The following is a 115,343-nucleotide window of genomic DNA, read 5'->3' as shown; positions in this document are numbered from 1 at the left end:
TTTGCGACTTCATCTTTAATGTCAAAACGGTTGACGGTCGGAATATTGTGGTCCATCGTCGCGAATGTGTTCTGCGGCCGTCTGACCTTTCTCCCCTTCTGCCTTAACCCTTCAAACGCCTGAGGAGACGTCACCTCATGAATTAGGTGCAGATCAATATAGAGAAGGTCGGGTTTTCCTTCACCGCTTTTTACAACATGCCGATCCCAAATCTTTTCGATGATTGTTCGAGGCATCATCTTTGTTTCCTCCCTCTACCTATGAACTAAGACCGCTTTCTTTAAAGCGTCACACTATAGATTTTGTATTCGAGCCGGCTAATGCGGCTTTTACTTTTTCAGTAATGTCATGCGTTCCGGCATATTGGCCGTCCCGGGCGATATCACGTGTACGGCTGCCGTCTGCAAGCACCTTTGCGACCGCCTTTTCCACCGCCTGAGCTTCGTTTTCAAGTCCGAAAGATGTTCTCAAAAGCATCGCCGCTGATAAAATCGCCGCAAACGGATTGGCCATCCCTTTACCGGCGATGTCAGGCGCAGATCCATGCACGGGTTCAAACAAGTGAAGACCTGAACTTGATAAACTGGCTGACGGCAGCATGCCGAGCGAGCCTGTCAGCATGGAGGCTTCATCGCTTAAAATATCGCCGAACATATTCTCAGTTACGATGACGTCAAACTGGCTCGGAGCATAGATGAGCTGCATCGCGGCATTATCGACAAGCATATGTTCAAGCGTCACATCAGGAAATTCTTTTGCGATTTCATCCGCTGTTTCCCGCCATAGCCTGCTTGAAGAAAGCACATTCGCCTTATCGACGGACGTCACTTTTCCTTTTCTGCCGGCAGCCATCTTAAAGGCTTCTCTTACAACGCGTTCGATTTCTTCTTTCTTATAAAAAAGGGTATCGACCGCTTCCTTTTCTCCCGCTTCATTGACATACTGTCTGCTCGGTTCTCCGAAGTAGAGGCCGCCCGTCAGTTCCCTGACGATTACAAAGTCGACGCCGCTGATATATTCTTTTTTCAGCGGAGACGCTTCAGACAGGCTTTCAAATACGGTCACGGGACGCAGATTGGCAAACAGGCCGAGTTTTTTTCTGATGCCAAGCAGGCCTTTTTCCGGTCTGAGCTCTGGAGGATTTTGGTCCCATTTCGGCCCGCCGACTGCCCCGAGCAGGATGGCGTCAGATCTTTCACAAAGAGCCACCGTCTCCTCAGGAAGGGGGTTTTGATGGGCGTCAATGGCCGCTCCCCCGATCAGCCCGTTTTCAAATTCAAATTCATGTCCGAATTGTTCGGCAACGCTTTTCAATACATCTGCCGCTGATTCCGCCACTTCCGGTCCGATTCCGTCACCGGGCAGCAAAGCAATGCGTTTTTTCAAATCAAACGTTCTCCTTTCTATTACGAGCCGACCGCAGTCTGTCTCTTTAATCCGTCTAAATTGCAATCCAGCACCAGCTGCCGGTTCACGGCGTTCAGATAAGCTTTAGCAGAAGCTTCCAGAACATCCTGCGCGATTCCCCGCCCTGATGTTTCTTTTCCGTTCACGGTCACTCTGACAAAAACTTGAGCCAGCGCGTCTTCGCCTTTCCGGTTGGATTGGATGCGGTAGTCTGTCAGTTCAATATTTTTATCGATGCAGCGCCCGAGCGTATTATAAACGGCTTCTACGCTGCCCGCCCCCGTTGCCGCCTCTTGAATCAGCTGTTCGTTTTCCTGATTTTTTAAAGAGACTGTTGCAGTCGGCACCTGAGACGTCCCGTAATGCACTTGCAGAGACAAAAATTCATAGCCGATTTTTTTGTCCGTCACTTTTTCTTCTAAAATAAGAGAAATCAAGTCATCATCGGTGATTTCTTTTTTCTTTTCGGTCAGTTCTTTAAACATCGTAAAAAATTTATTGATTTCCTCACTATCAAACTGGAATCCAAGCGCATTCAGGCGGTCTTTGAACGCATGGCGTCCGGAATGCTTTCCGAGTACGAGCGCATCAGCAGTCACGCCGACAAGTTCCGGTGAAATGATTTCATATGTTGATTTTTCTTTCAGGAAACCGTCTTGGTGAATGCCGGACTCATGTGCGAAAGCGTTATCTCCGACGATTGCTTTATTGCGGGGAACGGCCATGCCCGTCAGTTTGCTGACAAGATCACTCGTCCGCTTCAATTCATGAAGATTGAGGGATGAATCGGCTTGATGCGCGTCATTTCTGACATGAAGCGCAACGGCGATTTCCTCTAGCGCGGCGTTCCCGGCTCTTTCTCCTATGCCGTTAATGGCGCATTCAATTTGATCTGCGCCGTTCTCAATTGCCGAAAGTGAGTTGGCAACCGCCATTCCGAGATCATCGTGGCAATGGGCTGAAAGCTTTACCCGGCCGATATTCGGAACGTGTTCCTTCATATATTTAAAGATGTTTCCGTATTCAGCCGGCGTCAGGTAACCTACAGTGTCCGGCAGGTTGATGACGCTCGCGCCGGCATCAATCACTTTTTCTACGATTTCAGCCAGAAACGGAAGTTCGGTGCGGCATGCGTCTTCTGCTGACCATTGAACGATCGGAAAGCGTTCTTTTGCATACTTCACCATTTCAACCGCTTTTTCCTTAACCTCTTCCCGCGTCATTTTCAGCTTATGCTTCAGATGAATGTCAGAGGTGGCGATAAAGATGTGAATCCGCGGGCTGGCCCCGTCTTTCAGCGCTTCCCAGGCTGCGTCGATGTCACCTTTGACAGATCGGGCAAGCCCTGTTACCGAACAATTTTTAATCGTTCTTGCGATTTCCTGCACGGCTAAAAAATCACCTCGGGATGAAGCGGGAAATCCCGCTTCAATAATGTCCACCCCGAGTCTTTCAAGCTGCTTGGCTATCGCCAGTTTCTCCCGGGAATTGAGGTTGACCCCGGGGGATTGTTCACCGTCACGAAGGGTCGTGTCGAAAACATTAATTTTGCGCAACGGAGACCACCGCTTCCTTCTTTTTGCCTTGTTTGACAAACGGCATCATTTCACGAAGCTGTCTGCCGACCTTTTCAATCTGATGCTCGTTTTCACTTGCATTGATCGCATTGAAACGAGGACGGTTCACTTGGTTTTCCACGATCCATTCTTTTGCGAATGTACCGTTTTGAATATCCGTTAATACTTGTTTCATCGATTCTTTTACCTTCGCATCGACTACGCGCGGTCCTGATACAAAGTCTCCCCATTGAGCCGTATCGGAGATAGAGTATCTCATGCCCGCCAATCCTTCTTCATACATCAAGTCTACGATCAACTTCAGTTCGTGCAGACACTCGAAGTATGCGAGTTCAGGCTGGTAGCCGGCTTCTGTCAGCGTTTCAAAACCCGCTTTGACAAGCGCTGTTAAACCTCCGCACAGAACAGCCTGCTCACCGAACAAATCCGTTTCCGTTTCTTCCTTAAATGTTGTTTCAAGAACGCCCGCACGCGCTCCGCCGATTCCTTTTGCATAAGCAAGAGCCGTATCTTTCGCTTCGCCTGATACATCCTGGTAGATGGCAAACAATGCCGGTACGCCCGCGCCTTGTTCATATGTTCTTCTGACAAGGTGTCCAGGTCCTTTAGGGGCGACAAGGAATACATCCACATCAGCAGGAGGCACGATCTGATGGAAATGGACGTTAAATCCGTGTGCGAATACCAATGACTTGCCCGCCGTCAATTCATCTTTGATTTCAGATTCATATACTTTTTGCTGCTGTTCATCCGGAAGAAGAACCATAATGATATCAGCCTGGGCAGCCGCTTCTCTTACCGAAAAGACTTTATGACCGTCTTCTTGGGCCTGTGTAAATGATTTGCCTTGTCTGACGCCGACAATGACATCAATTCCGCTTTCTTTTAAGTTCAGCGCGTGTGCATGACCTTGTGAACCGTAACCGATAATCGCTACTTTTTTACCTGCCAATACGTTCTCTTTGATATCACCGTTATAATATACTTTTACCATTTTAATCTCTCCCTTTTTTGTGTTATACAATTGAAATTGTTTTATTGGATGACGCCTTCTGCTGGGTTCCCCTCGCAAAAGCCGTTGTGCCCGTTCTCGCGATTTCTTTAATTCCGTAAGGTTTGAGAAGCTCTATGAGCGCTTCGATTTTATTAGATTCGCCGGTAACCTGAACGACGATGCTGTCTCTTGAGACATCAACGACGGAAGCTCTGAACGGCTCAATGATTCCATTGATTTCCGTTCTGGCCGACGGTGCGGAAACAACTTTGATTAATGCCAGCTCACGCTGTACAATTGATTGGTTTGTAATATCCGTCACTTTCAGGACGTCAATTTGTTTGTTAAGCTGCTTTGTCAGCTGCTCTACGTCATTTTCGCCTTCCACATGGACGACAAATGTAATCCTTGAAACACCGCTTGTTTCCGTGTGGCCTACAGTGATGCTTTCGATATTATAGTGTCTTTTTGTAAACAGGCCGGTGATCCGGTTTAATACTCCCGAGCGGTTGACCACCGTTAATGTGATAATGCGTTTCAAGGTTTCACCCCCACCATTTCATGAAGTCCTTTACCCGGCGCAATCATCGGGAATACTTTCTCGCTTTTGGCGACCCGGACGTCAATAACGGCCGGTTCTTTTGATGAAAGCGCCTTTTTAAGCTCTTCTTCCGCCTCTTCTTCCGATGAAATCCGGACGCCTTTAATGCCGTAGGCTTCTGACAATTTGACAAAGTCAGGCTGCGCCGAGAATTTGGATTCAGAGTAGCGTTCTTCATAGAAGATTTCCTGCCACTGTCTGACCATGCCCAGACATTCGTTGTTCAAGATAACCACTTTGACAGGAAGATTCAGCTGCCGGATGACATCTAATTCCTGAAGGGTCATCTGAAAACCGCCGTCTCCGAGGATGGCAACGACCGTGGCGTTACGATCGGCCAGCTGCGCTCCGATAGCCGCCGGAAGGCCGAAGCCCATTGTGCCGAGTCCCCCCGAGGTCACCCACTTATCAGCCTTTCGGAAAGGATAAAACTGAGCCGCCCACATCTGGTGCTGGCCGACATCCGTCGCCACAATCGCCTCACCGTTTGTGAATTGGTGAATATACTCAATCAGCTTTTGGGGTTTCAAGCCCTCTTCTCTGTTGTCTGTATACCAAAGCGGATATTCTTCTTTCCATTCTGAAAGCTGCTGTTTCCATTCCTCTGTCTGTCCCTGTTTTCCGTTTTGCTTCAATAATTCCTGAAGGACGATTTTACTGTCGCCGACCACCGGAATCTGCGTTTCGATAATTTTTCCGATTTCAGCAGGATCAATATCGATATGCGCCACTTTGGCCGATTTTGCAAAATGCTTCAGATTTCCGGTCACGCGATCATCGAACCGCGCTCCGATGCTGATCAACAAGTCACAGTGGTAAAGCGCCATATTCGCTGTGTATGTGCCGTGCATCCCCGCCATTCCCAGAAAAAGAGGATGGTCTGCCGGGAAACCGCCCAGACCGAGGAGCGTGTGCGCTACCGGAATTTGCTGCTGTTCGGCATAATTTTTTAAATCTTCTGAAGCTTTACCGTGCAAAACACCCGCTCCGGCTAAAATAACCGGCTTTTTCGCACTGCTGACAGCTTCCACGAGCTTTCGGATCTGCAGATAGTTAGGCTCTTTTACAGGCTGATAACCCGGAAGGCTGATCTCGTGATCATATCTGAACTCTCCTTCAAATGCTGCGACATCCTTCGGTATATCAATTAATACCGGACCCGGTCTTCCCGTCGTGGCGATATGGAATGCCTCTTTAATCACACGGGGGAGATCTTCCGGACGGCGGACTTGGTAGCTGTGTTTCGTAATCGGCATCGTAATTCCTAAAATGTCGGCTTCCTGGAAAGCGTCGCTGCCGATGACCGAAGTGGCCACCTGACCGGTAAACACTACGAGCGGCAATGAATCTATCATCGCATCCGCAAGACCGGTAACTAAATTTGTCGCTCCGGGTCCGGAGGTAGCAATCACAACCCCCGGCTTTCCGGAGACTCTCGCATACCCTTCTGCCGCGTGAATCGCGCCTTGCTCGTGGCGGGGCAGGATGTGAACCAATCCCGACTGATACAGCTTATCGTAAATCGGAAGGACGGCTCCCCCCGGATAGCCGAAGATCATCTCGACATTTTCTTTCTTTAATGATTCAATCAGCATCAGAGCCCCGTTCATTGTTTTTGTACATTCGGCAGACAAAGAATCCGCCTGTACATTTGTGCCCATTTTCAGTTCCTCCTTTTCAATGTTCCCTTCTAAAATCCAATTCATAAAACGCAGCGCCGGCTGACGCAAATAAAAAAGCCTTCCCACCCACATTCAGCCAAGCATTTCATGCGATAGCCAAAAGGGGCGAAAAGGCTTTGCTCTCCGCGGTACCACCCTTGTTTACGGTCATATGCAGACCGTCTCATGGATAATGATTATCCGTTTTGATAACGAGTAAACATTGCGTTCACTCGGCCGAGTCCTACTCTTTACATTTCAGACCGGCACTCTGAGGGGAGTTCACTTTGATTTGTTTTACCGGCTCTCAGCGTTACCGGCTCTCTGTGAAAAACTTCAGCAAAGCTACTTATCCTCTTCTGCGCTTTTTATTATGGCAGCTCTTTTATTAAAAAAGAACCTTCACTTGTTTGTTTTTTCAGTGTTTTATGATTTTTCTTTTTAGCGTGAATCATTTATTTATTTTTGTTTGAACTCATATTACGCCCGTTTGCAGGCAGTGTCAACAGCATTTTTATAATTATTAGACAATTTAGATTAATCAATCTACTTTGTATACGCTTTCATTACTGGTACAAAGGGATCTGTAAATATTAAAAGTTTTTATCATTTTTTTATTAATCTCTCAAGATTACATGAAATTTTTCCGTTCATATACGAATATGTCACATTTTATTACACAATTTTTCTCTGTCCTTCCGGCATGCTTGTCAGATATTCTGTTCGATTGAACAGGCTCTTTCTACAGACATACGCATACACTGTTCTTATCTCGTAAGAAATGAGTGATGTCATGAATAAGATGTTATCAGGCATGCAGGGCCTGCCTCCTGGATTTCCGCCTTTACCGGTCTTACCGCCGCAGTCTTATTATCCTCCGGCCCCGATGCATACAGCACCATATCAAGGCGGCCCTTCTTTTCAGCAGGGATTCCCGTCATCCGGATACGGACAGCAGACCCCGCAAAGCACGCTGTCATTCGCCGGACAGCAATTCGTCCCATACCCTTATACATCCGGGTACTACGGCCAATCCTTCAGTGACGTCGGCGGAAGCCTCGGCGCCGGGGCACATCCCGGCGCGCTCGGGGGCGGTTTCAGCGGCCATGCCGGGGGCTTCAGCGCTCCGAGCGGATTCAGATGATACAAAAACCGGTCTCACACGGCCGGTTTCTTTTCTTATTCACAGAGTATAACGGTCATTCCATTGATTCATTTCCTGCTCCGTATAGTAATCAGCCCTTGAAACCTCAACAATGATTAAACCGCATTGAGTGATTAAAAATTGTTTCAGTTCCTCAAACAGCTCGTCTTTTCCGCAAAAGATTGTTTCTATATTGTGATTTTTATATGCAAATGCGTACTTCAAAAGCTAATTCCTCCTGCTGTCTTTCTATCAATCATTGACAAAATGTATGATAGAAATTAGATAATTTATCACTCAAGGGCGCCTTAAGTATCTTTATACATATATTTATTATGGTAAATATTACATTAAGTTTCATTTATATTAAAATTACTTTACAATTTTCATCAAATACGGAACTTTTGTTTCGTAAAATAAAATACAAAAAAACCTCAAGCCCATTGTCAGGGCTTGAGGTTTTTATACGTCCCAGGAGAGATTCGAACTCCCGACCGACGGCTTAGAAGGCCGTTGCTCTATCCGGCCTTCATCCTTTACATATCGCTATCGTTACGTTCATGTATAACGGTCACTTTCCGAACTTTGACCGATTGACTTACTTTCTATTATATTTGCTTACACTTTATAATTCAAGCATTCATATAGTAGAAAACAACCCTATTTAAAAGGTAAAACAGTTGTACTTAAATCTGCTATAAAACGTAAAGGTATTTATTTAAAGGAGTGGTTTCATGAGAGATAACAAAGAATGCTGTCCCTATTGCGATGCTGATGCAACCCACGATAATACCTGTAACACCAAGTAAGCTATGAAAGAATCGATGAGTCATTGTGTATACAACAATGGCATATCCATTTCAACAATATGTACTTTAATGCTCTGTGTGATATCTTTCCACTCGTTTAAAATCCTCTCTTTGTTACGACCTAGCCTATCTAATGAATGTATGTATAACGTATCTCCTTTTCGCAAACGCAATTTCAAAGCTTGGTATTGAGGTCTATTGAAGTCTTTCCCGATTTGCTTATCGATATGTATATCACGCTCATCAATTCCAAGAGCATACATACTATCCAGTTGTCATGCTTCATTTTGGTCTCTGCTGCTTACTCTAACGTGTCCAAATTCTTTGTTGTCCATAATTGATTCCACCTTGAGGCATCGGTATCTTTTCTTTGATATCACTTATAAGTCTACACCCTCTGCTATCGATATTATTATCGAACTCGAATAGGGTTTCACTGCAACTCTTATTACTTTACCATGTTAAATCACATTGAGAATCTGAGTCGTATCGAAAATTTACCGATTGTAGTTTGTGAATGAGAGTGGTTCTGTATCAAACCAATACCACAACTTGGCATGTATACAACCATAAAAGACACCCAATTAATTTGGATGCCTTCTTATAACTATTTTACTTGTTCTTGTAGCACTTCTTTTAGCAATTCAACAGCACTTTCTTCACTTGGAACATTTGTTCCAAGTACGCCACGAAAAGCTTTCGAAAGGATGCATTGTTTCAATATGTCCAACTCAGATTCGAGTTGAAGATTGAATTTTGAATAATTGTCCTTAGCGAAGATATCATCCAAAATGTTTACAATAGCATCTTGTTCCTCTTTAGGAGGTAGAGGAAATGGATAGTTCAATAAAAATTCTTTTGGCACTCGTTGCTGACCAACCGCTCCCGTCATTTCTCTCTTAGCTTCTGCCCTAAACCTTTGTGAACGAACCAAATAGTGAATATACTGTTCATTCACATACTCAGAAGTACGTAAAACATGAAATTCTGTTGAACCATAGCCAAATCCGTTTTTTAATTGTCTAGCTATAGCTGATTTTCCATTTTCCATACAAGGGGTAATCTTAGCAAACAGTACATCATTCTCTAAAAAAAACGTATAGCCTTTTTTAACTTTTCCATATTCTCTTTCTTCTGGTTCTTCGATTTTACCAGTTTTATCACTCACTGCAGGCATCGGTATAAATGTACATTTTTGTTCTTCAGATACTTCATTTAACTTTTTCTTTGGGGGATTTACTTGTACAACTTCTCCCAGCCTGACCCATTTCCATTTACATGGAATATACTCACTTTGCTCTTCAATAATCTCGAATTTTTCAGGCTTAATTAGACTAATTATTTTATCGTATAACACTTCTGCATTTTCTATATCAGGGTGTTCTTCTCGCCACTTCCTCGTCAACTCTCCCCTAAACGCCTTATCCAAAATAGCCGCTCGACGAAGTTCAAACGTTTTCTTCGCTTCCTCAATCAACTGCTTTGCTTCTTCAATTTTATTTAAAAGGTGCTCTATTTTGTCAACAATCCGTTTTTGCTCGTTTATAGGGGGGAGAATATACGGAAATTCTTTAATAATTGTCTGAGAAATATTTGGCTGTGCTCCACCTTTACCTCTATTAATAAGGTTTTTTCTTTGAGTTAGAAAATAATAAAACATAAATTTTTTATCCGTCAAAGCATACGGAACTCCCACCGCACAAGCTTGATTAGTGGCAGCATCTATTCCTAAGATTCCAAGTTTACCTATTGTCGCACCATACATGGCAATAGCCACTGAATCTTTTGGAAAGAGTTTTGCACTAGATTTTTTGAGTCCTTCTTCTGTAATTTTTTCTTCCGAATCAAGTATAACAGTATCTCTCAACTCACCTGTTTTTAACCAAGGTATGTTTCCATTATAATACTCTGAATTTTTTCGGGAAGGTGTACCTCCAGAACCCCATTTAGCAACAAATTCTGACTTTACCCATACCCAATTCTCAGGAACTTCGTGCGTCTGCCCATCCTCTGGCAATAATACTTCTTCTAATAACTCATCGACGGTTTCTTTCTTCTTACTCACTGTTTGACCACCTCATCCTCTTCAACAGCACGTAACTCCTCAACTACTTCACCTAATAAATCCATTGCTTGTTGAAGTTTCGCAATCGCCTCTTCTGCCGATTCAATAGGGTCTGGTAGGTTTTCATATGATGATAAAGACTCGTCAGCAATCAATCCGATATCTAGACTGTCATTCTTCTTTGCAATTTCTTCTCGCGAAAACTTGTTCCAACGTTCATCTTCCACTTTCGATCGGTCTTCTGCCACATATGCCTTCATGAAGTTTTCAAAATGAGCCATCGTTAGCTGATTACGTTTTCCAAATGAAGACATATTTGTGCGAAGGTCATAGACCCAAACATCTTTCGTGTTATCTTGGTCTGTTGTTCCCCTTGTAAAGAATAAGACATTCGTTTTTACACCTTGCGCATAAAAAATTCCTGTTGGTAAGCGTAAAATCGTGTGTAGATTACACTTGTTCATCAAGTCACGACGAATTTGTGCGCCAATACCACTTTCGAACAACACGTTGTCGGGCAAGACAACCGCTGCTCTTGCATTTCCATCATCTTTTAAAGCGTTATAAATCAACTGTAAGAAATTCAACTGTTTATTCGATGTTTCAAACGTTAAATCGTCACGGGATACCCGTTCCCCGCCTTTTTTTGTACCGAACGGCGGATTTGTTAAAATAACATCAAAGTTCTTCATCCATTTCCCGTTGCCCGATAACGTGTCTCCTTGTTCCAAACGACCTTCGATATTATGAAGCAACGCATTCATGAGTGCCAGACGATGCGTATCTTTAACAAGTTCCATCCCTACAAAGGCTTCTTTCTTTTGGAACTCGGCTTCTTGTGGTTCTATATCAAAGTAATCATCTGTTTGATTCTTTAAATATTGGTCTGCAGCAATCATGAAACCGAATGTTCCAGCTGCAGGGTCAGCACACCGCTCACCAATTTTCGGGTCAATTAATTGAACCATCACATCAATTAATACACGAGGTGTGAAGTATTGCCCCGCTCCCGATTTCTTTTCACTGGCATTCTTCTCTAACAATCCTTCATAAAGATTGCCCAGTCCTTCTTCTTTTGCATTGTACCAATCAAGGGCATCAATCGATTTAATAATCTTCTCTAAGTTTTTCGGCTCAGCAATACTTGTAGAAGCATCACTGTATATTAGACGCAGCCGCTCATTTTCACTGCTTCCTAATTCAAGTAATAATCGCTGATAAAATGTCTTTAATTCCAAACCTTCTTTTTCTAACAAATCATCCCATCGATATCCTTCTGGAATCACACCTTCTGTTTCCTGCTCCTTCATCATTTTGAGGAATAATAAGTAGGTTAACTCTGTTACATATTGCTGATAGGTAATCCCATCATCACGTAACACATTACATAAATTCCATAGTTTTTGAACGATTTCTTGGTTGTTCATTTTTCAGCCTCCTGCTAACTCCGAGTATATTTTAATGTTGGATTCTCATTCAAACCTCATTAAAGTGAAAATCAAAGATAAAGTAACTTATCTATTATAACTGAAAAAGTGCCCCTATGAAGAGGCACATTGTTAACTAATATAAAGGTTCTCATTTATAGTGGTAACAACCGTATCAATATAGTCACCGAACTCCCGCTTCAGCAATTTATAGCCGCCCGGAGTTTTAAATGGTTCTTCCGAGAATGCCTCTTCTGCAGTCGGTGCTAATACAGGCACTTTAAGTAATTGCTTTTCTATTCTCTCTAACCATTTCTTCTGTCTTGGAGTCCAATCATGCAGTGAATACACTTTTTGCATCGCTTGTTTAATACGTGCTTCATGGGCAACTAGTGCTTCACCTAATGCAGCTTGGCGAATAAAGCTAATAATGTCTGCTGCAATGTCTTCATTTTTTGTCTGCTTCCAAGCTGTCTGCAAATGCGATTGCTTAAAGCCTTTCGTTTCTAGAATGGTAATAAGTTCTCGTAAATCCTGCCTTGTTAAATCTTTCGGTCGTGTGCAAATAAGATGAAGAGCGGGAATTTCATTAATATTTTCTTGGATAAAACGAACGAAACCTTCTAAATAATCTTCTGGTCTCTTGTTTCCTTCACCATATCCCCGAACCACATCTGTTACTTCATCCTCTTTGTTGGAGATATATCGTTTCTCGCCTTTTACCCGATAGGCTTCCATATATTCAAATAACATGTTGTGCTGTTTTGCTTCTTGCGGAGTATATAACTGAATTTCTTTCGCCCACTCATCCACATTTTTTCCATTCGACAATTCTTCAAACTTTTGTTTTCCTTCTTCATTCAGCCTTTGCTTGCGACGCTGAATTTTCGCTGCCAATTGGTTACGATAAAACGAAGCTTCATCTTCTGCAGTAGCATTGGCAAGTGATTCATATAGTTCAACGATACTGTAATTTTGTTTCTTTACAACAGGTTTCATCTCCGTATAGCTTTGCAATTTATCGTAGATGCCCACTGCATCGTAAATGTTAAAGTGTGTTTTTCCAATGTCGGGACAAAGACGGGTTGCACGTCCAAGCATTTGGTCATAAAGAATACGAGACTGTATACGCCGTAAGAATACTAGATTTGTTATTGGAGGAACGTCAATGCCTGTGGTGAGTAAATCAACCGTTACAACGACATTTGGCAGCCGCTCGTTCTTAAACCTTTTAATGGCATCTAATGGCTTATAGATATAGCCAGTAATTTTCATAATAGCATCATCTTCAATTTCATCGCCACGTTCTTTAAAGGCTTCCTTTAATAACCGAACAACCAAATCTGCGTGTTGGTCAGTGGCTGCAAAGATAAGAGTTTTCTCTTTTCCTGTCGGATCAATGTATTCAACCAGTTTGTTTAGAACCGCCCGATTAAAAGGTTCAGTAATTACCCGTTTATTAAACTGCTCAACCTCAAAATGAATGGTATCTTCCATTTTTTCTAGTTGAATCTCGCCTTTATCAACATCATACACTTCAACTTCTTCGTCTTTTTCAAGAGTAATGCCGACTTGTGAAAGTTCTGTCTTAAACAGATATGGTGGTTCATGGTCAACTAAGTAGCCATCCAGAACCGCTTCACTATAAGAATACTTAAAAATAGGCATACCAAAAATCTCTGTTGTATGAAGAGCTGGTGTTGCAGTAAGTCCTAAACATGCCGCATCAAAATAATCAATTACACGTCGATATTGGCTAATATAATCATTTTGGTCACGGAATTTCAATTCTTCCTCTGACATTTCTTTGTCACTTGTATAGCCACGATGTGCTTCATCTACAATGATGAAATCATACTGCCCGACACTTGGAAGCTTTTCGTTATCGCTATAGAAAAGTCTTCTAACCATTCCCTGCACCGTCGCAATTTGCACCTTCGTTTCAACTTCTGGAGACATGTCTTCTAAAGACTTCACATCGTATATATCAGCAAATGAGTAGCCTTCAATTTTTGTATCCTTAAGTGCATCCTCTGTCTGTTTTCCTAACGAATTACGGTCTACAAGGAAAAGAATACGACGACATTTTTTGGACTTAATTAAGCGATACATGAGGGCGATAGCTGTACGAGTTTTCCCAGTTCCAGTTGCCATCGCAATAAGCATTCTTCGTTGCCCTTCTTTTAATCCCTCTTCAGCGGAAAGTACCGCTCTTTGCTGATAATGACGCAAACCAAACTTCGTAATATCCTCTTCTTCTAATCGTTTATTCGCATCCTTATCATCTTGACTAAGAAGAAGCTGCAAGTCGTCAGGTGAATGCCAGCCTTCTAATGGGCGAGCATGTTCTAACGGTTTACGTGAATCCCAAAACCAGATGCCCGACTCTTCTTGAAGTTGTTTCAAGTATGGTCGGCCGTTCGTTGCGTATAAGAACGGCACCTTATATTCACCTGTTGTAGGTGTGATGACTTCATCTTCGACTTGTGCCGCATTTTTTGCATACACTTTTGTTTGACTTTCTAATGCGCCAGGAATCGTTTTCTTTTTTGCCTTAGCTTCAATAAAGCCAACAAGCTTTAAGCCAATAAACAACGCATAGTCAATCCTGCCGCCATTGACCTTCCATTCAGCAATTGCCATGTTTCGATTTTTCTCTGGCAGCGTTCCGTTCTTTTGATGATTGAGTACAGTTGTGTCTACTTCCCATCCAACAGCACGTAGTTTTCCATCAATAATCGTACGCGTTTCGGCTTCAGTTAATTGCTGTCGACGCATAAAGTTTTTGGATATTTTTTTACGCTCGATTTTTACCTCTTCTTGTTCCACTTCCGCCTGTCGACGAATTGCCTCTAATTCTTCTTCAAGTTTTTTGACTTTCTCCTCATATTCTCGCTGAAGTGTTTCTGTACTCTGTTCTGTTTGTTCTTGAAGTTCTGTATACTCTGGTGCTTGAAAATCCCAATCACCATATACCTCCATGAACCAAATGGACAAGCGGAACGTTAATTGCAACAAAGCCTTTGCTTCTTCTACTTTTCCATAATCCGCTTCATGCATCGCTACATTCCCTTTGCGACGAAGAGCCTCTAATATATCAATTAATTCAGGCTCAAGTAACCTTTCCCGACGCAAAGTGTTAATGCGATCCACTTGCGTTGTACCATATGCCTCTTTAATATTTTCAGCGGCAAGAATAAATTTAGTTAGTGTTTCAGCGAACAATCGCAGTTTCATTACTGTTGTATGGGGGTCATGATATACATTTCTCTCAGCTGTCTCTCCCAAGTTAGCAAGTACATCCCATTTCCCTTGAAAAAATGAAAAGTTGCCACTCATTGTTATCACCGGTTTTCCTAAAAGGTTGTTTGTGTCTATTATACTATAATCATGCAAAAATTAGGAATAATATGTATCGCTCTTTTTTCTACTCTGCTCCTTAGTTTAGGTTCATTCTTTAACCAAGTGAATAAAAGACGGGTTTTATTAGTTATTGTTTAAATATCGGAGCTGCGACATCAGATTTGATCGATAAAAAGAAGAGCCTCAATTAAGAGACTCCTACAAAGTTTGTGCCTTTTAGGTTATATAAATCGAATAATTGCCGCATCCGCTCCATATATAGATTCTGCAAGTGTAACCTCTTAACTCCCAAGTCATAGCCAGCAAAGATATCTTCAAGTTCTTGCTGCGTGTAGAAGAGTCTAATAAATACTTCCTCCTCCTCAGTGGCAAATCTAATATTCTGTTCCTTGTATTCCTGAAGCCTTTGCTCGTGATGTTTCTCAGCCTTTTTCATGATATTTACCTTACGCTTCAGCACATAGTCAGCTTCATTCTCATTTATGATAGGAAAGCTGTAGCATCCCTCAGCTGAATGAAATTGCTTAAGTCCAATAAAGAGAGCAATACATAACTTCACGCTCTGCATCCCCTTCTTTAACCTTTTGATCGACCTTTATATTAATCGTTTTCCAAAATTTTATTTCAATCCAACCGTTATCAAAACAGCGGGAGAGGAAGGCTTTTAGACATTTCAATCGTGTTAATTTGGTTTGATTGCTTACATTCATACTGTCTAGCCACTTATAGACCGTATCGGCTGTAATATCAGCAACATGGTTTACGTTTGTTCCACTCTGAAAATACTCTACATGGAGGACATAATCGCTTATTGTACGGCTTCTATTCCCGCTCACCTTCATTTGCCTAGTGTTGGTTTCGAGAACATCAGAAACCAACATTGAGTCATCCAAGACCTCAAATTGTTTTATTTTTTCTTTTGGAGCGGTGGAACTAGTACTAGTAATGGTTAATCCATTTAATAATCCCTTTACATCCACATCAACATCTAATAATCCTTTTCTTTTGGTCACAACAAAAAACCTCCTATACCGAAAGTGATATAAGCCAATAACAGGTGTAATTTCTTACGTGACCATTATACTGACCGTTTCACTAAACGATATAGAAGGTTGATTTGACGGGGTTTACTTTGATACGTCCCAGGAGAGATTCGAACTCCCGACCGACGGCTTAGAAGGCCGTTGCTCTATCCGGCTGAGCTACTGGGACATGAAAATCAAATTGTTCTGCTGATCATTTTACCATGATATCAGCGAATTGACAATATAGTCATCCGATAAAAAAGGCCAGCGGCATCAGTTTTCACTCTGATGTCACCAGCTCTTTTTTTGTACGTCCCAGGAGAGATTCGAACTCCCGACCGACGGCTTAGAAGGCCGTTGCTCTATCCAGCTGAGCTACTGGGACAGCTTTTGCTTTATGTATCAGCGACAAGATTTATTATATACAGGTTCAAATCATAAGTCAATATTTTTTTAAAAACTTTTGATGGGGAAGAATGAAATCTCCCCCATCAGTTGTTAAAAACTGATTGTATTCCCCAAGTCCTTCAATTCCCGACCCGTTTCGTCGTAAAATGTCACGGCGCCTTCTCTTTCTGTAAGAGTAAGAATGGCATAGCTTTTCACATTGCGGACTCTCGGAAGACGGATGCTGCCCGGATTAATCAAAAGCTTGCCCCGAAGCTCTTCACTCCCGGCAATATGTGAATGGCCGAAGCAGACGATATCCGCCCCAAGCTCTTCCGCCCGGTAAAAAACAGTTAAAAGTGACTGTTTAATGCCGTGAAGATGCCCGTGAACGGCCAGAATTTTCTTTGAACCGGCGTCCAGAAGGAGTTCATCCTGAAACCCGCCGCCAAAGTCGCAATTGCCTTTTACCGTGTGATACGGCGTAAGCGCCGGATGTGCGGCGTCAAGCTCTGAATCACCGCAATGAATCATCAGATCCGCTTCGTCTTCGTGCCGCTTTGCAATCGTCTCCAGCTCATCTTCAAGGCCGTGACTGTCACTTATTATCAGCACTTTCATTGCATACGCTCCCCCTTATGAATCAAGCAGCTTTGACAGTTTCTTGAGCGCCTCAGCCCTGTGGCTGATTTTGTTTTTCTCAGCGCTTGTCAGCTGGGCCATGGTTTTATCTTTATCTTTTACAATAAAAATGGGATCATAGCCGAACCCGTTATCCCCCTCGGGTCCTTCCGCAATATACCCTTCAACATGACCTTCGACCGTTTTTGTTTCCTGCCCCGGCATGCTGACGGCAAGGGCGCAGCGGAAACGGGCCGTGCGCTGCTCTTTTTCGATGCCTTTTAATTCTGACAGCACCTTGTCCATATTCGCCTTATCATCTTTTGCTTCTCCGGCATAACGGGCCGAATAAACGCCCGGTCTGCCTCCAAGGTTGTCCACCGATAAACCGGAGTCGTCTGCAATGACCATTTTGTTTACGGCTTTTGCCACGGCTTCCGCTTTTAAGATGGCGTTTTCTTCAAAGGTATGTCCGGTTTCCTCAATTTCTTCCGTAAATCCGATTTCCGCCAAAGAAGAGACGCTGTAGCCTTTCGGTTCGAGTATTTCCTTGAATTCTTTCACTTTTCCCTGATTGTGTGTCGCAATAATGGCTTCTTTCACGGTGATCAGGCCTCTCTTTCTTATTTCAGTTCAGGCAATGTTTCTCCCAGCACTTCTTTTTGCTTTTGAATAAGCGTCTGGATTCCTTTTTCAGCAAGGCTTAACAGTCCGTTTAAATCTTCGCGGGAGAATGTGGCTTCTTCGCCCGTCCCTTGAAGCTCTACAAAACGTCCGCTTCCCGTCATGATAATATTCATGTCGACTTCAGCCGCCGAATCCTCTTCATAATTCAGATCCAAAAGAAGGCCTTCTTCTTTATCCATCCCGACAGAAATGGCCGCGAGATAATCTGTCACAGGAGAGGTTTTGATAACGCCGCTTTTTACGAGTTTGCCGATCGCAATGGCCATCGCCAAGAAGGCGCCCGTAATGGAAGCCGTTCTTGTTCCGCCGTCGGCTTGAATGACGTCACAGTCGATCCAGATCGTGCGTTCGCCGAGCTTCTCCAAATCAACGACGGCCCGGAGCGCGCGCCCGATCAGCCGCTGAATTTCCATCGTTCTGCCGGAGACCTTTCCTTTTGAAGATTCTCTTATCGTTCTTTGATTCGTCGCGCGGGGAAGCATACTGTATTCCGCTGTGATCCAGCCTTTTCCTCCGCCGCGTAAAAATGGCGGCACCCGGTCTTCCACAGATGCATTACAGATGACCTTCGTATTTCCCGCTGTAATTAAAACAGAGCCTTCCGGGTGAGTGATAAAATCCAAATCAAATGTGATAGGGCGCAGCTCATCGTGCTGTCTTCCGTCGTGTCTCATATTTTACCTCCGATTATATGTACATAAACCTTTTGTTCCGGATTGTGAATAAAGAAAGAGGCAGCCGGAACGCTAACCTCTTTTTTACTAGTATATCAAAAATCGCAAATTAAAAACTACCCGTATTCACTTGTGACGGCCTCGAAACAGGTTTTGAAAGGGATTCTCCTTTTTCATTCACCAGTTCTGATTTTCCATTTACTTTTATAGAAACACTTTTGATCGACGGCTGTTCGGTTAACGTGAGAACGATGCTGTCCAGTACGCCCGATGATACCATTTTTGTTTTTTCGTCGGCGCTTCCGTAAATAGAGCTGTTAAAGTCCAGTGTAACCTGGCCGTCTTTCACTTTCGGCTTGCTGAGAAGCTTAACATCGTTATTAAAGTCCGTCAAAAGCCCGCTTGCTTTGCCCGGTCCGTCAGCGAGCTGTTCAACGGCAGCGGTGATGTCATTTGTTTCCGAATTGTCAATCCGCTTTGTGACAGGCACGTAGTATTCGCTTGTCTCTGTTTCCGCCAGATAATATACAGTCAGCGGATGGGTGTCTGTCAGATCATTCACTCCGGCCGTTTCAATATTAATCCCGTCTTTTCTGCTTAAGTCGCCCGTAATCGGCGTGCCGCCCACAGGCATTTCTTTCAGCTCGTGCCCGTTGATTCTGATTTTGACTTTATCTATTGAGCTGAATTGGGTAAGCGTCCATGTAATCGATTGCAGGATTTTTTGTTCGTCTTCTTTTTTATAGTTTTTAAATTCCTTCGAAAAATCAGCGACGGCAGTGCCGTCTTTTTTAATATCGACATTTACCGTCGTATCCGCAGGGAGCACCGCTCTGAAGCCGTTCGGCAGGATTTCTGACACAGGCCCTCCCTGAACCAAATACTCAAGGGCCTGCTTTGCGGTTCCCTCACTGTTCGGAAGAGGCAGTGTCTGTGCTGCGACATAGCCGTTTTTATCAATCAGATACAGCTCTCGCATGACTGTATTGGCCGGCTGGTCGGCTTTAGAAGTGCCGTTTTTCTCTGACTGCTTTGGTTTTGCCTGAATTCCCGCTTCATCCTTTACATATGAAATGTCTTGAGGCGGGTCAATTTCCCCGGCTGTTTTATCGGATTGAAACAAACCGCATCCAGATAACACAAAAGCCGAAGTAAGACATGTTGCAGCAATGACTGCAGGTCCTTTTTTCAGCATACTTTTCCCTCCTAAGGCTGTTTGTACTATGATGTATACGAGCCCTGTCCGGGAAATAGACCGGGAAGCGCAAAAAAACCCGCCGTAAACAGCGGGTTTTTTGATTTATTTTCTGACCGGCTCTTGAAGGGAGATGCACTCGACATGGCCGATTTCGTGGCCGAACCAGTCTTCGGCAATTTTTGCGAAGCCGTTCCGCTCTCCCGTTGTAAGAAATTGATGCTCCGGTGCATGTTTCGATTGGTTTAACAAACCTTTATAAGACAAGATGGTGCTCACTTCTCTCGCCGTCTCGTCTCCGGAGGAAATGATTTTCACATGCTCCCCCATATAGTTCTGAATCGGATCTTTTAAAATCGGATAATGCGTACATCCTAAAATCAAGGTGTCAATTGATGTACCTTTTAAAGGCTCAAGCGATGCTTCAACCGCTTCCTCCGCTGATTCCTGAAGAAACCGTCCGCTTTCTACAAACGGCACGAGCAGCGGACAAGCCGTGTTCTCAACTTGAAGTTCTGCGTTTAACCCGAGCAGCGCCTGCTCATACGCTCTGCTTTTAATGGTATTGACCGTGCCGATGACGCCGATATGCTGGTTTTTCGTGACCTTTATCGCCGTTCTCGCACCCGGCTGAATGACGCCGACAACCGGAATATCCGTTTTGCGCTGAATATCCTCCAAGGCAATGGCTGTGGCCGTATTGCAGGCGATCACGAGCATTTTGATATGGTGGTTTTCCAGCAGGTAATCGGTCATTTCCCACGTGTATTGAAGAACTTCTTCTTCAGGACGCGGGCCGTACGGGCAGCGTTTTGTATCTCCCACATAGATGATATTTTCCTTCGGTAGCTGTCTCATGATTTCCTTAGCAACGGTTAACCCGCCAACCCCGGAATCAATGACTCCTATCGGCTGTTCCAACAAAATCGCCTCATTTTCTTTTCATTTCATGCTGCAGTTTCAATAATGATTTTTCGAAAGCGGCTGTTTCTTCTTCGGAAAATGTCGCAAACATATCCCGCAAATAAGCCTGTCTTTTCAAAATCACTTCTTGGATAATGCGCTCTCCTTCAGCGAGAAGATGAATTCTGACGACCCGTCTGTCAGCCGGGTCTTTGACCCGCTCGACAAGCTTATTTTTTCCATGCGGTCTATCAGATCCGTCGTCGTGCTGCAAGCCAAATACATTTTGGCTGATAATTCGCCTATTGTCATATCCCCCAATTCATAAAGCCATTGAAGCCCCACGAATTGCGGCGGTGTAATTGCATATTGGTTAAGGATTTCTCTTCCTTTTTGTTTAATGATCGCAGCGATATGGCGGAGTGATTTTTCGATATCCGCAACATGCTCTACAGATTTTGATGTCATTTGTCCATCCCTCACTCAAGGATCTTTCTGGGCTATGCGCTCCGTGTCTATTTTCCTTCTTTTTTTAAGAAAATGCAAGACTGACGGAGAAAAAGGAAAAACCGGGATTTTCACCGCATGCCCATCAGCCCGGGCGCCAACGCAAATAACCGGCTCCTTCTCGAAAAGAAGGAAAACCGGCAAGAATCAGAGCTCTAGCTCACCCATTCTAAGAAGCTCGACAACAGCTTGCGAACGCCCTTTCACACCTAACTTCTGCATGGCATTTGAAATGTGATTCCGTACAGTTTTTTCACTGATAAATAGCTCGCTTGCAATTTCCTTTGTTGTCTTGTCTTGAACGAGCAATTCGAATACTTCTCTTTCTCTTTTGGTCAGCAGCGGCTTTGATTGAAAATCTTTCTCCTTCAAGTATTGTAACCCTCCTTGCTAAGGTGAGAGCGAATCTGAAACGAATGGGTTTATATAGTCAAGATATCATATGTAAAGGGCGCTTCGGAGGTGACGTCTCTTAGAGAAATAGTTATCCGTTCAGGCGAGCAGAATGCCTTTCTCCCGCTCCGTCCAGCTGACCGCTTTGCCGCTTTTCTTCGACACTTGAACCATAACGACGGAACCTGTAAAGCACGGCAGGCCCGACTCATTTTCTCCAAGGTAATGAAGGGTGACGGACGCATTTCCGGCAGCGCTTGCTTTCACATAAATCCGCAGATTTTCATACGGCATCACCTGACGCATATAGTCGCACTGCTGGCTTGCGACGACCGTCATCGTTTCCGAGTTTTGCGCCGTTATGCCCCGCTGTTTAAAATAAGCGATCCGTGCTTCTTCAAAATAGATGAAAGGGGTTACATTATTCATATGGCCGAACATATCCGTTTCTGAAAAACGAACCGATACTTCAGTAAAGAAAGAAAACGACTGTCTCCATTCTTCAAACGGAATATCAATATATTGCGGTTGTTTCATCATCTTCAGCTCCTTATAAAAAAACCTCTCCCGTACGGAAGAGGCTCTTTTTCTCTTTCTTATACTCTGTCGCTTCCGAAGAAATTACGGAATGCTTGTAAATTGGTATCTCTGTTCAAAGCAGCGATTGAAGTCGTAAGCGGAATGCCTTTCGGGCAGGATTGCACACAGTTTTGTGAATTCCCGCAATCTCCGAGGCCGCCGTCTGTCATTAACGCTTCTAAACGTTCTGCTTTGTTCATCGCGCCCGTCGGATGGGCGTTAAACAGACGGACTTGCGACATCGGGGCAGGCCCCATGAATTTCGACTTGCTGTTGACGTTCGGGCAGGCTTCGAGGCAGACGCCGCATGTCATGCATTTAGACAATTCATATGCCCACTGGCGGCGTTTTTCCGGCATTCTCGGCCCCGGCCCCAAATCATAAGTCCCGTCAATCGGCACCCATGCTTTCACTTTTTTCAGTGAATCAAACATTCTGCTGCGGTCAACCTGAAGGTCACGGACAACCGGGAATGTTTTCATCGGCTTCAGACGGATCGGCTGTTCCAGCTTATCAATCAGCGCCGTACATGACTGGCGCGGTCTCCCGTTGATGACCATGGAGCAGGCGCCGCATACTTCTTCAAGACAGTTCATGTCCCATGCGACCGGAGTGGTTTTCTCTCCTTTTGCATTCACGGGATTTCTGCGGATTTCCATCAGGGCGGAAATCACGTTCAGATTCGGGCGGTAATTGATTTCGAATTCTTCATCGTATGGCGCGCTTTCGGGCGTATCCTGACGTGTAATGATAAACCGTATCTTTTTCTCACTCATGATTATTTCGCCACCTTCTTCTTCGAGTAGTCGCGTTTACGGGGCGCAATCAGTGATACATCGACATCCTGATATTCAAATTCCGGAGCTTCAAACGGACCGGCATGTTTAGCCATCGTCGTTTTGAGCCACTCATCGTCATTTCTTTCAGGGAAATCCGGTTTATAGTGCGCTCCCCGGCTTTCATTTCGGTTATATGCGCCGAGCGTGATGACTCTGGCAAGCTGAAGCATATTGGAGAACTGGCGGGTGAACATCGCCCCTTGGTTGCTCCATTTTGTCGTATCGTTGATATTGATTTTCTTAAAGCGTTCCATCAGCTCTTGGATCTTGTCATCCGTTTTCAAAAGTTTGTCGTTGTGGCGGACCACCGTGACGTTGGCCGTCATCCATTCTCCGAGCTCGCGGTGAAGCACGTAGGCATTTTCGTCGCCGTCCATCTTCATGATATCGGCCCATTTTTCTTCTTCTTTTTTCACATAGGAATCAAATAATGAAGAAGACAGGTCTTCCGCTGATGTTTCAAGTCCGGAAACATATTTCACCGCATTCGGTCCGGCCACCATTCCTCCGTAGATGGCGGAAAGCAGAGAGTTCGCCCCTAAACGGTTTCCTCCGTGCATTGAATAATCACATTCTCCCGCCGCGAACAGTCCGCGGATGCTTGTCATCTGATCATAATCAACCCACAGTCCGCCCATTGAATAGTGAACGGCAGGGAAAATTTTCATCGGAAGCTTGCGCGGGTCATCGCCCATGAATTTTTCATAGATTTCGATAATGCCGCCAAGCTTAACGTCAAGCTCTTTCGGATCTTTGTGCGACAGATCGAGATACACCATGTTTTCTCCGTTGATGCCGAGTTTCTGATTCACGCACACGTCAAAGATTTCACGTGTCGCAATATCCCGCGGCACGAGGTTTCCGTAAGCCGGATATTTTTCCTCAAGGAAGTACCAAGGTTTTCCGTCTTTGTACGTCCAGACTCTTCCGCCCTCGCCGCGCGCCGATTCACTCATCAGACGCAGTTTATCGTCCCCCGGGATTGCTGTCGGGTGAATTTGGATAAATTCGCCGTTTGCATAATAAGCGCCCTGCTGATAAACGATTGATGCGGCAGATCCCGTGTTGATCATGCTGTTTGTTGATTTTCCGAATACGATTCCGGGTCCTCCCGTCGCCATAATAACGGCGTCAGAACGGAATGACTCGATTTGCATATTGGTCAGATTTTGGGCTACGATACCGCGGCACGTGCGCTCATCGTCAAGAACGGCGCCGAGGAATTCCCAGCCTTCGTATTTTGTGACGAGACCCGCCACTTCATATCTGCGCACCTGCTCGTCCAGTGCGTAAAGAAGCTGCTGACCCGTCGTCGCTCCCGCGTATGCGGTTCTGTGATGCTGTGTACCCCCGAAACGGCGGAAGTCCAAAAGCCCTTCCGGCGTTCTGTTAAACATAACCCCCATGCGGTCCAATAAGTGGATAATGGACGGCGCCGCTTCACACATCGCTTTTACAGGAGGCTGGTTTGCCAAAAAGTCGCCTCCGTATACCGTGTCATCAAAATGCTCAAACGGAGAGTCTCCTTCCCCTTTTGTGTTGACAGCTCCGTTTATCCCGCCCTGCGCGCAGACCGAGTGAGAGCGTTTGACCGGAACGATGGAAAACAATTTAACGGCCGTGCCTGATTCCGCTGCTTTAATTGTCGCCATGAGGCCGGCAAGACCCCCGCCGACTACGATAATGCTTGATTGACTCATGATAGCCCCTCTCCCTCTAGTAATCTAGTTCTCTTACACAAACGCAAAAATCGCTTTTAAACCTACATATGAAAGCGCTAAAAATATAATCAGCGTCACGTAAGTCGAAATTCTTTGAGAACGCGGCGTGACCGTGATCCCCCATGTGACCGCAAAAGACCATAAGCCGTTTGAAAAGTGAAAAATGACCGATAAAACGCCTACAATGTAAAAGCCGAGCATAAACGGCGAGCTCAGAATATTCGCCATCATATCGAAGTTGACTTCAGCGCCCATCTGCGCGGCAATCCGCGTCTGCCATACATGCCAGCTGACGAAAATAAGGGTGAGAATACCAGTGACACGCTGAAGCACAAACATCCAGTTTCTGAAATAACTGTAGTGGCCAGCGTTGTTTTTCGCAGTAAATGCTATGTACACACCGTAAACCGCATGATAAATTAAAGGTAAGAAAATAATAAAAATTTCTAACGCATACCTGAACGGCAGACTGTCCATAAAGCCGGCCGCCTTGTTAAACGCATCCGCTCCCCTTGCGGCAAATTGGTTGACGACTAAATGCTGGATCAAAAAGATGCCGACCGGAATAACACCGAGCAAGGAATGCAATCTTCGAAAATAAAACTCTCTGTTCCCAGACATTACTTTACCCCCTGTTTGATTTAAGTGCGAAATGTACTAAAATCTCTGCCCCCACTTCGTTTCAATTGTAAGCACTTTATTAAAATTTATTGACAATTTCATTTTACTCCTCCCTCAAAAGGGCGTCAAGAAAACGTGTACATAAATTATAATTTTCGGAATTGATTATCTGGAGGGAAAATTTTATTTTCCTGCGATATCTTTCTCACATTTTTTCGCGTGTTTTATAGGATCATCCTGTAATCCTCCCCCCTGTTTAAGCTATAATAAACGAAGGAGAGAGGGGAATACATAATATGAAGAATAATTATGAAGCAGCTTTAGAACCTTTAACTGAACTCGACGTCAGCGCATACGGCTACGAATTAATCCGGGAAATCGTGCTTCCGGATATCCTCGGCCCGGATCATTCATCGATGATGTATTGGGCGGGAAAACGCCTCGCCCGCAAATTCCCTCTTCAATCGTGGGAAGAAATCCCCGCCTTTTTTGAAAAAGCCGGATGGGGAACTTTGACAAACGCAGGATCAAAAAAACAAGAATTGGAATTTGAACTGGAAGGACCGCTCGTGTCCAACAGGCTCAAACATCAGAAAGAGCCTTGTTTCCAGCTTGAAGCCGGTTTTATAGCCGAACAGATTCAATTGATGAACGATCAGATTGCAGAATCTTATGAACAGGTAAAAAAGAGAGCGGATAAAGTCGTCCTGACCGTAAAATGGGATATGAAGGACCCTGTATAATTGAAAAAAGGCGGTGACTCCAAGTCCCGCCTTTTTTCCTGCCCGTTTATACGGCAGACGGCTGTTTAGAAAGCTCAAACGCGTCATGAAGCGCTTCGACCGCTTTCACCATATCATTTTCGCTGACAACCGCTGATACTTTTATTTCGGATGTGCTCACCATTTTGACTTGTACATTTTTTTCCGCCAGTACGGCAAACATGTCCGCGGCGACGCCGGGATTTGAAACCATGCCCGACCCGACAATGGAGACTTTCGCCAGTTTTCTTTCGGTTTCAATTTTTTCATAGTCAAGCGCGTTTTTATATTCTTCAAGCACGGCGACCGTTTGCGCGGCATCTTCCGTTTTCACCGAGAAAGAAATATCCGCTTCCCCATCATCCGACTGTGTCTGAATAATGATGTCAACGTTGATGTTTCGTTTTGCCAGCGCAGTGAAGATTGTTGAAAGTGTTGTCAATCCGCTTGCAAGGCCCGTGACGGACACCCTCGTGATCTGGTCTTCAAATGCAATTCCTCTGACGATTAAATTCTGCTCCATTGATGATTCCTCCTCAATTAATGTTCCGGCTTCATGCTCCGTGCTTGACCGCACTTCTAAAGGCACTTGGTAGTTTTTCGCGAACTCAACCGCCCGCGGGTGAAGAACACCCGCTCCGAGATTTGCAAGTTCCAGCATTTCATCATAAGAAATCCCCGCCAGTTTTCTCGCTGACCGGACATACCGCGGATCTGTCGTAAATACGCCCGGAACATCTGTATAAATGTCGCATTTATCCGCTTCCAGCGCTGCTGCAAGAGCGACCGCCGTCGTATCGGAACCGCCCCGTCCGAGCGTCGTGATGCCGCCGTCTTCCGTTACGCCCTGAAAACCGGCAACGACTGTAATTTTGCCTTCTGCAAGCTGCGAACGAATCGCCGTGATATCAATATCCGTAATTCTCGCATTGCCGTGAACGGCTTCCGTGCGGACACCCGCCTGCCAGCCCGTATAAGAGACGGCGTCATATCCTTTTTCCTGAAGCGCCATGGCCAAAAGCGAAATCGTGACCTGCTCCCCCGTAGACAAAAGCATATCCATCTCGCGTCTGCTTGGTTCAGATGTGATTTCAGCCGCGAGGTTAACGAGCGCGTCGGTTGATTTTCCCATTGCCGAAACGACGACTACGACATCATGGCCTTTTTGCTTTTCAGCAATGGCGCGATTTGCGGCATTTTGAATTTTTTCGGCAGAGCCGACGGAAGTGCCTCCGAATTTTTGTACGATAAGACCCATACTAGACCACCCTTTACATTTTGGTTCGTGCGGGTGAGGAGAAAAGAGCGTTTTGTCCACAATAAAAAAAGCAATGAGAGGAATAGCTCTCATTGCTTTTTCATATCAGTACGATTGATTATGAACAACGAGATAGCCCTCCAAGAAAATGAATTCTTGACAGCCTTACATTTATTTAATGCAAGGCCAGCAAATCACACCGATGGGATGTGATACACTTCGGCGACGCTCCCCTTTCAGCCTTTTTCGCAGAATCCATCATTCTCCAAAGGCTTACTATTGAAGTTCGCACCTCTATCTTCACCATATAACACGATCTTATGAAATTAGTTCACATTCTAGCAGATTTTTCAGGAAAGCACAATACTATTTTTTCAATTTTTCAAACAGCAGCTGGGCCGCCGCGGCCGGGACACCGGCTTTTTTGATATCGTCAAGGCTTGCTTCCTTCATCTTTTTGACAGATCCGAAATGTTTTAAGAGCATTTTTTTGCGTTTTTCGCCGATTCCGGGGATATCATCCAGAACGGATTGAAAGACGCTTTTTCCCCGGATCTGTCTGTGAAAGCTGATCGCAAAACGGTGAACTTCGTCCTGAATGCGCTGAAGCAGGTAAAACTCTTGGCTGTTCCGCTCCAGAAACACCGGTTCAAGCGGGTCGCCGATCAACAGGTTCGATGTCCGGTGTTTATCATCTTTCGCCAATCCCGCTACCGGGACATCAAGGCCGAGCTCATTCTCGAGCACGTCGCGCGCCGCGTTAATCTGCCCTTTTCCGCCGTCAATGATGATTAAATCCGGCAGCGGAAGGTTTTCGCGGAGCACCCTCGTGTATCTTCTTCTGACGACTTCCCTCATTGAGCCGTAATCATCAGGCCCTGTTACGGTTTTAATTTTATATTTGCGGTATTCCTTTTTATTCGGTTTTCCGTCTATAAAGACAATCATGGCCGATACGGGGTTTGTGCCTTGAATATTGGAGTTGTCAAACGCTTCAATCCGATGCGGCGTGTAAATATTCAGTGCGTCGCCAAGCCGTTCGGCTGCACCGATTGACCGTTCCTCATCCCGCTCGATTAACGAGAATTTTTCCCGCAGGGCGATTTTCGCATTTTTGTGCGCAAGCAAAAGCAGCTCTTTTTTCGGGCCTTTTTTCGGCTGATGCACGGCGGTTTCCAACAGCTCGCTGATCATGTCCCTGTCAACGCTGTCAGGCACCAGAATTTCCTTAGGCAGAAAGTGATTGTTTTTGGAATAGAACTGGCCGATGAAGGTCAGAAACTCTTCATCCGCTTCCTGATACATCGGAAACATGCTGACATCGCGTTCGATCAGTTTTCCTTGGCGTATAAAAAAGACTTGGACGCACATCCAGCCTTTATCGTAGGCATATGCAAACACATCGCGGTCCAGAAGGTCATTCATGGTCATTTTCTGCTTCTCCATCGTCGATTCAATGTGAGCAAGCTGGTCGCGGAATTCTTTAGCCCGTTCAAATTCAAGCTTTTCGGCCGCTTCTGCCATTTTCGCTTCAAGCTCTTTTTTGATTTCGTTATGCCCTCCCTTTAAAAAACGGGTGATGTCTTCAACAATCTCCCGGTTTGTCTCCTCAGATATATCCTTTACACATGGAGCGAGGCATTGTCCGAGATGATAATAAAGACAGACGCGGTCCGGAAGCTTTGAGCATTTCCTGAGCGGGTAAAGGCGGTCCAGCAGTTTTTTCGTTTCCCGCGCCGCCTGCACATTCGGATACGGGCCGAAATAGCGTCCTTTGTCTTTTTTGACATTCCGGGTGACAATCAGCCGAGGATGGCGTTCATGGGTGATTTTAATAAAAGGATAGGTTTTATCATCTTTCAGCATGACATTGTATTTCGGATCGTATTTTTTAATCAGATTCATTTCCAAAATAAGCGCTTCAAGATTGGAGGAAGTCACGATATATTCAAAGTCCTCAATCTCCGTCACAAGCCGTTGGGTTTTTGCGTCGTGAGAACCGGTGAAATAAGACCGCACCCTGTTTTTCAAGACTTTCGCTTTCCCCACGTAGATGACTGTTTTTTGACGGTCTTTCATTAAATAACAGCCCGGCTGATCGGGAAGGAGGGCCAGCTTTTCTTTCAGTTGTTTATTCATACGTTACCCTTCCTTACATTCATTTCTCGTGTCCATTCAGTGTATCACGAACATTTGTTTTTCTCCATTCTCAGCTTTTGGAAGATCAAAAAAAGGCGATTCCCTTTCAAAGGAATCGCCCTGCCGTAACGGAAGCTTTCGGCTTACAGATGTTTGTTTACAAGCTCTTCAAGAGCTTCTTTCGGTTTGAAGCCGACAGATGTTTCAACGACTTCTCCGTCTTTTAGCACGAGAAGTGTCGGGATGCTCATGACGCCGTATTTACCGGCAGTTTCTTGGTTTTCATCCACGTCGATTTTGACGATTTTCAGTTTGTCTCCCATTTCTTGATCAAGCTCTTCAAGAACGGGCGCGATCATTTTACAAGGTCCGCACCAAGGAGCCCAGAAATCAGCCAATACGACACCTTCACTTGTTTCAGCTGAGAACGATTGATCAGTTGCTTTTACGATAGCCATTTGTTATTCCTCCAATTGTCAAATGATGATTTTTAGTATAGCATCTCCCATTCGTTCATGCTAATTTAATGCTTATATTATTTTCTCCCGAACCCGCCGGAAATAATCTTATTTATACAGTGTATTATAACCGGGCGGCGGGCGTTCAAAACTTAAGATGGACCCGCAGGCAGCGTGATTAATACAATCGCCATCGGAGGAAGCTCCGCCTCAAGTTTTCCTCCTTTTTGAGCAAACCCGGAAAACGGCTTCGGTTTGACGTTTTCCGGACTGCTGAATGTATTGTGGGCATTCATTTTTTCCGCGTGCAGAATCGTTCCCGAAGGCGTCCCTGTCTTTTTCATGCCCCGCAGTTCAATCTTCACGTCAGCTTTGTGCAGATGATCGATATTGCAAATGCTGATATGTATGTCTCCGTTTTGCTGTTTGGACGCTGAAATGCTGACTTGCGGGAGCCGGCCGTCATTCCATTCGTACCCGGCTGCATTTGTTTCTGCCGCCAAAAGAGATGCGTCCTGGTGCACCTTAAACATATCAAACACATGATACGTCGGCGTCAACAGCATATCGTTCCCTTCTGTCAGGATCATTGCCTGAAGCACGTTGACGGTTTGCGCGATATTGGCCATCTGTACGCGGTCTGCGTGCTGATGAAAAATGTGAAAATGCGCGGCGGCGACAAGGGCGTCGCGGATCGTATTCTGCTGATACAGAAAGCCCGGATTCGTGCCCGGCTCAGGGTCAAGCCACGTGCCCCATTCATCAATGATCAGCCCGACTCTTTTTTCGGGATCGTACTGATCCATGATGGCACTGTGCCTTGTGATCAATTCATCCATATGCGCCGCTTTTTTCATCGTGATGAACCATTCATCTTCCGTAAACTCCGTCGCTGATCCTTTCCCCTTCCAGAAGTCGCCCGGTATTGTGTAATAATGCAGGCTCAGCCCGTCCATGAGATCAGCGGCTTTTTTCATTAAAATTTCAGTCCAGCGGTAATCGTCGACATTCGCGCCGCCGGCAATTTTATAGATTTCATTACCGCTGTAATTGCGGACATAGGTTTGAAAGTTTCTGTAAAGGTCGGCATAATACTCAGGATGCATGTTTCCGCCGCAGCCCCAGTTCTCATTTCCTATTCCGAAATATTTCAGCTTCCACGGTTTTTCCCGCCCGTTTTCTTTTCTCCAGTCGGACATCGGCGTGCCCGCTTCAAACGTCATGTATTCAATCCAATCAGCCATTTCTTTAACCGTTCCGCTGCCGACGTTTCCGGCGATGTACGGTTCGCATCCGAGCAGTTCACAAAGCATCATAAACTCGTGCGTGCCGAATTCATTGGAATCAATCGTCCCGCCCCAATGGGTATTCAGCATGGTTTTGCGTTTCCCTACGCCGTTTGCCCAATGATATTCATCAGCAAAACAGCCGCCCGGCCATCTGAGGACGGGAATCTGAAGCTGCTTGAGGGCGGCGGCGACATCCGTCCTGACCCCTCCGGTATTCGGAATATCGGAATCTTTTCCGACCCAGATGCCCTCATATATGCCTCTTCCCAGGTGTTCCGCGAAATGTCCGTATATGTTTTTATTAATGGTTCCCCGTGTGATATCAGTTTGAATGACTGCCGTATTGTGAGACAAACTTGATCATTCCTTCCCCTTAATAAGAATGAAAGCACTACAGCCGATCTATCTGGGATGTATGCTGTATGGATAAGTTTGTAAGCGCTTTACAAAAGCTTATTACATTGGTTCGTACATGTCAATCTGTTGTTTTATTAATCTATAATTTGTACGAATCAATTAACACAAACCAAAACCCTCTGACAAATAAGCCAGAGGGTTTTGATTATGAATGAATATTGGCATTTTTAAATTCCTGGGTCAGAAGCGGAACCACTTCGAACAAATCGCCGACAATTCCGTAGTCCGCTATTTTAAATATTTCCGCTTCCGGGTCTTTGTTAATGGCAACGATGACCTTACTGTTTGACATGCCCGCCAAATGCTGAATCGCTCCGGAAATGCCGCAGGCGATATACAAATCCGGCGTGACGACTTTTCCCGTCTGGCCGATTTGAAGAGAATAGTCGCAGTATTCCGCGTCACACGCGCCGCGCGAAGCGCCCACCGCTGCTCCGAGCACCTCGGCAAGTTCTTTTAACGGTTCAAATCCATCTTTGCTTTTTACACCGCGGCCGCCTGCTACGATAATTTTCGCTTCTGATAAATCCACGCCGTCCGCCGTTTTTTTGACTACTTCTTCAATGACCGTCCGCAAATCTGCCGGAGGCGCCGCAAGCTCTTCAATATCACCCGTCCGGTTCGCGTCTTTTTCTAATGCCTGAATATTATTCGGACGAATTGTCGCCAGAATGAAAGGATCGGTTGAAATCACCTGTTCAAAGGCTTTGCCGGAATAGATCGGTCTTGTAAAAACGATGTTATCTCCGGTAACGCTTACATCCGTGCTGTCTGAAATCAGCCCCGTTTCAAACCGGGCCGCAAGCTTAGGTGACAAATCTTTTCCCATAGAAGTGTGGCCGAAAATGACCGCATCAGGCTTTTCATTTTCGATCAAATCCCCGAGAACCGCGGCATATCCGTCCGCCGTATACTGAGAAAGCCCCGGCGAATCGGCCGTAAATACTTTGTCGGCGCCGTACTGAATGAGTTCTGATGGCTGCATCAGCCGCGCCCTTTCCCATCAGCACGCCGATGACATCTCCTCCGCCGGAAATGGTTTTGCCTGCGGCTATGGCTTCAAAGGTGACGTTCCGTAAGGCGCCGTCACGAATTTCTCCGAGTACGATCACTTTTTTTTCCCATTCTGACATCCCCCAGTTTCTTTAATATCAGTTTATACGACTTTGGCTTCTTTTCTCAGCAGTGACACAAGCTCTTTCGCCTGCTCAGCGGCTTCTCCTTCGATCAGTCTGCCCGCTTCTTTTTGCGGCGGCAGAAAACGTTCGATCGTTTTGAGCTTCGGTGCGGCATCATCTTCATCAATGCCGAGATCATCGAGCTCAAGTTCTTCCAGCGGTTTTTTCTTCGCCTTCATAATGCCCGGAAGCGACGGATAGCGCGGCTCGTTTAAGCCTTGCTGTGCCGTGATGACTAAAGGAAGTGAGGTTTTAATGATTTCGGTATCCCCTTCGTTGTCTTTCTCTGCCACAGCTTCATCGCCGCTGATTGTCAGTTTTGTAATCGTTGTGACGCAAGGAATGTTCAGCAGTTCGGCAAGCCTTGGAGCCACTTGGCCGGAACCGCCGTCAATCGCGACATTTCCGCCGAGAATCAGATCATATTCCCGGTCCTTGAAATAATGATATAAGATAGTTGAAACGGAGTATTGGTCAGGATCGCTCAGATCATCTTCAATATTGATTAACACCGCCTGGTCACAGCCCATCGCAAGGGCGGTTCTCAGTTCTTTCTCCGCATCTTCTCCGCCGACGGTTACGGCGGTCACGGTTCCGCCGTGCTCTTCCTTCAGCTGAATGGCTTCTTCAATGGCGTATTCATCATACGGATTAATGATAAATTCGGCCCCGTCCTCCTGAATCTTTCCTGCTTCAATGACGATTTTCTCTTCTGTGTCAAACGTCCGTTTCATCAGTACAAATAGATTCATATTCTTATCCCCTTTATCTTCGCCCACCGAATTGAGGCTTTCTTTTTTCGAGAAATGCCTGAATGCCTTCTTTTGCGTCATCTGATGCAAATGCTTCCCCAAATCGCTTTGCTTCAAGCTTTAAGCCGCCGTCATAAGAATAGACCTTGTTTGAATAAAGGAGCTCAAGCAGAGAAGCCATCGACTGCGGGCTTTTTTCCGCAAACTTGCCCGCGAGCGTTTTCGCTTTTTGCAGCAGCTCTTCCTCATGTTCGGCGCCTATCGTGACAAGACCGAGGCTGAGCGCTTCTTCTCCGGTCACAGGTTCTGAAGTGCCGATCATTTCAAGCGCTTTCGCCGTACCGACGTACCGGGGAAGCCGCTGCGTCCCGGCAAAGCCCGGAATAATGCCGAGATTCAGCTCGGGCAGGCCGAGCTTTGCATCCAATGTTGCGATTCTGATATGGCAGGCCATGGCAAGCTCAAGGCCGCCGCCGAGCGCAGCGCCGTGAATCGCCGCGATAACGGGCTTCGGAAACCCTTCAATTCTTTCCATCAGCTGCTGGCCTTTATCCGCCATGGCAGAAGATTGCTCAAGATTTTCAAGCGACGTAAATTCCTTTATATCGGCGCCCGCCGAGAAAAATTTCCCCTCTCCGCGAATAATGATGCTTCTGACACTGTCATCTGTTTCACAGCGGTCGAACAGACCGGACAACTCATCTAAAACCGCACCGGACAGCGCGTTGGCCGGCTGATGATTAATGGTGATCACCGCAACAGATTGTTCTACCGCCATCGAAAGGCTGTTCATCCGTCAACCCCCTTTAGTTTTGATGAATCCCTGACACCAACAGCTCCAATACCTTGTCTGACAAATCCGGAAGATCATATTTCTGATCGTTCATCACCCATGTTGTCACTGTTTCATCTATCGTCCCGAATATCATCTGCCGGGCGAGGCGGACGTCGAGATTATCTTTCCATTCGCCCGACTCGATTCCTTCGGTCAAAATGGTGTCCAGCATGTTTAAATAACCTTTTAAAATATCATTGATTTTCAGGCGCAGCTTGATATTCGACTGTCTGAGCTCAAGCTGGGTTACAATCGCGAGGTGGCGGTCATTGCCGAGCAGTGTGAAATGGCTGCTTAATAACGAGAGCGAGTTTTTCTTTTGCCGTCGTTTTTTCTTTCACTTCTTCTTCCATGCGTTCAATGAACTGGCCCATCTTTTCTTTAAAAAGAGAAATGAGTATATCCTCTTTGTTTTTGAAATATAAATAGATGGTGCCGTCCGCAACGCCGGCCTGCTTGGCGATTTTGGACACCTGTGATTGGTGATAGCCGTTTTCCGCTATGACTTCTACTGCTGCATCAATAATTTGCATATACTTTGGCCGTTTCTGGTTCAATGTCATCGTTCCTTCCTTCGATAAATGAATGACTATTCATTCATAACTTCATGATAAAAAGGAATCCGGATTTTGTCAAGTTTTTCTTTTAAGGCACCTTGTTTTCATGGGAAGCATCTTCCTCTTCGACTAAACGCCTTCTTAATATTTTTCCGACGGCCGTTTTCGGAAGCTCTTTTCTGAATTCGTACAGCTTCGGGACTTTGTACGGCGCAAGCCGCTCTCTTGCAAACGCATCAAGCTCATCGGCATCTGCCTCGGCGCCTTTTTTCAAAACGATAAATGCTTTCACCGTCTCCCCTCTGTAGGAATCAGGGACGCCCGCTACGACGATTTCCTGAACGGCTTCATGCTCATAAAGCGCCTCCTCCACCTCCCGGGGGTAAATGTTATATCCGCCGGCAATGATGATGTCTTTTTTCCTGTCGGCGATGTAGAAAAATCCTTCCTCATCCATATATCCCATATCTCCGGTAAACAGCCAGCCGTCTCTGATGACACGCGCCGTCTCCTCCTGCTTATTCCAGTATCCTTTCATGACCTGAGGGCCTTTTACGATCAGCTCGCCGTGTTCATACGGCTCCGCAAGCCCGCCTTTTTCTTCTGAATAGATTCCCGCATCGGTATTGGGCCAGGGACAGCCGATGCTGCCGGGTTTATTTTTTCCCCAGATGAAGTTTGAATGGGTAACCGGTGATGCTTCGGATAATCCGTAGCCTTCCACAAGCTTTCCTCCGGTCACTTTTTCAAATTTCTGTTTGACCTCAACCGGCAGTGCCGCTGAACCGCTCGGACAGCTTTCAATGGAGGACAAATCATACTTATTCAGCTCCGGATGATGCAGCAGCCCGATGTAAATCGTCGGCGCCCCGGGGAAAACCGTCGGCTTCAGCCTGTCGATTGTTTTCAGGGTATCAAGAGGATTGAATTTAGGAAGAAGGATCATTTCACATCCCTGCATAATGGAAAAATTGAGCACGGCGGTCAATCCGTACACATGAAAAAAAGGCACGATGCCGAGCACCTTTTCGGCTCCCTTTTTCATTTTGTACATCCAGGCGGCGCACATTTCTGTATTGGCCTGAATGTTTCGGTGTGTGAGCATGACGCCTTTCGGATAGCCGGTTGTTCCGCCCGTGTATTGAAGCACGGCGATGTCATGCGCAGGGTCAATATCAAATGGCTCTGCTTCCTCCGCTTTTTCATTTTTTAAAATATCCGCTAATTTGTGAATTTGTTCGCAGCCCTCATAATCAATATGCACCTGTTGTTTTTGCGTGAGCGTATAAAGCATATTTTTCGGAAACGGCAAAAAGTCTTTTATACTTGTTGTAATAATGCGTTCGACGAGTGATAACGTTTTCATTTTTATCACTTTCGGAAACAGCATATCGAGGGTGATGATCACGCGCGGCGCACTGTCTTTCAGCTGATACTCAAGCTCGTGTTCCGTGTAGAGAGGATTGGTCTGAACGACAATGCCGCCGGCAAACAATACGCCGTAAAAAGCGATGACCGACTGCGGACAATTGGGCAGCATAATGGCGGCTCTGTCACCTTTTTTCAGGCCTGTTTTGCGTAAAAAAGTGGCTAGCTTTAATGAATCTGTGAGAACGTCTTGGAATGTGAGTTTTTTTCCGAGAAAATAAATGGCGGTATGGTTCGGGAATTGAGCTGCGGAGTTTGTCAGATTGGATGGCAGGGTTTGATCGGTAAATTCAAGCTCATGCGGAATCTCTTCGGGATATTGAGAAAGCCATGGCTTTTCAGACTGCATAATACCTCTCCCTTCTGTTTTCCTATACGCTATTATTATAGCAGAAGGGTGATTGGAATGGGAAAGCGTTTCATGTGAAATTTCGAGTTTCGGGAGGTGTTGAGTTTGCTGGAAACGCTGCATTTTGAAGAGGGAGTTCCTATCCTGCGCCAGCTGCCGAAGCCGTTTACGTCGGCCGCCTTTTTGCTCCATCCCTTTGTCCGGATGCCGGATGGTCGGGAAGAGCAAAAGCGCAAACGGCCTTATGAATATATGTATCCGAGTGATGAGGAGATCATCGCGATGGGCAGACCCGTTTCCTGGCAAACCGTCATGAGCATTTGCGGCCTGCGTTCTGAAAAAGAAACGGCGCTTGCGCTTATGACTGCTGTCATGGCATTGCGGGAGGAATATGCACATCCTGAATCCGCCGAGCGGTTAAATCGGCTCCATCATCCCGATCTGTACTTGCCGAGCGATGATGTCACTTCGCCATTTTTGATTCCGGGACTTTTGGATGTGTTCCGTTCAAAAGGCATAAAGCGCTGCACTTATTATGAACCTGTCGAAGAGAAAGGCATATTTTCACTCAATCAAACGGCGGCTTCGGATGTATGCGGACTGCTGCGGGCTGACATGATCATTGCCGATGAAAAACGGCGCGCCGCTTTTATGAGCATATATGATTCTTTTACGACACTCTTTCTTATGGAAGATCAAGACATACAGTCTGTCGTCCGCGCCATGAATTGGGAAGCCGTCATTTGCTCTGATACGGCCTGCATAAACTGGTATTCTCAATAAAAAAGGCCGCCGATTTTAGTTCGGCAGCCTTTTTTCAGTATTAAGATGTCATGACCAGATAAATAAGTCCGATGAACAGAAAAATCCCCGCTGCCGACAGCAGCACTTTCGCAAGCTTCTCCATTTTTCCCCGTCCCCTTAAATCCCGGCGGCCACCACAAATGACAGGCCGACTGAGATGACAAATGAAATAAAGCCGACAGCTCTGTTATCTTTTTCAATTTCTTTATCAATTTTAAACCGGGGCGTCAGAAATTCAAAGATAAAATAGCTGATTAAAAGCATAATAAATCCGTATACGCCCCAGCCGATCATTTGCAAAAGCGAATTATGCTGGGCGATGCTGTGCTGAAAGACATTTGCGATACCGAGAATTTTCCCTCCGGTCGCCATTGCCACCGCAAGATTGCCTTTTTGGATTTCCACCCAGTTTTTATAGGATGTCACCAATTCAAACACGGTCAGAAAAATGACGAGACACAAGACGGCCACACTGTAATAAGCCGCGATTTCAACAAGCTCATTTTCCCAAAAAGCATTCATGACGTTTTCTCCCTTTTTATTTTAGTTCGACAATCGTTACGCCTGATCCTCCTTCTCCCGCTTCCCCGAACCGCGAGCTTTTCACGCTGCGGTGGTTTTTCAGAAGATCCTGCACCCCTTTTCGGAGGGCGCCCGTGCCTTTTCCGTGAATGATGGACACTCTCGGATAGCCGGCAAGCACCGCGTCATCTAAATATTTTTCGACGCGGCTGAGGGCGTTTTCGTAACGCTCTCCCCTGAGGTCAAGTTCAAGGGATACGTGATAATCCTTCCCTTTTACGGCGGTGATTGCTTTTTCTTTTTTCGGTTCAGGAGCCGATTTGAGAAACTCGAGATCTTTTTCCTTCACCTTCATTTTGAGGATGCCGATTTGGACGTTCCATTCTTTCTCGCCGGTTTTTTCAAGCAGCGCCCCTTTTTGTCCGAATGTGAGCACCTTTACTTCGTCGCCCGGCTTCAGCTCGCGTTTTTTCTCTGTTTTTCTTTCCGGCTGCTTTGATTTTTCAAAAGCCGGCATCGCGTCTCCGAGACGTTTTTTGGCGTCAATCAGCTCGTGTTCCTTAAAGGATCTGTGTTCTTGCTTGATGGACCTGAGCTCGCGGATAATCTGTTCGGCTTCATTTGCGGCGGCTTCCAGTTTTTCAGCAGCTTTCCGCTCGGCTTCTTCCATCATTTTATCTTTTTGGGCATTCAGCTCAATGATTTGCTGCTGAAGCTCTTTGTGCAGTTTTTCTGCTTCTTTTCTGAGTGATTCGGTTTCAGAAAGCTCTTCATCCGCTCTTTTTTTGCTTTTTTCAAGCGATGCAATCATCAAATCGACTTCGTTATGTTCGGCGGTCATTTCTGACTTCGCCTGGCCGATGATATGCTCCGGAAGCCCAAGGCGTCTTGAGATTTCAAATGCGTTGCTTCGGCCCGGCACTCCGATCAGGAGCTTATAGGTAGGCGAAAGCGTTTCAATGTCAAATTCAACGCTGGCATTCATGACGCCTTGTCTGTTATATCCGTATGCTTTCAGTTCCGGATAATGCGTGGTCGCAAGCACTCTGGCGTTTGTCCGGTGAACTTCGTCAAGGATGCTCATGGCAAGCGCCGCCCCTTCCTGCGGATCTGTTCCGGCACCGAGTTCATCGAACAGCACAAGACTGTTTTCAGACACGTCTTTTAATATATTGACGATATTGACCATGTGGGATGAGAACGTACTCAGACTTTGTTCGATCGACTGTTCATCGCCGATATCGGCAAACACATTGTCAAATACGGCTGCTTCCGATCCCTCATCAGCCGGTATGTGCAATCCTGCCTGCGCCATTATCGTCAGCAGCCCGAGTGTTTTTAACGTAACGGTTTTACCGCCCGTATTCGGTCCCGTGATGACGATCGTTGAATAATCTCCGCCCAGTTCAATATCGTTGGCCACGACTTGATCTTGGGGCAGCAGCGGATGGCGCGCTTTTTTCAGACGGATAAAGCCGTCTCCGTTCATGAATGGTTTTGTCGCCTTCATCGCTTTTGCGTATCTCGCTTTGGCGAAAATGAAATCCAGTGTCTGCAGCACTTCCACATTTTGAGCGATTTCTTGTGTGTGTTCAGCCGTATGCTCCGTCAGCATCCGGAGAATCCGTTCGATTTCCTGTTTTTCTTTTACTTTCGCCTGCTGAAGCGAGTTGTTCATATCTACGATCGCCTGCGGTTCAATAAACAGTGTCGCACCGGATGAAGATGTATCGTGGACAATTCCGCCGTAGCTTGATCTGTACTCCTGTTTGACCGGGATGACAAAGCGGTCATTCCGAATCGTAACGATGGTGTCAGACAGCATTTTAGAAGCGGAAGATGAACGCAGCATCGATTCAAGCCGGTCTCTGACTCTTGATTCAAGCGTCCTGAGCTGTGTGCGGATTCCCCTTAAAGCGGGAGACGCATGATCAAGTACTTCACCATGGTCATCGATGCAGGAGTTAATCTCCCTTTCCAAATCGCCTAATGTAATCAGCTCTTCTGCATGGGCCTGTATCAGCGGAATGCCGACGCCGTCTTCTGTCATTTGGCTGATAAAATGCTTCATTTGTTTAACGGCATACAGCAGCCCGGACAATTCGGTGAATTCCGCCGGCGTCAGCACACTGCCGATTTCCGCCCGCCGTAAAGCGGATCTTATGTCGGTCAGGCCGCCGAACGGAGCATGGCCTCTCAAGCGCATGATTGCGGATGCTTCTTCGACTTCATCCAGCTGTTTTTGGATGTCGGTTAGATCCGTCAAAGGTTTCAGCTGCAGAAGTTTCTCCCGGCCGAGCGATGAGGCGGCATGTGCGGTAATCTGTTCTTTTACTTTATGAAATTCAAGTGATGATAACACTTTTTGCTGCACGGTTTTATGGTCCTCCTTACTTAATCATTGCGCGTCAGAAATGCTTTGACCTCATGTAGCGGCCGGGCGTTTAACACATGTTTTGTCTCCGTCCAGCCTTTGCGCGCAGCGGTCACGCCCGTTTTCATATCATCGAGCATCTCGATATTATGGGCATCGGTATTAATGACCAAAGTCACACCTTTTTCATTTGCTTTGATCAGATGCTCAGTCCGTAAATCGAGGCGCGCGGGGTTTGCATTCAGTTCAAGCGCCGTATTTGTTTTGGCGGCGAGCTCAATCAGCATATCGATGTCGACTTCATAGCCGGCCCGTCTGCCGATCAGGCGGCCCGTCGGGTGGGCGATAATGTCCACGTGCTTATTCGTCAGCGCCTGTTCAAGCCGTTTCATAATGACATGCTCCGGCTGGCTGAAACTTGAATGAATAGATGCGATGACAAGATCCATTTCAGACAGAACACTGTCATCATAATCAAGCGAACCGTCGGGGAGAATGTCCATTTCTACGCCTTTAAAAATATGAAAATGTTCAAATTCAGCGTTTAACGCGTCAATTTCTTCCGCCTGTTTTTTGAGCCGTTCGGCCGTTAACCCGTTGGCTACCTTTAAATATTGGGAATGGTCGGTGATCGCCATGTACTGGTAGCCTTTTGCCATACATGCTTCTGCCATTTCTCTGATGGAAAAAGCGCCGTCACTCCAGGCTGAGTGCATGTGGAGATCGCCTTTTATCGCTTTATGCTCCACAAGGTCCGTTTCTTCCCGGTACGTGTCGACCTCCTGCCCGCTTTCTCTGAGCTCAGGAGGAATAAACGGCAGACCGAAGTGGGCGTAAAACGCTTCTTCGCTCGGGAATGTTTTGACGTCTCCCGTTTCTATGGTTTCTACTCCGTATTCACTGATCCGTTCACCGCGCTCTTTCGCCAGCTGGCGCATTTTAATGTTGTGATCTTTAGAACCGGTAAAATGATGCAGTGTGGTGGCAAACTGTTCCTCTGTCACAAGCCGGAAATCCACACTCGTCTCATATTCAAATGTAAGGATAACCGATACTTTTGTATCCCCGCTCGCTATCACGTCTTTTACGTTCGGGAGGGAAAGAAGCTGTTCTCTGACAGCCTCCGGATGATCTGTAGCGATAATGTAATCCAGATCTTTTACGGTTTCCCGCGCTCTTCTGAGACTGCCGGCCCGGGAATATTTCTGAATATCCGTCAGCCGGGCCAAATGTTCTTCAATGACTGAAGCAATGCTGAGCGCATAGCCGATCGGAAACCGTTCCGGCTGTTTTCCGGCTTCTCCGAGAGCCTGAAGGATTTTCTCCTCCGTTTTTTTGCCGAAACCGGCGAGCCCCTGTACTTTTTGCTGCTCGCATGCTTCTTTCAGCGATTCCGCGTCATGAACACCCAGTTCCTGGTACAGCTTGGCGATTTTTTTGCCGCCGAGGCCCGGAAGCTTCAAAAGAGGAACCAAGCCTTCCGGGACTTCTTTCTGCAATTGGAGAAGCGTGCCGGACACACCTTCCTGCATATATTCACGAATGACGCCGTAGGTGCCTTTTCCGATTCCGGATAAAGACATCATGTCGTCGATTTCCGACAGGCTGCGGTCATCCTGCTCAAGCGCCGCTGCCGCTTTTCGGAAGGCTGATATTTTAAACGGGTTGTCCCCTTTCAGTTCCATATAGACCGCAATCGTTTCAAGCAGCCTGATGATATCTTTTTTATGCATACTGTTAACCCCCAGTCGTTTCCTGCTTTTCATCATACAAATTTTTCTCCTCCGGCACAACTGACGCAGAGCTTGAAAAAAAACTTCTCCGGTCAAGAGAAGTTTTTTATGCCCCGTACTGGGCCCACAGTTCTTGCAGGAGCCCTGACAGATACGGCGTATGATGTGTGATGATATTTGCAAGCGTCGATTGTGCGAGCATATCCTGAAGCGCGCTTACCGGCAGTACGGATGCGACGTATAACAGGATAAACGCAAATAAATAGACTTCCAGAAATCCAAGCACCCCGCCCAGCAGTTTGTTGATCTGTTTAATGACCGGAATGCCGGCGATGATATTAAGCGCCGCTCCGATAATCCGGAGCAGAATCTTTGCGATGATAAACAAAATGACAAACGCGATCGCGTTGTAATAAGCCGTCTCCACGTTTCCTTTAATAAAAGACAGAGCCGCCTGCCCGCCGGAAAAATCAGGCGCGGGTATAAAACTCAGATGCGGGGCCAGATTTTTGTAAAAAAGCGCCGCAAACGCAATCGAGAGGATGAAGCTCGTTAAATATATAAATTGGAGGATAAACCCTCTTTTTAATCCAAGCAATGTGCCCATTAAGAGCAGAACTAAGATGATGATATCTATCATATGGTGTTCATTCCTTTTCTTTAAGCTGCCGCTCCAGTATTTCATATTTTTCTTGCAGTTTCATATAATCATGCACGACATTGACCGCAGTCAATACAGCGAGCTTATTTATATCAAGATATGGATTTTTCTCGTTGATTTCTCTCATTTTATCATCAACCATTCCGGCCACATGGCGCATGTGCGCTTTGCTTTCTTCTCCGATAATGGTGAAGTGCTGGCCGTAAATGTTTACTGTCGTTTTGGTTTTTTTGCCGTCAGACAACGTTTCTCCTCCATTCCGCGAGAATCCTAGTTCCTATCATACCACGATTATCGTTTGAATGGAAAGACGAGCCTCGGGCTGTTATGATACACTGGTATATACAGTGAAAAGTGCCAAAAAAGGAGATTATATCGTGTCCCATTCTGTTATAAAAGTATCCGCTTCCGCTATGGAACAAATGAAACAATCCTATGCCGGCTCCCTAACTCCCGCCGTTCCGCAGGGCGCCGTCTTCCAGGCCAAGCCTCCGGGCTGTACCATTACAGCCTACCGCTCGGGCAAGGTTCTCTTTCAAGGAAAAAACGCCGGCACAGAAGCGGCCCGCTGGGGAACGGCTGAGGCGCCGAAAGCAAAGAAAACCGTCAAAAAAGCGGCCGACCCGCTTTACGCTCCCCCGGCGGGCATTGCCTCCATGTCAGTGATCGGCTCTGATGAAGTCGGAACAGGCGATTACTTCGGGCCGATAACGGTTGCCTGCGCTTACGCCGACAAAACAAAGCTTTCTTTAATGAAAGAACTCGGTGTGAAGGATTCGAAGGATTTAAAAGATCCGCAGATTATTGAAATCGCCAAACTGTTAATTAAAACCATTCCTTACAGCCTGCTTGTGTTAAAAAACGAAAAATACAATCAGATGCAGGAAAAAGGCATGAGCCAAGGAAAAATGAAGGCGCTCCTTCATAATCAGGCGATTTCCAATCTGCTGAGAAAAATGAACGGCGTTAAACCGGAAGCGATTCTGATTGACCAATTCGCAGAGCCCGGCATTTATTTTAAGCATCTTTCCGGACGGGATATCGTAAAAGAAAAAACGTTTTTCAGCACGAAAGCGGAAAGCATACATCTTTCCGTCGCCGCAGCCTCTATCATTGCGCGATATTCTTTCTTAATTGAAATGGATAAGCTTTCCCGTGAGGCTGGGATGACGATTCCAAAAGGCGCGGGGCCGCACGTCGATGAAGCTGCCGCCAAGCTGATCATCAATAAGGGAGAAGGTGCGCTCAGAACGTTCACCAAACTTCATTTTGCCAATACGCAAAAAGCGAAACGCCTTGTAGAACGGAAACGGTCATAATAAAAAAGCTTGCAGAATGATCTGCAAGCTTTTTCTTTATCCTCTTAATACCGCCTGATACGTTTCTTCCAGCGCTTTCAGCACGTTTTCATGTACTTTTGTCACTTCTTCTTCTGTCAATGTTTGTTCAGGGTTAACATATTGGAGCGAGAAGGCGACGGATTTTTTGCCCTCTTCCATATGCTCACCTTCGTACACATCAAATACGGTGACTTCTTTCAGCAGCACGCCGCCGGCTTCTTTGATCACGGCTTGGAGCTGTCCGCTTGTAACGGTTTTATCTGCCACAAGCGCAATGTCGCGCGTGACAGACGGGTACTTCGGAATCGGCGTATACACGACAGGTTCTGTTTCCTCGGTCAGAAGCGCGTGCAGATCAAGCTCGAACACATACGTTTCTTTGATATCCAGCTCTTTTTCCATTGCCGGATGCACCTGGCCGATAAATCCGGCAAGCGAACCGTTCAATAGAATGTTTGCCGTCCGGCCGGGATGCATGTTTTTGCGTTCAGACTGGACAAATTCAACCCGGTCTGACACATTCAATTGATGCAGCAGGCCTTCAACGATTCCTTTGGCGACGAAGAAATCAACCTGCTTTTTCTCACCCTGCCATAAATTTTTGCGCCACAATCCGGTTACAGCTCCGGCAACCCGTTCTTTTTCAACCGGTTTTGTGTTTTCTTCTTTCGTCAGAAATACAGAACCCGTTTCATATAAAGCAACGGAATCAGTCTGTCTGGCCAGATTGTATGAAACGGCTTCAAGAAGATTCGGCACGAGGCTGTGTCTGAGAATGCTTCTTTCTTCGCTCATCGGCAGAGAAAGCATCGTGTTGAATGATTTTTCGATCGCAAAAGCGGCCGCTTTTTTATCATTCGTTAATGAATAAGTGGTCGCTTGTGAAAGACCCGCTCCTTCAAGGAAACGTCTCACTTTCCGGCGTTTTGCCTGATACGGTGTCAAGCCGCCTGTCGTGCCGGCCGTTTCCGGAAGCGTGGACGGAATATTGTCATATCCGTACAATCTCGCCGCTTCTTCAATCAGGTCTTCTTCTATTCTAATATCTCCGCGGCGCGACGGCACCGTTACGACGAGAACGTCTTCAGCTTCACCGACTGCAAACCCGAGGCGCTTGTAAATGCTGATGATTTCTTCTTTAGCGATTGCCATGCCAAGCACGGCGTTCACTTTTTCAACAGACACGTGAATGTTGTTTGCTTCGATTTTCAGATGGTTTTCTTCAACCGTGCCTGAGAGCACTTCTCCGCCGGCATATGCCTGAATGAGACTGCAGGCCCGTTCAGCCGCCAGCAAAACGCGGGCCGGATCAATGCCTTTTTCATATCTGGCGCTCGCTTCGCTTCTCAGTCCGAGGTCTCTCGATGCTTTGCGGACGGTCTGTCCGTCGAAATAAGCGGCTTCCAGTAAAATCGCAGTGGTGTCTTCACGGACTTCAGACTCAGCTCCGCCCATGACTCCCGCAACGGCTTGCGCTTTTTTTCCGTTTGTGATGACCAAATGGCTGCTTGACAGCTTGCGCTCTTGTTCATCCAGCGTCACGATGGTTTCGTTTTCCGCCGCTTTTCTGACGACGACCTCTTTTGAACCGAACCGGTCGTAATCGAAAGCGTGAAGCGGCTGTCCGTACTCAAGGAGGACGAAGTTTGTAATGTCCACGACGTTATTATGCGGGCGGATGCCTGCATTCATCAGCTTCGTCTGCATCCAAAGCGGTGACGGGCCGATTTTGACGTTTTTAATGATTTTTGCGGCATAATGCGGATTGGCCTGCGTATCTTCAATCTTGACGGAAACAGCATCCGCCGCTTTTTCTGCCGCTTTTTCATATGAAGCCTCCGGAAGCTTTACCTCTGCGCCGAGGATAGCCGCCACTTCATAAGCCACCCCAAGCATGTTCATCGCGTCGGCGCGGTTCGGCGTTAAGCCCAATTCTAAAATCGCATCATCAAGCTGAAGGGCCGCCATTGCGTCAGCTCCCGTTTCAGCATCATTCGGAAAAACGAAAATGCCTTCCGCATATTCTTTCGCCACGAGCTTGCTCTCAATGCCAAGCTCCTGAAGGGAACAGATCATGCCGTGAGACGCTTCGCCGCGCAGCTTGGCTTTTTTAATTTTGAAATTGCCGGGAAGCACGGCTCCGACCGTTGCAACGGCAACCTTCTGTCCTTTATCAACATTCGGGGCGCCGCAGATAATCTGCACGGGTTCCTCCGCACCGATATCAACAAGGCATTTGTTGAGTTTGTCGGCATTCGGGTGCTGTTCACGCTCAAGCACGTGTCCGATGACAACGCCTTTTACGCCTTCCCCTTTATACTCGATACCCTCAACTTCAATACCGGCTCTTGTAATTTTTTCTGCAAGCACGGCCGGATCGATTCCCTGCAAGTCAACGTAATCTTCTAACCATTTATATGAAACAAACATGTGTATCCTCCTCTTACGCCTGTTTAAACTGCGAAATGAATCTGACATCATTGGTATAGAAATGGCGGATATCTTCAATGCCGTATTTCAGCATCGCGATACGTTCAACACCCATTCCGAAAGCGAAACCCTGGTATTCCTCAGGATTGAATCCGGCCATCTTCAGCACGTTCGGGTGAACCATACCGGCGCCGAGAATTTCGATCCAGCCTGTTTTTTTGCAGACGGAGCAGCCTTGTCCGCCGCACTTAAAGCAGGTTACATCCACCTCGACAGAAGGCTCTGTGAATGGGAAAAAGCTCGGACGGAGCCTGATTTCACGGTCTTGGCCGAACATTTTTTTGGCAACCAATTCAAGCGTGCCTTTCAGGTCGCTCATGCTGATTTTGCGGTCCACGACGAGACCCTCGATCTGCATGAACTGATGGGAATGTGTCGCGTCATCGTTGTCGCGGCGATACACTTTACCGGGACAAATGATTTTGACGGGGCCTTTTCCTTTATGCTTTTCCATCGTTCGCGTCTGCACCGGTGACGTCTGCGTTCTCATCAGCATTTCTTCTGTAATGTAAAAGCTGTCCTGCATGTCGCGGGCCGGATGTTCCTTCGGCAGGTTCAGCGCCTCAAAGTTGTAATAATCCGTTTCCACTTCAGGGCCTTCTTCGACGGTATATCCCATGCCGATAAATAAATCTTCAATTTCTTCAATAACGACCGTCAGCGGATGGCGTCCGCCGATGTTTACCTGACTGCCCGGCAACGTGACGTCAATCGTCTGGCTGCTGAGTTTTTTATTCATCTCTTCTTGTTCAAGCTGTTCATTTTTCGCCGTAATGGCTGCTGCAATGCGCTCTCTCACTTCATTGGCGAGCGCTCCCATTTTCGGACGCTCTTCGGCGGACAGTTTGCCCATGCCGCGGAGAACTTCTGTAATCGGCCCTTTTTTTCCGAGATATTGCACCCGAATGTCGTTAACTTCTTTTAATGAACCCGCCGCTTCTACTTTTTCTGCAGCTTCCAGTTCGAGCTGTTTAAGCTTCTCTTCCATCATGCATCCTCCTTTTATGTAAACCAAACCGTTCTATGCCTTTTTCAGAAAACAAAAAAACCCGCCCCTTGAGAGAAGGGACGAGTTGTGGCCGCGGTACCACCCTTTTTAAGGCAGACTTCATCTGCCGACAGCTTCATTGACATAACGGAAACGATCGTTCCGGTTCACCTTTACGCGCGTTTGGCGCGGTCCCGGTGACAACTCGAGAGGTGAAAATCAATTTCTGTGCTGCGATAAAAATGCTCTCAGTCAGCGGCATTTTCTCCCTGGAAGGCAGCGTGTGCAAAAATTGACGTCCTCTGTCACGGTTTTTACATTATTGCTATCTATTATAGTGAAATCCAAGGTTTTTCGCAACCTATCCTCTGAGATGATAAACGAGGATGGCGGCCGCTACCGCCACATTCAGCGATTCAGCCTGTCCGTACAGCGGAACGTACAGATTGAGATCGGTTTTTTGCAGAAGGCCGGCGTCCACTCCCGCCCCCTCGTTCCCGACGATTAACGCGAACGATTCTTCAGGCTTCACGCTTTGATAAGCCGCACCGTTTTCAAGCGCCGTGCCGTAGATCGCGACGCCTTGTGATTTCAGCTCGGCGGTAAACTCATCAAGCGGACGTTTTAAAATGGGAATATGAAAGTGAGATCCTTGCGCTGAACGCAGCGTTTTTCCGTTGTACGGGTCTGCCGTTCCCTCACCAAGGACAACGGCGTCGATTCCCGCCGCATCTGCCGTTCTGATCATTGTTCCTAAATTCCCCGGGTCCTGTACGGCATCAATAAGAAGCAGCCGCTTCAGCTGATCGGGCCGCTTATCCGGCATATGGCAGACCGCGGCGATCCGCTGCGGCGTTTCCGTTTCCGTCACGGCTGAAAACGCGTCTTCGCTCAGCACGTAGCACGGAATGCTCATATCCAGATCGGCCGGAATGGCGCTCTCATCGTTTACGAGAATTTCTTTTACCGTTCCCTTTGATTTGAGCGCTTCTTCTGCCAGATGCTCTCCTTCTATCAGAAATGTATTCGTTTTAAGTCTCTCTTTTTTTGTGTGAAGTTTTTTCCAGTCCTTCACTTTTTGGTTTTTTGCAGAGTCGATTCGTTTCACTTTATGTCTGTGCTCTCCTTTTTTCATGCATGTTGTTATTATATCTCAAGAACAGCACATAATAAACCGCGTGCGCGGTAAGAATATGCGTATCACATTCAGGAAAAAGGAGCGGTTGTAATGGATCTTAATTTACGCAACGCCGTTATTGCCAATGTAACCGGCAATAACCAGGATCAGCTGGAGCATACTATCGTTGACGCCATCCAAAGCGGTGAAGAAAAAATGCTTCCGGGCCTCGGCGTCTTATTCGAAGTTCTTTGGCAGCATGCGTCAGACTCAGAAAAAAATGAAATGCTCAAAACACTTGAAGGCGGATTAAAACCTGCGCAATAAGCATGAACCGGGTGATGGCACACCCGGTTTTTTTTGTATAATAATGGCGAGGGGGATCGCCATGCAGTTACAGCCGGAACTGGCAAAGAAATTGATTGCCGAAGTCAAACATATGTACAGCCGCGAAGTGATTATTGCCGATACAAAAGGGATGATCATCGCGGGCACCAATGAGGCGCGCGCCGGATGGTTTCATGAAGGCGCACTGATCTGCGCCCGCGAAAAACGGAATGTCATCATTACGAAAGAAGATGAAAAACGCCTCCAGGGCGTAAAAGCAGGACTGAACCTCCCCGTTTTTTCAGGCCATGAGGTAATCGGAGTGTTCGGTCTGACAGGAGACCCTGACGATATCCTGCCTTTCGGAGAATTGCTCAGGAAAATGACGGAGCTGTTTATTAAAGAAACGCGCCATATGGAAGAAGCGCAGTGGCGTGCGAGAATGCTTGAATCCTTTATGGTTGATTGGCTGCAGCTGAAAGAATGGTCTCCGGGCTTTTTAGAAAAAGCAAAGCTCATCGGCGCAGACCTTCACGCATACCGCCGGATCATACTCATTCAAGGACGTTATGAGCAATATAAAGCGGAGGAGCTCGGGCGGCTCTGGCAGAACGAATGCCCTGAAGACCTGTTTGTCCGCTGGGGAAATGAACGCATTCTCATTAATCATGAAGCAAATTCGGCTTCCAAAACACAGCTCATCAAAAAGATCGGCGCCGTTTTTGGGCAGCCTGTCACCGCCGGCATCGGACGGATCGTTCCGGGAGAGTGCCTCGCGGAATCATACGAACAGGCGGATAAAGCACTTTCAGCCGGAATCGGTGACAAGCAGGCCGTCTTTGAAGAAGATTTAAAACTGGATATGTGTATTGCCGATATCGCACCCGGCACGCAGTCGGAATTTTCACGGCGGGTTCTCGAGCATGTACTCGGCCGGGAAGAACTTCTGGATACGCTGCGCGCCTTTTTCGACCGGCAATTATCGTTAAAGCGCACCGCCGACGACATGCATATTCATATCAATACATTGCGCTACCGTCTTTCCAAACTGGAATCACTGACAAATATGAAGCTTGACCGTCCTGAAGACATAACGGCTTTTTATTTGGCGCTCCGCTTTTTAGATCAACATACAAAAAGCACGTAATCAAATCATCATTTTTCATATGTTTCTCCATAGTGTGCGGAATCGTTTTTCTTTACAATTAAATGAAAACGCTTTTCTTATCAGGGAGGTTGGAGAACATGATTTCACGAGAGGCAAAAGAAGCGTTCATCCGGACGGTCGGGAAGGAGAATTATGATGATTCGGCGGCGGGCCGTCTTGTGTATTCTTACGATGCGGCTCCTCAGCTGCAAGCCATGCCGGATGCGGTAATCGCCCCCCGCAGCGCGGATGACGTGTCCCGTATATTAACGATTTGCAGCAGGCATGACATTCCGATCGTGCCGAGGGGTTCAGGCACAAACTTATGCGGCGGCACATGTCCGTCTGAAGGCGGGCTTGTGCTTTTATTCAAACATATGAACCGCATTCTTGAAATTGATGAAGAAAATTTGACGGCAACCGTCCAGCCGGGCGTGATTACGCAAGATATGATCCGTGCGGTTGAGCAAAAAGGTTTATTTTATCCGCCTGATCCGAGCAGCATGAAAATATCGACGATCGGCGGGAATATTAATGAAAATTCCGGCGGACTGCGCGGTTTGAAGTACGGCGTCACCCGGGATTATGTCCTCGGCCTTGAAGCCGTCTTGGCTTCAGGCGATATCATCCGCACAGGAGGAAAGCTGACAAAGGATGTCGCCGGTTATGATCTGACCCGGCTTTTCGTCGGATCAGAAGGTACGCTCGGCGTTGTGACGGAAGCGACTTTAAAGCTGGTTCCGAAGCCGGAAACGAAAAAAACGCTGCTTGCACTCTATGAACATATTGAAGCGGCTGCGGAATCTGTTTCTGCCATCATCGCTGAAAAAATCATTCCGGCCACACTCGAATTTCTGGATCAGCCGACACTGCAGGTCATTGAAGATTACGCCAAGATCGGGCTTCCGACCGACGCAAAAGCGGTGCTGCTGATCGAACAGGACGGTGACATCGAAACGGTCAGACGGGATATGGAAAAAATCGAAGCCATCTGTAAAAACGGAGCAGCCGTATCCGTCCAAACGGCCGAAACCGAGGAAGAGGCATTCGCGCTTACAGAGGCCAGACGGTCCGCATTATCAGCCCTTGCCCGGCTGAAACCGACAACGATTCTGGAAGACGCGACCGTGCCGAGATCACAAATTGCCGGCATGGTCAAAGCCATTAACGAGATTGCAGAAACATACGGCCTGTCCATCTGCACATTCGGCCATGCCGGAGACGGCAACCTTCATCCGACGTGCACCACAGATATCCGAAATACAGAGGAGATGGAACGTGTCGAAAAAGCTTTTGCCGCCATTTTTGAAAAAGCGATTGAGCTGGGCGGGACGATAACGGGTGAACACGGGGTCGGCATCGTAAAAGCGCCGTATTTAGAAATGAAGCTGAAAACAGAAGGCATCACCGCCATGAAAGCGATCAAACAAGCGCTTGATCCCCAAAATCTGCTGAATCCGGGAAAAATATTCGCCAATTCATCAAGGAAACGCGTGGTGGTGATGAAATGACAACGGCTAAAGAGCAGCAACACATTCAAACAGAATTCAAAACCCGCATGGATGAAGGTGAATTGCTGAACTGTATGCGCTGCGGCTTTTGCCTTCCTTCCTGTCCGACCTATATCGAATCGGGATTTCAAGAATCCCATTCGCCGCGCGGCCGGATCGCACTGATGAAAGCCGTCACAGACGGACTGATCGAACCGGATGAAGATGTCGAACGCTCACTTTCGCTGTGTCTCGGATGCCGGGCATGCGAGCCCGTTTGTCCGGCAGGGGTCAATTACGGACAGCTGCTTGAAGAAGCGAGGGATATCATTCATCAAAATAAAAAACATAAGCCGGGCGTGCGCCTCTTGCGGAAAGCCGCCTTCACCGGGCTTTTCCCTCATCAAAACCGCATGCAGGCAGCCGTGAATCTTCTCGGAATATACCAAAGATCGGGACTGCAGACAGCCGTCAGAAAAACCGGTATGCTGCGCGTTTTGCCTGAACATCTGCGCACGATGGAACAAGTGCTCCCGCCCGCCCCGAAACGGAAAGACATGAAGGAAAGGCCGCGTTTTCTTCCTGCCGCGGGTCCCGTCCAAAAACGGGCCGCTTTTTTCTCGGGCTGCTTAATGGATACGATGTTTTTAGCGACAAATCATGCGACAACGGCGCTTTTACAGGCGGCCGGGTGTGAAATCGCGGTTCCGGACGGCCAGGCGTGCTGCGGCGCGCTTCACGGGCACAGCGGAGAAAAAGAGATGGGAAAAGAACTGGCCAAGCGGAATATCGCCGCTTTTGAGGCACTTGACGCTGATTATATCATTACAAACGCCGGCGGATGCGGCGCCTTTCTTCAGGAATATCCGCATTTACTGAAAGATGAACCTGGATGGGCGGAACGTGCCGAACAATTTGTCCGGAAGCTCAAAGATTTTTCATCCGTACTGGTTGATCTGAAGTTCCATCAAAAAAACCTGCGGGCGCAGTCTCCTCATATCGTCACATATCAGGACTCCTGCCATCTCCGCAATGTGATGCATACGTCAGAGGAACCGCGAACGCTTTTGAAAAGCATTAAAGGGGCTGAGTACAGAGAAATGGAAAAGGCCGACAGCTGCTGCGGGTCGGCGGGAATTTATAATATAACAGAGTCAGAGATGTCTATGAAAATATTAGACAGCAAGATGAAAGCCGCCGGAAAAACGGAGGCGGCCGTCATCGTGACAGCCAATCCCGGATGCCTTTTGCAAATGCAGCTCGGCATTTTACGCGAAGGATTAACAGACCGTGTCCGCGCGGTTCATTTGGCGGATTACCTTTTGGAAGCGGCGGATTTGTCATAAGCTGATAGCAGAGAGACCGATCGGCTCTCTGCTTTTATGATGCTGCAATGTTCGGATCGGCCGCGGATTTATCCGGGTATTGATGCTTCCAGTCTGGCACTCGGATCACGCCATACATTCGCCCATTTTTTCACAGCCGCAATGATAATTACAAGGCCGAGAATGAGCATGATAATGGATAAAACGCCATTCAGCACGTTGTATCCCGCCGCTTCGGGGTTCAAATACACATACCGCACCATCCAATAACCCGCATAGTTGACGGTCACGTACAAATAAGCGAGAGGAATCAGGCATGTCAGCATATAGCGCCGCTTATCCGCTATTTTTAATACGACGGTCGCACCGATGATTAAGCCGACAGATGCCATAAGCTGATTGGATACGCCGAACAGCGCCCAAATGGAACTGATGTCGCCCGAATACAGAAGATAGCCCCACAGCAGGCAGGCGAGCGCGCTTGAGAAAATCGAGCCCGGCAGCCAGTCTGTTTTTTTCAGCGGCTTATAGACCTCTCCGAAAAACTCTTGAATCAAGTACCGGGCGACACGGGTTCCCGCATCAATCGCCGTTAAAATAAACACCGCTTCAAACATAATGACGAATTGAAAAAAGTATGAAGCCAAATGACTGAAAAACGGAATCTCCGTAAAGATATACGTCATTCCGACGGCAAGCGTAACGGCTCCGCCCGTTCTTCCTTCCAGACTGAGCCCGATTTCTTTACTCAATTCAGGCAGATGGACGACATTCATCCCGAGGGCGCGGAATATTTCAGGCGTGCTGTTAATGGCAAAATAGTCGGCGGGCTCAAGAGCGGCAGCTGCAATGAGCGCCATAATTCCGACGAGACATTCCACAAGCATCGCTCCGAAAGCAACCGGTTTTATATCACTCCATTTATCCAGCATTTTCGGCGTTGTGCCGGAACCGACAAATGCATGAAAGCCCGAAATGGCGCCGCAGGCAATCGTTATTGAAATAAACGGCCAGACAGGACCCGCGATCACCGGCCCTCCGCCGTGAATAAACTCCGTTACGGCCGGGAATTTAATGGCGGGATTGACGAAAAAGACGCCTGCGATCAAAGCGGCAAAAACTCCGATTTTCATAAAACTGCTTAAATAGTCACGCGGAGCCAGCAAAAGCCAAACCGGAAGCGCCGCAGCGAAAAACGCATAGACGGGAAGCGCCACTGCAAGCGTTTTCGCATCCAGTGTCAGCATGTCCCCGAGAGCCGTTGTCTGCAGCCGCGGCCCGATTACAACACCGGCCATTAACAAAAGAAACCCGACAGTTGATGCGAGTTTGAGATTGCCCGTTTTTTTATAGTAGAGGCCGACCCCCATCGCGATCGGAATCGTAATCCCCACCGCAAACGTTCCCCACGGGTTTTTCTCAAGCGCGTGCAGCACAACCATGGACAGCCCCGCCATCGTGATCGTAATGATAAACAGCATCGAAAGACCGGTGCAAAAGCCCGCCACCGGGCCGAGCTCTTCTTTGGCGACTTCAGAAAGCGTTTTCCCGTTTTTCCGCATTGATGCAAACAATACGACAATATCGTGCACGGCTCCCCCGATCACCGCTCCGATTAACAGCCATAAAAGCCCGGGCAGATAGCCGAACTGAGCTGCCAGAATCGGTCCGACAAGCGGGCCGGCAGCGGCGATTGCCGCGAAGTGGTGGCCGAATGACACCCACTTATTCGTGGGCACATAATCTTTCCCATCCTCAAGCACATGGGCCGGAGTCGGTGTCTGATCATTGATTTTTAATACTTTGACCATCATAAAGGTACCGTAAAGCCGATAGGCGATCGCCAAAATACATATAGACGCTATGACGATTGTAATCGCATTCATTTAATCCCAGCCCCTTTTCTCTTTTTCTAAATATTATCACAATTATCAGATAACAGGAGATGATTTTTGCGTAAAAAAAAAGCCGGCAGCGGCAGCCCGGCTTTTCGGAACATTATTTTCCTGATAAACGGATGACATTCCAGGACAGCGGAGTAAAATGTGCCGTTATCCCTTCAGCGTTTGCCGAAGACGTTCCGTTGGAGTGAGGAATGACTTCTTTTCTGTTTTTTTTGATTGGTTGCTTTCATATCCTGATGCTCCAGCACGATATGCTCAAGGATGCGGTAATCTTCAAACCCTCTCAGTTTGATCTCCGTTTCCATCAGTTCCTTGCTTTTGTTGACGGCAAAAATGGTCAGTGCTTCATCCTCTTCATGGTAAACAGCCGCGGCATCAACATACGGCACATCCGTAAAATCCGCTGAGTCGTATTTCGGGGAGGTGACCAGCAGCTTCATTGAAGTCCCTCTCCCGTAGACAGAGGCGTGCATGTAAGGGTAAAAGATCGGCTGCCTCCATGCTTCTCCGCCCTTTTCAGTCATGATAGGCGCAATCACGTTGACAAGCTGGGCGAGACAGGCGATCTTCAGTCTGTCCGCATGCTGCAGCATCGTAATCAGCAGTGAACCGATCAACAGCGCATCTTCAAAATTGTAGATGTCTTCGAGAATCGGCCGGGCCGTAATCCATGGCTCCACTTTTTTATCCGCTTCATTTGAGTGATACCACACATTCCATTCATCTAAAGAAAGGTGAATCGTTTTTTTGCTGCGTTTTTTCGCTTTCATATAATCACATACGGCTTTGACGGATTTAATAAAATGGTCTAAATCCATAGACTTCGCCAAATAGTTCTCAAGATCATTTTCATGGTTGCCGTAATACGTATGCAGTGAAATGTAATCCACATGCTCGTACGTATGCTCAAGCACCTCGGCCTCCCACTCGATGAAGGACGGCATGCCGCTGTTTGAGCTTCCGCAAGCCACCAATTCGATCGTCGGGTCCGTCCATTTCATCACCTTTGCTGTTTCAGCGGCAAGCCGTCCGTATTCATGCGCCGTTTTATGACCGATCTGCCAAGGGCCGTCCATCTCATTTCCTAAGCACCATGTTTTGATGCCGTAAGGTTTTTCATATCCGTGCGATTTTCGTAAGTCGCTCCAGTATGATCCTTCAGGATGGTTGCAGTATTCGACGAGGTTCCGGGCGGCATCGATTCCTCTCGTCCCGAGATTGACCGCCATATTCACTTCGGCGTTCACTTTTTTCGCCCACGTTAAAAATTCATTCGTCCCCACTTCGTTCGTTTCTGTCGTCTGCCATGCCAAATCAAGCCTCCGCGGGCGGTTCTTCACCGGCCCGACGCCGTCCTCCCAATTGTAGCCTGAGAGAAAATTCCCTCCCGGATAGCGGATGAACGGCACTTGCAATTCCTTGATTAACTCCTGCACGTCTGTTCTGAAACCGTCCTTGTCGGCTTTCGGGTGTCCGGGCTCATAAATGCCTTCATACACCGCCCGGCCCATATGTTCTATAAAAGATCCGTACATCCGTTTGTCCACTTCACCGATGATATATTCTTTATCTGCTGTAATCCCCGCTTTTTTCATTACATTTCCTCCCTCTCTCTATCCCTTCACTCCGCCTACTGTGAGGCCGGAAATGAAGTATTTTTGGAAAAACAAGAATATGATGATCACCGGCAGTATCGCAAAAACGGACCCGGAAATCAGCATGTCATAGTTGTTGCCGTACGGACTCAGCAGCCCTGAAAGTCCGATTGGAAGCGTAAACATTTCTTTCGACCGAAGCACGATCAGCGGCCATAAAAAGTTATTCCAGCTGTTTAAAGATTGAAGAATGATCATTGCTCCGAATGCCGGTTTCATGAGCGGCGCCATAATTCTGAAGAAAATGCCGAATTCGGTGCAGCCGTCCATTCTCGCTGAATCAAGCAGATCTTTCGGAAGTCCGAGCGCATATTGCCGGAAAAAGAACACGGCGACAGGCGACACAATAAACGGCAGAATCACCCCCGTATAAGAATCGATCAAATGAAGACCCACCGTCAATTTGAACAACGGAAGCATCATCACTTCAAGAGGCACCATCATAATGATCAGCACAAGAACAAAAATAATATTTCTGCCTTTAAACTCGTAGACACCGAGTCCGTAGCCGATCAAAGAGGAAAAAAACAGCGTGAGAACCGTGGTGAGGACGCCGAGCAGCAGGCTGTTAAAAAACCATTTAAAATAAATGCTCCCCCCGTTGAACAAATAGGTGTAGTTATCAAGGCTCATCACATCCGGATCAAGACGCAGATTCAGCCCGATGCGCATCAGCTCAGATGACGGCTTTAATGAACCGAGCAATAGACAGATCATCGGAAAGATATACAACAGGCTCAGCATGATAAAAAACAAGGTAAACGCGACTCTGTACACGGAAAACATGTGATTGTTACGCAACGCTTATCCCTCCCCTTTAAACGAACCGGACAGTTTCAGTGAAACAAGGCTGACTAGTAAGATGACAAGCAAAAGGACAATTCCGATTGCGGCCCCGTACCCCATTTCGTTGTATGCAAGCCCCTGCTGATATAAATAACCGACAAGCGTGAGGCCGATATTGCCCGGGGAATTATTCTGCCAAAGCACATAGCTTTCCTCAAACATTCTGAAACCGCCGATCATACTGATCGTTAACACATAAACGGACACCGGCTTTAAAAATGGAAGGGTGATATGCCGGAACTTTTTCCACGTACTCGCCCCGTCAATTTCAGCCGCCTCATACAATTCTTTCGGCACATTTTGCAAACCCGCCAGAAAGTAAAGAATGTTAATCCCCATCCACCTCCATGACGCAAGCAGCACCATTAAAAACATGCCGGTACCTTTGTTGTTGAGCCAGTTTTGGGGTGATGCGCCAAGCTTCATCATCAGCTCGTTTGCAAGCGACGTATTCATTTCTCCGAACATCAGCCGGAAAATAATCCCCGCTACGATCGTCGATGTTAAAGCCGGTACAAACAGAGCCGATTTAAACACATTTCTGAACCTGACGAGCTTCGAATTCAGAATCACCGCTAAAAGAAGCGGCACCGGAATCAGCACGATCAGCGTCCAGAAAGTATATTCCAATGTGTTAAATAATGCCGTATAAAAGGTTGGATTAAGAAGAGCGGTATAATTGGAAAACCCGACAAATGTAATTTCTCCCGGCAGTATCCGCTGAAAGCTCATGATAAACACGCTGATGATCGGATACAAAAAGAAAACGAGAAACGAAATGATAAATGGCGCCGTAAAAAGATAAGGCGCCGCTTTTTTTGAATACAGCACATTGCGCCGGCGCGGCTTCTTCCGGACTGCAGAAACGGTTTGCGCTGTCTCTGTCTTTACAGGTCTCATAAAAGCTCCCCCGCTTTCACTGTTAAATAGGGCGGCTTCTCCTATTTTTCTAATTGCTCTGCCGCCTCGTCCAAGGCTTCCTCAGGTGTTTTTTCCTGCGTCTTCAGCGCATCGAACAGCACCTGTCTGACAACGAGATCAGCCGCTTTAGAGAAGTCTTCATGCAGATAAATCGGATTGATCTCATCTTTTATTTCAAGGAGCGAGGAAAAAATTGACGTACCGTTCCGGAAGAAATCCGTGTACTTGTTTTTCTCCTTCAATTCTTTTGAATCCCACACGTCCCAGCGGAGCGGGTCAAAGCCGAGCACCGTCCACAGCTTTATGTTCCCTTCCTTTGAACCTTTCGCAAATCCGAGAAATTCTTTCGCGAGCTCCAGATGTTCAGCCTGCTTCGGCACGACGGTGGCTGTTCCGCCTAAACCCGCTGATCTGTCACCGCCTTCTTTCCAGGCCGGCATAGGGTAAATCGCCATTTTCCCTTTTAAATCAGGCATATAATCGATAAACCGTCCCATGTACCAAATGGGCATCAGCACTGAGGCTGCCCCGCCCTGATTCATAAAACCGTAATATTCTTCGCTGTGATGGCCGCCGCCGGGAGCCGGCAGAAGGGTTTTATCATTTACCATGTCCTTTACATCATTCAGTGTATCTGTATTCGTCTTGCTGTTCAGAATCAATTTTCCGTTTTTGCTGTAGTAGCCTGACCCTTGCTGCGAAATCATGGATAGGAATGTGGCGGAGTCGTTTGTTTCAACCGTTCCCATCGGTTTCCCAGCGGCTTCACGCACTTTTTTTCCTGCCCGCCGGTAATCTTCCCATGTCTTAATGGAGGCGGGATCAACGCCCGCTTTTTTCATGATATCCATGTTGTAAAACATGACGGTCGTCCCCACATGTGTATCAAGGCCGTACAATTTTCCGTTTTTGCTGTATAAGGCCAGACGCGCTTCCACAAACTTATCGCGGTCTTTTTCAATCAGCGGCGTCAGATCGGCAAGCGGGATATCCTTCCCCTTCAGAAAGTTCGAGAACCGGCTTAATTCCACGTCGGCTATATCGGGAAGCCCCTCACCCGCGATCAGCGAAACCGATAAATTATCATGCATTTGTCCATAAGGATAAACAACGGTATTCAGCTTGATTTTGCGATCCGGATACTTCTGATTCCATTCTTTGACCATTTCCTGATAAAACTGTTCGTGCAGGCCGTTAAACGTCCAAAACGTCAGCTCCGTTTCTCCCGGCCGGCCGGCAGTCCGTTCTTGTGAACAGCCGGCGGTAAACAAGAAGAGCATCATCAGCACCAAACATACAGCGGTTGTTTTTTTCATGTCATTACCCCTTCCACTTTAGGCCGTGCGGCTATTGATGCAAATGATGTGCAAAGAGCGCTGCATTTTCATTTATGATGGTTAAACCGGTATAACGGTCTCGCAGTGTGTGCGCATGCTTAAGCGCATCGCTGACAAGGTCCTTTTTTACACCGATCTCATCGAAACAGGCGGGACCTCCCGCAGATGAGAGCCACCCGGCAATTGTTTTGCCGTCGGGAAGCCCTTCATATGCAGACTGAATCGCCTCGCGAAAGTGCGGCGGCAGTTCAGCAAGCTTTTCGTGACAAGCCAGTTCTTTGTAAATATCACTCAGCAACGCGCACGCACAGCCGACCTTCGCACCGTGGAGAATCGGAGGCTGTTTTGCCTTCAGCATTTCCATCTCAATCCAATGCGAGATGTGATGTTCTCCTCCTGAGGCGGGGCGGGAGTGGTCGAGAGCAAGCATGACAAGACCCGAAACGATCAGCGCTTCCATCAGTATCTGAACGCCTTCCTCAGTCCCCATGGCAATGTCAGCGCGGTGATCAATGCACTGCCAAAGCGCGTCTTTCACAAGCTTCGCCCCTGCTTCTGAGTACGGCTCACCCGCAAGACTGCGGGAAATCTCCCAATCTGCCAGCGATGTTATTTTTCCGAGCATGTCTCCGAAGCCCGCGGCTGTCATTGAACGGGGCGCTTCTTTTAATACATTCGTATCGGCAAATAAGGCGATCGGTGCTTTCGTTTGGATCGTCGTTTTGATTCCGTTTAATATGAGCGGCGCTCCCGCCGATGTAAAACCATCGACTGACGGAGCGGTGGGGAATGAGATAAACGGCAAACCGCGCTGATAAGCGGCAAACCGCGTAATGTCGTGAATCGTTCCTGAACCAGCCGCAATGATGACATCCGTCTCTTCCGCGAGATTGATCAGCGTATAGACCAATGTCCTCTCATCAGCCGCGGCGGCCCCGGCTTCATGCTCCGGAATGATGACTTTTGATGCTTTGATTCCGCCTGCCCTTAATTCGTCCGCAAGCAGACGTCCCGCCGCCTCGTACGTGTTCCGGTCACAGACGAGGACCGGATGATTCCAGCATTTTTTTTGCAGAAATCTGAGAAGCTCTTCTTTTGCATTCGCCCCGATCACGATATCTTCTATTTGAATCGGTGAGCGGCTGGCCCCTTCCTTGTCAAACTCGGATTGAATGTCCTCAGGAGAACGTTTCATAAAAGGATTCCCTCCTTCGCTAATTCTGTCAGGTCTTTAATAGAATCAAGGACGATGTCAGGTTCATATAGACGGGGCTCCCCAAGTTTGGCCGACCCCGTCAGAACCAATACGCTTTTCATTCCGTACAGCCTGCCCATTGCGATATCAGATTCGAGGCTGTCTCCGATAATGGCGCATTCCTCAGGGGGAAGTCCGAGCGCTTCACATGCCGCCTCAGCCATCAGCCAAGACGGTTTGCCGATGACAAGCTCCGTTTTTGCTCCGGCGGATGCTTCAATGGCCCCGATCATTCCCGCGACATCCATGGCATGGCCGCCTTCATTCGGAAAGGAGCGGTCCCGGTTCGTGGCGATGATGCGCGCGCCGGAGGAAGCCGCCTTAAAAGCGAGATTCAGATCCTCATAGGTGACGGTTTCATGCAGGGAGATGACAAGCCAGTCTGCCGCCTGCGGGTTTTGCGCCAGGACGACACCCGCTAAAGCGAGTTCATCAGTCAGCCCTTTCTCTCCTAACACCCAGACCTTTGACAAAGGATAATGCTTCTTTAAAAATGATGCCGTCACACTGGAGGACAGCACGATGCTCCGTTCATCCGTGCGGATACCTGCACCCAGCAGTTTCTTTCGGCACATTGCTCTTGATAGATTGCCGCGGTTGCTTAAAAAGACAACGGCTTTGCCCAGTGACTGAAGGGTATGAACGGCTTCTTTTGCGCCGTCAATCAGCTCCCGCCCCCTGAATACGGTTCCGTCTAAATCAATCAGAAACCCGGCTGCGTCAAGTTTGGCCATAATAAGCATTCGCCCCGTGTTTTCTGTAAAAATGCTTATCATGCAGCACTCTGTCGATCGGACTAAGCTGTTTGTTCAGCATAAGCGAATGGTAGGCCATTTCCGCTACCGTTTCGAGCACAACGGCGTTATGCAGGGCATTCAGCGCGTCCGTTCCCCAGCAGAACGGGCCGTGGCTGTGGACGAGGACACCCGGATTTTGTTCATACGGTTCGTTTTGAAAGGTTTCGGCTATAACTTTGCCTGTATGATACTCGTAATCTTTCACAATTTCTTCTTCATACATTTCCCTCGTGCAGGGTATAGCGCTTTCAAAGTAATCCGCGTGAGTCGTTCCGAGAGCGGGTATGTCTCTTCCGGACTGCGCCCAGCTCGTCGCCCAGCGGGAGTGAGTATGAACGATTCCGCCGATAGCCGGAAACGCTTTATACAGATAAAGATGGGTCGGCGTGTCAGAAGACGGTTTCAGCGAGCCTTCCAGAATGTCTCCGTCCTCATTCAGAACGACCAGTTTGTCAGCGGTCAGCTCACTGTAATCGACACCGCTCGGTTTAATGACGATTCTCCCGCTCTCTCTGTCAATGCCGCTGACATTCCCCCATGTAAACGTGACAAGGTTATGTTCCTCGAGCTTCAGATTGGCCGCGAGCACTTCTTCTTTTAACGCTTCAAGCATGGAGGCTCCCCCCTTTCGCAAAATCGCGGTTTTTAATGGCTTTCAGGCGTTTCATGACATTGTTTTCTTTGCCGAAGTAGTGTACGAGCTCTTTATATTCCGCATATAAGCTGTCATAAATCTCAGCTCTTTCCCGGTTCGGGGCATAAAAGCCGTCTTTTAATTTCCCCATATGCGCGCATGCTTCAGCAATATTGGAGAATCCCCCGTTTTCCCGTCCCGCGGCGAGCGCTCCGAAAATCGCGGAGCCCAGTGCAGGCGCCTGCGGAGATCCGGATAATTGAATGTCCATATTTGTGACGTCTGCGTAAATCTGCATGACAAACGGATTTTTTTCGGCGATTCCTCCGGCTGCGTAAAGCTCTTCGATCGGAACACCGTTTTCCCGGAATGTTTCGATAATCATCCTCGTTCCGAACGCCGTCGCTTCAATCAATGCCCTGTAGATTTCTTCCGGCTTCGTGTGCAGCGTCATGCCGAGCATCATGCCCGTCAAATCGGCGTCCACCAAGGTTGAGCGGTTTCCGTTCCACCAGTCAAGCGCGAGAAGGCCGCTTTCCCCGGGAACAAGTTCAGCTGCTTTTTTGCTGAGCAGCTCGTGAATGTCTATGTGTTTATCCTCAGCTTCCTTCTCATAGTCTCTCGGAACGCACGTTTTGACGAACCATTCAAAGTGGTCGCCGACACAGGACTGCCCCGCTTCATATCCCGCATATCCGGGCAAAATGCCGTTATTGACGACTCCGCACATACCGGGGACGATATGTTCTTCCTCGCCGAGCAGCACATGGCAGGTAGACGTTCCCATGATCATCAGCATTTTCCCCGGCTCTGTAATACCGACCGCGGGCACTGACACGTGAGCGTCGACATTGGCGACGGCAACGGCAGTCCCCGGCAGAAGCCCGGTCAGCTCCGCCATTTTTTCGGTCAAACCTCCTGCTTTTTCCCCGACTGAATAAATCGTGCCGCTTAATTTATCCTGTGTAATCGTTTTCATTAACGGGTTGAGCTTTTCGAAAAAATGATCCGGCGGATATCCCGTCTCCTCATTCCAGATTGCTTTATAGCCGGCCGTGCAGTTGCTTCGCTTCAATGAACCGCACAATTGATAGACGATCCAGTCTGCCGCTTCCACAATCCGATCTGCCGCCTTGTATATATGCGGCGCTTCTTCCGCGATTTGCATGATTTTCGGGATCATCCATTCAGAAGAAATTTTACCGCCGTATCTTTTAAGGAATGGTTCCTTTGTGTCTTCGGCAATCGTGTTCAAACGGTCTGCATGTTTTTGAGCCGCATGATGCTTCCACAGCTTCACATAACTGTGGGGCTCCCGTTCAAATTCCGGCAGCATACAAAGCGGCTGCCCCGCGCCGTCTATCGGCAAAATCGTGCAGGCGGTAAAATCAATTCCTATGCCGATCACGTCTTTTGGATCAGCGCCCGCCTGCTCAAGCAGGTTCGGGATCGCCGTTTCCAGAACTTCGATATAATCGGCAGGATGCTGAAGCGCCCAGTCCCGAGAGAGTTTTTCACCCGTCTTCGGCAGCGTGCGGTCGATGACGGCATGAGTGTATTCTTTTACCGCAGACGCGATTTCTTCGCCCGTGCGGACATTGACAAGCACCGCCCGGCCGGACAATGTGCCGAAATCAACACCAATCGTATACGCCATATCAATTCCCTCCCAGCCGGTATAATACGTCATTCCATTTCAGCTCTTTTTTCAGCTCATGTATTTCAGTATTGCGGGAAATAAAGATGCTTTCAATGCCTGCCATCTCAGCCCAGTCAAGCATCTGTTCAGCCGTAAGCCGGAAGGACATACAGGTATGGTGGGCGCCTCCCGCCAAAATCCATGCTTCTGCAGCTGTTTTCAGCGATGGCTCCGGCTTCCACAGCACCCGCGCCACAGGGAGATTCGGCATATCATGATCAATTTCCCTGCCTTCCGCTTCATTCAGAATGAGACGGAATCGCCCGCCGATATCAATGATGCTGGCGATGATGGCTGAACCGCCGATTCCGTTAAAGACCAGCCGGGCCGGATCTTCCTTCCCTCCGATTGAGAGAGGATGGACTTCGATTTTCGGCTGATCAAGGGCGATCGTCGGACATACTTCAAGCATATGTGATCCGAGAATCATCGCACGCCCCGGTTCAAAATGGTACGTATAATCTTCCATGAAGGAGGTTTGTTCTCCGTCCGCCATTATTTTCATCATTCGCACAAGGGCAGCCGTTTTCCAATCGCCTTCTCCAGCAAATCCGTACCCTTTTTCCATGAGACGCTGAACGGCAAGACCCGGAAGCTGCTTCATTCCGTGCAAAACTTCAAAGGAGGTCGAAAACGCTGTATATCCGCCCCGTTCGAGAAAGGCCGTTAATCCGAGTTCAATTTTCGCCTGTTCTTTAATAGAAGCAACTTTTGCTTCATCCCGTTTCGTTTCGTCGCTGATGACATACAATTTGTCGTATTCCTCATAAAGCGCCTCAATTTCTGCGTCGGTGACATTGTTTATCACCTCGGTAAGATCGCCGATTCCGTACCCGTCAACCTGCCAGCCGAATTGAATGTGGGCGCCGACTTTGTCTCCGTCAGTAACCGCCACATTCCGCATATTGTCGCCGAACCGGGCTACTTTAATATTCCTGCTTTCATTCCAAGCGGCAGCCGTGTTCATCCATTGCGAAATGTCATGTTTGACTTCCTCATCATCCCAATAGCCTGCGATGACTTTTCTCGTCTGCCCCATTCTTGACTGGATATATCCGTACTCCCGGTCTCCGTGAGCGGATTGGTTGCTGTTCATAAAGTCCATATCAATCGTTTCCCACGGGATGTCGCGGTGATATTGGGTATGCAGATGAAGCATCGGCTTTTGAAAAGCGGAAAGACCTTCAATCCACATTTTCGCAGGGGAAAATGTATGCATCCATGTCACGACCCCGGCACAGTTTTCTTGATACTGCGCTTCCCGCAAAACCTCTCTGATCGTTTCAGATGACGTGACAACCGGTTTATGCCTGATCTTGTATCTTGATGACACCCCGCTGAGACCATCACATATTCCCTTTGCGTGTTTATCGACAAGCTGCAGCGTTTCCTCTCCGTATAAGTGCTGGCTTCCCGTTACAAACCAAAATTCATATTCTTTGTTCTGAAGCACATTCATTTCCCCTTCCCATCAAAATAAAGCGCTTGCATTTTTAAATAAATATACGTACGAATATAAATAATAAAACTTTTATTCTTTTATTTGTACGAACAACTTCATTATAGTTAAGGAGGAATCAAACTGTCAATCTTTTATTGCAAGTAAAAAAGCCGGACACACATGCCCGGCTGATCAATTAATAGGAAGGCCAGCCTGAACTCCAATCGATATCATTGATGAGCATCTTCGGAATCCCGCTGTTTTCGGCATCATACGCATGACGCACTAAAATATTCCCGTTCACAATATCTTGACCGCCCGGGCCTTTCCAGCGGTCATTGCCGGAATCAAGAATCGTCCCTCCGCCTTCAGACATGCTTTTCCCGCTTTTATCGAGATATGGGCCGGTGATGCTTTTGGATCTTCCATAAGCGATTTTGTACGTACTATTCACGCCTGAACAGCATTTATCAAACGACACCATTAAGTAATAGTAGCCGTTCTGGTAGGTGATGGCCGGCGCTTCCAAAGCTCCGCCGTTATTCGGTCTGGCAGCGATGGAATAAAGTGATCCCGTCGGTTTCATTGTATTTTTATCAAGCTTTGTCAGCTTAATGCCGCTCCAAAAAGAACCGAAGGCAAGCCAAGGGTTTCCGTCTTTATCAATTGTCAGCTCCGGATCAATTGCATTGTAGTTATTGGCGCTTGTTGAACGGATGACGAGCCCTTCGTCCTTCCAGTTTCCCGAACTGAGACTTGTAGATGATGCAAGACCGATCGCGGAGGTATTTTTGCCGAATGAAGAAACGGCATAATACAGCCAATACTTTCCGTTAAAATATTGAACATCGGGGGCCCATTGATTCAGCCCGTAATTCGGCACATAATTGCCCCACCATGACAGCGGGGAAGTAAAGATTGATTTCTGAACGGTCCATACGCCGCCGCTGCCCGCCTTTAAGACGCGAAGCCCCCTCTCCCCTTCCAAACCGGTTCCGAAAGCGTACCACGTGTTTCCTTCCTTCGCCATTGTCGGATCATGAAGCAATTCATTTGATGCCCCCCAAAACGCGGCAGATGCCGGAGATGAAGACATCAGAAGCAGACCGGCTGTAACGGCTGCGCATGAAAAGCGGATCATGCGTCTGAATCTGTTTTTCATTTGTAAACCTCCCTTTTTTTAAAGCGCTTTCAAAAACATGTTGTCAGATTTTTCTATGTCTTTTCTTATTGTAGACGCAAGGCTCATATTTGTACAGACAAAAAAAAGAATCTGCTTAAAAAAGCAGATTCTTCCGTATCTTTATTGATAAGTAATACGGTCAACCGTTTCCCGGTCTAATTTTTTAATCACTTCTGTGATCAATTTTACCGTATTCTCATAATCATCCCGATGCAAAATAGCGGCATGAGTGTGAATGTAGCGCGTCGCGATCGTAATGGACAGCGCCGGCACTCCGTTTGCGGTTAAATGAATGGAACCTGAATCCGTGCCCCCTCCGGCAATGGAATCGAATTGATACGGAATTCCCGCTTCTTCCGCCGTGTTCACGACAAGGTCGCGCAGCCCTTTGTGAGATACCATTGACGCGTCATACAGAATAATTTGCGGCCCTTCGCCGATTTTGCTTTGCGCCTCTTTTTCAGAAATTCCCGGTGTATCTCCGGCAATTCCGACATCCACACCGAACGCGATATCAGGCTGGATCGTATGTGCCGCTGTTTTCGCCCCGCGCAGCCCGACTTCTTCTTGAACCGTTCCGACCCCATATACTTCATTCGGGTGATCACTGTTTTTCAGATTTTTTAATACATCGATGGCAATCGCACAGCCGATACGGTTGTCCCATGCTTTCGCCAATAAATGCTTTTCATTGTTCATCACTGTAAATTCAAAATACGGCACAATCTGGTCACCCGGAAGAACGCCCCATTCCATTGCTTCTTCACGGCTGGACGCCCCGATATCGATGAACATCTCTTTAATATCAGCGGCTTTTTTTCTGGCGTCAGGAGGCAGAATGTGAGGCGGTTTCGAACCGATGATCCCCGTGATGTCCCCTTTTTTTGTCACGACGGTGACGCGCTGGGCCAGCATGACCTGAGACCACCAGCCGCCGACGGTTTGAAAGCGGAGAAAACCTTTATCAGTGATTTGCGTCACCATAAAACCGACTTCGTCTAAATGCCCTGAGATCATGATTTTCGGACCGTTTTCTTTGCCGGTTTTTTTGGCGATTAAACTTCCCAGCCGGTCTGTTGTGACATCATCGGCAAATGGTTCTATGTATGATTTCATCACTTGTCTTACTTCTCTCTCATTTCCCGGTATCCCTTTTGCATCCGTTAACGCTTTCAGCATGGTGAGCGTTTCATCTAATTTTGTCATCAATAAACCTCCTTTTTTTCACTACCCTTCTTATTATACAAAACCAATGCTGAAGCATACGATTAATTCGCCTGAAAAACGGGTAAATGTTTTTATCTATTTCTTTTAAAAAAATGAAACTTTTTGTTTTGTTTTTCGTATTACATCAGATCATGACAAAGGTGAGGAGGTGCCTTCACACATATGGCCATTACAGTATTGAGGATTGTCTTGCTTGCACTTCTTATTTATTTTATTTACATGTGCGTCAAATTTTACGCAAACCCGAAAAGAAGGCTCAGACTGGCGCAATCAAAAGAGAATTTTTATTTTATTGACGAACAGAAAAACACGCGAAAAAATCTCCAGCTTACTTATAAAGGAGTGCTCTTTGAAGGAGAAAAGCATATCCCTTCCAAAGATCATCCGCTGTTTATTCATACGATATTTGTATGGACCGAAAATCCGGAAAAGCTGAACCGCTTTTCTGCAGGTGATTTTGAAGAAGTCGAAAAAAAGGTATTGGAGCGGTACCCGAATTGCAAGATTGATTGGGACCAGCCCATCAAAAAAGCGAAAAAAGCAGGCGAGCGATAAGCTCTCCTGCTTTTTATTTTTTATACATCAAATACATGAGCATAAGGGCGGCTTCAGTGAGAAAAAGCAGCGGCACCCCGTATAAAAAGGATTTGTGCTTCGTCTTATGCCTGAAGGTGCGCATGCCGATCCATACGCCGAGTGAGCCGAACATGGCGGCTGTGAGCCATATTCGTTTCTCTGATATTCTCCACCTGTGCGCCTTTGCTCTTCTTTTATCAGCGCCCATGATCCAAAAGCCGTATCCGTTTATCAATACGGCGTAAATGAAGAGAGCCATTGATTGTCACCCTTTACGTAAAAAAACCGCTCCCGGAAAGAGAGCGGCTTTTTCAACTTACTTGTCTAACTGAGCTTTAGCAGCATCAGCAAGCTGATTGAAAGCAGTAAGATCGTTTACAGCAAGATCAGCAAGCATTTTGCGGTTTACTTCGATGCCTGAAAGCTTAAGACCGTGCATTAAACGGCTGTAAGAAAGACCGTTCATACGTGCAGCAGCGTTGATACGAGTGATCCAAAGCTTACGGAAATCACGTTTTTTCTGACGGCGGTCACGGAATGCATAGTTTCCTGATTTCATGACCTGCTGGTTTGCTACTTTGTATAATGTATGTTTTGAACCGAAATAACCTTTTGCTAATTTAAGAACCTTTTTACGACGCTTACGTGTAACAGTTCCGCCTTTTACTCTTGGCATTAGATTTCCCTCCTAATTGTTCCTTGTCCGATTACTTGATGTTGGCAAGCTGTTGTTTGATGCGTTTGAAGTCTCCTGCGCTCACAATAGCACCCTTGCGAAGCTTACGCTTTTGCTTTTGGGATTTGTTGGCGAATAAGTGACTTGTGTATGCATGAGAACGTTTTAACTTCCCAGAACCTGTCTTTTTAAAACGTTTAGCAGATCCGCGGTGAGTTTTCATTTTTGGCATGGGATTTCCTCCTTATTGCTTTTCGTTTTTCGGCGCGAGCATTAAGAACATGCTGCGGCCGTCCATTTTTGGTTTTGTTTCGACTGTCGCAACTTCCGCACATGCTTCAGAGAAACGGTCCAATACGCGCTGGCCGATTTCTTTATGAGTGATTGCGCGCCCTTTAAAGCGGATAGAAGCTTTCACTTTATCGCCTTTTTCAAGGAATTTAATCGCATTGCGCAATTTCGTGTTAAAGTCATGCTCATCGATCGTCGGACTTAATCTAACTTCTTTTAAGTTAATGATTTTTTGATTTTTGCGTGCTTCTTTGTCCTTTTTCTGCTGCTCGAATCGGAACTTACCGTAGTCCATGATGCGGCAGACAGGCGGTTTTGCATTTGCTGCAACTAACACAAGGTCAAGATTTGCGCGGCCGGCGATTTCAAGCGCTTCCTGACGGGACTTGATGCCGAGCTGATCGCCATTTTGTCCGATCAGACGAACTTCACGTGCACGGATACCCTCATTAACCAATTGATCTTTGCTAATAATGAGCCACCTCCATAGTTTCTTCGAATTGATTCACAACGCTTTTTGACTGCATTCTGCAGGCAAACAAAAAGTGCGGGCATGACAACACACCCACACTACGAACATCTGCATAAATAAAAATGTACGGTCAACCTGCCAACTACATGAATGTGTCAATCAGGTGAGAAGCGGGTGCCTCTGCTTGTGATTTATATTCAATTCAATAACTATTCTACACAATACCGGATCATTAGTCAAGAATGACTTCTCCGGATCAACTTTCTCATTTTAACACGATGCCAGTGTGAGCGCAAGGAAAAATGTGAAATTTCGTTCTTTGCCGCCCGCGGACGTGCCAACACAATAAAAAACCCGGGTCTATAACCCGGGTTTATCCTCCGATGAGCTGAACGAATACCGGAATGACCAGCACCGTCACCACTCCTACGACGACAACCGCGATACTTGCCATTGCCGCTTCTACTTCCCCCATCTCAATTCCGACCGCAACACCGAGTGCGTGTCCTGATGTGCCGAGAGCCAGTCCCTTAGAGATTGGGTGCTTTACTTTAAACAGTTTTAAGAATAAAGCGCCAAGAGCATAGACGATAACGGCGTTGAAAATAACGGCGAAAGCGGTGATGTCGGTGATGCCGCCGATCCCTTTTGACAGCGGAAGGGCAATTGCCGTTGTCGCCGCCTGCGGAAGCATGCTTTTCATAACGGCCGCGTCAAGATGAATGCTTTTTGCGATCAAATAGACAATCGTGACTGAGCAGATAGAGCCGACAATGATGGAAGACATGATCTGCCACCAGTATTTTCTCAGCTTGTCACGCTGTTTGTATAAAGGGATGGCAAAAGCGATCGTCGCGGGCTCCAGGAAGAATTTAATAATGTCTCCTCCGCTTTTATAATCTTTATATGAAAAACCGCCGAGCTTCAGAAAAAGAATTCCAAGCACCATCGCGACAAACAGCGGGGTGAAGAGGAAAAAGCCTCTCGTTTTTTTAAATAAAAACGTGCCGATGCCAAAGGCCGCAAGTGAAACGACAATACCGAAATATGGACTCATCCGTTTTCCCTCCTAATGCTGCACAAGTTCGTTTTCCTGATTGGAACGGCGCACCGTTTGTTTATCAGCCGGAGCAGCCTTCTGACGTTTTTGGCTGACAGACAAGATCAGCTGAGAAAAAAGGCCCGTCGCCCCTAACAGAATGATGGTGGCGAGTAAGATGACGAGTGCGATCTGCACGCCGTACTGCTGCATGACGCCAAGTGAATTCATCACGGAGATGCCCGACGGGACAAATAAAAATCCGATCAGTGACGTTAATGATGTTCCCAGCGTTTCTACTTGTTCAAGCTTAATCACTTTCAGGCATAAGAGGACAAATAATAACACCAAACCTACTACGGAAGCGGGTATAGGAATGGGGACAATCGCTGCAATCCCATTAGATATGAGCATAATTACGGCAAAAATAAATGCTTGTGTCAGAAATCCGTACACTTTTTTCGCACTCATTTTCTTCACCTCTTTCTCTTTGTTAGGTCCATTATAAAAGAGAAATTGATTTTTAAAGCGCTTTCATAACAAACGGCTGAATATTCATTCTGAAATGCAAAAAACGGCTGGTGAAATGCAAAAGCCGCCTCATATAATATGAAGCAGCTTTTTTAAGTCCTTTGCGTATGTACGGCTGACGGGGATTTTAGAGCCGTCTTTTAAGATCAGATTGTAAGTCGAATTAAACCACGGATGAATTTCCGTAATATGCTCCGTATTCACGATGAACGCGCGGTGCACTCTCAAGAAACCCGTATCAGGCAGTTTTTTCTCAATGACCGCCAAAGTTTCATGAACGGAATAAGACGCGGCAAACGTTTTGACGGAAACGTGTCCGTCCTCCATGCCGGCGTAAATAATGTCCTTCGTATCTAAAATGACAATAGATTCACCGGCTGATACAGCCAGTTTATGCGCTCCGGCTGCGGACGGCTGCTCCGAGACGGCTCCTGCCCTGTCCAGCTTCACTCTTTTAAACTTTCTGATCGTCTGGCGCACTCTTTCTTCATCAAAAGGCTTCGTTAAATAATCGAGCGCGTCGACTTCAAAAGCTTTTAAAGCAAATTGGTCATACGCTGTCGCAAAAACGACGGCGGGCGGATTTTTCATGTTTTTCAGCCGTTTGGCAATGTCAAATCCGTTTTCTCCTGACAAATCAACGTCCAAAAACAGCAGATCCGGTTTTTGATCCATCATACTGTCAAAAGCGGATTCAATATTTTCAGCTTCGTTTATGTCACTTACTTCATTCGTCCGTTTCAGCAAATAAGCTAATTCATCTCTTGCCAGCATTTCATCATCAACGATTAACACCTTCAGCATGTTCTTCTCCTTTAGTCATCAGTTTCAAAGGCAGCTCAAATGATACGTCCGTACCTTTGCCGGCCTCACTTTCCAATCGCAGGGCTGCTTGTGGGCCGAACAGCCCGATCAGCCGCTGATTTAAATTGTAAAGCGCGGTTCCCGTCCCTTCTTTAGACGGGAGCGGACGGTTTCCGAGCACGGACAGCAATTCCGGATCAATTCCCCTACCGTTATCTCCAACCCGCATTAAAACCGACTGACCGGCGGATACCACGCTGACATTGACGGCACAGCTGTCCTGCTTTCTTGAAAATGCATGGCGAAGCGCATTTTCGACGAGAATCTGCAGCACAAAAGGAGGAATTTCGATGTCCTCCAAACCGCGTTCGATTTCAAGACTGATTTTATATTTCCCGGGAAAACGGGCCTGCTCCAATGATAAATACGCCTGCAGATGGTTCAGTTCTTTAGAAAGCGGGATGAGCAGCTGCCTTGCCCCCTGCAGATTGGAACGGAAATAGACGCTGAGCTGCAGCAGAAGCTTTCGGGTTTTTTCCACATCCGTACGGCAAAGAGCAGAAATCGTATTGATCGCATTAAACAGAAAATGCGGATTGACCTGTGCCTGAAGCGCCTTTATTTCTGCGTCTTTCAGCAATTTGCTCTGCAGTTCCGCCTCGCCGAGTTCAAGCTGGGTGGAGAACAGCATGGCGAGTCCTTCTGCAAGCTCTTCTTCAACCCGGCTTAATCCTGACGGGCTTTTAAAGTACATTTTCAGCGTCCCGATCGTTTTGCCGTTTGACGTCAGCGGCAATACGATCGCCGCATGCAGCGGACAGGGATCGTGCGTGCATTCAATTTCTTCCTTTGATGTCGCTTTCATAATATGACCCGTTTTAATGACGCGTTTTGACAATCCGGTGATCAGGCTTTCAGAAGGAATATGATGGTCGGCACCCGCGCCGACGTGCGCCAAAATCTTTTCGTTATCCGTAAGCGATACTGCGTCCGTTCCTGTTTGCCTGTGAATGATGGCGGCGACGCTTTTGCATGAGCTTTCATTCAGTCCCTGGCGGAAAAACGGAAGCGTCTGATCGGCAATCATCAGCACCCTGTGGGTTTCAAGGGCTCTCGCCCGTTCTTCCTTTCGGATAATCGACTGAATGATCGAAAGAAAAATGAAAGTCCCTGACCCGTTTACCAATATCATCGGGATGCCGATGATGCTCACAAGCGTCCAAGCATCAGAAAACGGCTTGGCCATCAAGAGGATGAGCAGCATTTGCAGCGATTCCATTCCGAGTCCGACAAGCGCGGCCACACGCGGTGTCGGCATCGCATAGCGTTTTCTGAAATACCGTCCGATCCAGCCGGACAAAATGCCCGCTAAAACGGATGAGACGGCACAGCTGACTGCCGTCGCGCCGCCGAGTGATAAACGATGCAGGCCGGCCAGTATGCCGACGCCGATTCCCACATACGGGCCGCCTAAGAGTCCGCCGATTTCAACGCCCATAATTCTTGTATTGGCAATTGAACCGGACGGATTAATTTGAAACACCCAGTCATTATTCATGATTGTATTCCGCTGAATTTCTATTCCCGTATAGTTGCTGATGATACTGAACAGCGAGAAAATTGAAATCAGCACCGCTTTGCCTTTATAGCTCTCAGGCTGCTGGAGCGCCTGTCTGAACAATCTGGTATGAGCCAGAACAAATCCCAATATGACGATAATTCCGACTCTTTCCAGCATCATGATGATCAAATGCAGCATACTTTTCACCTGTTCTTTCAAATTGTATTTTATCACGTTTTAGAGCCTGAGACAGAATCTGACACAAACCTGCCTGTTTTTTTCAAATCATCTGAAAACATCTTTCACAGTCTATGTATCTATTGTAGAATAAACGGGAGCCTTGCGGCAGAGAGTTTCAGAATATAACAAAGAGGAGAAGATCATGAAAGCCGTATTTTTTGATTTGGACGATACACTGTTATGGGATGAAAAAAGCGTCAGAACAACATTCAGGGAAACATGTTTACAAGCGGAAAAAAAATATGACCTTGACCCGCATACATTTGAAGAGGCGGTTCGGAAAGCGGCACGGGAATTGTATATGTCATACGAAACCTATCCTTATACGGTCATGATCGGCATTAATCCGTTTGAAGGATTGTGGGCGAATTTTTCCGAGCCGGTCAGCGAAGGATTTAAACAGCTGAATCGGATTGCGCCGGAATACAGACGAAACGCCTGGACGAACGGCTTAAAAAGCGTCGGTATAGACGATGCGGCTTACGGCGAATATTTGGCGGAGTTTTTCGCGGCGGAACGCAGACAGCGTCCGTATGTGTATGATGAAACGTTTGCGGTGCTTGATAAGCTGAAAGGTGTTTATGAATTGCTTCTGCTGACAAACGGCGATCCCAGCCTGCAGAAAGAAAAACTCGCCGGCGTTCCTGAGCTCGCGCCTTATTTTAATGAAATCGTCATCTCAGGCGCTTTCGGAAAAGGGAAACCCGATGCCTCCATATTCGAACATTGCCTCGGCCTCCTGAACCTGAAAAAAGAAGACGCCATTATGGTCGGAGATAACCTCAATACTGATATATTGGGAGCGAAACGGGCAGGCATTACGACAGTCTGGGTAAACCGGACGCAAAAGAAAAATGATACGGACATTGCGCCTGATTACGTGATCAGCGATCTTCACGAGCTGTTTGCGATTATAGAGAAACAAAAAGAAAGATAATTTTATACGCAAAAAAACCCCATTCTGAATGAACGGGGTTTTTTGTATTTCCGGTTATTTTTTCGCTTCGGCTACAGCCTTTTTCACAAAATCGTCCAATGAGACGGTTTCTGATTTCTGCTCGCCGTATTTCCGGACGTTTACCGCGCCGTTTTCCGCTTCTTGGTCACCGACCACAAGCATGTACGGGATTTTTTGCATTTGCGCTTCACGGATTTTATAGCCGATTTTTTCGTCCCGGCTGTCAAGCTCGACACGCAGGCCTTCGCGCTGCAGGCGCTCCTGCACTTTTTTCGCATAGTCAAGATGCACGGACGGTGATACAGGAATGACTTGGAATTGCACCGGCGCAAGCCATGTCGGAAGGGCGCCCTTGTGCTCTTCGATTAAGAAAGCAACGAAACGCTCCATCGTTGACACGACGCCGCGGTGAATAACGACAGGGCGGTGCTGTTTGCCGTCTTCTCCGACGTAAGTGAGATCAAAGCGTTCCGGAAGAAGGAAGTCAAGCTGTACAGTTGACAATGTCTCTTCTTTGCCGATCGCCGTTTTCACCTGCACGTCAAGCTTAGGGCCGTAAAACGCCGCTTCGCCTTCCGCTTCATAATAGTCGTGCCCCATCTCATCCATTGCCGCCTTCAGCATGGATTGCGCTTTGTTCCACATCTCATCATCATCAAAATATTTTTCCGTATCTTCAGGATCGCGGTAAGACAGGCGGAATGTGTAATCATTCAGGCCGAAGTCTTCGTATACGTCTTGAATCAAACGGACGGTGCGGATGAATTCTTCTTTAATCTGATCAGGGCGGACGAAAATGTGCGCGTCATTTAACGTCATGCCGCGTACGCGCTGAAGACCTGAAAGCGCCCCGGACATTTCGTATCGGTGCATCGTTCCCAGCTCTGCAATCCGGATCGGAAGCTCGCGGTAGCTGTGAATGTCCTGTTTGTAAATCATCATATGGTGAGGACAATTCATCGGACGGAGCACGAGTGTTTCATTGTCCATTTCCATCGGCGGGAACATTGTATCCTGATAATGATCCCAGTGGCCCGATGTTTCGTACAGGTCTTTGCTTCCGAGAACAGGCGTATAGACGTGCTCATAACCGAGGCTCAGCTCTTTATCCACAATGTAGCGCTCGATCACGCGGCGGATGGTCGCGCCTTTCGGCAGCCAGAGCGGCAGACCTTGTCCGACTTTTTGAGAGTTGGCAAACAATTTTAATTCTTTGCCCAGTTTTCGGTGGTCACGCTCTTTCGCTTCTTCAAGCATGCGCAAATGCTCTTTTAAGTCATCCTTTTTAAAGAAGGCCGTGCCGTAAATGCGCTGAAGCATTTGGTTTTTGCTGTCGCCGCGCCAGTATGCGCCCGCAAGGCTCAGCAGCTTAAATTCTTTAATTTTGCCTGTAGACGGCACGTGCACGCCGCGGCACAGGTCAAAAAATTCGCCCTGCTCATAAATGGAGACCGTTTCGTCTTCTGGAATCGCATCCAGCAGTTCAAGCTTCAGATTATCGCCGATTTCCGCAAACATGGCTTTTGCTTCATCACGGCTCACTTCTTTTCGGATGATCGGCAGATTTTCACCAATGATGCGTTTCATTTCTTTTTCAATCTTCGGAAGGTCATCCGGCGTCAGCGCCTGCTCCATTTCAACGTCATAATAGAACCCGTTTTCAATGACGGGGCCGACTCCGAATTTCACATCTTTATAAATGCGTTTAATCGCCTGGGCCAATAAATGCGCCGTGCTGTGCCGCATGATGTTCAAACCTTCTTCTGTGCCTTCTGTAATGATTTCTACGGCACCGTCCTCTTGAATCGGCGTTCTTAAATCAATTTCCTGTCCGTTCAGTTTTCCGGCTAAAGACTTTTTCTTTAATCCCGGACTGATGGATGCCGCGATATCTTCTGTTGTTGTTCCTTTCGGAAATTCCTTTACCGCTCCGTCCGGAAATGTGATGTTGATCATATCTGACATCTTCGTCACTCCTTTTTTTATGCAAATCAAAAACCCCGCCCCCTATGAAAGGGACGAGGTTAAATAAACGGAATCGTGGTTCCACCCTTTTTTCCGCACGGCCGATTGTTTCGGCACCTGCGGCTCTAAACTCTGTAACGGGAGTTCCCGTCAGCTATTACTGGCGCTTATTCCGGCGTTCACAGCTGAAGTTCAAAGGCGGTAAAGACAATGATCCATAGCTGGAAAGCTTTCAGCCTGGGCTCTCCTCTCTTATAAAGCCGGTATCAATGCTTCATGTCCTTATCAATACGTGTAGCAATCATTAATCTTTTATGTATTATAAAATGTCTGTGAGAAAAATGCAACTCGGTTTTCCGTCTGATTTCGCACAGACAGCCCTGCCGCTTACGCAAGGCCGTCCGAGCGGCTATCCTTCCGTCTTCTCGGCTGCAAACGCGCCCAACGGAAAAAGGCGCACCCTCTCCTGAAACACGTTTTGAATCGTTCTGGACATCATATGTTCCGGTTTGTCCGTATACAGTTCTACCGTCTCAGGCGCAATGGAGATCAGCGGCGCAAGGAGATGGGAATCTATATACATCGGGTGCTCCCGCACAAACCGTCTGTCTATGTATTTTTTCTGTTCCCGTTCTGACACATAGCGCAGCTCCCACAGCGTAAAAGCCCGGTCATGTACGATGCGGACTTTCTTCATCCGCGGCGGATTGGATGTCACATAATCTCTCAGAGACTGGATAAAGTTTTGATATTCCTGTTCCATCCGGTATTCATCTATCGCAGCCTCCGCGTATTCTCTGAGCCTCTCATAATACCTGCCGAGCCGGAACGTCTGAAACGAACGCACGGAAAAAACACCCGCATCAAGTGAAATCGTCCGGAGCGCATCTGAAATAAACTGTGTGCGCGGCTCTTTCTTCGGCTCAAACGGATGATCCTCAAGCTCTCCTTCCATAATGCTGTGTGCAAGCTGAAGGATTTGCTGCTGTTCATCCTGATCGGTGAAGCAGTATGCGTCCTCAATAAGCGAAAGCATATGCTCGTCTTCTTTGCATTCCAAAAAAAACCTGACAAGTATCGGCTCAATAAAGCGCTGAACGCAAAAAGCCGTTTCAGACCTTGCGATTCCGACTTTTTTTATGCCTTCACGGACAATAAAATGTCTCCGGTCGTCCGATTGCTGAATGAGATGTAAAAAAGCGGCGGTATCGTGGTCATCTTCAAAGATCACTTCAAGCATATTTGTCCCCCCTTACGGCATCTGTTACAAGTATATGGGGGATGTTTTTAAAATAGACGTAAAGGTTAGCTTTCACCGCCGAACAAATGACGCACCTTCTTTTTAAATATAACGGGAAGCGATAAAAATACGACGTAAAGACAGATCACGCAGAGTACGGTCAGCACATTGCCGGACATAAAGCTCGCGCCGAGCACATTCAGGACGATCGTCCCCGGAATGATGCCCGCTGCGGTCGCCAAAAAATACGTTACCGGCCTGACTTTCGATAGGCCCGCGGCATAGCTGATCACATCAAAGTTAACAGGCAGAATGCGCAGGATAAAAATATAAAAGAAGCCATTGGTTTTCATCTGCTTTTGAATGGCTTCCATTTTTCCATGACGGCTTTTCTCATTAAAGGCAAACAGCCCCGCCGCAAAAAAAGACGCGGCGGCAGCGCCCATTGAGCCCGCCAGCGTATACATGGTGCCGAAAAACGGGCCGAACGCCAATCCTCCGGCGACGGAAACGATTGATACGGGAAACAGCACAAAAGGCCTGACGATGGAAATTCCGATAAACACAAGCGGCGCAAAAACACCGAACGATAACACCCACAGCCGGATCTCCTTAGGCGACAGATTCAGATATTTGCGGTTTGCCCACAGCAAAAGACCCGCTCCCGCCGCAGCCGCAGCCCAAGTGACAGCCTTCTTATTCCTCATTCCCTCAAATCCTTCCCATTGGACGCCGGCATCATGAACGGCGGCGGTTTTCCCCGTCAAGACGGACGGGCGAAGCCAAATATAAAATCCGCTCCATCAGTCTTGCCGCTTTTACTTCTTCCTTTTCTCCCCGCTGTGAATACGTAAAATGATGCTTCAGCTCGTCTGGTGAAAAATTAGACGAGAAGAAAGTGGGAAGCTGCTGGCTCATTCTGTGCTGAAGCACGGTGCCGATGACTTCATCCCTGACCCAGCTTGTCATTGATTCCGCTCCGATGTCATCAAGCATCAGTACGGGCGTCGTTTTCACCATATTCAGTTTCGCCTCCAGCGACTGATCCTGGAGCGAGTTTTTCAGCTCTCTGACAAATTCGGGAACATATACGATCATTGATGAATACTCTTTTTCCGCCAGTTCGTTGGCAATGGCGGCTAAAATAAATGTCTTTCCGATTCCGAATTTTCCGTACAGATACAGGCCTTTGCCTTTTCCCGTTTCATTATAGCTCTTCAGAAAATCCGTCACATGCTGGAAAATGCCGAGTCTGCTCGGATCGGTAATGTCGATCTGCTGAAACGTCGCGCCGAGAAGATCCTGCTGGATATACATGCTCTTCATCAGGGACTTTTGCCTTTTCTGGCGGTCGAGCTTTCTCTTTTCCGGACATTCGTAATATTCAATATCAATGGAACGCCCGTTGATCACAAGCTTCGGATGGTAGCCTTCAAGCAGGCTGTTCGTCCGGCTGTCTTTCGAACAGAAGGCGCACTGTTTGCTTTGCTGAACGAATTCGTACAGTTTATTTAACCCTCTGTCAATCATGCTTTGATTGATTACATCTTTCTGTTCCTTCAAAAAAGCCTGGACGTCTTCGTCGGCCATGACTTGCTGCTGCATTCGTTCCAGGCGTTTTTGAAAGTCAGGTCTTTTCGTCACGCCTTCTAAGGATCGGCTGATCGGTTCCATTCAATATCACCCCGCTTCTCTGTCTCAATAGGCAGAGTATTTTTTCAGTTTTTTCATTTCTTCCATCATTTTTTTCTTCTGTTCTTCAAGATCCTGTGCGGAAAGAGCCGGCTGTTCTTGTTTCTTCCCGGTTTCTTCTTCTTTCATCCAATCAGGGCGCTTTTCTTCCCGGACGGTTTTTTTGCTGCGCGCCGCGCCGTTTGTTTTGCCGTCCGCCCAATCAAGATATTGTCTGTGCTCTTCTATTGCGAGCTTCATTGCTTCCCGTACCGTTTTGACTTTCTTTCTGGCCCAGTGGGCGGCGATTTTTTGGATATAGTTTTTGGACAGCTTCATATCCGTTTTCAGCATGACATAATAAATCAGCACATTGGTGACGCCGGGCTCAAGCTTTTGTTCGAACATAATATCGGCGATGATCTGCAGGTCGGCTTTTGACGGCTCGGTCCCGTCCGCAATGTCCTGAAGAAGCTTTCTCGGTGATATGGTCTCAAGCTGTGCGATGAGTTCGCCGTTCAATGAATCGTCCTTTTCCGTCCGGTTTTCTCTCAAGGTGACAGGCTGTGTTTTATCAATCAGTTCCGGAAGCTTGCCGCTTCTTTCAATTTGGTACCAGTCGCTGGCCGCTTTCCTCAGCGCTTCTGCCGTTATCGTATCCTGTTCATTAATTGCGGTCATGACGACGTGCTGCATGGAGATAGGATCTATTCCGTATAAATATGAAAGCTTTTTAATGCTCTCCCGCACATCCTGTGTGATTGATTTGCGCGGTATCATCGTTTCTGATAACCCCGCCAAAAACAGCTCAAAATCAAACACTTCCTCCGTCACCGTATAGGAAGGCGCTTGTCCGACAGACGCCGTCTCATAGTCCTCGGGGAGCTTCATCGCCTCTTCCATATCAGGCGTCATTTTCCATTCACTCGGCTGAAAAGAGGCAAAGGCGTGATTAAACGGACGGGTAATTTCCCTTGCGCCCGCGCCGACGGAAGGGTGCGTGTAAAATTGTCTCAGCTGCTGGTATTTCGTTTTACCGACTCTGTTATAAAGAAAGACATTCAGCATGCCGTCTTCAAAAAAATCATTCGGCCTGAGCGGGGGCAGCAGCTCATAAATAAACATCCGCTCTTTTTGCTCGGACTCCCGGATATACACTTTCAGCAGCCCGATTCCTTCAAGCTTTCCCTGTTCATGATGAATCTTTTTTAAATTTGACTGCATCATGCCCATCAGCTGCCTGTGCGTGGATTCCGCTCCCCACAAGCGGTTCTGCTCAAGCTCCCCCCATAAGGTCATATAAAGGGAGAATGCAAAAGAACCGATCAGCGGCTGGTACAGATGTGTCAAAACCTGTCTGTCGACATCCTGAAGAAGCGAACGGCTTTTGACCGTATAAGGATCTACAGGCAATACGTCATTCCAATAGTCAGCCATGATTCTCAAACCTTCCGATATGTTTCTACTCTCATTTTACACCGTTTCTGCGATCTATCAAATGCCAATTTTGCTCATGAGAAAAGAGCCAGACACAATCTCTTAGCTCTCTCAGCGTTCTTTCTTTATTAAATCTTTCAATTCATCGATAAACACGTTTATATCCTTAAACTGCCGGTAGACGGAGGCAAAGCGGACATAAGACACCTCATCGATTTTCGCCAGGCGGTCCATTACCATTTCTCCGACAAGTTCGCTTTTGACTTCAGATACGCCTTGGTTTCTCAGCTCTTTTTCAATGTCAAAGCACATGTCTTCCAATGTTTTTAAAGGAACGGGCCTTTTTTCACAAGCTTTAATTAACCCGCGCAGCATTTTTTCACGGCTGAATTCTTCCCGGACGCCTTCTTTTTTCACGACGATCAGAGGCATCTCTTCAAACTTCTCAAATGTAGTGAAGCGGTAATGGCAGGCTTCGCATTCCCGCCTTCTGCGGATTGATTTCCCTTCGTCCGCAGGCCGTGAATCAAGTACGCGGGAACCGTTATGCTGGCATGAAGGACATTTCAAATTGGATCAGCTCCCATCTGTTTCGTTGCTGTAATGCGGTTCGCAAGCTTCCGGTAAATGCCCGCCAACGTTTCTAGGATGAGCCTATTTGTTGGGAGAGCCGATAGACCGGCCTTATCTTTTCTATTTTACAAAAAAAATGCTTAAAGAAAAAGCAATGCTGTTTTTTTACATTAGAAAAGGAGCATCAGCTTCAAAGCGCGTAATGGCTTTTTCAGCTTAGCTCCCTTGTGTTTGCGTTTTGAAAATTACAGTACTTTCGCTTGTGCCTGTTTAATCTGTACAGGCCCCATTCCTCTCGGTATTTCAATGTTTTCTCTTGTATCTGCATGTAATGCGTCCGCAATGTAATCCGCAGCCACATTAGGATCCAGGTCTCCACAAGTATAAACATCAATGCTTGCATATCCGTGTTCAGGAAAACTGTGAATCGTTAAATGTGACTCAGAGATAATAACGACTCCGCTTACGCCTTGCGGTGCAAATTTGTGAAATGCGACCTCGCGCACCTCAGCTCCTGATTTCAAAGCAGCATTTACAAACGTTTTTTCAATAAAATCCATGTCATTGAGCTTATCAAAATCGCATCCCCACAGCTCGGAGATGACGTGACGCCCCATTGTTTCCATAATCATGGACCCCCCTTAACAAGAATTAAAAAAGTGAATTTCCGAGAACTGACCCGGCCATTTACCACGGGGGAAAGTTAGTCCGGAGAGGTCCTAACCCTTTAAGTAATTCCGAAGCAGTCACGAGCAAGAAGTTCACGAAAGATAGTATACTGTGTTTAAGTTTATTTTGCAAGGTGTGTTTTTTGCGAATATGCCGTTAAGGGTTTTTTTCTAACAAATGTCCATGATCTTTAGTCTACACAGCTGACGGGTGTTTCATTCGCGCGGCGACGTGACGGATAAGATCAACGACCCGGCAGGAATATCCCCATTCATTGTCATACCAGGCGAGCACCTTTACTTTTCGGTCTTCCATCACCATCGTTGTCAGTCCGTCGATGATCGCAGAGTGTGAATTCGTATTATAATCCGAAGAAACGAGCGGCTCATCCGAATAATCAAGAATTCCGTACATCGACGTTTTTGCGGCTCTTTGGAAAGCGGCGTTCACTTGCTCGGCAGACACATCTGTTTTCAGATCGCAGACAAGGTCCACTAATGACACATTCGGAACGGGAACACGCAAAGCAAGACCGTGAAGTTTTCCTTTCAAATGAGGCAGCACGAGCGACAGCGCTTTAGCGGCGCCTGTAGAAGTCGGAATGATGGATTCTCCGCACGCTCTCGCCCTCCGCAGATCTTTATGCGGATTGTCGATATTTTTTTGATCATTCGTGTAAGCGTGAACAGTCGTCATCAGGCCGCTTTCAATCCCGAATTCCTGATCAAGCACTTTGACGACCGGCGCAAGACAGTTTGTCGTGCAGGATGCATTTGAAATAATGACATGTTCATCGGGATTGAACTGCTCTTCATTTACTCCCATGACAATGGTAACGTCTTCATTTTTGCCCGGAGCCGTTAAAATGACTTTTTTCGCCCCTGCTTCAATATGGCTCATCGCTTTTTCTTTTGAATTAAATTTCCCCGTTGCCTCTACGACGATGTCTATTCCGCATTCTTTCCACGGAAGCTCTCTCGGGTCCCGGCGATTGAACAGCATAATATGTTTTCCGTTGACGATCAGGCTGTCGTCGGCGGTCTCAACTTCTTGATCGTATTTGCCGTGAATTGTGTCATACTTTATCAAATGAGCAAGCGTTTCCGGGGGATAGCTTGCATTAATGGCTGTTATTTGAATTTGATCATCTTCCATTGCTTTTCTGAACACCATTCTTCCGATTCTTCCAAACCCGTTGATTGCTACTTTTACCTTCATGCTCAGGTCACCCCTTTTTAATATGCCACTCTAATTTACCTTTATTTATATATAGTATAACACATTAAAAGAAATCCGCCAGTACAACTTGATAAAAATCCACCCTTATACCGATCAATATGTTGTTCAATCGGTTTTTTTGCATATAAAATGATCTTTCTTCCATAAAAAAAGCAGGATCAGCGTCTCAGGCTGCCTGCTTTTTTCTTATATTTGTCCCGGTTCTTTAAATTTGTCATTTAAAATGCTGTCCTCTAAAACGGAAGACACCTCGCCGTACCGTTTAGCAATATGCATCGCGCCCCAGTCACACAGCGCATTTAAAATTCTTTCCAGACTGTGCCCGTATTCACTCAGCTCGTATTCCACTTTCGGCGGCACCTGATTGTACACGATCCGGTTGATGACGCCGTCAGCTTCCAGCTCCCGCAATTGCTGTGTCAGCATCTTCTGGGTGATGTCCGGCATAAGCCGCTTCAATTCGCTTGTCCGTTTTTTCCCGCGCATGAGGTGGCAGAGGATCACACACTTCCATTTTCCGCCGATCACTTCAAGCGCCGCCTCTACGGATATATTGTATTTTTTCTTCAGCAACGGTAATTCCTCCTCATCTATAGGAACTAAAAAGTGCCTATGGCACTTAAAAGTACGTTCTTTTCAATGACACTTCTATCAATCATAATGACATTTGCCGGCTGAAAAGGAATGTACTCTTATACTTATATCGTTTACCCGGCATCATTTCAACCATACATTATCGTTTAAGGAGGAAAACAGATGTCTTCACATCGCCAAAGCTATTTACCAGCGCTGCTGGCATTAGCCGTCAGCGCTTTTGCGATCGGCACAACCGAATTTATCAGCGTCGGACTGCTGCCGCTTATATCTCAAGATCTGCATATACCTGTGACAACGGCGGGACTTACCGTTTCCATGTATGCTCTGGGCGTGACATTCGGCGCGCCGGTTTTAACGTCTCTCACATCCGGCATGTCGCGGAAAACGCTGCTGCTCTGGGTGATGTTGATTTTTATCGCCGGAAATACACTCGCAGCGAGCGCTTCCTCAATCGGCGTCTTACTGGCGGCACGGGTCATTTCGGCTTTTTCCCACGGCATTTTCATGTCAATCGGGGCAACGATCGCCGCCAATATCGTGCCGGAGCATAAAAGAGCAAGCGCGATTTCCATTATGTTCACGGGGCTGACGGTGGCTACGGTGACCGGCGTTCCGTTCGGCACCTATCTCGGCCAGCAATTCGGATGGAGGATTGCCTTTGCCGTCATTGTGGCGGTAGGAATCATCGCATTCCTCACAAACGCGCTTCTCGTTCCGTCACATTTGCGAAAAGGGACGAAAACCGCATTTTCCGAGCAGGTCAAACTCGTCACAAACGGCCGGTTATTGCTTTTATTTATTATTACGGCGTTAGGCTACGGCGGAACGTTTGTCGTGTTTACGTATTTATCTCCGCTTCTTCAGGAGGTAACCGGTTTTCAGAAAGAAACCGTCGCGGCCATCCTGCTCATTTACGGAATTGCGATTGCCATCGGAAACATGATTGGCGGCCGTTTATCAAACCGGAATCCGCTGAAAGCCTTGTTTTATATGTTCATTGTCCAGGCTGCTGTGCTGTTTGTCCTGACTTTTACCGCGCCGTTTAAAACAGCCGGGCTGATCACCATTATTTTCATGGGGCTGTTGGCGTTTATGAATGTGCCGGGGCTTCAGGTATATGTCGTGATGCTGAGTGAACGTTTTGCGCCAAGCGCCGTTGATACAGCATCAGCCTTAAATATCGCAGCATTTAATGCCGGAATCGCGATCGGCTCGTTTGCCGGCGGAATCATTACAGACTCAATCGGAATCATTCATACCGCTTGGATCGGGGCGCTGATGGTGCTCAGCGCGGTCGTATTAACCGGATGGAGCAGGAAGCTTGAAAAGCGGGATCGCACTGCCATTGAAAGGAGGTGAGTTTTTCTTCAGCGCATTTTGATTTTTTCAACAGACAAATAATAGGAGGAATATATACATGACAACACATTTACAAGCAAAAGCAACATTGCATAACGGAGTAGAGATGCCTTGGTTCGGCATCGGAGTTTTCAAAGTAGAGGAAGGCGCGGAACTCGTCAACGCGGTGAAAACGGCATTGGTGCACGGCTATCGCAGCGTTGATACCGCCGCGATTTACGGAAATGAAGAAGGTGTCGGCGAAGGCATCCGCCAAGGGCTGCAAGAAGCGGGATTAAAACGTGAAGACATTTTTGTCACGTCAAAAGTATGGAATGCCGATTTAGGATATGAAGAAACGTTAAAAGCGTTTGACACAAGCTTAGAAAAACTCGGTTTAGATTATTTAGATTTATATTTGATCCATTGGCCTGTCGAAGGAAAGTACATCGATGCGTGGCGGGCGCTCGAAACCCTCTACCGGGATGGACGCATTAAGGCGATCGGGGTCAGCAATTTCCAAATTCACCATCTGAAACATCTCATGAAAGAAACGGAAATCAAGCCGATGATCAACCAGGTGGAGTACCACCCGCGCCTGACACAGAAAGAACTGCTTGCTTTCTGCACTGAACAAGGCATTCAGCTTGAAGCGTGGTCGCCATTGATGCAAGGGCAGCTGCTTGATCACCCCGTCTTACAGGAGATCGCTGAGAAATACGGCAAATCAGCCGCTCAAGTGATTTTGCGCTGGGATTTGCAAAACGGTGTCATCACCATTCCGAAATCAACTAAAAAACACCGTATTGAAGAAAATGCAAATGTCTTTGATTTCGAACTGTCAGCTGACGATATGAAGCGGATTGATGATCTGAACGAAAATCTCCGTGTCGGTCCGGACCCTGACAATTTTGATTTTTAACCAGAAAAACACCGTTCGGCTTTCCGAACGGTGTTTGTTTATGCCCAGCCGCTCAATACTTCCTCAAGCTGGTGCTTTGTATGTTCAAGACTGCCGCTGTTATCAATGACGGCGTCAGCTTTTTTTGCTTTGTCCGCTAAAGGCATTTGCGACGTTATCCGGCTCATCGCTTCTTCTTCTGTCAGGGAATTCCGCTCCATCAGCCGTTTGAGCTGAATGTCTGCCGGTACGGTGACGACGAGCACCTTGCCGACAAGATAATCAAGCCCGCTTTCATACAAAAGCGGTATATCCAAAACGACGAACTGCTCTTTTCTCGCAACGGCTTCATCCCGCTGTTTCAGCATTTCCGCACGCACTGCCGGATGAACGATCTGATTCAGCTTCAGACGCTTCTGTTCGTCAGTGAAAACGATAGAACCGAGTTTTTTTCTGTCAATGCCGCCGTTTTCCAGCAGGATGTCTTTTCCGAATGCTTCCACAATTTGTCCGTAAGCCGGCATTCCTTTTTCCACCGCCTGTTTCGCGATGACATCCGCATCAATGACTGTTATTTTTTTGTCGATCAGCATACGCGCTACCGTGCTTTTGCCGCTTGCGATGCCTCCCGTTAAACCGATGACCAAGCTCAAAAAGCCCACTCCTTCTTACATTTTCCAAATCCCGATGATAATCAGCAGGACTCCCGGCAAAAATGTCATTTTATCTATCCAATTCCATCTTGAGAGCAAATGCCCAGCGTTTATGCCGAGTGAAACAAACAGCGAGCTCATCACCCCGACAGTCACGCTCATCATAACCGGAGAAAAGCCGAGAATGGCCGCTCCCAGCCCGGCGCCAAACGCGTCAATGGATAAGGCGATACCGAGCAGAAGCGCCTCGACTCCGTTAATGGTTCCGGATTGATCAATATCGGCGCTGGTCGGTTTTTTCAAAATATGAATGACGATGCCGAGCGATTTCACTTCAAGATTAAGCAGCGTTTTTTCATGCAATAAGTAATCCGGCTCTTTAGCCGGTTTAAAAAATTGCCAGATGACCCATGCCCCGATTCCGATTAAGATCAGCCCGCCCAGTTTCTCCGTGACGGATACGGGAAAAATCTTTGTCAGAAAATGGCCGATCAGCATGGATATAAACATCACAGAGGCTGAACAGCAGGCGATCACGGCAATCGCTTTGAACGGGATTTTCATTTTTCTCAAACCGTACGTAAACCCGACTGAAAAACTGTCCAAGCTGACAGCAAAAGCCAAAAGCAGCAAAGAAACAATCTCCATATCCGTTTCTCCCTTTCTCTTGATCGGCAATTGTGGCATATGCCTATTGGGTGAATCACAATATATATATGGAGAAAGGTCATCAACTGTGTTAGAAAAAAGTCATTCTGCTGCCGCCTGCTTGAACAGCTTCAGTTTATGATTTTTTTTTGGCAGCGGGCGCAAAAATGCGTTCCCCTTCCGCCGACCACGATTTTAGAAATCATCGTGCCGCACGTTTTGCACGGTTCATCCTTTTTGCCGTATACGTAATGTTTGAGCTGAAACATTCCGATTTCCCCTTGAGAATTGATATAAGACCGGACGGTGCTCCCGCCCGCGTCAATCGCTTCCTGAAGGGTGTCTTTAATTTCTGTATGAAGCGTTTTTATCTGCCCGTCCGACAGACTGTTCGCTTTTGTCTCAGGATGAATACGCGCCCGGAATAAAGCTTCATCGACATAAATGTTGCCGAGGCCGACGACCGCTTTTTGATCGAGCAGGGCGGTTTTCACCGCGCGGTTCGTTTTTGCAAGCCGCTCTTTTAAATAATCGGCGGTAAATGCTTCATCATCTGGTTCGGGCCCGAGCTGTGAAAGCGGCAATGCAATCCGTTCCTCTCCCGGCGCAAATAAATGCATCGTGCCGAATTTCCGGACATCCCGGTAGCGGAGCTGTGTTCCGTCCGTCATGTGAAACACGACGTGCACATGTTTATCGTCAGGCTCATCGGCCTGATGAAGACCGTATTTCCCCTCCATCCGCAGGTGGGACACCATGACATAATGATCCAGATGGAAAAGCAAAAACTTTCCCCTTCTTCCGATGGATCGGATCGTTTCTCCTGCAATCTGCCGCGCGAATTCCTCCGGCTCGGCGGGTTTTTTGATGATATTCGGCCATCTGATATCCGCCGATTCAATCGTTTTCCCCTTCACAAGACCGGTCAGAGTGCGCCGGACCGTTTCAACTTCTGGTAATTCCGGCACAATCATCACTTCCTTTTTTTCTGTTTATTTTGCATCGTACCAGGACGGCCCTGAAGCATAATCAGCCTTCAGCGGCACGTCTAATGCCAAAGCATGCTCCATCACTTCAGGCACCAGCTTCTCTAATATTTCAATTTCTTCCTTAGGCGCTTCAAAAATCAATTCATCGTGCACCTGAAGCAGCAGCCGCGCCTTCAGGTTTTTCTCTTTCAGCTCAGCTGCCATGTCAATCATGGCTTTTTTAATAATATCAGCGGCGCTTCCCTGAATCGGCGTATTCATGGCCGTCCGTTCCGCAAAGCTCCGCAGGTTGAAGTTGCGGCTGGTCAGCTCAGGGATATAGCGGCGGCGCTGCATAAGTGTCGTCACATATCCTTTTTGTTTCGCTTCCTGCACCGATTCTTCCATATATGCCTTGACGCCCGGGAAGCTCTCCAAATAGCGGTCAATAAAAGCGCCCGCTTCTTTCCGGGTGATGCCGAGGTTTTGCGACAGCCCGTAATCACTGATGCCGTAAACGATCCCGAAATTGACGGCCTTTGCCTGGCGGCGCATCGCTTGTGTCACTTCATCTTCACTGACATGAAACACGTCCATGGCGGTTTTTGTGTGAATGTCCATGTCATTCGTAAATGCTTCGATCAGATTTTCATCTTTTGAAATATGCGCAAGCACCCTTAATTCAATTTGTGAATAATCGGCGGCGAAAATAAGCCAGTCCGGTTCGGACGGTACGAAAGCCTGACGGATTTTCCGCCCTTCCTCCAGCCGGATCGGAATATTTTGCAGGTTCGGATCCGTTGAGCTCAGGCGTCCGGTTTGCGTCAATGCCTGATTGAATCGTGTATGCACTTTATGAGAATCCTTGCGCGTGACTTTCAGCAGCCCTTCAATATAAGTCGATTGGAGTTTGCCGATTTGTCTGTATTGCAGAATGTACGCGACGATATCATGTTTGTCGGCGAGCTTCTCAAGCACATCAGCTGAAGTGGAATAGCCTGTTTTTGTTTTCTTTACTGGCGGCAGGCCGAGTTTTTCAAACAGAATGACGCCGAGCTGTTTTGGTGAATTGATGTTAAACGGCTCACCGGCGATGTCATGGATTTTTTCTTCATATTCTTTCAGTTTTGCCTTGAGCTCTTCTCCCATTCGCTTCAGTCTTTCAACATCCACTTTGACGCCCATTGATTCCATTTCTCCGAGAATTAGCGCAAGCGGGAGTTCAAGATCTTGATAAAGTTCAAGCTGATTATTTTCTTCCAAAGCGTCAAGCAGTTTGTCACGGAGGCTGTTAACGGCAGACGCTTTCCGCGCGAGATGATCGGCAAGCTCTTTTTCAGCGGGAACGGCGCGTTTTGCGCCTTTTCCGTATACCGCTTCATCTTTTGAAACGATATTCAGCCCGTATTCTTTCGCTACGCTCGCGACATCGTCGTACGAATTGCCCGGGTTTATAATGTAGGCAGCAAGGAGCGCGTCAAATTCCGTTCCCTTCAGCTCAATTCCCTGCCAGCGCAAAGCGACGACGGAACGTTTGCTGTCGAACACCCATTTTTTCATCGATTCATCTTCAGCCCAAGATTTAAAAGCTTCAGACTGAATGGCGATTTCTTTCGGGATATAATAAAGACCTGTTTCATTCACGATGGAAAAGCCGAGGATCGGTTCTTCGTGATAGTTATCACCGATTTGTTCGACGACCAAAGCGGACGGCGAAACGAGCATATTTTCGGTGATTTCTTCTGCCGTTTCGACATTGATGTCTTCAAAATTTTCTTCCGCCGTTTCCCCGCTTTCTTCACCGAGCCGCTCAAGAAGCGTATTAAAACCGAGGTCTTTAAAAATGGCAACAACTTGTTCACGGTCAAACCCTTGGTAATCTAAATCTTCGGGCTTGACTTCAATCGGCGCATTTGTCATAATCGTCGCCAGCTCTTTGCTCATCAGGGCTTGTTCCTTATATTCTTCAAGCTTTTCTTTTAATTTTTTTCCGCTGACTTCATCAATGGAATCAAGCAGTTTCTCAACCGAATGGAACTGCTTTAAGAGCTTAATCGCGGTTTTTTCTCCGACGCCGGGGACGCCCGGTATGTTATCGGATGAATCCCCCATTAATCCCTTCATATCAATGATCTGCAAAGGGGTCAGACCGTACTTTTCCTGCACGTGCTCCGGCGTGTAATCTTCTACGTCGGTAATGCCTTTTCTCGTAATGGCAACGGTCGTTTTCCCGGTGGCAAGCTGGGTTAAGTCCTTGTCCCCCGAAACGACCTTCACTTCAAAGCCGTCTTTTTCAGCAGATACGGCAAGCGTGCCGATAATATCGTCCGCTTCATATTCAGGAAGCTCGTAGCGGCTGATGTTGTAGGCATCAAGGAGCTCGCGGATGAACGGCATCTGTTCTGAAAGCTCCGGCGGCGTTTTTTGTCTTCCGCCTTTATATTCTTTAAACGTGCTGTGGCGGAAAGTGGTTTTTCCCGCATCAAAAGCCACCAGCATATGGGTCGGTTTTTCATCTTCCAGCATTTTCATTAAAATCATCGCAAACCCGTATACGGCATTTGTATGAATGCCTTTTTCATTGCTTAAAAGCGGCAATGCAAAAAACGCCCGGTACGCCAGACTGTTTCCGTCGACAAGCACTAATTTTTTTCGTTCCGTCATTCAATATCCTCCTAAGAGCAAAAGCTCGTCATTCCTCTGTTTTTTAATCTCACAGCTTCTCTTATTTTAACAAAGTTCAATTTGAAAGGAAAATGAGCGAACCCCGTGAAAACGCAAAAAAGGACGGGAACAAGAAAACGCGTTCCCGCCGTCAAAATTGGCTCCTTGGATGAAGGGGTTCTGTTACATCCTAACAAGATAGGTTTAACAGGTCATGAAGAAATTGTTAATCCTTTGTAAAGCTGATCACGCTTCCGGCTGCCGCTTCAGCGTCACGGTAAACACAGTTCCCTGTCCCGGCTCGCTTGTGACCTCGATTTTACCTTCATGGGCTTCTATTAAGTGCTTCACGATGGCGAGGCCGAGTCCGGTTCCTCCCGAGTTGCGGCTTCTGTCTTTATCCACGCGGTAGAATCTCTCAAATATCCGCGGGATCTCTTCCTTCTGAATGCCGATTCCCGTATCGGACACTTTGATATCGACGACGGTTTCTTTCACATGTACTGAAATCCCCACCGTCCCTTTTTCAGGCGTGTAGGTCAGGGCATTGTTCGCCAGATTCAAAAATACCTGCTTCAGCCTGTGCGCATCACCCGTCACAAAAATCGGCTCTTCCGGGAGATCGAGCTGAAAGCTGATGCCTTTTTCCTCAGCCTTATGCTGCAAAAGCGCCTCAATTTCATGCAGAATTTTTGCAACATCAAAGGACTCTACGCGCATCGTAAAGTTTTGCTGCTCCATCTTGGATAAATCCAATAAATCCTGCACGAGAGATTGGAGCCGCTCACTTTCTTTCAGAATGATAGACAGAAAGTCTGAAAGCGCCTTTTCGTCTTTCATCGCTCCGTCTAACAGTGTTTCCGTAAATCCTTTAATTGAGGTGATCGGTGTTTTCAGTTCATGGGAGACATTGGCGACGAAGTCCTTTCTCATCTGCTCCAATTTTTTAATTTCCGTCATATCGTGAAAAACGAGGACGATGCCCTTCCATTCATCGTCAGGGCCCATGATCGGAACGCCGTCAACTTCAAAGTAGCGCCGCTCAATGTTGATGGGAAGTCTGAGCAGCTGGCATTTTTTCGTCTCCGTCATAAAAATGTCTTCGACAAGCCGAATGATCTCCTCATGTTCAAACGCATCGTGGTAAAGGCGCCGAAGCAGACGTTCAGGCTTTGTATGAAACTGCTTCGTGTATGACCGGTTCACGAGATTGATAAAACCTCTCCCGTCTATTAAAATCAAACCGGATCCGATATTTTCAATGACGGTTAACAGACGATCGCGCTGCATATCCTGCGTTCTTGTCATTTCCATTAAATCGACCGCCAGGCTGTTCATCGCACGCCCAAGACGGTCCGACCGCCTTGCGTAGCCGCTGTAGGAGCGGGCGTCGTAATTCCCTTTGGACAGCTCCGTCGCCACCTTTGTCGCGGCGTCGATTGATTTTTTGTAACGCGACGTCATGTTTGTATAAAAGAAAACGATAATGATAAAAGCGGTACAAAGACTTGCTGCCAGCATGCCCCACATTTCTCCGGTAACGCTTGAACCGCCGTTGATCTCCGAGGAAACGAGTACATACCCCGCAATTTTCCCTGCGTCATTTTTTACAGCAGTGCCGCGGATGACTTTGCTTTTCGACTGTACGGCTTCCTCGCTTTTATTGTGAGAAATGAACTCCTTTACGGCTGAATCATCAGCACGACTGCCGGAATGATATACGGCGTCACCCTTCTCGTTGAGCACGGAGACGTTTATACCGAGGGTGCGGCCGGCGTCACGGATTACCGTTTCATTGCTTTTATTGCCGATTCGGCCGGTGTCAAGAAGGCCCGCTATGTATACCGATTCCTTTTTCAGCTGATCCGCCGTTCTTTCTTCAGCGGATGAAGAAATAAGCTGCTGTAAAAAAAGGCCGAGAACACTGAAAACCAATATGATACATACAACGAGTAAAGCGAACAGACGCACACGGACTTTATTCATTCATTTTTGGCTCCTCCAGTTTATACCCCAAACCTCTGATTGTTTTAATATAGATGGGTTTTTTGGTATTTGATTCGATTTTGTCGCGCAGATGGCTGATATGAACGTCAACAATCCGGGTATCCCCGGCAAAATCATAGTTCCAGACCGCGCTCAGCAGAAGATCTCTCGTCAGCACTCTTCCCTTGTGTTTTCCCAAATACAGAAGCAGTTCAAATTCTTTAGGCGTCAATTCCAGCTGTTCTGACTTAAAATACGCTTCGTAATGCTCAGGAAGAATTTTCAGCTCGCCGATGAGGATCTGCCCGTCCTTTTCCTCTTCTCTGCCTTGTGACAGCGAAGAAATGTCAGCCCTTCTTAAAATGGCTTTCACCCGCGCAGTGACTTCCCGCGGACTGAACGGCTTTGTCATGTAATCATCCGCTCCGAGCTCCAGTCCCAGCACCTTATCAAATTCCTCATCTTTTGCTGTCAGCATCAAGATCGGAACCATCATTTTCTGCTGTCTGAGCTGTTTACAGACATCGATTCCGTCCACTTTCGGCAGCATGACATCCAGTACGATTAAATCCGGATTTTCATTCTCTGCCAGCTCCAGAGCCTCTTCGCCGTCTGATGCGGTTATGACATCATAGCCGGACCGTTCCAGATTATACTGTAAAAGAGTAACGATAGATTGTTCATCATCTACAACTAAAATTTTTTTGTTCATGCTGCGCCCTCCGCTGTCTATTTTCCCCGACATCCAATTTTCTCTATTTTATGTGCTGCATATCACTTTATGATTTCATTTTATCCAATACTGCCCGTTCAGACAATTCGCCTTTTTGATCATTTTCAGAGAAAGGATCGCTCAGAGAAAAAGAAAACGCTTTCATTAATTGTAAAAAGAGGAAGGCTTCTGATTCGGAAGCCTTCCCTTTTTTCTTATGACAATACTTTCATCACGTTTTTGACAGATTCAACTGATTTACTCAGCTGCGCTTTTTCATAGTCTGTCAGTTCAAGCTCGATGATTTGCTCTAGGCCGTTTCCTCCGATAATCGTCGGTACGCCTAAGTAAATGCCTTCATGACCGTATTCGCCTTCTAAGTAAGCGATGGTCGGAAGCACGCGGCGCTGATCTTTCAAAATGGCTTCTACCATTTCAGTCAATGATGCAGCAGGCGCGTAGTAGGCGCTTCCGTTTCCGAGAAGGTTGACGATTTCCCCGCCGCCTTTTCTTGTGCGTTCTACAATCGCATCAAGACGGTCTTTCGGGATAAGCGTTTCAAGCGGAATGCCGCCCGCATAGGAATAACGGACGAGAGGAACCATGTCGTCACCGTGTCCGCCAAGAACAAAACCGGTCACATCTTTTACAGACAGGTTTAATTCTTCAGCAACGAATGTTCTGAATCGCGCAGTGTCAAGCACTCCGGATTGTCCGATGACGCGTTCTTTCGGGAAGCCTGATTCTTTGTACACCGCATATGTCATCGCATCAACAGGGTTTGTCAATACAACGATAATGCAGTCAGGAGAATATTTCACGATCTCACGTGTGACGCTTCTCATGATTTTTTCGTTTGTAGATACGAGATCATCACGGCTCATGCCTGGTTTTCTCGCAATTCCGGCTGTGATGACGACGATATCAGAACCGGCTGTGTCCTCGTAGTTGGACGTGCCTGTGATTTTCGCGTCAAATCCTTGAACCGGACTTGCTTCGAGCATGTCTAGCGCTTTTCCTTTTGTCGGGTTTTCTAATTGCGGAATATCAACGAGCACAACGTCCGCAAGCTCTTTTTGAGCTGTAAGAAAGGCTGTTGTCGCTCCCGTAAATCCTGCTCCGATAACAGAAACTTTACTGCGTGTTTTTCCCATGATTCTCTTCTCCTTTTTTGGCTTCATTAGAAGTCTGCTTTAGGTTCAGTCCATGTTTTTGATGAGCTCTTCACCGAACTCTGAACATTTCACTTCAGTTGCACCGTCCATTAATCTAGCAAAATCGTACGTTACTACTTTTGAAGCAATCGTTTTTTCCATAGATTTAATGATCAAGTCAGCAGCCTCATTCCAGTTCAGGTGTTCAAGAAGAAGCACTCCTGAAAGGATGACAGATGACGGGTTGACTTTGTCAAGGCCGGCATATTTAGGAGCCGTTCCGTGAGTCGCTTCGAAAATCGCATGCCCTGTTTCATAGTTGATGTTCGCTCCAGGCGCGATCCCGATTCCGCCTACCTGAGCGGCAAGCGCATCAGAGATATAGTCTCCGTTTAAGTTCATTGTCGCCACGACGTCGAATTCGCTCGGACGGGTTAAGATCTGCTGAAGGAAAATATCAGCGATGCTGTCTTTGACGATGATTTTCCCTGCCGCTTCCGCTTCGCTCTGCGCTTTATCAGCCGCTTCTTTTCCGTCTTTTTCGACAATGCGGTCATATTCAGCCCAAGTGAATACTTTATCTCCGTATTCTCTTTCGGCAAGCTCGTAGCCCCAGTTTTTAAATGCCCCTTCAGTGAACTTCATGATGTTTCCTTTGTGGACAAGCGTGACAGACTTACGGCCGTTTTCGATCGCATACTCAATGGCAGCTCTGACTAAGCGGCTTGTGCCTTCTTCAGAAACAGGCTTGATGCCGATTCCTGACGTTTCAGGGAAACGGATTTTGTTAACGCCCATTTCATTTTGCAGGAAGCTGATCAGCTTTTCAACTTCTTCAGAACCTTTCGCATACTCAATTCCGGCGTAAATATCTTCCGTATTCTCGCGGAAAATGACCATATCCGTATCTTCAGGACGTTTGACCGGAGAAGGCACTCCCGTGAAATATCTGACAGGGCGCAGGCACGTAAACAAATCAAGCTCCTGTCTCAGCGCCACGTTCAGTGAACGGATACCGCCGCCGACCGGTGTCGTCAGAGGACCTTTGATGGCGATGAAGTACTCTCTGATGTCTTCCAGCGTTTCGGCAGGAAGCCACTCACCTGTTTTATTATAAGCCTTTTCACCGGCATAAACTTCTTTCCACGTAATTTTTTTCTCGCCTTTATATGCTTTTTCAACAGCGGCTTCCAATACTTTAGAAGCGGCGTTCCAAATATCAGGGCCTGTGCCGTCGCCTTCAATAAACGGGATAATCGGATTATTTGGTACGTTTAATACTCCATTAGAGACTGTAATTTTTTCACCTTGTGACACAATATTACCTCCCAGTATGTAATTCATATTTAGAAAACATTTTATTTTTCTTGTATAAAAAATAAAATGACTTTTCTCAAGATTCTATCAAAATTGTAAACCAATCCGGGCTTGATTAACAAGAGGCTAACGACATGAAAATCACCAGCCTCCCGTTTGATCAGGCTCTTTCATCAATCGGAACAAAAGTCTGCTTATCCGGACCCGTGTAATCAGCGCGCGGGCGGATGAGGCGGTTGTTATCGTATTGTTCAAGAATATGGGCGATCCATCCTGACATTCTGCTGACTGCAAAGATCGGCGTGAACAGATCGTGATCAATGCCGAGACTGTGGTATACAGATGCGGAATAGAAATCAACGTTAGGCGGGAGTTTTTTCTCCGACGTCACGATTTCTTCGACACGGATTGACATCTCGTACCATTTGCTTTCACCCGTCAGATTCGTCAGGCGTTTGCTCATTTCTTTTAAGTGTTTGGCCCGCGGGTCCCCATGCTTATACACACGGTGTCCGAAGCCCATTACTTTTTCCTTTTTCTCCATTTTGCTGCGGATATAAGGCTCGGCGTTTTCCACTTCGCCGATTTCTGTCAGCATTTTCATGACGGCTTCATTGGCTCCGCCGTGAAGCGGTCCTTTTAAAGCGCCGATGGCGGCAGTGATGCCTGAGTAAATATCAGATAAGGTGGCGACACATACTCTCGCCGTAAATGTTGATGCGTTCAGCTCATGATCCGCATGAAGAATGAGCGCTTTGTTAAACGCTTCCACTTCGATCGGAGAAGGCTCTTCACCGTTTAAGGTGTAAAGGAAGTTCTCCGCGATTCCGTACTCTTCCTTCGGTTCAACAGGATCAAGTCCTTTGCGGATTCTTGAGAAAGCGGCGACAATGCCCGGCACTTTCGCCTGCAGACGGATGGCTTTTCTGTAGTTCGCTTCCGGATTCATGACATCGGCTTCACTGTCAGTCAGACCGAGTAATGAAATCGCCGTCCGGAGCGCAGCCATTGGATGTACGTTATTGAGGGGATAGGATTTGAAGTGCTCAATGATTTCTTGTGGAACGGCTGCTTCTTTCGCAAGCTGTTTTTTCAGTTCAGCAAGTTCCGTTTTATTCGGCAGGCGCAGATGCCACAGCAAATAAATGATTTCTTCAAAACTTGCATTCTCTGTCAAGTCGTCAATATCGTACCCTACATATGTAAGGGTATCGTCGATAATAGAGCTTACAGATGATGTTGTTGCTACAACCCCTTCAAGACCGCGTGTTGCTGTCATATTCAACCTCTCCTTTTCAATCAAAATTCCCCTTTAAAGAGTATATAAAACATACGGCTTACTTAAAATGAGTCATGCAAACAATCCCTTTCCCCTTTAAGAAAATGCTTACATTTCACTGGTTGCGGTTACATAACCGGTATGCTTATAGAGGAACATAACAAATTCTTATAAGCTTATTTAAGTTTAAGCCTATTCTTATTATAAACAATAATCTGATTAATTTGTAGACTTTTAACTAAAAATGTTTTAAAAGCCCTATATATCAAGGCTTGGCGTTGATAAATTTAATCGCTTGCTTTCAGATGCTTTGTAAAACCATGTATTCTCATGTTTTCATTTGGGGGAGCTTTGGGGAATTTTTAAAAGGACAGGCGCGACAACTTCACCGCAAATTTAATCCCCTTCTTAGGAAAGTGAATAATATGAATGGGGCAGAGTTCTCAATTTTATCGGACCGAAAACAGCAAATGCAGTCAAACGATTCCAGTCCAATGTACGGCCTGACTGCTGACGGCATTTATGGGCCAAAGACAAAGACGAAAATATGGTCCTTGCTATAATATAAAGCCTTCCCATTAATGTCTCTTAGTGGCAGCCTTATAGAATTTACGGACATTGTTAATATATCTTTACATAAAAGTTCTTACATAAAAACATCAAATAGCTCTTGAGAATCTTTTAGGTTCTGGCGGTGTTCTGTTTTAACAGCAGCTACTGTGATAGAGCTTAACGAAAATATAAGATCAACAATACAATTAGTTTTTCAAATTAATCATCTCCCTTCATAAAAAAGAGAGTTTATGATTACTTCAGCTAAGACAAGATTTTCGCTTTTGCACTCAGCCCGTAAATATCCTCATCAAACCGTTCATCAATTGAAACTGACTCATTTACTGATGTAAGTGAAGTTAAATAAATGCAGAAAAACCCTCCTCATCTCGAGAAGGGCTCGATTTCTGCTTCTTCTTTCTAAATCAGTCCGAAGAAAAAACGGATGCCGCTCAACTTTTCAATCGAAGGGCTCCATCGGGTTCTCCAACTATTTGCCCCTATGCTTTTCTTTTGCTTTTTGTTTTCTGATTAAATATTTTTGTTCCTTTATTTTTTCCCTTTGTTTTCTGTTCAGTTGTTTTTTCTTTTCTTTTCTTGCTTCAAGCTCCTGTTTTATCGCTTTTTGCGCCTTAGTTGATATCCCGATATTTTTCATCTCTTCAGAAGCTTGCCGTTGTAATCTTTTTGGGTTTAACTTCTTAGATTTTGCTTTAACACAAACCCCTGCTTGTTCAGTACGGGAGAGAGTCTGTAAAAGTTGATTATGAACAAAATGCATGATTTCTGAATCCTTGGGCTCTTGTCCAAACAAATGACGAATGGCTCTTAATTTCCCATCATTCACAACTTCAATGACTCCTACCCAAAACTGACCATCGTAGTAAACCGTTAATTTCATAACGATTCCCTCCTCCTAAATTTACTGAAGAATGATGGACATCCCGAGGAGGGGAAGGTTACTGACATTTTAAATAATGCATCCGGACTACCAACCGAATTGTGTTTTTTCATTCTCACTATAAATTTAACAAACTTTCAAATTGAAGGAAAGGGTCTCCGCTTATTTTAACAACACTTCAAGTTTTGATTTGGTTCAAGTGCATAAATTCCATCAGCTTTTAATCCATTCATCAATTGGAATCGTCTTACTGCATCCGCTGTCATCGCACAATATGCGCCGTCGATTCCGAAGTTCTTTGTTACATGGTAAGCCACTTCATTCCTCGGGATAATGCAAATGGCATTTGTCTGAACTACAAAATGCGCTGCAAACTCTTATTTTCACCCGCAAAAAAAAGCAGCTTTACGCCGCTTTTTTTACTTTATGAAGTGAATATTTTAACGATTTGCATGGCCAAGTAGGCGATTCCGGCGCCGATTAACGGGCCGACGGCAACGCCTCCGAAAAGCGCGACGGCAAGTATCGTGCCGATGACCAGCGCCGTTGTAATATGAGGGTCGTTTTCCAATAAGGTAAGACCGTTTTTGGCGATTAAGGCAACCGCGATCCCGGCACCGAGAGCGATCCACGCATAATATGATTTCATCGCTTCTCCAAGCTGTTTAAAACCGATATCACCTGTGGCAATCGGCACTAAAACGGCGATTGTAATGACGGTGACCCCCCAGTTGATGCCTTTTGACTGAATAACCGGATATAGTTTCTGATCAAGACCGACAGCTTTTATCACAATGAGAAAGCCGACGGCAAAAAGCAATGACTGATTTTTGGCTACCAATGCGATGGCCAGCAATAATAGTAAAAATAAATTCGCCTGTGTAAACATCCTGAAAGCACCCTCTTTCATCATATCTGTAATCATATCCTTTTTTTTGACGAATAAACTAATGTAATAGGACGTGCCGACCGAGAGGAGGATCGATGTGAATCCGCACTATGCAACTGTTTTTTTCCGCGCGCTGTTTGTACTCGCTGCGGCCGGCGGCGCTTTAGCGGCCGGTTACGCCTCATTTCCGTTAACTTATCCGTTTCTGATCGCCCTTATTCTGTCATCAGCGATCATTCCCGTAGTTGACTGGCTGGACAAACTGACGGGGCTGCCCCGGTCAGTCAATACAGTCATTGTCCTGGTCTTCTTTTTGCTTATTCTTCTCGGCGCGGCGACATTTCTCGTTGCGGAAATCATTTCGGGAACCGCCTATCTGGCCAAAACGCTCCCTCCCCATATCAGCGCCTTTATGACGTATTGCGAAGAACTGTTCACTTCCCGCATTCAGCCATTGTATCACGAGCTGACCGTCTTATTTAACGGGCTGGAAACCAATCAGCAGGCTTCCATCGTGACGCATATTCAGACCCTCGGTGATACAGCCGCTAAAAATGCAGGGCTCATGCTTTCACATCTTTTGGAGCTGGTGCCGAAATGGATTGCCTTCCTTCCCAATACAGCTGCCGTCTTCATTTTCGCAATGCTGGCGACTTTTTTTATGACAAAGGACTGGCATAAGCTGAAGGCGCTGCTTTATTCCATTTTTCCGGAACGGGTTTCGGCAAACGCCAAGGCCGTATCGGGAGAGCTGAAAAAAGCGATGGCAGGTTTCATTAAGGCGCAGGCCGTGCTCATACTTTTCACGATGATCATTGTCTTTATCGGACTTTTTCTTTTAGGGATTGAGCATGCGGCAACCATCGCCTTTTTTATCGGCCTGGTTGATCTGCTCCCGTATCTCGGCGCCGGGTCGGTCTTTGTTCCCTGGATTATGTATTTAGCCATTGCCGGTCAGCTTCCTCAAGCGATCGGTCTCGGTGTTTTATATATTGTGGTTCTCATTCAGCGCCAGCTGACGGAGCCGAAAATTTTAAGCAAGTCAATCGGACTTGATCCGCTTGCGACCTTAATCGCCCTGTTTGCCGGCTTTAAATTGTTCGGAATTTTAGGACTGGCTGCGGGGCCCGCGCTGCTCGTTTTCATTCAGGCCTTTATCACAACGGGCGCTCTAAAAGAAATATGGGCCTATATTACTGTTCAATCCAAATAAAAACAGCAGCCCTGTAAGAAGGCTGCCGTTTTTTATTTGATAATGATCCGCTTGTTTTTTGACATCCCTCTCAGCCATTTGAACAAAAACGGCTTCATGCGGTTCCGAGTGAACGGAATCAGAAGACAGGCCCCTGCAATATCGGACAGAAAACCCGGAAGCATCAAAAGCAGGCCTCCGAAAAAGACGCATATTCCGTCAAGAAGCGCTTCCCCCGGCATTTTGCCGTGCTGCAGGTCGCGCATCACCCGATGATACACATCGGTTCCCTGTCTTTTTGCCACCAAAGCGCCTAACACGCCTGTCAAAATGATGAGAAGGAAGGTCGGAAAAATACCGAGCCATTTTCCCGCCAACAGAAACAAACCGATTTCAATTGCCGGACATACGATAAACAGTAAGAATAACACTCTCATTTTTCTGCCCTCCTGCCCTTCTAAAAGCGCGTCACCGCCCGCATGGGAATAGGAAAATCAGCCTAAAGACAAAAGAGAAGGGAGAACCCCCCTCTCTTTTTTAAAGCTGTTTAAAGAACGCTTGCGCGGCCTTCATACACAGCGCCGCGGGCAGCGTCAACTGTGATAACCTGTCCTTCTGTTAAAACTGAAGTTGCGTTCTCAAGGCCGACGATAACCGGAATGCCCAAGCTTAAACCGACAACGGCTGCATGGCTTGTCAGACCGCCTTCTTCAGTGATGAGCGCTGATGCTTTTTCAAGTGAAGCGATCATGTCGCGGTCAGTGCTTGAAGCAACCAATACTGCGCCGTCTGTCATTTTTTGTTCAGCTTCTTTCGCATTTTTTGCAACAACGACCGGACCGAATGCAGATTTGCGTCCGATGCCTTGCCCTTTCGCGATAATGCTGCCGACAGTGTGGACTTTCATCAGATTCGTCGTGCCTGATTCACCGACAGAACCTGCTGTAATGACAATCAGATCACCGCGTTTCACGATGCCGCTGTCAAGTGATTTTTGAACCGCGTCTTCAAGCATTTCATCGGTAGAATTCGCGTTTTGGCCGCTTGACGGGAATACACCGAATACAAGGCCGAGTTTGCGTGATACAGACTCATTAACCGTAACGGCTACAATCGGAGCCTGCGGACGGTATTTCGCGATCATACGCGCCGTATGGCCGCTTTCTGTAGGCGTCACGATAGCTGCCGCACTCAGATTGATCGCCGTGTGCGCAACTGATTGGCCGATCGCATCGGTAATCGTCATGCCGACCTGATCTCTGCGTTTAGACAGAATTTCTTTGTAGTTCAGAGATTCTTCCGTACGTGTGGCGATGTTAAACATTGTTTGAACCGCCTCAACAGGATATTGTCCCGCAGCCGTCTCACCGGAAAGCATGATAGCGTCTGTGCCGTCGAAAATAGCGTTGGCAACGTCACTTGCTTCAGCGCGTGTCGGACGAGGGTTGCGCTGCATGCTGTCAAGCATTTGTGTCGCTGTAATAACCGGTTTGCCGAGCGCGTTGCATTTTTTGATCATTTCTTTTTGCACGAGCGGCACTTCTTCGGCCGGAATCTCTACGCCGAGGTCTCCGCGCGCTACCATTAGGCCGTCAGATACTTCCAGGATCGCATCCAGGTTGTCCACGCCTTCCTGGTTCTCGATCTTAGGAATGATTTGAATGTCAGACGCGTTATGCTCTTCAAGCAGTTCGCGGATTTCCAGGACATCCGTAGAACGGCGTACAAATGACGCAGCGATGAAATCAACGCCTTGCTCGATACCGAATACGATGTCTTTGGCGTCTTTTTCAGTAATTCCGGGAAGGTTGACGCTGACGCCGGGAACGTTTACGCCTTTTTTATTTTTCAGCGTGCCGCTGTTTAAGATTTTTGTTTTGATTTCGTGTTTTTCCGGATTTGATTCCAGCACTTCCAATCCGATTAAACCGTCATCCAGCAGGATGATAGACCCTGCTGACACGTCGTCTGCCAGGCCTTCATAAGAAACTGAGAATTTTTCAAGCGTTCCCAGCACCTGTTTCGTAGAAACGATAATTTCATTTCCCGCCTGAAGCTCAAGCGCGCCGTTTTCCATATCGTGCGTGCGGATTTCCGGACCTTTCGTATCGAGGAGAATCCCCACGTTTTTGCCGAGCTTTTTGCTGGCTTCTCTGATGTTTTTGATTCTTGCGCCGTGCTCTTCGAAATCACCGTGTGAAAAATTCAGACGAGCAACGTTCATACCCGCTTCCATCAATTTTGTCAGCATTTCTACACTTTCACTGGCCGGACCGATTGTACAAACGATTTTTGTTTTTTTCAACTCGTTCACTTCCTTCTGAAATCTTCAGCTTCTTCCGCCTTAAATAGACAGTTCTTTTGAAAGCTGATACATGTTTGGTTCAACAGTATGTTTTGATTCTAAAATTTCTATAATATCATGGTCTACAAGCTTGTTGTTTTGTATACCTACGCAGCGTCCGCCTTTTCCTTTAAGCAGAAGCTCAACCGCGTAAGCGCCGAGGCGGCTTGCAAGAACCCGGTCAGAAGCGCTTGGAGATCCGCCGCGCTGGATGTGCCCTAAAACGGATACCCGTGTTTCAAGGTTCGTTTCTTCTTCGATGCGTTTTCCGAATTCAACCCCGCTGCCTACCCCTTCTGCAACGATGATGATACTGTGTTTTTTGCCGCGGTCGTGCCCTCTCTTCAAACGGCCGATAATTTCCTCCATATCGTAGTCCGCTTCAGGAATTAAAATTGATTCCGCTCCGCCTGCAAGACCTGCCCATAAAGCAATGTCGCCCGCATGGCGCCCCATCACTTCAATAACGTATGTACGCTCATGAGACGTAGCGGTGTCACGGATTTTATCAATCGCATCAATTACGGTGTTTAACGCCGTATCAAATCCGATCGTAAAATCAGTTCCCGGGATGTCATTATCTATCGTACCCGGTACACCTACACACGGAAACCCGTGTTCCGTTAATTTTTTCGCACCCATGTATGAACCGTCTCCGCCGATGACGACAAGACCTTCAATGCCGAGTTTCTTTAAATTTTCGATTCCTTTTTCACGGCCTTCAACTGTTTTGAATTCAGGACATCTGGCCGTATACAGCTTTGTTCCGCCGCGGTGGATGATGTCACCGACCGAACCCAGCTCCAGTTTTTCTATTTTTCCGCTGATTAATCCTGAATAACCGTTATAAATTCCGTACACTTCGACGTCGTGGTAGATAGCTTTCCGCACAACCGCGCGCACCGCAGCGTTCATACCCGGGGAATCCCCGCCGCTCGTTAAAACTCCTATACGCTTCATTTCCTATTCACCTCAGCAACATATATATGTTAAACATATCATGATCATTGCCCTAAAACAATGAAAAGGGACGCCTGAGCTCCCATGAAACCTTACCTATTATACAATTAAATAAATTGTTTTTAAATAAAATTTAAGGAATATCACAAAAATCACAAAAAATAAACGTGAGCCATAGGCTTCACGTCTATTCAGTTTACCCCGATATATTGATCCTCAACCGAAACTTTCCCGATTGCTTTATATTTTTCATAGCGCTGTGAGATCAACTCTTCGGCGTTCAATTGAAGAAGAGATTTTAACGTTTCTTTAAGAATACCGTCAATGTAGCCCGCCTGCTGCTTGATATCATGGTGAGCTCCGCCCTTCACTTCTTTAATCATATCATCAATAATTCCTAATTCTAATAAATCGGGCGCAGTAATCTTCATGGTTTCGGCCGCTTTTTTTGCAAGGCTGGAGTCTTTCCACAAAATGGATGCGGCTCCTTCAGGAGAAATAACGGAATACGTCGAGTTCTCAAGCATCAGCATGCGGTTGCCCACACCTAACGCAAGCGCGCCTCCGCTGCCGCCTTCCCCGATGACGATACAAACGACAGGCACTGTCAGGCCGGCCATCTCGAACAGGTTCTTGGCGATGGCTTCACTTTGTCCCCGTTCCTCCGCCGCTTTACCCGGGTACGCTCCCTTCGTGTCGATGAAGCAGATAATCGGGCGGTTGAACTTATCCGCCTGCTTCATGAGACGAAGCGCTTTGCGGTAGCCCTCAGGGTGAGGCATCCCGAAATTGCGGACAAGGTTTTCTTTCGTGTCTTTTCCGCGCTGATGTCCGATGACGGTGACTGGCATGCCGTGATATTTGGCGACTCCGCCGACAATCGCAGCATCATCTCCGTATGTTCTGTCTCCGTGGCACTCAAAAAAGTCGGTAAACAGGTATTGAATGTAATCAAGCGTCGTCGGCCGGTCGGGAAGGCGTGCGATCTGCACTCTGTCCCACGGCTTCAGATTTTTATAAATCTCATCCTGGAGCTTGCTGAGCCGGTCTTCAAGCCTTGCGATTTCAGCGCTTAAATCCATCTCCGAATCTTGGGTGAATTTTTTCAGTTCGGCGATTTTCGTCTGCAGTTCAATCACCGGTTTTTCAAATTCTAATCTTGCAGCCACTCATGCTCACCTCCTGTTTGGTGCATGTCCAGCAGAAATGCGAGTTTGTCTTTCATGTCGTTTCGGTGAATCACCGCATCAAGCTGGCCGTGCTTTAATAAAAATTCCGCCGTCTGGAAATCTTCCGGCAGTTTTTCCCCGATCGTCTGTTCAATAATACGTCTTCCGGCAAATCCGATCAAGGCGCCCGGTTCAGCGAAATTATAATCACCGAGAGACGCGAAACTGGCCGATACGCCGCCTGTCGTCGGGTGGGTCATGACAGAAATAATCAGTCCCTGCTCCTCACTGAACAGTTTTAATGCAGAGCTTGTCTTTGCCATTTGCATAAGACTTAAGACCCCCTCCTGCATACGTGCGCCGCCGGAAGCGGTAAAGATGATAAACGGGACTTTATCCTCTTTTGCTTTTTCAATTGCAAGCGTGATTTTTTCGCCGACAACCGAACCCATGCTGCCCATTCGGAATGTTGAATCCATGATCGCGATCACGGCAGGGAAACCGCTGATGGTTCCTTTTCCGGTAACCACCGCTTCATTCAGCGATGTTTTCTCACGGTCTTTTTCGATTTTTTCTAAGTATTCCGGGAAACCGAGCGGGTTTTCAGATATCATTCCCTGGTTGAATTCTTCGAATGAATCTTCATCCAGGAGGCTTTCAATGCGCTGCTTTGCATTCATCGGGAAATGGTGCCCGCAGTTCATGCAGACGCGCAGGTTTTTATCTAACTCTTTTGTGAGCATGATTTTTTTACATTTGGGGCACTTTGTCATAATGCCTTCCGGAACATCATGTTTTGCCTGCTCAGACGGCACGGAAGCATATTTTTTCTTTTTTGTGAATATATCCTTTAACAAATGATTACCTCCCTTTTGTGAAGGGTTCTCTTCACTGCATGTCTTCCGATTAGATAGACTTAATAATAACTTTACCGAAACTATTGTACTTTTTTTGTCAAACGGTGTCATCCTCCATTCGACATTTTTTGCTGCAAAACAGACGGAAACGGACGGATTTCATACCGTAAAAAGCGTTGTTCAGCCTTATCTGTCAGCGTTTTCAAAAGAAATAAGGATTCTGCTGAAATTTTTTTAAGACCTGCCCTTAAAAAAATGCCGGCAGTCCGTATATTGAACAGCAGCGCGTTGTTTTTTTCCAACGCGCTGCCATTTCATTTTTGTGTTATTATTCGCCGATGACCGTGAGCTGTCTTGTTTTTTCAGCCACTTCTTCAGGATCGACCGTAATTCTGGCGACGCCCGTTTCCATCGCTGCTTTCGCAACAGCTTTCGCAACGGCAGGAGCCACGCGTTTGTCAAATGGAGCCGGGATGACATAATCAGCGCTTAATTCTTCCTCTGAAACAAGGGAAGCAATCGCTTCAACCGCAGCAATTTTCATTTCTTCGTTGATGTGAGTCGCGCGAACGTCAAGCGCCCCGCGGAAAATTCCAGGGAATGCCAGTACGTTGTTAACCTGGTTCGGGAAATCAGAACGGCCTGTTCCGATTACGCTAGCGCCGGCTGCGCGCGCGTCTTCAGGCATGATTTCCGGATTCGGGTTGGCCATTGCGAAGATAATCGGATCTTTCGCCATGCTCTCCACCATTTCTTTTGTCAGCGCGCCTTCGACTGATACGCCGATAAAGACGTCTGCATCTTTAATGACATCCTGCAGCGAACCGTCGTTGCGGTCTTGGTTTGTAAACTTTGCCACTTCGTTTTTCACCGCGTTCATGCCAGCCGGACGCCCTTCGTAAATCGCTCCTTTAGAGTCGCACATCACGATGTCGCGTACGCCGAAATGGTAAAGAAGCTTAATGATCGCGATGCCTGCCGCTCCCGCTCCGTTTGCCACAACTTTAATGGATGACATGGATTTTCCTGATAATTTCAGCGCGTTTACAAGTCCGGCAACGGTTACGATGGCAGTGCCGTGCTGATCATCGTGGAAAACCGGAATGTTTGTTTCTTTTTTCAGGCGCTCTTCGATAATGAAGCAGTTCGGCGCCGCAATATCTTCAAGGTTGACACCGCCGAATGTCGGTGCAAGCAGCTTCACAGTGTCAATGATTTTGTCCACATCGTTTGTGTCAAGCGCGATCGGGAATGCATCCACGCCCGCGAAACTTTTGAACAGCACCGCTTTCCCTTCCATGACCGGAAGTGAAGCTTCAGGCCCGATATTACCGAGACCGAGAACGGCTGATCCGTCTGTTACGACTGCTACCATGTTCCCCTTCATTGTATAATCATATACTTTATTTTTATCGTCATAAATCTCTTTACAAGGCTCAGCTACTCCGGGAGAGTAGGCAAGGCTTAAGTCGTCCGCGTTTCTGACTTCTACCTTTGCTTTTGATTCCAGCTTTCCTTGATTTACTTTGTGTAAATGTAACGCTTCTTCTCTTAATGACATTCTAAACACTCCTTTTAAGTACTTTGTTACATATTCTGCCGCATAGACTGGTACAATCGCTGGAGGTGAAAAATTTCAGAATCTTTAAATAAGATAGCACAATTGTTTCAATTGTATAACAAAACGATTATTGTTACCACTATTTTAACACGACGTTTTCGCGGCCCAGCAGCTCTTTTAAACGGTATAACGCCTGATGGTCCGCCTGAATATGAAAAGTATCCGGCAGCCTGATCGTCTGCTTGTCTTTTTCATAATATAGATAAACGCCGGTTTCCCCTTTATGCTCCAGTAAAATACGCTTCATCTTTTCCAAAAACTCCTGATTGTGCCGGCTGCCTTCGATTTTGATGTAAACAGACGGCGCTCTGTCTGCCTCCGTCTGTTCAAGAAGAGAGGCGGATGACATGATGAATTGTGTCTTCTCCTGACGCTCTTCCATTTTTCCGGCGGCGAATAAAAGCGCGCCTTCTTTTAACAGCGGAGACAGCCTTCTATATTGGTCAGGAAACACGACGGCTTCCATTTCTCCCGTTTCATCGCTTAATGTGAGAAACGCCATATGCTGACCTGTCTTTGTCCGAATCGTTTTAATGCCCGCGAGCAAAGCGCCGATTGACAGCTGTCCCTTCGGCATCTGCCGCGCTGCTGTGATCGCTTGCGCCCCCCGTTTGTTCAGGAGATCCCTGAAAGCAGACAAAGGATGGCTTGAGAAATAAACACCGAGAGCTTCTTTTTCGAACCGAAGCTTGTCCACGAGCGGAAATTCCTCAGCCTCTACATATTTTGGCTTAATGGAGAACGATTCTTCCAAAAACAATCCCATTTGGTCATCGTCTGCACGAAAAAGTTCAGCGTGCTCTAAAGCCACATCAACGGAAGCCAGCAAGGCGGCGCGATTTTGATTGAATTCGTCCATGGCGCCAGAAAATATAAGGGCTTCGATGGTTTTCCGATTCACGCTTTTTGCAGGTACGCGAAAGCAGAAATCGAAAAGATCCTCGAACGGTTTATGTGTTCTTGCTTTATAAATATCTTTCACTGCCGAGACGCCTACGTTTTTAACGGCCCGCAAACTGTATCTGACGGCTCCGTTTTCCGGCGCAAACGGAAAACCGCTTTTGTTTATTGACGGCGGAAGGACTTGAATCCCGCTCCCCTTCGCTTCATGCAGATATTGCGATATTTTGTCCTCATTGCCGATGACGCTCGTCAACAGCCCGCACATAAAATATAACGGATAATGCGCCTTTAAATAGGCGAGCTGATAGCCGATCATGCTGTATGCGACAGCATGGCTTCTGTTGAATCCGTAGTTAGCGAATTTTACAATCAGATCGTAGACCTCGTTTGCAGTGACTACAGAATACTCCTTTTTTAAGCACCCTTCAACAAAATGGCTTCGCTCTCTGTCCAGAATGTCCTTTTGCTTTTTGCTGACAGCCCGTCTGAGCAGATCCGCTTCACCTAATGAAAACCCTGCCATGCGCGAGGCGATCATCATTATCTGCTCTTGATAGACGATGACGCCGTAAGTGTCACTGAGAATATTTCTTACGTCCTCGTGCGGCACTTCCACACGCGCGCGGCCGTGCTTCCGATCGATAAATAACGGAATATTTTCCATCGGTCCCGGCCTGTAAAGCGCGTTAACCGCGACAATGTCTTCCAGTCTTGACGGCTTCAGGCGCTTCAGCACGTTTCTCATCCCTGATGATTCCAGCTGAAAAATGCCCGTCGTATCACCGTTTGACAATAGCGAGAACGTTTTTTCATCCTGATAAGAAATCTCGGAAAAATCAATTTTCGTATTCGTCTCTTTTTCAATCATCGTTTTAATGGATTCAATAAGCGTCAGGTTGCGCAAACCTAAAAAGTCCATTTTCAAAAGACCGAGATCTTCCAGGTGATCCATCGCATACTGCGTTAAATACACGCCGTCATGCCCTTCTTGAAGAGGGACAACTTCCGAAAGCGGCTCTTTACTGAGAACGACCCCGGCCGCGTGTGTTGACGTGTGTCTCGGAAGACCTTCAATTTTCCTTGCGATCTGAAACACTTTATGAAGAACGGAGGATTCGGACAGCCGCCTGTTCAGCTGAGCGGACTGCCGCCTCGCCTCCTTAAGCGTCATTCCCGGTTTTGACGGAATCAGGCGGGCAAGCTGGTCGGCTTCTTTCGGGCTGATTCCGAACACTCTCCCGGTATCCCTTAACGCCGCCTTTGCGGCCAATGTCCCGAAGGTGATAATCTGGGCGACGTGCATGGCCCCGTACTTATTTTGTACATACTGAATGACCTCATCCCTTCTCGTATCAGGGAAATCGATATCAATATCCGGCATGCTGATCCGCTCGGGATTAAGAAATCTCTCAAACAGCAGAGAATGTTTAAGCGGGTCCACGTCGGTAATGAAAAGCGAGTAAGCGACAAGCGAGCCTGCCGCGGACCCCCTTCCCGGGCCTGTCACAATGCCCTTTTCATGCGCGTACTTCATAAAGTCCCATACGATGAGAAAATAATCACTGAATTTCATGCGCCTGATGACGTCCAGCTCATATTCAAGCCGGCGGACAGCGCGCTCATCAGGAGTGCCGAAACGGATGCGCAGACCCTCATGACAGATCTCCGCCAAATAGTCATCGGCTGATTTGCCGTCCGGCGCCGGAAAAGACGGAAGCTGTGTCTGTCCGAGGCTGACATCGACCCGGCATTGCCGGGCGATACGCGCGGCTGCTTCAATCGCCTCCGGATGCCGCGTGTAAAGCTCTGCCATTTCTTCAGGCGCCCTCAAGTATAAGTCCGGCAGATTCCCGCTCTGATCCTCCCATTTCTCTCCGGCTTTAATAGCGCACAGACAGCTGTACGCATCTTGATCTTCTTTCTTGATATAGCGGACATCCCCCGCAGCGCAGACAGCGATTTCCGTCTCGGCTGACAGGCGGAGAATCTCTTCTGATAGCGTCTCATGTCCTTTAAACGGCTGGTACCCTAAATAAAAACGGCCGTCTCCGAACAGCTCCCGGAATCCTTCGGCAGCCCGGACCGCTTCTTCAAACTTCCCGGCTTGAAGCAGGCTTTCAATGTACCCGTTTTCACCGGGCGTAATGGCGATCAGCCCCTCATGATAGCTCTTCATCCATTTTCGCTTCATGCCGCCCTTTGCCATGGATTGCAGCGCACTTGAGATTTTCACCAGGTTCTGATAACCGGTGTTTGTCTCCGCTAAAAGAATGAGCGGGTGTGCTTCAAGCTCCGTATCGTCCGTGTATATAGAAGCCGTCAGACCGATAATCGGCTTAATTCCGTTTGATTTGCATGCTTTATAAAACTCAATGGCGCCGTACATCACATTTTCGTCCGTCAGCGCCAATGATGAATATCCGAGTTCCTTCGCTTGTGTAACAAGCTCTTTTACAGAAGCGGCGCTGTTTAACAGGCTGTAGCCGCTATGTACTTGCAGGTGAACAAAAGACAATGCCGCCACTCCTTTCCCATACGTTCATTTTGCCTTTCTACATTATAAGACGGGTTTTCTTAAGAAACAAATGTTCTTTTTTGACTCATCATCATACTTGTCCGTTTCCATCAATATGATAGAAAAGTGAGGTGGTGTACATATGGATCAGGAAGCCGGCTTTATGGCGAATTTCATCAGCAGTTATTTTATCGCCCTCGGTGTGTTGCTCGGCGGCGCGCTGATCGGCGGCCTCGGAGCTTATTTATCAGGCGAGCCTCCGCTGACGGCGATCACAAAATTGGCGAACAGGCTGAAGATCTGGGCGCTTGTCGCGGCCATCGGGGGAACATTTGACGCGGTATACAGTTTCGAGCGGGGGCTGTTTGAAGGCAACACGCGCGACATCTTCAAACAGCTTCTTTTAATTATTTCAGCAATGGGCGGCGCGCAGACCGGCTGGCTGATTATTTCATGGCTGACCCAGGAGAATATGTCATCATGAGAATTCCAGAGTATTATAAAAAACCGGGATGGCAGCGTTTTTTTGCGGGAATGATGTGCGGAGCCATCGTCAGCTGGCTGTTCTTTCTGTTTACATACGGAACGTTTCAGGAAGAACAGGTGACGTTAATTGAAAAGCAGCGGGAGCACGCGCGGGATTTAAAAAACCAAATCTCCATCTATCAGAAAGATCTTCATAAATTAAATGAGGATAATAAGCAAAGACTTCTCATCCAAAGTGTTGATGTGAAGCTGATTAATTGGGAAAAATACAGAATTGCCCAGCCTGACAAGATGAAATTTGAGGAGCAGGTGAAAGATAATATTTCTGAAGTCATCACAAAGGATATTGAAAGCGTGTATAAAACAAAGGAACTTTTAAAACGGACGATCGAAAACAAAATATACACCATAAATGAGAAGGAATTTAAAGCTGAAGTAAAGGAACTGACGATTTATACGAGATTGTCTGTCGAAATTCATATTTCTTTTGCGACGTAATTATGTCATTTTTAAAAATTTTCCATAGATCTGTCGCTTTTTTCTCCGCTTTTTTATAAACTGTAGATGAGACATTTTCAACGATTCTGAAGGGAGGAAGGGAAAATGGAGGTTTTTAGTGAACGCCGCTTGGCAAAAGATCATGCAGCCCGAATCAGACAAGGCTATTCCGCATATGCAGAAACAGACACACTCGCTTCCCTCATAAAAAAAGAACTCCAAATCTGTAATCTCCGCGTCTACGAAGACCTGACTGAATTCGGCTGCTGGTTCATCCCCGTGACAGATGAACACTAAGAAAGAGGGTCTCCCCTCTACTTGTGTTCGTTACATACCTCTTCCAGATCAGCAAGAATCTGATCGGTTTCATCCCAGCTGAAGATGGATGCGCCCGCCGCAAGCGGATGTCCGCCGCCATTGTATTTCCGGGCAATTCCGTTGATGACCGGACCTTTTGAACGGAACCGGACTCTGATTTGATCGTCTTCTTCTACGAACAACACCCAAGCGCGGATACCCGAAATATTTCCGAGTGTTCCGACAAGCTGCGACGCTTCAGAAGCGGTGGTTCCATATGTCTCCAAAATGTCTTTTTTAATGAAAACGGAAGCGACGCCGTTTTCAGACAGTGACACATTTTGATAAATAAAGCCGTTAAGCTTCACCACATTTAACTTTGTTTCATACAATTGATTGAACAGCTCTGACGATGAAAATGGGAACTCAATGAGCTCTCCCGCGTATTTTAATGTCTTTTTTGTGGTGTTCGGGAACAAGAAGCGCCCCGTATCACCGACGATACCCGCGTAGATCAGCTCAGCTGCTTTCGTATTCAGTTTCCAGCCGTGCTGCTTTCCTTCCAGGTACAGCTCATAGATCATTTCGCTTACGGAGCTTGCATTCGTATCGACCCATAACAGATCGCCATACGGATCTTCATTTGGATGGTGGTCTATTTTCATGAGCTTTGCGCCGGAATGGTAGCGCTGATCGTCGACCCTGCCTTGGTTTGCGGTGTCGCACACGATGACAAGAGCATCTTTATAGGTTTCGTCATCCACCTCATCGAGGGAATATAAAAAAGACAAGGACGGTTCAGGCTGTCCGACGGCAAAAATATTTTTTTCGGGATACGTTTCCCGCAGGATTTCCGTAAGGCCGCACTGTGAACCGTAGGCGTCCGGGTCAGGCCTCACATGTCTATGTAAGATAATGGTGTCATATAATGATATGGTTCTGATCAGTTCGGATTTCATCGTTTTCTCCTTTTCGTTTTTATTCATTTAATCATACTCTTTATCCATGGAAAAGGAAAATCTTTCAGCAACGGTATAAACGGTTTTGCAAACTCATATAATGGAGGATTTCATTTATGCTGGTTTTTGTTTTTCTCATCGGGCTTTCTGCCTGCTTTTACGTGTATTACAAAGTAAAAGGAATCCAGACGAAACGGGCGCTGGAGAAGGAATGTTTTTCGGCTAAATCAAGTATGGCATTAGGCGCGCTGGTGCTTTTGTACGGAGTAAACCAAATGATTCTGTTTCACTCTGTCCTGACCCTGGTCATCGGCGGCGTCTTCATTTTAATCGGAGCAGGCAGCGCATGGGCCGGGTATAAAGCCTATAAGCATTATGAGCCCATCCATGCAAAGGAAGCGGAGAGGGACCACGCATAATGAATGCCAAGGGACCCGGGTGCGTCCCTTAACTTCTCTCCATCAGCTGCACCATGAGCATCGCTTTTGAAACGATGCCGCTTTGGCTTGACACTTCCACTTCCATTTTCCCGAATTTCCGGCCCGCCTCTAAAATGCGCGGTTTCACTTCAATGACCGACTCCATCTGTACGGGCTTCAGGAAGAAAATCGTAATGCTTTCAATGACCAGCTCGCCGCGTTTGCGGGAGCGTAAAAATCGGCTGGCGGCCTGGGTTAAAATCGTGGTAAACACCCCGTAAGAAATCGTGCCGAGCTGATTGGTCATTTGCGGCGTGACTTCATATTGATAAACGGCCGGCGTTTTGTTATCTTCCTCTTCTTTAAATCCCCTTGAAACAATATCATCCAGCTTTTCTCCGACCTGAGGCTGCTTTTGAACCATCTGAAGCGCTTTTAAGACATCCTGGCGGCTAATCATTCCGATCAGTTTGTGATGCCCGTCTGTCACCGGAAGCACTTCAATTCCTTCCCAAACCATCATTTGAGCCGCTGAGGCGACAGATGTTTTTCCGATCACCGTGACAGGGTTTTTGGTCATTACTTTTTCAATGGGAACTGACCGGTCATGCCCCGCGATATCTTTCGGCGTGAGGATTCCGTGGATTTTCATCTGCTGATCGATAACCGGAAAGCGGCCGTGTCCGGTTTCATAGTTCTTTTCGTACCATTTCTCCAGTTTATCCTTAGGGAACAGCGTCACTGTCCGATCTGCGGGCGTCAAAATATCTTCCACGAGCACAAT

The 115,343-nt window shown here is 46.9% G+C and carries 102 protein-coding genes, 2 tRNA genes, 7 pseudogenes, 1 riboswitch and 2 other annotated features (2 of these 114 cut by a window edge); of the genes and pseudogenes, 18 read left to right on the top strand and 93 right to left on the bottom strand.

Translation table 11 applies throughout. The features are described from left to right. The 6 genes in view from leuC to ilvB are tightly spaced (at most 49 nt apart) and all read right to left on the bottom strand, a layout consistent with a single transcriptional unit that may run on beyond the window. A protein-coding gene (gene leuC / locus MJQ52_RS18060) for a 3-isopropylmalate dehydratase large subunit (RefSeq protein ID WP_007408145.1) crosses the window boundary here: on the bottom strand, positions 1–239 show its 5' portion. Its footprint begins 1,180 nt before the window's first position; the window shows 239 of its 1,419 coding nt (coding positions 1–239); it begins with the start codon at positions 237–239; the stop codon falls past the left edge of the window. Between the two features lie 49 nt (positions 240–288). After that, positions 289–1,386, bottom strand: coding sequence for a 3-isopropylmalate dehydrogenase (leuB, locus tag MJQ52_RS18055; RefSeq protein WP_014418560.1), 1,098 nt, complete (start codon positions 1,384–1,386; stop codon positions 289–291). Between the two features lie 20 nt (positions 1,387–1,406). Then, entirely contained in the window at positions 1,407–2,963 is a 1,557-nt protein-coding gene (locus MJQ52_RS18050; RefSeq protein WP_021494398.1) for a 2-isopropylmalate synthase, read from the bottom strand. Then, positions 2,950–3,978 carry a ketol-acid reductoisomerase gene (gene ilvC / locus MJQ52_RS18045; protein ID WP_014418562.1) on the bottom strand — a complete coding sequence of 343 codons (1,029 nt, stop codon included), beginning with the start codon at positions 3,976–3,978 and terminating at the stop codon, positions 2,950–2,952. Before ilvC ends, MJQ52_RS18050 begins: the two co-directional genes overlap by 14 nt. Before the next feature lie 22 nt (positions 3,979–4,000). After that, complete coding sequence (gene ilvN / locus MJQ52_RS18040; RefSeq protein ID WP_003152598.1) at positions 4,001–4,519, bottom strand: acetolactate synthase small subunit; 519 nt, start codon at positions 4,517–4,519, stop codon at positions 4,001–4,003. After that, positions 4,516–6,240, bottom strand: coding sequence for an acetolactate synthase large subunit (gene ilvB, locus MJQ52_RS18035; RefSeq protein WP_032866714.1), 1,725 nt, complete (start codon positions 6,238–6,240; stop codon positions 4,516–4,518). Before ilvB ends, ilvN begins: the two co-directional genes overlap by 4 nt. A 119-nt stretch (positions 6,241–6,359) precedes the next feature. Further along, positions 6,360–6,611: a binding site (T-box leader), on the bottom strand. 422 nt (positions 6,612–7,033) lie between these two features. Here ilvB and MJQ52_RS18030 point away from each other — a divergent pair. Continuing rightward, complete coding sequence (locus MJQ52_RS18030; protein ID WP_025649695.1) at positions 7,034–7,384, top strand: hypothetical protein; 351 nt, start codon at positions 7,034–7,036, stop codon at positions 7,382–7,384. Positions 7,385–7,423: 39 nt separating this feature from the next. On the opposite strand, the gene MJQ52_RS18025 is transcribed toward MJQ52_RS18030, so the two are convergent. The 20 genes and pseudogenes from MJQ52_RS18025 to sdhC form a co-directional block, all read right to left on the bottom strand. Beyond that, the gene (locus tag MJQ52_RS18025) at positions 7,424–7,609 is read right to left on the bottom strand and encodes a hypothetical protein (protein WP_007408136.1); all 186 of its coding nucleotides are present in this window, start codon (positions 7,607–7,609) and stop codon (positions 7,424–7,426) included. Positions 7,610–8,216: 607 nt separating this feature from the next. After that, a pseudogene (locus tag MJQ52_RS18020) lies at positions 8,217–8,456 on the bottom strand (recombinase family protein); the annotation flags it as partial. A 344-nt stretch (positions 8,457–8,800) separates the two neighbouring features. Continuing rightward, a complete protein-coding gene (locus MJQ52_RS18015) occupies positions 8,801–10,258 on the bottom strand; it encodes a restriction endonuclease subunit S (protein ID WP_071181913.1) in 1,458 nt (485 codons plus the stop codon). After that, positions 10,255–11,685: an N-6 DNA methylase gene (locus MJQ52_RS18010; protein ID WP_017418301.1), complete on the bottom strand. Its 1,431-nt coding sequence runs from the start codon at positions 11,683–11,685 to the stop codon at positions 10,255–10,257. Before MJQ52_RS18010 ends, MJQ52_RS18015 begins: the two co-directional genes overlap by 4 nt. A gap of 132 nt (positions 11,686–11,817) precedes the next feature. Further along, positions 11,818–15,024 (bottom strand): type I restriction-modification system endonuclease, encoded by a 3,207-nt coding sequence (gene hsdR / locus MJQ52_RS18005; protein WP_017418302.1) that lies wholly within the window; start codon positions 15,022–15,024, stop codon positions 11,818–11,820. A gap of 211 nt (positions 15,025–15,235) precedes the next feature. Further along, the gene (locus MJQ52_RS18000) at positions 15,236–15,607 is read right to left on the bottom strand and encodes a hypothetical protein (RefSeq protein ID WP_017418303.1); all 372 of its coding nucleotides are present in this window, start codon (positions 15,605–15,607) and stop codon (positions 15,236–15,238) included. Further along, complete coding sequence (locus tag MJQ52_RS17995; RefSeq protein WP_050556567.1) at positions 15,573–16,061, bottom strand: hypothetical protein; 489 nt, start codon at positions 16,059–16,061, stop codon at positions 15,573–15,575. Before MJQ52_RS17995 ends, MJQ52_RS18000 begins: the two co-directional genes overlap by 35 nt. Positions 16,062–16,186: 125 nt before the next feature. Then, positions 16,187–16,260: transfer RNA gene (locus tag MJQ52_RS17990), tRNA-Arg, on the bottom strand. Between the two features lie 124 nt (positions 16,261–16,384). Further along, positions 16,385–16,458, bottom strand: a tRNA-Arg gene (locus MJQ52_RS17985). A gap of 113 nt (positions 16,459–16,571) precedes the next feature. Continuing rightward, entirely contained in the window at positions 16,572–17,081 is a 510-nt protein-coding gene (locus MJQ52_RS17980) for a YfcE family phosphodiesterase (protein ID WP_071181914.1), read from the bottom strand. Between the two features lie 15 nt (positions 17,082–17,096). Continuing rightward, the gene (locus MJQ52_RS17975; protein ID WP_087920775.1) at positions 17,097–17,693 is read right to left on the bottom strand and encodes an XTP/dITP diphosphatase; all 597 of its coding nucleotides are present in this window, start codon (positions 17,691–17,693) and stop codon (positions 17,097–17,099) included. A gap of 11 nt (positions 17,694–17,704) precedes the next feature. Continuing rightward, positions 17,705–18,442: a ribonuclease PH gene (gene rph, locus MJQ52_RS17970; protein ID WP_007612934.1), complete on the bottom strand. Its 738-nt coding sequence runs from the start codon at positions 18,440–18,442 to the stop codon at positions 17,705–17,707. A gap of 109 nt (positions 18,443–18,551) precedes the next feature. Then, a complete protein-coding gene (locus MJQ52_RS17965) occupies positions 18,552–19,637 on the bottom strand; it encodes a GerMN domain-containing protein (protein WP_014418573.1) in 1,086 nt (361 codons plus the stop codon). 105 nt (positions 19,638–19,742) lie between these two features. Then, positions 19,743–20,561, bottom strand: coding sequence for a glutamate racemase (gene racE / locus MJQ52_RS17960; RefSeq protein WP_012118125.1), 819 nt, complete (start codon positions 20,559–20,561; stop codon positions 19,743–19,745). A gap of 7 nt (positions 20,562–20,568) precedes the next feature. After that, positions 20,569–21,008: pseudogene (locus tag MJQ52_RS17955) on the bottom strand (MarR family winged helix-turn-helix transcriptional regulator). Between the two features lie 186 nt (positions 21,009–21,194). Further along, positions 21,195–21,419: a spore germination transcription factor GerE gene (gene gerE / locus MJQ52_RS17950; protein WP_003152579.1), complete on the bottom strand. Its 225-nt coding sequence runs from the start codon at positions 21,417–21,419 to the stop codon at positions 21,195–21,197. Positions 21,420–21,539: 120 nt separating this feature from the next. Next, positions 21,540–21,977, bottom strand: a complete 438-nt coding sequence (locus MJQ52_RS17945) for an acyl-CoA thioesterase (protein WP_012118126.1) — start codon at positions 21,975–21,977, stop codon at positions 21,540–21,542. Positions 21,978–22,036: 59 nt separating this feature from the next. Next, positions 22,037–22,795 carry a succinate dehydrogenase iron-sulfur subunit gene (gene sdhB, locus MJQ52_RS17940; RefSeq protein ID WP_003152575.1) on the bottom strand — a complete coding sequence of 253 codons (759 nt, stop codon included), beginning with the start codon at positions 22,793–22,795 and terminating at the stop codon, positions 22,037–22,039. A 2-nt stretch (positions 22,796–22,797) separates the two neighbouring features. After that, a complete protein-coding gene (sdhA, locus tag MJQ52_RS17935; RefSeq protein WP_003152573.1) occupies positions 22,798–24,558 on the bottom strand; it encodes a succinate dehydrogenase flavoprotein subunit in 1,761 nt (586 codons plus the stop codon). Positions 24,559–24,591: 33 nt separating this feature from the next. Then, the gene (gene sdhC / locus MJQ52_RS17930; RefSeq protein ID WP_003152571.1) at positions 24,592–25,200 is read right to left on the bottom strand and encodes a succinate dehydrogenase cytochrome B558; all 609 of its coding nucleotides are present in this window, start codon (positions 25,198–25,200) and stop codon (positions 24,592–24,594) included. Between the two features lie 296 nt (positions 25,201–25,496). Between sdhC and MJQ52_RS17925 the strand changes: the two genes are divergently transcribed. Further along, positions 25,497–25,943, top strand: coding sequence for a YslB family protein (locus tag MJQ52_RS17925; RefSeq protein WP_077722664.1), 447 nt, complete (start codon positions 25,497–25,499; stop codon positions 25,941–25,943). 46 nt (positions 25,944–25,989) lie between these two features. Here the strand turns inward: MJQ52_RS17925 and MJQ52_RS17920 are convergent, their stop codons facing one another. From MJQ52_RS17920 to MJQ52_RS17880, 9 genes and pseudogenes are all read right to left on the bottom strand, one after another. Next, positions 25,990–27,219: an aspartate kinase gene (locus tag MJQ52_RS17920; RefSeq protein WP_032873773.1), complete on the bottom strand. Its 1,230-nt coding sequence runs from the start codon at positions 27,217–27,219 to the stop codon at positions 25,990–25,992. A gap of 125 nt (positions 27,220–27,344) precedes the next feature. After that, a riboswitch (Lysine riboswitch) is annotated at positions 27,345–27,524 on the bottom strand. Positions 27,525–27,585: 61 nt separating this feature from the next. After that, the gene (gene uvrC, locus MJQ52_RS17915; RefSeq protein ID WP_071391533.1) at positions 27,586–29,358 is read right to left on the bottom strand and encodes an excinuclease ABC subunit UvrC; all 1,773 of its coding nucleotides are present in this window, start codon (positions 29,356–29,358) and stop codon (positions 27,586–27,588) included. Between the two features lie 143 nt (positions 29,359–29,501). Next, positions 29,502–29,816 (bottom strand): thioredoxin, encoded by a 315-nt coding sequence (gene trxA, locus MJQ52_RS17910; protein WP_003152560.1) that lies wholly within the window; start codon positions 29,814–29,816, stop codon positions 29,502–29,504. Positions 29,817–29,968: 152 nt separating this feature from the next. Next, entirely contained in the window at positions 29,969–31,459 is a 1,491-nt protein-coding gene (locus MJQ52_RS17905; RefSeq protein ID WP_094247681.1) for an alpha-N-arabinofuranosidase, read from the bottom strand. Between the two features lie 208 nt (positions 31,460–31,667). After that, positions 31,668–32,655: pseudogene (locus MJQ52_RS17900) on the bottom strand (electron transfer flavoprotein subunit alpha/FixB family protein). A gap of 23 nt (positions 32,656–32,678) precedes the next feature. Then, positions 32,679–33,452 carry an electron transfer flavoprotein subunit beta/FixA family protein gene (locus tag MJQ52_RS17895; RefSeq protein ID WP_094247679.1) on the bottom strand — a complete coding sequence of 258 codons (774 nt, stop codon included), beginning with the start codon at positions 33,450–33,452 and terminating at the stop codon, positions 32,679–32,681. A gap of 13 nt (positions 33,453–33,465) precedes the next feature. Continuing rightward, positions 33,466–34,245, bottom strand: coding sequence for an enoyl-CoA hydratase (locus MJQ52_RS17890; protein WP_003152548.1), 780 nt, complete (start codon positions 34,243–34,245; stop codon positions 33,466–33,468). A 13-nt stretch (positions 34,246–34,258) separates the two neighbouring features. Then, a pseudogene (locus MJQ52_RS17885) lies at positions 34,259–34,844 on the bottom strand (TetR/AcrR family transcriptional regulator). A gap of 88 nt (positions 34,845–34,932) precedes the next feature. Further along, positions 34,933–36,621: an AMP-binding protein gene (locus MJQ52_RS17880; protein WP_094247678.1), complete on the bottom strand. Its 1,689-nt coding sequence runs from the start codon at positions 36,619–36,621 to the stop codon at positions 34,933–34,935. 105 nt (positions 36,622–36,726) lie between these two features. Here MJQ52_RS17880 and MJQ52_RS17875 point away from each other — a divergent pair, with 105 nt between their 5' ends. Next, complete coding sequence (locus MJQ52_RS17875) at positions 36,727–37,404, top strand: DUF2711 family protein (RefSeq protein WP_094247677.1); 678 nt, start codon at positions 36,727–36,729, stop codon at positions 37,402–37,404. A 138-nt stretch (positions 37,405–37,542) separates the two neighbouring features. Here the strand turns inward: MJQ52_RS17875 and MJQ52_RS17870 are convergent, their stop codons facing one another. From MJQ52_RS17870 to zapA, 5 genes are all read right to left on the bottom strand, one after another. Beyond that, complete coding sequence (locus tag MJQ52_RS17870) at positions 37,543–37,947, bottom strand: DUF350 domain-containing protein (RefSeq protein ID WP_003152541.1); 405 nt, start codon at positions 37,945–37,947, stop codon at positions 37,543–37,545. 16 nt (positions 37,948–37,963) lie between these two features. After that, the gene (locus MJQ52_RS17865; protein WP_070082183.1) at positions 37,964–40,321 is read right to left on the bottom strand and encodes an endonuclease MutS2; all 2,358 of its coding nucleotides are present in this window, start codon (positions 40,319–40,321) and stop codon (positions 37,964–37,966) included. 20 nt (positions 40,322–40,341) lie between these two features. Continuing rightward, positions 40,342–42,054, bottom strand: coding sequence for a DNA polymerase/3'-5' exonuclease PolX (polX, locus tag MJQ52_RS17860; RefSeq protein ID WP_077723170.1), 1,713 nt, complete (start codon positions 42,052–42,054; stop codon positions 40,342–40,344). Between the two features lie 106 nt (positions 42,055–42,160). Beyond that, complete coding sequence (locus tag MJQ52_RS17855; RefSeq protein WP_003152534.1) at positions 42,161–42,694, bottom strand: CvpA family protein; 534 nt, start codon at positions 42,692–42,694, stop codon at positions 42,161–42,163. Between the two features lie 7 nt (positions 42,695–42,701). After that, complete coding sequence (gene zapA, locus MJQ52_RS17850; RefSeq protein ID WP_003152533.1) at positions 42,702–42,959, bottom strand: cell division protein ZapA; 258 nt, start codon at positions 42,957–42,959, stop codon at positions 42,702–42,704. A 133-nt stretch (positions 42,960–43,092) separates the two neighbouring features. On the opposite strand from zapA, the gene rnhC reads away from it, so the two are divergent. Continuing rightward, on the top strand, positions 43,093–44,034 hold the full coding sequence (gene rnhC, locus MJQ52_RS17845; protein ID WP_012118136.1) for a ribonuclease HIII: 942 nt from the start codon (positions 43,093–43,095) through the stop codon (positions 44,032–44,034). Positions 44,035–44,070: 36 nt separating this feature from the next. Here rnhC and pheT read toward each other — a convergent pair whose 3' ends face one another. The 3 genes from pheT to MJQ52_RS17830 form a co-directional block, all read right to left on the bottom strand. Next, complete coding sequence (pheT, locus tag MJQ52_RS17840) at positions 44,071–46,485, bottom strand: phenylalanine--tRNA ligase subunit beta (RefSeq protein WP_094247676.1); 2,415 nt, start codon at positions 46,483–46,485, stop codon at positions 44,071–44,073. A 13-nt stretch (positions 46,486–46,498) separates the two neighbouring features. Further along, positions 46,499–47,533 (bottom strand): phenylalanine--tRNA ligase subunit alpha, encoded by a 1,035-nt coding sequence (gene pheS / locus MJQ52_RS17835; protein WP_003152530.1) that lies wholly within the window; start codon positions 47,531–47,533, stop codon positions 46,499–46,501. Positions 47,534–47,894: 361 nt separating this feature from the next. Continuing rightward, positions 47,895–48,641: a TrmH family RNA methyltransferase gene (locus MJQ52_RS17830; protein WP_003152529.1), complete on the bottom strand. Its 747-nt coding sequence runs from the start codon at positions 48,639–48,641 to the stop codon at positions 47,895–47,897. A 120-nt stretch (positions 48,642–48,761) separates the two neighbouring features. Here MJQ52_RS17830 and sspI point away from each other — a divergent pair, with 120 nt between their 5' ends. The 4 genes from sspI (at position 48,762) to MJQ52_RS17810 (ending at position 52,960) form a co-directional block, all read left to right on the top strand. Further along, positions 48,762–48,977 carry a small acid-soluble spore protein SspI gene (sspI, locus tag MJQ52_RS17825; protein WP_003152527.1) on the top strand — a complete coding sequence of 72 codons (216 nt, stop codon included), beginning with the start codon at positions 48,762–48,764 and terminating at the stop codon, positions 48,975–48,977. Positions 48,978–49,038: 61 nt separating this feature from the next. Then, positions 49,039–50,124, top strand: a complete 1,086-nt coding sequence (locus MJQ52_RS17820) for a CdaR family transcriptional regulator (RefSeq protein ID WP_094247675.1) — start codon at positions 49,039–49,041, stop codon at positions 50,122–50,124. Between the two features lie 98 nt (positions 50,125–50,222). Continuing rightward, complete coding sequence (gene glcD, locus MJQ52_RS17815) at positions 50,223–51,635, top strand: glycolate oxidase subunit GlcD (RefSeq protein WP_094247674.1); 1,413 nt, start codon at positions 50,223–50,225, stop codon at positions 51,633–51,635. Next, positions 51,632–52,960: a (Fe-S)-binding protein gene (locus MJQ52_RS17810; RefSeq protein WP_025649708.1), complete on the top strand. Its 1,329-nt coding sequence runs from the start codon at positions 51,632–51,634 to the stop codon at positions 52,958–52,960. Before glcD ends, MJQ52_RS17810 begins: the two co-directional genes overlap by 4 nt. 68 nt (positions 52,961–53,028) lie before the next feature. Here MJQ52_RS17810 and cstA read toward each other — a convergent pair whose 3' ends face one another. The 12 genes and pseudogenes from cstA to MJQ52_RS17750 form a co-directional block, all read right to left on the bottom strand. Continuing rightward, positions 53,029–54,825: a carbon starvation protein CstA gene (gene cstA, locus MJQ52_RS17805; RefSeq protein WP_057080675.1), complete on the bottom strand. Its 1,797-nt coding sequence runs from the start codon at positions 54,823–54,825 to the stop codon at positions 53,029–53,031. Positions 54,826–54,937: 112 nt separating this feature from the next. Next, positions 54,938–56,438: pseudogene (locus MJQ52_RS17800) on the bottom strand (alpha-N-arabinofuranosidase). 18 nt (positions 56,439–56,456) lie between these two features. Next, positions 56,457–57,284, bottom strand: coding sequence for a carbohydrate ABC transporter permease (locus tag MJQ52_RS17795; RefSeq protein WP_007612991.1), 828 nt, complete (start codon positions 57,282–57,284; stop codon positions 56,457–56,459). An 18-nt stretch (positions 57,285–57,302) separates the two neighbouring features. Further along, complete coding sequence (locus MJQ52_RS17790) at positions 57,303–58,244, bottom strand: carbohydrate ABC transporter permease (protein WP_003152513.1); 942 nt, start codon at positions 58,242–58,244, stop codon at positions 57,303–57,305. 41 nt (positions 58,245–58,285) lie between these two features. Further along, complete coding sequence (locus MJQ52_RS17785; protein WP_003152512.1) at positions 58,286–59,581, bottom strand: ABC transporter substrate-binding protein; 1,296 nt, start codon at positions 59,579–59,581, stop codon at positions 58,286–58,288. 31 nt (positions 59,582–59,612) lie between these two features. After that, a complete protein-coding gene (locus MJQ52_RS17780) occupies positions 59,613–60,797 on the bottom strand; it encodes a sn-glycerol-1-phosphate dehydrogenase (protein WP_146277301.1) in 1,185 nt (394 codons plus the stop codon). Beyond that, entirely contained in the window at positions 60,794–61,600 is an 807-nt protein-coding gene (locus MJQ52_RS17775) for an HAD-IIA family hydrolase (protein WP_370649020.1), read from the bottom strand. Before MJQ52_RS17775 ends, MJQ52_RS17780 begins: the two co-directional genes overlap by 4 nt. Further along, the gene (araD, locus tag MJQ52_RS17770; protein ID WP_003152509.1) at positions 61,578–62,267 is read right to left on the bottom strand and encodes an L-ribulose-5-phosphate 4-epimerase; all 690 of its coding nucleotides are present in this window, start codon (positions 62,265–62,267) and stop codon (positions 61,578–61,580) included. The genes MJQ52_RS17775 and araD overlap by 23 nt, the downstream gene beginning before the upstream one ends. Continuing rightward, positions 62,260–63,945, bottom strand: coding sequence for a ribulokinase (araB, locus tag MJQ52_RS17765; protein ID WP_191073200.1), 1,686 nt, complete (start codon positions 63,943–63,945; stop codon positions 62,260–62,262). Before araB ends, araD begins: the two co-directional genes overlap by 8 nt. A 1-nt stretch (position 63,946) precedes the next feature. Next, positions 63,947–65,440 carry an L-arabinose isomerase gene (araA, locus tag MJQ52_RS17760; protein WP_191073201.1) on the bottom strand — a complete coding sequence of 498 codons (1,494 nt, stop codon included), beginning with the start codon at positions 65,438–65,440 and terminating at the stop codon, positions 63,947–63,949. 184 nt (positions 65,441–65,624) lie between these two features. Next, complete coding sequence (locus MJQ52_RS17755; RefSeq protein WP_015387871.1) at positions 65,625–66,590, bottom strand: glycoside hydrolase family 43 protein; 966 nt, start codon at positions 66,588–66,590, stop codon at positions 65,625–65,627. A gap of 141 nt (positions 66,591–66,731) precedes the next feature. Further along, on the bottom strand, positions 66,732–67,817 hold the full coding sequence (locus tag MJQ52_RS17750) for a M42 family metallopeptidase (RefSeq protein WP_007408096.1): 1,086 nt from the start codon (positions 67,815–67,817) through the stop codon (positions 66,732–66,734). 183 nt (positions 67,818–68,000) lie between these two features. Here MJQ52_RS17750 and MJQ52_RS17745 point away from each other — a divergent pair, with 183 nt between their 5' ends. Continuing rightward, positions 68,001–68,393: a hypothetical protein gene (locus MJQ52_RS17745; RefSeq protein ID WP_003152498.1), complete on the top strand. Its 393-nt coding sequence runs from the start codon at positions 68,001–68,003 to the stop codon at positions 68,391–68,393. Positions 68,394–68,406: 13 nt separating this feature from the next. Here MJQ52_RS17745 and MJQ52_RS17740 read toward each other — a convergent pair whose 3' ends face one another. From MJQ52_RS17740 to MJQ52_RS17705, 8 genes are all read right to left on the bottom strand, one after another. Then, positions 68,407–68,673 carry a DUF1294 domain-containing protein gene (locus tag MJQ52_RS17740; RefSeq protein WP_094247673.1) on the bottom strand — a complete coding sequence of 89 codons (267 nt, stop codon included), beginning with the start codon at positions 68,671–68,673 and terminating at the stop codon, positions 68,407–68,409. Between the two features lie 57 nt (positions 68,674–68,730). Beyond that, on the bottom strand, positions 68,731–69,090 hold the full coding sequence (rplT, locus tag MJQ52_RS17735) for a 50S ribosomal protein L20 (protein ID WP_003152495.1): 360 nt from the start codon (positions 69,088–69,090) through the stop codon (positions 68,731–68,733). A 31-nt stretch (positions 69,091–69,121) separates the two neighbouring features. Beyond that, entirely contained in the window at positions 69,122–69,322 is a 201-nt protein-coding gene (gene rpmI, locus MJQ52_RS17730) for a 50S ribosomal protein L35 (protein WP_003152493.1), read from the bottom strand. Positions 69,323–69,334: 12 nt separating this feature from the next. Then, the gene (gene infC / locus MJQ52_RS17725; RefSeq protein ID WP_071543361.1) at positions 69,335–69,856 is read right to left on the bottom strand and encodes a translation initiation factor IF-3; all 522 of its coding nucleotides are present in this window, start codon (positions 69,854–69,856) and stop codon (positions 69,335–69,337) included. A 58-nt stretch (positions 69,857–69,914) separates the two neighbouring features. Further along, positions 69,915–70,045, bottom strand: a sequence feature (ribosomal protein L20 leader region). 181 nt (positions 70,046–70,226) lie between these two features. After that, entirely contained in the window at positions 70,227–70,910 is a 684-nt protein-coding gene (gene lrgB, locus MJQ52_RS17720; protein WP_434181842.1) for an antiholin-like protein LrgB, read from the bottom strand. Positions 70,911–70,922: 12 nt separating this feature from the next. After that, positions 70,923–71,363 carry an antiholin-like murein hydrolase modulator LrgA gene (gene lrgA, locus MJQ52_RS17715; RefSeq protein ID WP_003152485.1) on the bottom strand — a complete coding sequence of 147 codons (441 nt, stop codon included), beginning with the start codon at positions 71,361–71,363 and terminating at the stop codon, positions 70,923–70,925. Positions 71,364–71,492: 129 nt separating this feature from the next. Further along, on the bottom strand, positions 71,493–72,227 hold the full coding sequence (locus tag MJQ52_RS17710) for a LytR/AlgR family response regulator transcription factor (protein ID WP_058906272.1): 735 nt from the start codon (positions 72,225–72,227) through the stop codon (positions 71,493–71,495). Beyond that, entirely contained in the window at positions 72,205–73,986 is a 1,782-nt protein-coding gene (locus tag MJQ52_RS17705; RefSeq protein ID WP_031379151.1) for a sensor histidine kinase, read from the bottom strand. The genes MJQ52_RS17710 and MJQ52_RS17705 overlap by 23 nt, the downstream gene beginning before the upstream one ends. Before the next feature lie 184 nt (positions 73,987–74,170). On the opposite strand from MJQ52_RS17705, the gene MJQ52_RS17700 reads away from it, so the two are divergent. After that, a complete protein-coding gene (locus tag MJQ52_RS17700; protein WP_265210078.1) occupies positions 74,171–74,965 on the top strand; it encodes an HAD family hydrolase in 795 nt (264 codons plus the stop codon). A gap of 54 nt (positions 74,966–75,019) precedes the next feature. Here the strand turns inward: MJQ52_RS17700 and thrS are convergent, their stop codons facing one another. The 9 genes from thrS to MJQ52_RS17655 all read right to left on the bottom strand — a co-directional run bounded on the left by thrS (position 75,020) and on the right by MJQ52_RS17655 (position 84,353). Further along, positions 75,020–76,951: a threonine--tRNA ligase gene (gene thrS, locus MJQ52_RS17695; RefSeq protein ID WP_015417978.1), complete on the bottom strand. Its 1,932-nt coding sequence runs from the start codon at positions 76,949–76,951 to the stop codon at positions 75,020–75,022. Positions 76,952–77,360: 409 nt separating this feature from the next. Continuing rightward, positions 77,361–78,191, bottom strand: a complete 831-nt coding sequence (gene ytxC / locus MJQ52_RS17690; protein WP_003152478.1) for a putative sporulation protein YtxC — start codon at positions 78,189–78,191, stop codon at positions 77,361–77,363. 65 nt (positions 78,192–78,256) lie between these two features. After that, positions 78,257–78,898 (bottom strand): TVP38/TMEM64 family protein, encoded by a 642-nt coding sequence (locus tag MJQ52_RS17685; RefSeq protein ID WP_070082726.1) that lies wholly within the window; start codon positions 78,896–78,898, stop codon positions 78,257–78,259. Positions 78,899–78,929: 31 nt separating this feature from the next. Then, positions 78,930–79,865: a primosomal protein DnaI gene (dnaI, locus tag MJQ52_RS17680; protein ID WP_007408085.1), complete on the bottom strand. Its 936-nt coding sequence runs from the start codon at positions 79,863–79,865 to the stop codon at positions 78,930–78,932. 24 nt (positions 79,866–79,889) lie between these two features. Then, positions 79,890–81,299 carry a replication initiation and membrane attachment family protein gene (locus MJQ52_RS17675; protein WP_094247671.1) on the bottom strand — a complete coding sequence of 470 codons (1,410 nt, stop codon included), beginning with the start codon at positions 81,297–81,299 and terminating at the stop codon, positions 79,890–79,892. A gap of 111 nt (positions 81,300–81,410) precedes the next feature. Beyond that, the gene (gene nrdR, locus MJQ52_RS17670; protein WP_003152473.1) at positions 81,411–81,869 is read right to left on the bottom strand and encodes a transcriptional regulator NrdR; all 459 of its coding nucleotides are present in this window, start codon (positions 81,867–81,869) and stop codon (positions 81,411–81,413) included. A gap of 248 nt (positions 81,870–82,117) precedes the next feature. Next, complete coding sequence (gene speD / locus MJQ52_RS17665) at positions 82,118–82,498, bottom strand: adenosylmethionine decarboxylase (RefSeq protein WP_003152471.1); 381 nt, start codon at positions 82,496–82,498, stop codon at positions 82,118–82,120. A 238-nt stretch (positions 82,499–82,736) separates the two neighbouring features. Further along, the gene (locus MJQ52_RS17660) at positions 82,737–83,759 is read right to left on the bottom strand and encodes a glyceraldehyde-3-phosphate dehydrogenase (protein ID WP_063174674.1); all 1,023 of its coding nucleotides are present in this window, start codon (positions 83,757–83,759) and stop codon (positions 82,737–82,739) included. A gap of 207 nt (positions 83,760–83,966) precedes the next feature. Then, positions 83,967–84,353 carry a winged helix-turn-helix transcriptional regulator gene (locus MJQ52_RS17655; RefSeq protein WP_003152469.1) on the bottom strand — a complete coding sequence of 129 codons (387 nt, stop codon included), beginning with the start codon at positions 84,351–84,353 and terminating at the stop codon, positions 83,967–83,969. A gap of 183 nt (positions 84,354–84,536) precedes the next feature. Between MJQ52_RS17655 and MJQ52_RS17650 the strand changes: the two genes are divergently transcribed. Next, positions 84,537–85,736 carry an MFS transporter gene (locus tag MJQ52_RS17650; RefSeq protein ID WP_063174673.1) on the top strand — a complete coding sequence of 400 codons (1,200 nt, stop codon included), beginning with the start codon at positions 84,537–84,539 and terminating at the stop codon, positions 85,734–85,736. Between the two features lie 58 nt (positions 85,737–85,794). After that, complete coding sequence (locus MJQ52_RS17645; RefSeq protein WP_003152464.1) at positions 85,795–86,637, top strand: aldo/keto reductase; 843 nt, start codon at positions 85,795–85,797, stop codon at positions 86,635–86,637. Positions 86,638–86,675: 38 nt separating this feature from the next. On the opposite strand, the gene coaE is transcribed toward MJQ52_RS17645, so the two are convergent. The 9 genes from coaE to citZ form a co-directional block, all read right to left on the bottom strand. Beyond that, positions 86,676–87,269 (bottom strand): dephospho-CoA kinase, encoded by a 594-nt coding sequence (gene coaE, locus MJQ52_RS17640; RefSeq protein ID WP_031379146.1) that lies wholly within the window; start codon positions 87,267–87,269, stop codon positions 86,676–86,678. A 15-nt stretch (positions 87,270–87,284) separates the two neighbouring features. Continuing rightward, positions 87,285–87,917 carry a sporulation membrane protein YtaF gene (gene ytaF, locus MJQ52_RS17635; RefSeq protein ID WP_014305562.1) on the bottom strand — a complete coding sequence of 211 codons (633 nt, stop codon included), beginning with the start codon at positions 87,915–87,917 and terminating at the stop codon, positions 87,285–87,287. Between the two features lie 131 nt (positions 87,918–88,048). After that, positions 88,049–88,885 (bottom strand): DNA-formamidopyrimidine glycosylase, encoded by an 837-nt coding sequence (mutM, locus tag MJQ52_RS17630; protein ID WP_434181841.1) that lies wholly within the window; start codon positions 88,883–88,885, stop codon positions 88,049–88,051. 24 nt (positions 88,886–88,909) lie between these two features. Further along, on the bottom strand, positions 88,910–91,549 hold the full coding sequence (polA, locus tag MJQ52_RS17625; RefSeq protein WP_191073202.1) for a DNA polymerase I: 2,640 nt from the start codon (positions 91,547–91,549) through the stop codon (positions 88,910–88,912). Positions 91,550–91,795: 246 nt separating this feature from the next. Next, positions 91,796–93,535 carry a two-component system histidine kinase PnpS gene (pnpS, locus tag MJQ52_RS17620; RefSeq protein ID WP_094247669.1) on the bottom strand — a complete coding sequence of 580 codons (1,740 nt, stop codon included), beginning with the start codon at positions 93,533–93,535 and terminating at the stop codon, positions 91,796–91,798. After that, complete coding sequence (locus tag MJQ52_RS17615; protein WP_003152457.1) at positions 93,528–94,247, bottom strand: response regulator transcription factor; 720 nt, start codon at positions 94,245–94,247, stop codon at positions 93,528–93,530. The genes pnpS and MJQ52_RS17615 overlap by 8 nt, the downstream gene beginning before the upstream one ends. 215 nt (positions 94,248–94,462) lie before the next feature. Beyond that, entirely contained in the window at positions 94,463–95,401 is a 939-nt protein-coding gene (gene mdh / locus MJQ52_RS17610) for a malate dehydrogenase (RefSeq protein ID WP_003152455.1), read from the bottom strand. Between the two features lie 45 nt (positions 95,402–95,446). Continuing rightward, entirely contained in the window at positions 95,447–96,718 is a 1,272-nt protein-coding gene (icd, locus tag MJQ52_RS17605) for an NADP-dependent isocitrate dehydrogenase (protein ID WP_003152454.1), read from the bottom strand. Positions 96,719–96,878: 160 nt separating this feature from the next. After that, complete coding sequence (gene citZ / locus MJQ52_RS17600; RefSeq protein ID WP_003152453.1) at positions 96,879–97,997, bottom strand: citrate synthase; 1,119 nt, start codon at positions 97,995–97,997, stop codon at positions 96,879–96,881. 454 nt (positions 97,998–98,451) lie between these two features. Between citZ and MJQ52_RS17595 the strand changes: the two are divergent. Then, a pseudogene (locus MJQ52_RS17595) lies at positions 98,452–98,560 on the top strand (peptidoglycan-binding domain-containing protein); the annotation flags it as partial. Between the two features lie 479 nt (positions 98,561–99,039). Here the strand turns inward: MJQ52_RS17595 and MJQ52_RS17590 are convergent. The 3 genes and pseudogenes from MJQ52_RS17590 to MJQ52_RS17580 form a co-directional block, all read right to left on the bottom strand. Then, a complete protein-coding gene (locus MJQ52_RS17590; RefSeq protein ID WP_025853235.1) occupies positions 99,040–99,450 on the bottom strand; it encodes a YjdF family protein in 411 nt (136 codons plus the stop codon). Between the two features lie 162 nt (positions 99,451–99,612). Continuing rightward, positions 99,613–99,749: pseudogene (locus tag MJQ52_RS17585) on the bottom strand (peptidoglycan-binding domain-containing protein); the annotation flags it as partial. Positions 99,750–99,874: 125 nt separating this feature from the next. Continuing rightward, positions 99,875–100,339: a DUF441 domain-containing protein gene (locus MJQ52_RS17580; RefSeq protein ID WP_094247667.1), complete on the bottom strand. Its 465-nt coding sequence runs from the start codon at positions 100,337–100,339 to the stop codon at positions 99,875–99,877. Positions 100,340–100,436: 97 nt separating this feature from the next. On the opposite strand from MJQ52_RS17580, the gene ytvI reads away from it, so the two are divergent. Then, a complete protein-coding gene (gene ytvI / locus MJQ52_RS17575; protein ID WP_003152446.1) occupies positions 100,437–101,552 on the top strand; it encodes a sporulation integral membrane protein YtvI in 1,116 nt (371 codons plus the stop codon). Between the two features lie 32 nt (positions 101,553–101,584). Here ytvI and MJQ52_RS17570 read toward each other — a convergent pair whose 3' ends face one another. The 7 genes from MJQ52_RS17570 to dnaE all read right to left on the bottom strand — a co-directional run bounded on the left by MJQ52_RS17570 (position 101,585) and on the right by dnaE (position 111,900). Beyond that, positions 101,585–101,968 (bottom strand): FxsA family protein, encoded by a 384-nt coding sequence (locus MJQ52_RS17570; RefSeq protein WP_003152445.1) that lies wholly within the window; start codon positions 101,966–101,968, stop codon positions 101,585–101,587. Positions 101,969–102,078: 110 nt separating this feature from the next. Continuing rightward, positions 102,079–103,836 carry a pyruvate kinase gene (pyk, locus tag MJQ52_RS17565; RefSeq protein ID WP_017418349.1) on the bottom strand — a complete coding sequence of 586 codons (1,758 nt, stop codon included), beginning with the start codon at positions 103,834–103,836 and terminating at the stop codon, positions 102,079–102,081. Between the two features lie 39 nt (positions 103,837–103,875). After that, entirely contained in the window at positions 103,876–104,835 is a 960-nt protein-coding gene (gene pfkA / locus MJQ52_RS17560; RefSeq protein ID WP_003152443.1) for a 6-phosphofructokinase, read from the bottom strand. Between the two features lie 191 nt (positions 104,836–105,026). After that, a complete protein-coding gene (gene accA, locus MJQ52_RS17555) occupies positions 105,027–106,004 on the bottom strand; it encodes an acetyl-CoA carboxylase carboxyl transferase subunit alpha (RefSeq protein WP_007408067.1) in 978 nt (325 codons plus the stop codon). Then, the gene (gene accD, locus MJQ52_RS17550; protein WP_094247666.1) at positions 105,989–106,861 is read right to left on the bottom strand and encodes an acetyl-CoA carboxylase, carboxyltransferase subunit beta; all 873 of its coding nucleotides are present in this window, start codon (positions 106,859–106,861) and stop codon (positions 105,989–105,991) included. The genes accA and accD overlap by 16 nt, the downstream gene beginning before the upstream one ends. 328 nt (positions 106,862–107,189) lie before the next feature. Then, positions 107,190–108,422 (bottom strand): NAD(P)-dependent malic enzyme, encoded by a 1,233-nt coding sequence (locus MJQ52_RS17545; protein WP_007613079.1) that lies wholly within the window; start codon positions 108,420–108,422, stop codon positions 107,190–107,192. Between the two features lie 139 nt (positions 108,423–108,561). Continuing rightward, on the bottom strand, positions 108,562–111,900 hold the full coding sequence (dnaE, locus tag MJQ52_RS17540) for a DNA polymerase III subunit alpha (RefSeq protein ID WP_094247665.1): 3,339 nt from the start codon (positions 111,898–111,900) through the stop codon (positions 108,562–108,564). A 142-nt stretch (positions 111,901–112,042) separates the two neighbouring features. Between dnaE and MJQ52_RS17535 the strand changes: the two genes are divergently transcribed. The 3 genes from MJQ52_RS17535 to MJQ52_RS17525 all read left to right on the top strand — a co-directional run bounded on the left by MJQ52_RS17535 (position 112,043) and on the right by MJQ52_RS17525 (position 113,181). Next, positions 112,043–112,384, top strand: coding sequence for a YtrH family sporulation protein (locus tag MJQ52_RS17535; protein WP_003152438.1), 342 nt, complete (start codon positions 112,043–112,045; stop codon positions 112,382–112,384). After that, the gene (gene ytrI, locus MJQ52_RS17530; protein ID WP_071391505.1) at positions 112,381–112,884 is read left to right on the top strand and encodes a sporulation membrane protein YtrI; all 504 of its coding nucleotides are present in this window, start codon (positions 112,381–112,383) and stop codon (positions 112,882–112,884) included. Before MJQ52_RS17535 ends, ytrI begins: the two co-directional genes overlap by 4 nt. A 105-nt stretch (positions 112,885–112,989) precedes the next feature. Next, a complete protein-coding gene (locus MJQ52_RS17525; RefSeq protein WP_003152436.1) occupies positions 112,990–113,181 on the top strand; it encodes a hypothetical protein in 192 nt (63 codons plus the stop codon). A gap of 17 nt (positions 113,182–113,198) precedes the next feature. Here the strand turns inward: MJQ52_RS17525 and MJQ52_RS17520 are convergent, their stop codons facing one another. Beyond that, positions 113,199–114,140: a DHH family phosphoesterase gene (locus MJQ52_RS17520; protein ID WP_076851396.1), complete on the bottom strand. Its 942-nt coding sequence runs from the start codon at positions 114,138–114,140 to the stop codon at positions 113,199–113,201. Positions 114,141–114,256: 116 nt separating this feature from the next. On the opposite strand from MJQ52_RS17520, the gene MJQ52_RS17515 reads away from it, so the two are divergent. Next, positions 114,257–114,559 carry a YtpI family protein gene (locus MJQ52_RS17515; protein ID WP_003152434.1) on the top strand — a complete coding sequence of 101 codons (303 nt, stop codon included), beginning with the start codon at positions 114,257–114,259 and terminating at the stop codon, positions 114,557–114,559. Between the two features lie 28 nt (positions 114,560–114,587). Here the strand turns inward: MJQ52_RS17515 and MJQ52_RS17510 are convergent, their stop codons facing one another. Continuing rightward, positions 114,588–115,343: the 3' portion of a CBS domain-containing protein gene (locus MJQ52_RS17510; protein WP_003152433.1), read on the bottom strand. Its footprint extends 561 nt past the window's final position; 756 of the gene's 1,317 nt are visible here — the last part of the coding sequence; the start codon falls outside the window, past its right edge; its stop codon occupies positions 114,588–114,590.

It is taken from the genome of Bacillus sp. jun7 (assembly GCF_051034795.1).
GTDB classification, from domain to species: domain Bacteria; phylum Bacillota; class Bacilli; order Bacillales; family Bacillaceae; genus Bacillus; species Bacillus velezensis.
The sequence above is the reverse complement of the archived record's forward strand: the minus strand, read 5'-3'. Positions and strand labels throughout refer to the sequence as shown.

Bases quoted from the DNA above. Each gene is read 5' to 3' on its own strand.
- ilvC (WP_014418562.1), bottom strand. From the start codon at position 3,978: ATGGTAAAAGTATATTATAACGGTGATATCAAAGAGAACGTATTGGCA.
- ilvB (WP_032866714.1), bottom strand. From the start codon at position 6,240: ATGGGCACAAATGTACAGGCGGATTCTTTGTCTGCCGAATGTACAAAA.
- MJQ52_RS18030 (WP_025649695.1), top strand. From the start codon at position 7,034: ATGAATAAGATGTTATCAGGCATGCAGGGCCTGCCTCCTGGATTTCCG.
- MJQ52_RS18010 (WP_017418301.1), bottom strand. From the start codon at position 11,685: ATGAACAACCAAGAAATCGTTCAAAAACTATGGAATTTATGTAATGTG.
- hsdR (WP_017418302.1), bottom strand. From the start codon at position 15,024: ATGAGTGGCAACTTTTCATTTTTTCAAGGGAAATGGGATGTACTTGCT.
- MJQ52_RS17980 (WP_071181914.1), bottom strand. From the start codon at position 17,081: ATGAAAGTGCTGATAATAAGTGACAGTCACGGCCTTGAAGATGAGCTG.
- rph (WP_007612934.1), bottom strand. From the start codon at position 18,442: ATGAGACACGACGGAAGACAGCACGATGAGCTGCGCCCTATCACATTT.
- MJQ52_RS17965 (WP_014418573.1), bottom strand. From the start codon at position 19,637: ATGCTGAAAAAAGGACCTGCAGTCATTGCTGCAACATGTCTTACTTCG.
- MJQ52_RS17945 (WP_012118126.1), bottom strand. From the start codon at position 21,977: ATGAAACAACCGCAATATATTGATATTCCGTTTGAAGAATGGAGACAG.
- sdhB (WP_003152575.1), bottom strand. From the start codon at position 22,795: ATGAGTGAGAAAAAGATACGGTTTATCATTACACGTCAGGATACGCCC.
- sdhA (WP_003152573.1), bottom strand. From the start codon at position 24,558: ATGAGTCAATCAAGCATTATCGTAGTCGGCGGGGGTCTTGCCGGCCTC.
- sdhC (WP_003152571.1), bottom strand. From the start codon at position 25,200: ATGTCTGGGAACAGAGAGTTTTATTTTCGAAGATTGCATTCCTTGCTC.
- MJQ52_RS17925 (WP_077722664.1), top strand. From the start codon at position 25,497: ATGAAGAATAATTATGAAGCAGCTTTAGAACCTTTAACTGAACTCGAC.
- MJQ52_RS17920 (WP_032873773.1), bottom strand. From the start codon at position 27,219: ATGGGTCTTATCGTACAAAAATTCGGAGGCACTTCCGTCGGCTCTGCC.
- uvrC (WP_071391533.1), bottom strand. From the start codon at position 29,358: ATGAATAAACAACTGAAAGAAAAGCTGGCCCTCCTTCCCGATCAGCCG.
- trxA (WP_003152560.1), bottom strand. From the start codon at position 29,816: ATGGCTATCGTAAAAGCAACTGATCAATCGTTCTCAGCTGAAACAAGT.
- MJQ52_RS17895 (WP_094247679.1), bottom strand. From the start codon at position 33,452: ATGAATCTATTTGTACTGATGAAACGGACGTTTGACACAGAAGAGAAA.
- MJQ52_RS17890 (WP_003152548.1), bottom strand. From the start codon at position 34,245: ATGAACAGCCTTTCGATGGCGGTAGAACAATCTGTTGCGGTGATCACC.
- MJQ52_RS17880 (WP_094247678.1), bottom strand. From the start codon at position 36,621: ATGCAGTCTGAAAAGCCATGGCTTTCTCAATATCCCGAAGAGATTCCG.
- MJQ52_RS17870 (WP_003152541.1), bottom strand. From the start codon at position 37,947: ATGAATGCTTTTTGGGAAAATGAGCTTGTTGAAATCGCGGCTTATTAC.
- polX (WP_077723170.1), bottom strand. From the start codon at position 42,054: ATGCATAAAAAAGATATCATCAGGCTGCTTGAAACGATTGCGGTCTAT.
- MJQ52_RS17855 (WP_003152534.1), bottom strand. From the start codon at position 42,694: ATGATAGATATCATCATCTTAGTTCTGCTCTTAATGGGCACATTGCTT.
- pheT (WP_094247676.1), bottom strand. From the start codon at position 46,485: ATGTTTGTTTCATATAAATGGTTAGAAGATTACGTTGACTTGCAGGGA.
- pheS (WP_003152530.1), bottom strand. From the start codon at position 47,533: ATGGAAGAGAAGCTTAAACAGCTCGAACTGGAAGCTGCAGAAAAAGTA.
- sspI (WP_003152527.1), top strand. From the start codon at position 48,762: ATGGATCTTAATTTACGCAACGCCGTTATTGCCAATGTAACCGGCAAT.
- MJQ52_RS17820 (WP_094247675.1), top strand. From the start codon at position 49,039: ATGCAGTTACAGCCGGAACTGGCAAAGAAATTGATTGCCGAAGTCAAA.
- glcD (WP_094247674.1), top strand. From the start codon at position 50,223: ATGATTTCACGAGAGGCAAAAGAAGCGTTCATCCGGACGGTCGGGAAG.
- MJQ52_RS17810 (WP_025649708.1), top strand. From the start codon at position 51,632: ATGACAACGGCTAAAGAGCAGCAACACATTCAAACAGAATTCAAAACC.
- cstA (WP_057080675.1), bottom strand. From the start codon at position 54,825: ATGAATGCGATTACAATCGTCATAGCGTCTATATGTATTTTGGCGATC.
- MJQ52_RS17795 (WP_007612991.1), bottom strand. From the start codon at position 57,284: ATGTTTTCCGTGTACAGAGTCGCGTTTACCTTGTTTTTTATCATGCTG.
- MJQ52_RS17790 (WP_003152513.1), bottom strand. From the start codon at position 58,244: ATGAGACCTGTAAAGACAGAGACAGCGCAAACCGTTTCTGCAGTCCGG.
- MJQ52_RS17785 (WP_003152512.1), bottom strand. From the start codon at position 59,581: ATGAAAAAAACAACCGCTGTATGTTTGGTGCTGATGATGCTCTTCTTG.
- MJQ52_RS17780 (WP_146277301.1), bottom strand. From the start codon at position 60,797: ATGAAACGTTCTCCTGAGGACATTCAATCCGAGTTTGACAAGGAAGGG.
- MJQ52_RS17775 (WP_370649020.1), bottom strand. From the start codon at position 61,600: ATGCTTATTATGGCCAAACTTGACGCAGCCGGGTTTCTGATTGATTTA.
- araD (WP_003152509.1), bottom strand. From the start codon at position 62,267: ATGCTTGAAGCGTTAAAAGAAGAAGTGCTCGCGGCCAATCTGAAGCTC.
- araB (WP_191073200.1), bottom strand. From the start codon at position 63,945: ATGGCGTATACGATTGGTGTTGATTTCGGCACATTGTCCGGCCGGGCG.
- MJQ52_RS17755 (WP_015387871.1), bottom strand. From the start codon at position 66,590: ATGAAAAACAGATTCAGACGCATGATCCGCTTTTCATGCGCAGCCGTT.
- MJQ52_RS17750 (WP_007408096.1), bottom strand. From the start codon at position 67,817: ATGACAAAATTAGATGAAACGCTCACCATGCTGAAAGCGTTAACGGAT.
- MJQ52_RS17745 (WP_003152498.1), top strand. From the start codon at position 68,001: ATGGCCATTACAGTATTGAGGATTGTCTTGCTTGCACTTCTTATTTAT.
- MJQ52_RS17740 (WP_094247673.1), bottom strand. From the start codon at position 68,673: ATGGCTCTCTTCATTTACGCCGTATTGATAAACGGATACGGCTTTTGG.
- rplT (WP_003152495.1), bottom strand. From the start codon at position 69,090: ATGCCAAGAGTAAAAGGCGGAACTGTTACACGTAAGCGTCGTAAAAAG.
- rpmI (WP_003152493.1), bottom strand. From the start codon at position 69,322: ATGCCAAAAATGAAAACTCACCGCGGATCTGCTAAACGTTTTAAAAAG.
- lrgB (WP_434181842.1), bottom strand. From the start codon at position 70,910: ATGAGTCCATATTTCGGTATTGTCGTTTCACTTGCGGCCTTTGGCATC.
- lrgA (WP_003152485.1), bottom strand. From the start codon at position 71,363: ATGAGTGCGAAAAAAGTGTACGGATTTCTGACACAAGCATTTATTTTT.
- MJQ52_RS17710 (WP_058906272.1), bottom strand. From the start codon at position 72,227: ATGCTGAAGGTGTTAATCGTTGATGATGAAATGCTGGCAAGAGATGAA.
- MJQ52_RS17705 (WP_031379151.1), bottom strand. From the start codon at position 73,986: ATGCTGCATTTGATCATCATGATGCTGGAAAGAGTCGGAATTATCGTC.
- MJQ52_RS17700 (WP_265210078.1), top strand. From the start codon at position 74,171: ATGAAAGCCGTATTTTTTGATTTGGACGATACACTGTTATGGGATGAA.
- thrS (WP_015417978.1), bottom strand. From the start codon at position 76,951: ATGTCAGATATGATCAACATCACATTTCCGGACGGAGCGGTAAAGGAA.
- ytxC (WP_003152478.1), bottom strand. From the start codon at position 78,191: ATGCTTGAAGTGATCTTTGAAGATGACCACGATACCGCCGCTTTTTTA.
- MJQ52_RS17685 (WP_070082726.1), bottom strand. From the start codon at position 78,898: ATGAGGAATAAGAAGGCTGTCACTTGGGCTGCGGCTGCGGCGGGAGCG.
- dnaI (WP_007408085.1), bottom strand. From the start codon at position 79,865: ATGGAACCGATCAGCCGATCCTTAGAAGGCGTGACGAAAAGACCTGAC.
- MJQ52_RS17675 (WP_094247671.1), bottom strand. From the start codon at position 81,299: ATGGCTGACTATTGGAATGACGTATTGCCTGTAGATCCTTATACGGTC.
- speD (WP_003152471.1), bottom strand. From the start codon at position 82,498: ATGGAAACAATGGGGCGTCACGTCATCTCCGAGCTGTGGGGATGCGAT.
- MJQ52_RS17660 (WP_063174674.1), bottom strand. From the start codon at position 83,759: ATGAAGGTAAAAGTAGCAATCAACGGGTTTGGAAGAATCGGAAGAATG.
- MJQ52_RS17650 (WP_063174673.1), top strand. From the start codon at position 84,537: ATGTCTTCACATCGCCAAAGCTATTTACCAGCGCTGCTGGCATTAGCC.
- MJQ52_RS17645 (WP_003152464.1), top strand. From the start codon at position 85,795: ATGACAACACATTTACAAGCAAAAGCAACATTGCATAACGGAGTAGAG.
- ytaF (WP_014305562.1), bottom strand. From the start codon at position 87,917: ATGGAGATTGTTTCTTTGCTGCTTTTGGCTTTTGCTGTCAGCTTGGAC.
- polA (WP_191073202.1), bottom strand. From the start codon at position 91,549: ATGACGGAACGAAAAAAATTAGTGCTTGTCGACGGAAACAGTCTGGCG.
- pnpS (WP_094247669.1), bottom strand. From the start codon at position 93,535: ATGAATAAAGTCCGTGTGCGTCTGTTCGCTTTACTCGTTGTATGTATC.
- MJQ52_RS17615 (WP_003152457.1), bottom strand. From the start codon at position 94,247: ATGAACAAAAAAATTTTAGTTGTAGATGATGAACAATCTATCGTTACT.
- mdh (WP_003152455.1), bottom strand. From the start codon at position 95,401: ATGGGAAAAACACGCAGTAAAGTTTCTGTTATCGGAGCAGGATTTACG.
- citZ (WP_003152453.1), bottom strand. From the start codon at position 97,997: ATGACAGCAACACGCGGTCTTGAAGGGGTTGTAGCAACAACATCATCT.
- MJQ52_RS17590 (WP_025853235.1), bottom strand. From the start codon at position 99,450: ATGAAATTAACGGTTTACTACGATGGTCAGTTTTGGGTAGGAGTCATT.
- MJQ52_RS17580 (WP_094247667.1), bottom strand. From the start codon at position 100,339: ATGTTTACACAGGCGAATTTATTTTTACTATTATTGCTGGCCATCGCA.
- MJQ52_RS17570 (WP_003152445.1), bottom strand. From the start codon at position 101,968: ATGAGAGTGTTATTCTTACTGTTTATCGTATGTCCGGCAATTGAAATC.
- pfkA (WP_003152443.1), bottom strand. From the start codon at position 104,835: ATGAAGCGTATAGGAGTTTTAACGAGCGGCGGGGATTCCCCGGGTATG.
- MJQ52_RS17545 (WP_007613079.1), bottom strand. From the start codon at position 108,422: ATGTCATTAAGAGAAGAAGCGTTACATTTACACAAAGTAAATCAAGGA.
- MJQ52_RS17535 (WP_003152438.1), top strand. From the start codon at position 112,043: ATGGATCAGGAAGCCGGCTTTATGGCGAATTTCATCAGCAGTTATTTT.
- ytrI (WP_071391505.1), top strand. From the start codon at position 112,381: ATGAGAATTCCAGAGTATTATAAAAAACCGGGATGGCAGCGTTTTTTT.
- MJQ52_RS17525 (WP_003152436.1), top strand. From the start codon at position 112,990: ATGGAGGTTTTTAGTGAACGCCGCTTGGCAAAAGATCATGCAGCCCGA.
- MJQ52_RS17520 (WP_076851396.1), bottom strand. From the start codon at position 114,140: ATGAAATCCGAACTGATCAGAACCATATCATTATATGACACCATTATC.
- MJQ52_RS17515 (WP_003152434.1), top strand. From the start codon at position 114,257: ATGCTGGTTTTTGTTTTTCTCATCGGGCTTTCTGCCTGCTTTTACGTG.